Below are 115,025 nucleotides of genomic sequence, written 5' to 3'. Positions count from 1 at the left end.
CGTAAACCTGCTCACGCCTTCCGCGCCCCGCTGCCCCCATATGGGCTGCGCGCTGAAATGGAATCCGCAGGAACGCTCGTGGGATTGTCCCTGTCATGGCTCGCGGTTTTCCGGGGACGGAGCGTTGCTGGATAACCCCGCCACGGGGGATCTGAAACGAAAATAAAGACGAAGCGGACACAACCTGCCGGCTGGAGACGGAAGCCTTCGAGCTGCTGCAGACCACATCGAATGACTGAGGAGGACAACATGATGGAAGTTCTGATCAAAAACATGGAGAGAGCTGTCCCGGTGGCCCTGAAGGACCAGGTGGAGTATGAGCCGGGCAAGGTGGTCAGCAAGACGCTGGCCCAGCGCCCGTATTCAGGCGTCACGCTGTTCGCGTTTGACGCGGGGGAGGGGATCAACACCCATGCGGCCCCGGGGGACGCCATGGCTTTTATCCTGGAGGGGACCGCCCGGATCACCATCTATGATGAAGCGTATACCGTCTCGGCGGGAGAGGCCATTGTCATGCCGGTGGGAGCCCCCCATGCGGTGAAAGCCGAGACCCGGTCCAAAATGATGCTCACGCTGATCTGCTGACCGCAGGCGTCACGGCCGAGAGGATGTATCGGGAGAAAAATAAACGCACAGATGCGAAGCATCTGTGCGTTTATTTCAGTCCGGATCAGAATTTCGCTGGGTCCGGTCCTGTTTCCCCATCGCGTGCTGGATGATCTTTTCAAAGGTCTCGTCGCTCAGGTCGTGCTCCATCTTGCAGGCATCGGCCGCCGCCACATCCTCGCTGACGCCCAGCTGGACCAGGAACCGGGTGAGCAGGCGGTGGCGCTCGTAGATGCGCTGGGCAATGGCCTCGCCGGGAGGCAGCAGTGTGATATAGCCCGCCGGGTCCATCTCGATATATCCGTTTTCTCTCAGCCGCTTCATGGCAATGCTGACGCTGGGCTTGCTGTAGCCCCGCTCGTGCACGATGTCGATGGAGCGGACAAGGCCAAGACGTTCTTTCAGGATCAAAATGGCCTCCAGATAATCTTCTGCAGATTCGTGAATGTTCATAAAAGCTCTCCCCGATGCTCCGTGTTTCCTAATAGACTACCACAAAAGAGCAAAAAAGGCAAGAAAGTTTGAGAAACAGGTCGTGAACGGCTCCATTTTTGGGAAGCGGAATGATTTACCTTTGAAAAATGGTTACAAATCGGTTACAATTCTTCTGGCTTCGCGAGGCAGTTACCGTTTTATCCGGCGGCCCCCGCGCCTGTGGGGGGCCGCATGTACTTCAGTCAGGAGGTCCTGTGTGAAAAAATTGATTTCTCTTTGTACCGCGCTGTTTCTGGTGCTTGCGTGCACGCTCCCTGCGTCTGCGGCCGGCGTCACCCACACAGTGGCGGCGGGCGACACCATGTGGAAGCTGGCAGTGAGATACCAGGTGGGAACACGTGAGATCATTGACGCCAACCCTCAGATCCCTGATCCCGATCTGATCTACCCGGGGCAGGTACTTACCATCCCCCAGCTGGATCCCACTGTGGTCTCCTTCGAGCGGGAGGTCATCCGGCTGGTAAATGAGATCCGGGTCCAAAACGGTCTCAAGCCGCTGACAGAGCACTGGGAGCTCTCCCGTGTGGCCCGCTACAAGTCCCAGGACATGGTGGACAACCGCTATTTCTCCCATACCAGCCCTACCTACGGAAGTCCGTTCCAGATGATAAAAGCCTTTGGACTCTCGTTCCGTACGGCGGGTGAAAACATCGCGTACGGACAGCGGACGCCTCAGGCCGTGGTGAACGCCTGGATGAACTCCAGCGGACACCGCGCCAACATCCTCAACGCCTCTTACACCCAGATCGGCGTGGGCTACGTGGCTGCCGGACACTATTGGACCCAGATGTTCATTGGCTGAGCCGGATATTCTCCCGGCCATGGGGCAGACTACTTTTTGAGGTGATACGATGCCCAAAAAGGGAATGGCAAGGCCGGACTGGACGCACACAAAGCCCAGAAATGATGCTCCGCCCGTCCCGGAGCTCCAGGGAAAGGCAAAGCACGGAAAGGAGCCCGCAAAGCCCATCGTCAGCGGCACCAGCGGGCCAAGTCTGAAGGTCTGGCATGGCCGGAGTGGCGGGGACGGCGCACACTGAGACAAAAAAAGGGACCGGCAGGGCGATCTGGCCCTGCCGGTCCCTTTTTCCGTGTGCTGTCTTTTCACAGAAAAAACGCCGGGAATGAAGGCATAGGGCTTGCCCTATCCGCATAGACATAATACAGATCGGATGTGGAAGAAGGGGGCCGTCTTATATGGAGAGCATGACCTATCAGGAGTGGGCGCAGCGGCGGCAGACACGGAGCGCCCCGTCCAGACGGAGCAGGAAAAAACACCGCGCCGTGACCCTGGCGCCCAGGGAGCGGCGGCGTCTGCTGCAGCTGGCGGTGTGCGTAGCGATCTTCGCTGTGACACTGGTGGGCAAGGGGGTATTTCCCAACCAGATGGAGAGCCTTCGGAGCGAGCTGCAGCAGATCCTCCATGCTGACACCGATTTTACGGCCACCTTTGCCGATATGGGCCGGGCCATCTCCCGGGGCGAGTCTGCCGCGGAGACGCTGGCCGTCCTGTGGAACGGGGTATTCGCGGAAGGTACCGCCATGAAGGAAGTCGGTCCCACACTGCCGGGGGCGCTCTATTTCCGTGAGGCGGAGCGGCTGGGCTCCGGGGGTCCGGACGCTGCCCGCTGCCTGGCTCTGAGCGGCGCCGCAGCCGCTGCGCCCTCTCCGTCCCCCTTTGCGGACACTTTCGCGCGTTCGGAACCATCTCCGGCAGAACCGGAAGAACCCGAAGTGACGGTCATGGCCTATTCCGGCCCGGCACTGCCCGACAATACCACCATGGACAAGTACCGGCTGGATGTGGGGGAGACCGTCACCCCGGCTCTGGGGTGGGTGTCCTCCGCCTACGGCTGGCGAGAGCACCCGGTGGACGGCGGTGAGAAGTTCCACTGCGGGGTGGATCTGGCCGTCAATACCGGAACGCCGGTGCTGGCCTTTGCCGACGGGACTGTGGATTACATCGGGGAGAGCCAGGTATATGGACTCTACCTTCAGCTGCGCCATGCCGGCGGGGTGACCAGTTTTTACGCCCACTGCGGTGAACTGCTGGTCCAGCAGGGACAGACAGTGAAGGCGGGGGAGCAGGTGGCCGTATCCGGAGCCACGGGGAACGCCACCGGTCCTCATCTGCATTTTGAGATCAAGCGGGACGGGGTGCGTCTCAACCCGGTCTACTATATCCAGACCCAGTGATCCCGCCGCCATGGCGCTGCGCTGGAGAAGGGTGGAGGTCAGCGGGGGCTTTCTGTTGCTGGCGGCCTTCCTCCTTTATATGGATACCGACGGACTCATCCTCTGGGCGGGGCTGGCCTGCGCCCTCCACGAGATGGGGCATTGTCTGGCCGTGCTGGCCTGCGGCGGCAGGATAGCGGCTCTGCGCCTCACCTGCGTGGGGGCGGAGCTGCGCCTGGCAGGAGGCGCTCCAGCGGGGCGTTGGGCCCGGGCCGCCGTGGCCCTGGCCGGTCCCGCCGTCAATGGAGGGCTGGCATTCCTGTCCGCCCGGCTGGCTCCCTGGTGGGGGGAGGGGGCCTGGCTGTTCGCGGGACTCAATCTCAGCCTGGCCCTGTTCAATCTGCTGCCCGTGGGCCCGCTGGACGGAGGGCGCTCGCTCGCCGCCCTTCTGGACCGGTGGGAGTGGGGAGAGCGGCTCTCCGCCGCGCTCTCCGCTGTGCTCTCCCTGACTTTGATGGCAGCGGGCGTGTGGCTGATGTGCCTCACCGCCAATCCCACCCTTTTGCTCACCGGGGCCTGGCTGACGGTGAACGCCCTCGCAGCGGCAAAAAAGAGAGATTTTTCTGGAAATTATCCTTGCAATCAGGCGGGGGGTATGCTAAACTATTTCAGTCTGAAGAAAGGGTGGTCCTCTGCCGCCGCCGGTCCAAAGAGAGGCCGGCATGGAAAGGGCGGTAAGAACACCTATAATTAGGAGGAAACTATCCATGGATCTGTTGAAGGCGTTTAACGAGAAGAACCTGAAGGCCGAGCCCCCCGTCGCCGCCATCGGTGATACCGTCCGTGTCCACATCAAGGTCAAGGAAGGCAACCGCGAGCGTATCCAGGTGTTCGAGGGCACCGTCATCGCCAAGAAGCATGGCGGCATCGAGGAGACCATCACCGTCCGCCGCATCTCTTACGGTGTCGGCGTGGAGAAGGTGTTCCCCATCCACGCTCCTTCCGTCGAGAAGATCGAGCTGGTCCGTCACGGCAAGGTCCGCCGTGCCAAGCTCTACTACCTGCGCGACCGCGTGGGCAAGAGCGCCAAGGTCAAGGAGCGCATCTGATCCCATCCACAAAAAAGAGAGGCTTCGGCCTCTCTTTTTTGCATTTCATCACCAAAGACGGGAGAAAGGTCTTTTTTTCTCGCAACATATTGTGTATAATGATAGAATCTGTGAACGGATCACGCAGAAGCAAAGGGGCTGACGGCTATTTATATACAGTGGTATCCGGGACATATGACCAAGACGCGCCGTATGATCGCGGAGAATTTGAAATATGTGGACCTGGTGGCCGAGGTAGTGGACGCCCGTATCCCCATCTCCAGCCGCAATCCGGACATTGACGATCTGGTGGGCGCCAAGCCCCGGATCATCGTGCTCAACCGGGCCGACCAGGCCGACCCCGCCATGAATCAGGAGTGGGGGAGCTGGTTCCGCGCCCAGGGCTGCACGGTCCTGGAGACCAACGCAAAGGATGGCAAAGGCGTCAGCCAGTTTTCCGCCGCCGCCCGGTCTGCCCTGAAGGATAAGCTGGAGCAGTGGAAGGCCAAGGGCCAGGTGGGCCGCCCCATCCGGGCTATGATCGTGGGGGTGCCCAACGTGGGCAAGTCCACCTTTATCAACCAGGTGGCCAAAAAGAAGTCCGCCAAGGCGGGGGACCGGCCCGGCGTCACCCGGGGCAAGCAGTGGGTGTCGGTGGACGCGTCGCTGGACCTGCTGGACACGCCGGGCATCCTGTGGCCCAAATTCGAGGATCAGTCCATCGGCCTGAATCTGGCCTTTACCGGCGCGGTGAAGGACGAGATCATGGACGTGGAGACCCTGGCCTGCCACTTCATGGACCTGCTCAACCGCCGCTATCCCCAGGCGCTGGGGCGCTATAAGATCGAGGCCGACCCCGCCGCCCAGGGGTGGGAGCTGCTGGAGCGGGCCGCCCGCAAGCGGGGCTTCCTCATCTCCGGCGGCGAGCCGGACACCGAGCGCATGGCCAAAATATTGCTGGACGAGTACCGGGGCGGCAAGCTGGGCCGCTTCACGCTGGAGACCCCCGGCGACCTGGAGCGGAGGGAGGAATCACCGGATGGAGAAGCCTGATCTGTGGGAGCTGGAACGCTCCCTGGCGGAGCAGGGGGCAGGCGTGGTCTGCGGCTGCGACGAGGCGGGGGCCGGGCCCCTGGCCGGGCCGGTGTACGCCGCCGCCGTGATACTGCCCATGGGTGTGGACCTCCCCGGCCTCAACGACTCCAAGCAGGTGAGCCCCAAAAAGCGGTACGTTCTCTTCGACCTTATCCGGGAGCGGGCCGCGGCCTGGGCGGTGGCGTGGGTGGACGCGGAGGAGATCGACCGCACCGACATCCTCAGCGCCCGGATGAAGGCCATGCAGCTGGCCATCGACGGGCTGAACATCCGGCCCGACTTCGCACTCATTGACGGGAACCGGGACAGGGGGAAAAGCGCCGCCATCACCACCCCACATCAGACGGTGGTCAAGGGGGACAGCCGCAGCGCCAGCATCGCCGCCGCGTCCATCCTGGCCAAGGTGAGCCGGGACCGGTACATGGAGCGGGCGGCGGAGGAGTATCCCCAGTACGAGTTTGCCCGCCATAAGGGCTACGGCACCAAACTGCACTACGAGCTGCTGCGGCGGTACGGGCCCAGCCCCATCCACCGCCGGAGCTTTTTGAAGAACCTGTGAGCGGGGCGGGACGGAGCGCCCTCACCGGACGGTGGGGCGAGGCCCTGGCGGCGGAGTACCTGCGGGGGAGGGGCTGCACTATCGTGGCTGCCGGCTACCGCACCCGATATGGGGAGATCGACCTCATCGCGGAGAACCGGGACTATCTGATGTTCGTGGAGGTCAAGCTGCGCCGGGGAGATTCTTTTTCCGCAGGGCGGGAGGCGGTGGACCGGCACAAGCAGCAGCGTCTGCGGATCACGGCGGAACTCTATCTGGCCGGGCACCCCACCGAAAAGCAGCCCCGGTTCGATGTGGCGGAGATCTATGCCCCCCAGGGGCTTGAGACCAGATCACCTGCTATTACATATATTGAGAATGCGTTTTGACGCGGCGCGGCCGCGGGAAAGAGGAGGCGTTTTGGATGGATCTGTTTGACGGACACTGCGATACCATGACCCGGTGCTACCGCTACGGATACGGCATCCGGGAGAATTTCGGGAACCAGGACCTGACGCGGGCGGAGTACATCGGAAAGTGGGGGCAGTTTTTCGCCCTCTTCGCCGATGAGGTGCTCAAGCCCGGCGTCACCCGCCGGGACGTGTTCCGCTCGGAATACGCCATCTTCCAGCGGGAGATGGAGCTGAACCGGGACCGTATCGTCCAGTGCCGCACCGGTGCCGAGGCCCAGGCGGCCTTCGCCGCGGGCAAGCGGGCGGCCTTCCTGTCCATCGAGGGCGCCGATCTCATCGACTGTACGCTGGACGGACTGCAGGAGGCCTGGGAGATGGGCGTGCGGGCCATCAACCCGGTGTGGAACGCCGCCAACATCCTGTGCGGCACCACTGAGGACGAGGCCGGCAAGGGCCTCACCGCCGAGGGTAAGGCATTTGTGCGGAAGATGACCGACCTGCACATGCTGGTGGATGTGTCCCACATGTCCGACCCCGGCTTCTGGGACGTGGCGGAGCTGGTGGAGGGCCCCTTCATGGCCAGCCACTCCTGCTCCCGGGCCCTGTGCGGCCATGTCCGGAACCTGACTGACGACATGTTCCGGGAGATCGTCCGGCACAACGGCGTGGCCGGCATCAACATGTACCGGACCTTCCTGGGAGAGCCCACCACCGTGGATACCGTCATCGCCCATATGGAGCACTTCCTCTCCCTGGGCGGCGAAAAGAACGTGTGTATGGGCGGCGACCTGGACGGCTGCTATGACGAGATGCCCGACGGGATCGACGGCATCCAGGACATTGGGAAGATCTACGACCGGATGCTCCAGCGCAACTACAGCGAGGAGCTGGTCCATGCCATCTTCTTCGATAATATGACGAGGGTTGTGAACGAAGTATGTACTATGTAAGCACGCGAGACAAGAGCACCAAAAAGCTGGCGGCCGAGGCCATCGCCCAGGGACTGGCGCGGGACGGCGGCCTGTTCACGCCCGAGGTGTTCCCCAAGCTGTCCCAGAACGCCCTGGACACCATGCGGGACATGTCCTACCAGCAGCGGGCGGTGTATGTGATGAATTCCTATCTGGACGATTTCACCGCCTCTGAGCTGACGGCCTACGCCAAGCGGGCCTACGGCGATGGCAAGTTCGACGCCAAAGAGGTGGCCCCCGTCCGTCAGGTGAACGGGAACACCTACAGCCTGGAGCTGTGGCACGGTCCCACCTGCGCCTTCAAGGATATGGCGCTGCAGATGCTGCCCCACCTGCTCACCGGCTCCCTGGCCAAAAACGCCGAGAGCAAGACGGCCTGCATCCTGGTGGCCACCTCCGGCGATACGGGAAAGGCCGCGCTGGAGGGCTTCCGGGACGTGGACCGCACCCGTATCCTGGTGTTCTATCCCAAGGACGGCGTGTCCGATATTCAGCAGCTCCAGATGCTCACCCAGGAGGGCGACAACGTGGGCGTGTGCGCCGTGGTGGGCAATTTTGACGACGCCCAGACCGGCGTCAAGCGGCTCTTCTCCGACGGGGAACTGCGGGAGACCCTGGCCGAGCGGGGCTACTTCTTCTCCTCCGCCAACTCCATCAACTGGGGCCGGGTGCTGCCCCAGATCGTCTACTACGTGTCGGCCTACTGCGACCTGATGCGGGAGGAGAAGATCCGGAAGGGAGACAAGGTCAACGTCTGCGTCCCCACCGGCAATTTCGGCGACATCCTGGCCGCCTACTACGCCAAGGAGATGGGCGTGCCTCTGGGGAAGCTGATCTGCGCCTCCAACCAGAACAACGTTCTCACCGACTTTATCCGTACCGGCGTGTACGACCGGAACCGGGCGTTCTACAATACCATCTCGCCCTCCATGGACATTCTGATCTCCTCCAACCTGGAGCGGATGCTCTTCGAGTTCTCCGAGCGCAATGACGCCGAGGTCAGAAGCTACATGGAGCAGCTCTCCGCCCAGGGCAGCTATGAGGTCAGCGACAGCATCAAGGCCAAGTTCCAAAAATATTTCGCCGCCGGCTGCTGCGACGACGTCCAGACCAAGGAGACCATCCGGAAGCTGTGGTCCTCCGGCCATTATCTGGCCGATCCCCACAGCGCCGTGGCCTTCCATGTGCTGGAGGAGTACCGGAAGGAGACCGGGGATGACACCCCCGCCATCGTGGTCTCCACCGCCAGCCCCTTCAAGTTCTGCGCCGACGTGCTGGACGCGCTGGGCGTGAAGGAGATCGCCTCCGGTACCGCCGTCATCGACCAGCTCACCGAGGTCACCGGCATCCAGGCCCCTGCCTCTCTCGCCGCCTTGAAGGACCGCAGCGTCCGCTTCGATCAGGTGGTGGAGAAGGAGGATATGACACGGACCGTGCTGGAGTTCCTGAAATAAGTTCGTTAAGGTGGTGTTTGTGTGGCGCTGTACGCCTTGGGAGACCCCCATCTGTCCCTGACCGTCGATAAGCCCATGGACGTGTTCGGCGGCGCCTGGGAGGGCTATATGGACAAGCTCCGGGAGGGCCTGAGCGTCCTCCGGGAGGAGGACACCATCGTGCTGTGCGGCGATATCTCCTGGGGCATGAGCCTGGAGCAGGCGGAGCGGGATTTCGCCTTCCTGGAGGCCATCCCCGGCCGCAAGCTGATCCTCAAGGGCAATCACGACTACTGGTGGAACACGGTCTCCAAAATGGAACGCTTCTGGGCCGAGCGTGGCTTCTCCAGCCTGCATATCCTCCACAATAACTGCCATCTCTACGGGGACACGGCCCTGTGCGGCACCCGTGGCTGGTTCTATGAGGAGGACGTGGGGGGACACAACGAAAAGGTGTTCCGGCGGGAGCTCATCCGGCTGGAGGCCTCCCTGAAGGCGGCGGGGGAGCGGGAGAAGCTGTGCTTCCTCCACTATCCGCCCTGCTACCAGGGCTACAATTGCCCGGAGATCCTGGCCCTGCTGGAGAAGTACGGCGTGAAGCAGTGCTTTTACGGTCATCTCCACGGCGGGAGCCACCGTCTGGCCATCGAGGGGAAATACGGCGCCACCGAGTTCCATCTGGTGGCGGCGGACTATCTCCAGTTCCGCCCTCTGCTCATCCATCCGTGAGAATCGCGGGGACGGCGGAAAAATTTTTGAAAAAGTATGGAAATCCATTTGTTTTTCTGATACAATCAGACAGATAATGCAACGAGGCAGCCGCCGGCCCGGCTTTGGGCGCGGGCGGGACCGATAGGAGGAAGTAACAACATGAATGTCAAGAGCGTTGAAAAGAAAGAACACAGCATCGTCGAGCTGGTGATCGAGGTCGGTCACGACGAGTTCGAGAGCGCCATCGAGAAGGTCTACAGGAAGCAGCGCGGCAAGATCAGCGTGCCCGGCTTCCGCAAGGGCAAGGCCCCCCGCAAGATCATCGAGGGCATGTACGGCTCCGCCGTGTTCTATGAGGACGCTATCAACGAGATCTACCCCGAGGCCTATGCCACTGCCGTGGACCAGGAGAAGCTGGACGTGGTGGCCTGGCCCGACGTGGAGATCAAGGAGGTCGGCAAGGACGGCTTCACCTTCCTGGCCAAGGTCACCGTCCGCCCCGAGGTCAAGCTGGGTGAGTACAAGGGCCTGACCGCTGAGAAGGACGAGGTCTCCGTTTCCGACGAGGACGTGGATAACGAGCTCAAGCCCTACATCGCCCGTGCCACCCGTATGGTGACCGTGGAGCGTGAGGCCAAGAACGGCGACACCGCCGTCATCGACTTCGAGGGCTTCAAGGACGGCGTGCCCTTCGAGGGCGGCAAGGCCGAGAAGTACAGCCTGGAGCTGGGCTCCGGCTCCTTCATCCCCGGCTTTGAGGACCAGGTGGCCGGCATGAAGGCCGGCGAGGAGAAGGACGTCAACGTCACCTTCCCCGAGGACTACGGCGCCAAGGATCTGGCCGGCGCCCCCGCGGTGTTCAAGGTCAAGGTCCACGAGGTCCAGGAGAAGCAGGTCCCTGCTCTGGACGACGAGTTTGCCAAGGACGTGTCCGAGTTCGACACTCTGGAGGCCTTCAAGAAGGATCTGGCCGACAAGGTGAAGGCGCGCAAGGAGACCTCCGCCGAGAACATGTTCAAGAACGCCCTCATCCAGCAGGTCGTGGAGAACATGGAGGTGGAGATCCCCGACGCCATGGTGGACTACGAGGCTGACAAGCTGGTCAACAACTATGCCCAGCGGGTGACCAGCCAGGGTATGCCCTTCGAGCAGTACCTGGCCATGATGGGCATGACCATGGAGCAGATGAAGGAGCAGGCCAAGGAGCAGGCCCTCCATCAGGTACAGAGCGACCTGGCTCTGGGCGCCATCGTGGAGGCCGAGAAGATCGAGATCTCCGACGAGGATGTGGACGCCGCCATCAAGCGCCTGGCCGAGCAGTACGGAATGACCGAGGAGCAGGTCAAGTCCGCCCTGAACATCGAGGATCTGAAGAAGGACCTGGCCCGCGAGAAGGCCGCCAACACCGTCTTTGACAGCGCCAAGGTGGGCAAGAGCGCCGAGGAGAAGCCCAAGCGCACCCGCAAGACCACCAAGAAGGCCGCCGAGAAGGCCGAGGAAAAGACCGAGGAAAAGACCGAGGAAAAGACCGAGGAGTAATTCCTGAAATTGGTATATTCCTCCCGCGGGCGGGTATACTCTGGTGTGTGAGTGCCCGCCGGCCGGGGAGAAGGATGGTCGGGCGCGCCCGACTTCAACGAAAAGGAGTACCAAGACATGAGCTTAGTTCCCTATGTAGTGGAGCAGACCAACCGCGGCGAGCGCTCCTATGACATTTTTTCCCGTCTGCTGAATGACCGGATCATCTTCCTGGGGGAGGAGGTCAATGCCACCACTGCCAGCTTGGTCGTGGCCCAGATGCTCTACCTGGAGGCCCAGGATCCCGACAAGGACATCCAGTTTTACATCAACAGCCCCGGCGGTTCGGTCACCGACGGCATGGCCATCTATGACACCATGCAGTACGTGAAGTGCGACGTGTCCACCATCTGCATCGGCATGGCCGCCAGCATGGGCGCGTTCCTGCTCTCCTCCGGCACTAAGGGTAAGCGTCTGGCGCTGCCCAACGCGGAGATCATGATCCATCAGCCCTCTGCCGGTACCCAGGGCCAGATTACCGATATGGCGATCCATCTGAAGCGGCTGGAGATCATCAAAAAACGGATGAACCACATTCTGGCCGAGAATACCGGAAAGCCTCTGGAGGTCGTCACCGCCGACTGTGAGCGGGACAACTTCATGTCCGCCGAGGAGGCCATGGCCTACGGCCTGGTGGACAAGGTCATCTACAAGCGGTAAGGAGACAAGCGGGGGAGCGGGAGCTGATTACGCCCGCTCCTCTTTCCGCATTCCGAATCGGGCGCGTGAACGCCTGTGACTGAGGTATCGAAACATGCCAAAAAATGACGAACACAAGTCGGTCCGCTGCTCCTTCTGCGGCAAGCACCAGGAGCAGGTGGCCCGCATCATCGCCGGACCCGGGGCCTATATCTGCAACGAGTGCGTCCACCTGTGCATGAGCATCCTGGATGACGCCTATGACCCTGAGGAGCCCCAGAACGACCTGGATATTCCCGATGTGATCCCCACGCCCCGGGAGATCCGTGAGGTACTGGACCAGTATATCATCGGCCAGGAGGCCGCCAAAGTGGCTCTGTCAGTGGCGGTCTACAACCACTACAAGCGCATCTACTTCGGCGGTGGGGAGGATGTGGAGCTCCAGAAGAGCAATATCCTGCTCATCGGCCCCACCGGCTGCGGCAAGACCCTCTTCGCCCAGACCCTGGCCCGTATCCTGAAGGTGCCCTTTGCCATCGCTGACGCCACCACCCTCACCGAGGCCGGCTACGTAGGCGACGACGTGGAAAATATCCTCCTGCGTCTGGTCCAGGCAGCCGACTACGACATCGAGCTGGCGGAACGGGGCATCATCTACGTGGATGAGATCGACAAGATCGCCCGGAAGAGCGAGAACACCTCCATCACCCGGGACGTGTCGGGTGAGGGTGTGCAGCAGGCCCTGCTGAAGATCCTGGAGGGCACCGTGGCCAACGTGCCGCCCCAGGGCGGGCGCAAGCATCCCCATCAGGAGTTCATCCAGATCAACACCAAGAACATCCTCTTCATCTGCGGCGGCGCCTTCGACGGTATCGAGAAGATCATCGAAAAGCGCCTGGATAAGAAGAGCATCGGCTTCGGTGCCCAGATCGAGAGCAGGAAGGAGCGGGATACCTCCGCGCTCTTCAAGGAGATCCAGCCCCACGACCTGCTGAAGTTCGGCATCATCCCCGAGCTGGTGGGCCGCCTGCCGGTGATCACCGCCCTTCAGGCCCTGAACAAGGAGCAGCTGGTGCGTATCCTGACCGAGCCCAAGAACGCCCTGGTCCGCCAGTACCAGAAGCTGCTGGAGTACGATATGGTGGACCTGGAGTTCCAGCCCGAGGCGCTGGAGGCCGCGGCCGACAAGGCCATCGAGCGGGGTATTGGTGCCCGCGGCCTGCGTGCCGTGCTGGAGGAGGTCATGACCCAGGTCATGTACGACGTGCCTTCCGATCCCACCATCTCCAAAGTGACCATCACCGACGAGAGCGTGCGGGACCGTGTGCCGCCCGTTATCGAGCACGATCCCGACCGGACCGAGCGGCCCCGGCTGGGGAGCGCCGCGCTCCGGTCGGAGCAGGGGGGAGCCCCGCTCCGCGGCAACGCATCTTAAATGAGTATGGGGCGGGGGAGTTCTCCTCGCCCCATTCCGCATATCCTGACTTTCCGGAGGGGAAGTGAATACCATGAAAGACCAAGAACAAGAGATCGCCACCACCACCATGCCGGCGCTGGCCCTGCGGGGGATGACCATCTTCCCCAGTATGCTGATGCACTTCGATGTGAGCCGGGATATCTCGGTCAAGGCCCTGGACCAGTCCATGACCAGCGGGCAGCCCATTTTTCTGGACACCCAGCGGGACATCACGGTGGAGGCCCCCAAGGAGAAGGACCTGTACCGCATCGGCACTATCTGCAATGTGCGGCAGATCCTGCGCCTGCCCGGCAACAATATCCGGGTCATGGTGGAGGGCCTGTCCAGAGGCCGCCTGCACCGCCTCACCCAGCTCACGCCCTGCCTGATGGCCGAGGTGGAGGAGATCGTCCCGGAAGAAACGGGGCGGAAGTCCGCCCGGACCGAGGCCCTGATCCGTCAGACCTATGAGCTTTTTGAGCACTATGTGGAGCTGGCGCCCAAGCTGACGCCGGACATCTTCCTGAACCTCATCTCCAGCGAGGACCCCGGCTATATCGCCGACTACATCGCCCAGAACATCGTCATGCGGGCAGGGGATAAGCAGGCCGTCCTGGAGGAGCTGCGGCCGGTCCGCCGGCTGGAACGGCTGTGCCAGCAGCTGCGGCACGAGATCGAGGTGCTGGAGCTGGAGCTGGACATGCAGAACCGGGTCCGGGAGGGCCTGAACCGCAACCAGCGGGACTACTACCTGCGGGAGCAGCTCAAGGTCATCCAGCAGGAGCTGGGAGAGGGCGAGGAGAACGCCGAGAGCGAGATCGCTGAGTACCGACGGACCATCCAGAATACCAAGCTGCCTGAGGAGGTCTCCAAAAAGCTGCTGAAAGAGGTGGGGCGGCTGGAGAAGCAGCCCTTCGGCTCTGCCGAGGCCACGGTCATCCGCAACTATCTGGACGTGTGCCTGGAGCTGCCCTGGGACAAAAAGACCAGGGAGCGTCTGGACGTGGCGGCCGCCCGCAAGATCCTGGACGCCGATCATTTCGGGCTGGAGAAGGTGAAGGAGCGTATCCTGGAGTTCCTGGCCGTCAAGCAGCTCTCGCCCGACCTGAAAGGGCAGGTCATCTGCCTGGTTGGCCCTCCCGGCGTGGGCAAGACCTCTATCGCCATGTCGGTGGCCAGGGCCCTCCACCGGAAACTGGCCCGTATCTCCCTGGGCGGCGTCCATGACGAGGCTGACATCCGGGGCCACCGCAAGACCTATATCGGCGCCATGCCCGGCCGCATCATCGCCGGCATCCGGCAGGCCGGCTCCTCCAATCCGCTGCTGCTGCTGGACGAGATCGACAAGCTGGGCAGCGACCACCGGGGAGACCCCTCCTCGGCGCTGCTGGAGGTGCTGGACGGAGAACAGAACAGTACCTTCCGGGACCACTTCCTGGAGCTGCCCTTTGACCTGTCCGACGTGCTCTTTATCACCACCGCCAATACCACCGATACCATCCCCCGGCCCCTGCTGGACCGGATGGAGGTCATCGAGCTCTCCAGCTACACCGATGAGGAGAAGCTGCAGATCGCCAAGCGCCACCTGCTTCCCAAGGAGCTGCGGCGGCACGGTCTGAAGAAGAGCCAGCTCAAGCTCACCGACGGCGCCATCCGGGAGATCATCACCGGCTATACCAAGGAGTCCGGCGTTCGCGTGCTGGAGCGTGAGCTGGCGGCGGTCTGCCGCAAGGCGGCCATGCGTGTCGTATCCAATAGTGTAAAGTCTGTCAGCATTACAGGTGATGACCTGGAGGACTTTCTGGGTGTCCGCCGCTACCATCCGGAGCGGATGCCCCTCACCGAGCAGGTGGGCGTGGTCAACGGCCTGGCCTGGACCAGCGTGGGCGGCGAGATTCTGGAGGTGGAGGTCAACGTGGTGCCGGGCAGCGGCAAGCTGGAACTCACCGGCAACCTGGGCGACGTGATGAAGGAAAGCGCCCACGCGGCTTACTCCTATATCCGCAGCCGGGCCGACCGGCTGGGTATCCAGCCCGATTTCTACCAGAAGAAGGACATCCACGTCCACTTCCCGGAAGGGGCTGTGCCCAAGGATGGCCCCTCTGCCGGCATCGCCATCACCACAGCCATGGTGTCCGCCCTCACCGGCGCCCCGGTCCGCCGTGAGCTGGCCATGACAGGCGAGGTTACCCTGCGGGGCCGTGTGCTGCCCATCGGCGGCCTGAAGGAAAAGACCATGGCCGCCCTGCGCAACGGCATCAAGACCGTCATCCTGCCCGCCGACAACGAGAAGGACCTGGCGGAGATCGACCAGACCGTCCGCGCCGCCTTGCACTTCATCCCTGTGGAGCAGGTGGACACGGTGCTGGCCCACGCGCTGGGACTGGAGTTGACCCTGCCCGAGACCGGCGGGGCGGAGGTCCCGGCGGACCGGAGCGCGCCCGGGGGCGGTATCTCCATCCAGCAGTAGGAGAGCCCCGGCGCACTGAAGAAAGGAGCGACCTGTATGCCGCTGAACCTCAATAACGCCGAATTCATCCGTTCTGCCGCCCGGCCGGAGGATTTTCCCAGAGACACCCTTCCTCAGGTGGTGTTCGCGGGACGCTCCAACGTGGGCAAGTCCTCGGTGATCAACAAGCTGCTCAACCGGAAAAACTTTGCCCGGGTGGGCGCTGCCCCCGGCAAGACTACCCACATCAACTACTTCCTCATTGACCGGAAGCTGTACCTGGTGGACCTGCCCGGCTATGGCTACGCCAAGGTGTCCCAGGCTGAAAAGGCCCGATGGGGCCGGCTCATCGAGAGCTGGTTCGCAGACCCCGCTCTGATGACTCTGGGGGTGCTTATCGTGGATGCACGGCACAAGCCCACCGCCGATGACTGTACCATGGCAGAGTGCTTCAAGCGCAGCGGCCGCCCCTATGTGGTGGTGGCCAACAAGCTGGACAAGCTGAAGAAGAGCGAGATTGAGCCCAACATGGCCCGCATCCGCGAGACCTTAGAGCTGACAGAGGATGTAAAGGTGATCCCCTTCTCAGCAGAGAAGGGCGACGGACGGCAGCAGCTGGCCGATATCATCTTTGAACAGTAGGAGAGAGATATGAAATACGTTTGCATCCTGCGGGAGGAGCGGCCTGTGTGGGGCGTGCTCCAGGGGGATACGGTGCGTACCCTGACCGCTCCGCCCTATGAGGGCATCTGTTATGACGGGGGGAGCCTGTCCCTGGGGGAGTGCACCCTGCTGGCCCCCTGTGCGCCCACGGCCAAGATCGTCTGCGTGGGCAAAAACTACTACGATCACGCCATGGAGATGGGGGAGGGCGTCCCGGAGAAGCCCATCCTCTTCCTCAAGGCGGCCAATACCATCAACCATCCCGAGGGAGAGGTCCACGCCCCCGGCTTTGTGAGCCGTCTGGACTACGAAGGCGAGCTGGCAGTGGTCATCAAGCGCCGGGCAAAGGATGTAAAGCCGGAAGACTTTGCAGATTATATCCTGGGCTTCACCTGTCTCAACGACGTTACCGCCCGGGACGTGCAGAAGGGGGACGGCCAATGGACCCGGGGCAAGAGCATGGACGGCTTCGCCCCCGTGGGCCCGGTGGTCACCGACGAGACCGACGGCGCCGACCTGGCCATCCAGACCCGGCTCAACGGCCAGGTGGTCCAGAGCTCCCGCACCTCCCGCCTGATGCACGGTGTGCCTGAGCTCATTTCCTTTATCACCGCTTCCATGACCCTGGAGCCCGGCGACGTAGTGGCAACCGGCACCCCTGCCGGCATCGGTCCCATGGTCCCCGGAGACACCGTGGAGGTGGAGATCCAGGACGTGGGCGTGCTCCGCAGCCATATCGTCTGAGCATCTGACCTGTAAATGAAAAGGCCGCCTCATGAGGCAGCATCTGTAAAACAATGAATCCTCCGTATGGTTCAAATCATACGGAGGATTTGTTTGTGTCCAATCTTCAAACTTGCTGGTGATAAACGGTTTGTCAAAACCGTTTGTGGACGGTAAGTCCACAGGGGATAGCCGCTTTAGCAGCGCAAGGGGGTGTAGTCACCTTGACGGAACGAAGTGACACAACATTCCCGGGCAAGTACTTTTCTTCTGCTGAGGTCGAATGAAGCGGCCCAGAAAGCACGATGCTCTCGACAGGAGAGTATAAAAGTGCGCCGTTTCGTTCCTAAAGGAATTTTTGACAGCCCAATAAATTGGAATCAATCTTTCGTTTATCATCTTAACTCTTCCGTCTCAACCTTGCTGGCTATATTCAAATGCGCTCTATCCTCGGCGTGTTCCATTCCCATAGGGTCAAAGCCTTGATATGTAATAGTTCGAACCTTAATCTTTTCACCTTCAATATAGTTTGTAAAGATAACCCTACACTCATATTCGTAATCTTTACATAAAGCGTTTCGCAGATTCCAATTCGTAAAGAAAAATGTCTTAGGTTTTACAACAAACACCATATCTTCTGCTCCAGTTTCCACTTCTTTTCCTGTATATTCTTCACCGTACAGAGCTTCTAACTCAGCCTTTAAATCTAAAACGGCAGAACTGCTTGGTCTATATCCAATACCCAGCCAATTGACTATACATACTACCAAGCATAGGATAATAACAAGTGTACAACATTTCTTTTTCACATTTCCCGCTCCCTTATCTTCCAACAGGTCAACTTACAAATTCTTGCTTATCCCGCCCGTTTATTGAATACAGTATATTCAAAAAATCTAAAAAAGTCTACCATCCGCACAGAGAAACGTCTGAAGAAGTATAGGTTTCTTCGGACGTACTCAATACTGTTTTACAGACACCGCCGGACCGAGGAGGCGGCCTTTTTCCGGCATGGGACACGGTACTACGGAAATACGACCTGAAATTCCTCCAGTACGCACAGGCCGTTTTCATCAAAATCCAGCCCGGCATTTTTATAATCAGGCTCAAAGGCCTCCCGGTGGACTGTGCGCCAGTAGGCCAGGCTGCGGTCGCCTTCGCCCTCCAGCCAGGCATGCCGTTCCGATACCTGGAGAAATGGCACGATGGAGACCCGGTCAGTACGGATGACACAGGCGGCCTGGCCGTCATCATACAGGACCACGCTGTAGCAGCCCTCCTCCGGCGGTGCGATACCCTCAGTCTGATAGGCAATCAGCGGACTGGAGGTGGCGGTTTTTGTGCCGCTCAGTGCCAGCCGCGCCAGTCTGTCTCCCGCTTCGCCGCCGCCGCAGAAGGCCCACGCCTCGTAGGAATCGTCGATCTTTTGTTCGCGGGCGTAAAGCGACCACATTTCTTCCGCTGTCATAAAACTCCTCACTCCGTTCTGTGCGCTTGAATGCTGCCCTGCCCCGAGTATAGCGCGGCAGAGCGCATCATGCAAGAAAGAACAGGATCAACGGCCGCTTTTGTCCGCAGGAGGGAAAAGGACACACCCGCCCTTCTCCTTGTGTTTTTGTTGGGAATTTGTTATAATTATTTCAATTCGGATCTGTTCTGCTCCGCCCGCACGGCGAAGCGGAGCAGAGACTGCGGGAGGACCGGGATTTGAACGCGTTTGCTGACTTTTTTCATCATCTGGACTGGGAGGGACTGCTCTGGCTGCTGACTCAGGCGGCGGCGGTACTGCTGTGCCTGACGGTGCATGAGACCTGCCACGGCCTGGCAGCCTACGCCCTGGGGGATCCTACCGCCAAACGGATGCACCGGCTCTCCCTCAATCCGCTGCGGCACATCGACCCCTTCGGCGCGCTGATGATGCTGATCGCGGGCTTCGGCTGGGCCAAACCGGTACCGGTGGACATGCGCTATTTCCGCCATCCCAAGAGCGGCATGGCTATCACGGCTCTGGCCGGCCCCGCGTCCAATTTCGTGCTGGCCTACGCTGCCCTGCTGGTCTACCATGTACTGCTGCCGCTGGCCTACCGGTCCGACAGCGGACCTCTCTACTGGTGGATGAATTTTCTCGTGCTGACGGCCCTGCTCAGTATCGGCCTGGGCGTATTCAACCTGATCCCCATCCCGCCGCTGGACGGCTCCAAGATCCTGGAGGGCATCCTGCCCGACCGTGTGTACTACACCATATTGCGCTATGAGCGCTATGGCATGCTTTTGCTGATGGTTCTGCTGTGGTCCGGCGTGTTCGACGGCCCGCTGAGTGCTGTCCGCGGCTGGGTCTTCGAAGGGCTCTACCGCCTGTCCGGACTGCCTTTTGACCTGGCGGCCGGGCTGTTGGGATTATAGTCGCAGAGATTGGACAATAACAAGTTATTGTTCCATCGGCGGGCGCTGCCTGCCGGCGCGTATGACGCGACTTCCGGACGATGAAATCCAAAGCAAGGCTGCAAAGCGGCCCCGCGCGGCGAAAACCGCTGTGCGGTTCAAACGGAGTATTTACTCCTTTTGAACTTCTTTGATTATAGGAGCGGGAGACATGGAAACACCCATCTATCACCTGGAAAAGGTGGTCCACGTCCGGGCCGAGGGCATGGAGGACTTTAACGGCCCGCTGGATCTGATCCTCCACCTGCTGAGCAAAAATAAAATGGAGATCAAGGACATCCAGATCTCCCTCATCCTGGATCAGTATCTGGCCTGGATGGAGCAGCGCAAGCAGATGGATCTGGAGGTAGCCAGTGAGTTCGTTGCCATGGCGGCCCAGCTGGTCTTTATCAAGACCCGGATGCTGCTCTCCATCCGGGACGAGGAAGCGCTCTCGGAGATGGAGGAGCTTATCGCCTCGCTGGAGGAGCACCAGCGGCACGAGAATTACGCCCGTCTCAAGGCGGTGGTCCCCGAGCTGGACCGATGCTACAGCGTGGGCCGGGACTATCTGACCAAGCCGCCGGAGCAGCTGCCCGCCGACCGGACATACCGCTATTCCCATCAGCCGGGCGAGCTCTATAAGGCTGTGATGGCGGTGCTGGAGCGCAGCGACCGCAAGCTGCCCCCGCCCATGGCCGCCTTCGAGGGCATCGTGGGCCGGGAGCCCTATCCGGTGGCCGACAAGGCCGCCGAGATCCTCACCCGGCTGCTCCGCTCCGGCGTGACCCGGTTCCGCTCCCTGTTCCGGGGCAACAAGAGCCGGTCCGAGATCGTGGCCACTTTCATTGCCGTGCTGGAGCTGTGCAAGGCCCACCGGCTCCGTCTGGCCGGAACGGAGGCGGAGTGTACCGTGACGTGCATCGACGGGGAATCCGGAGTGCCGCCGTTTGAAAGCGAATTCCAGGCGTAGAGCCGGCCGAGAGGAGGAAAAGCCCATGGAGTTGAAAGAGACCGAAGCCGCCATTGAGGGCATCCTGTTCGCCGCCGGGGAGCCGGTGGGAGTGGAGCGGCTGTGTCTGGCTCTGGACAGCGACCGGGCCACGGTGGACGCCATCTGCCAGCGGCTGTCCGACCGCTGCCGGTACGAGCGCCGGGGCATCCGGCTGGTGCGCCTGGGCAGCAGCTACCAGCTGTGCTCTGCACCGGAGCACGCGGAGGTGATCCGTAAGGCGCTGGAGAGCCGGCGCCCCGCCAAGCTGTCCCAGACGGCGCTGGAGGTGCTGGCCGTGGTGGCCTATTTTCAGCCCATCACCCGGGCCTATATCGACCAGATCCGGGGAGTGGACAGCTCCTACACTGTGGGGCTGCTGGTGGACCGGGACCTGATCGAGGAGTGCGGGCGCCTGGCGGTGCCCGGCCGTCCCATCCAGTACCGCACCACCCAGACCTTCCTGCGCTCTTTTGGCTTGAGCAGCCTGGATGAATTGCCCGAGCTGCCCAATATCTCGCCGGAGGACGGACAGATCAGCCTGGAGATGGAGTCCCGGCTGGCCCGGCTCCGGGAGGAGCAGGAGGGGGTGGCGCCGTGAGGGGCTGGATGATCCCGGCGCTGATCCTGCTGATCCTGTTCCTGCTGTCCCGGCTGCGCCTGGGCGGCACGGCGGAGTATTCCGCCGCCGGCTTTTCTGCCTGGGTCCGGGTGGGAGGACTGCGATTTCGCGTCTTTCCCCGCAAGCCGAAGAAAAAGCGGGACAAACCGAAAAAGCCCAAAAAAGAGGATGGGAAAAAGAAGGACGCCAAGGAGAAACCCGCCGGGACCAAACCCGGAGGCGCGGTATCCCTGGTGCTGGACTGCCTGCCCCTGGTGGGCGAGGCCGCCGGGCGGCTGAAGCGGAAGCTGCGCATCGACCGGCTGTATCTGGATCTGACGGCGGGGAACGACGACCCGGCCGACGCGGTGGACGCCTATGGCCGGGCCAACGCGGTCCTTGGTATACTCATCCCGTTTCTGGAGCAGAATTTTGATCTGAGGGACCGCCGCATCCGCACGGCGGTGGATTTTGAACTGGAGAAGCCGGTGATCTATCTCAACGCCGCCCTCTCCTACACGCTGGGGCAGCTCCTGGCGTTTGTATTCTGGCTGGGAATATCCTTTCTCCGGATCTTTCTGGCCTGGCGGAAGGAACAGAAGGCAAAAACGGCATCCAAACAGAAAGAGGCGGTAAACAATGGAAAATAAGCACCCCATCGGCGACCTGATGAGCACGACTATGCAGAAGATCCGCGAGATGGTGGACGTGAACACCGTCATCGGCACGCCCATCGAAACCCAGGGCATCACCATTATCCCGGTGTCCAAGGTGAGCGTGGGCTTTGCCACCGGCGGCAGCGATTTCGCCACCAAACAGCAGAAGCCGGACGCCGGGAATGCCTTCGGCGGCGGAGGCGGGGCCAGCGTGAAGATCACGCCCATGTCTTTTCTCATCGTCAAGGGAGACTCGGTCCGCCTGCTGCCGGTGGACCCGCCGGCAGGCAATACCGTGGACCGGGTGGTGGAGATGGTGCCTGAGCTGGTGGACAAGGTCACCGGATTTATCGACCAGCAGAAGGCCAAAAAGGCGGAGGAGACCGGGTCTTTCTGAGATAAGCTGTAGTATCACCACAGAAGCTGAAACATAACAAATCATGTTTCAATGGGCGCGTTTGTTCCTTTTGAACTTCTTTGATTATAATCCGCCGGAACATGGGACATACTCTCACCATCCGTTTGTCTGAGGTGATGAGGTATGAAACGCGTCTGGGGAACGCTGTTGTCCCTGCTCCTGCTGACCGGGACGGCGCCCGCTCTGGCCGCGGGTCCCGCCATATCCGCCCAGTCGGCCATTCTGGTGGACGCGGATTCGGGCCGGGTGCTCTATGCCCACAACGCCGGGGAAGAGAGACCCATCGCCAGTACCACCAAGCTGATGACCGCCCTGGTGGCGGTGGAATCCACCCCCGAGCTGGACGCCGTTTTTACCATCCGCCGGGAGTGGACCGGTATAGAGGGTTCCTCCATGTATCTGAAGGCGGGGGAGCAGCTGACCCTGCGGGAGCTGCTCTGCGGCCTGATGCTCTCCTCGGGCAACGATGCGGCGGTGGCCATCGCCGGCGGCTGCGCCGGGGACGTGGAGACCTTCGTGGGGTGGATGAACCGGCGGGCCGCGGATTTGGGGATGGAACACACCCATTTCTCCAATCCCAACGGACTGCAGGATGAGGACAACTACTCCACCGCCCGGGATATGGCGGCGCTGGCCCGGGCGGTGCTGGAGCATGAGGAACTGGTGGAGATCATGTCTACCAAGAGCATCACCGTGGCTGGCCGGACCCTGGTCAACCACAACAAGCTGCTCTGGCGGTATGAGGGCTGCATCGGCATGAAGACCGGCTATACCGAAAAGGCCGGGCGGACTCTGGTGTCCTGTGCCCAACGGGACGGGCAGCGGCTCATCGCTGTGACCCTCTTTGACCGGGACGACTGGAATGACCATGCCGCCCTGCTGGATTACGGCTTTGAAACCTATCCCAGTACTCTGCTGGCCCGGGCGGGGAAGGAATTCCGTATGCTGCCGCTGGAGGGGAGTCTCAATCGCTTTATCCCGGTGGAGGTCTATTCCGACGTCCGCTACCCGCTGACGGCCCAGGAACGGGTGAAGGTAGAGGTCATCCTGCCGGAACGGGCGGAGGCCCCGGTGGAGCGGGGCGCCATTGCCGGGCAGCTCCGGTTCTCGGTGGACGGCGAGACGGTGGGGGAGACCTACCTGGTCTACAGCAGGAGCGCTGCCGACGACCGGGCCCGGGGCGGGGGACTGCTCTCCCGGTTGCTGGGCGGCGGGGAGGCGGCCTGCGCATCTGCAATGTGGGCGCTTTTGCTCCCGCAGGAGAGAATTTGAAAGAACCGACCAAGGAGACCGGCCTGTTCCGACCGGTCTCCTGCTTGCGCACCGAGAACAGGAGGGACTTGCGTTTGGAAGAACGGCTGCAAAAGATCCTGTCCGCGGCGGGGGTGGCCTCCCGCCGGACGGCCGAGGCGTACATAGAGGCCGGCCGGGTGCGGGTGAACGGCCGGCTTGCCCGCCTGGGCGACCGGGCCGACCCGGAGCGGGACCGGATCGAGGTGGACGGGAAGCCCCTGCGCCGGACGGAAAAGCGTACCTATCTCATGCTCCACAAGCCCCGCGGGTATGTGACCACCCTCTCCGATGAGAAGGGACGCCCCACGGTGGCCCAGTTGGTCCGGGACTGCGGGACCAGGGTATGGCCGGTGGGCCGTCTGGACCTGGACTCGGAGGGCCTTCTGCTGCTCACCGACGACGGAGAGCTGACCAACCGCCTGATCCACCCCAGTCATGAGGTGGAAAAGGAGTACCACGTCCTTGTCACCGGGGATGCCGACCGGGCGATCCCGATCCTGCGGGGACCCATGGAGCTGGACGGTGTGGCGCTCCATCCCGCCCGGGTGGAGCTGCTGGGGCGGGATGGCGGAGAGAGCCTGCTGTCCGTCATCATTCACGAGGGACGCAACCGGCAGGTGCGGCGGATGTGTGCCCTGGCCGGTCTCCGTGTGCGCCGCCTGTGCCGTGTGCGGGAGGGTACCGTGGAGCTGGGCGGCCTGAAGCCGGGCCGCTGGCGTCCGCTGACGGAGGACGAGATCCGCTCACTGTACCGGGACTGATCCCGGCGGAGCTGGGTATCACGCAATTCCTGCAATCAGGGCTTGCATTTTTCCTCCAATCCCGCTATGATGATATGGAATGAAAAATGCCCTATGGGCAAGTGACCAGGAGGATGTTCCCGCATGCCGAAAGATATCCTGTCTGTGATACAGGCCAATATGAATACCTTCTCAAAGGGCCAGAAGCTGATCGCCCGTTTTATTTTGGAATCCTATGACAAGGCCGCCTTTATGACCGCCAGCAAGCTGGGCAAAACGGTGAATGTAAGCGAGTCCACCGTGGTCCGTTTTGCCGCAGAACTGGGCTATGACGGCTATCCCGCCATGCAGAAGGCCCTGCAGGAGATGATCCGCAACAAGCTCACCTCCATACAGCGCATCGAGGTCTCCAACGACCGCATCGGAAACCAGGATATCCTGTCCATGGTGATGCAGTCCGACGTGGAGAAGATCCGTATGACGCTGGAAGAGGTGGACCGGGAGAGCTTCGGCCGGGCGGTGGACGCCATCGTGGGCGCCCGGAAGATTTATATCCTGGGGGTGCGTTCAGCCGCCGCCCTTTCCAGTTTTCTGGGCTTCTACTTCAATCTGATCTTCGAGAACGTGGTGATGGTCCACAGCACGTCGGTGAGCGAGGTCTTTGAGCAGCTCCTGCGGGTGGGCCCTCAGGACGTGGTCATCGGCATCAGCTTCCCCCGCTATTCCAGCCGCACCGTGAAGGCCATGCACTTTGCCAGGGACCGGGGGGCCCAGGTGGTGGCTATCACTGACAGCGAGGCGTCCCCCCTCACCGCCATGGCCACCCACACCCTGATGGCCAAGAGTGACATGGCCTCCTTCGTGGACTCGCTGGTGGCCCCGCTGAGCCTGGTCAACGCCCTGATCGTGGCCGTGGGCCGGCGGAAAAACAGCGACCTGTCCCAGACCTTCAGCGCGCTGGAGCAGATCTGGGATGAGTATGACGTCTACGAGAAGGCGGAAGACGAGGTATGAGCTTCCCCGCAAAGGAGAGAGAGCCTTTGACAGATGTGATCGTGATCGGCGCGGGGGCGGCCGGGATGATGGCCGCCCTCACCGCCGCGGAGCGCGGCTGCTCAGTGCTGCTGCTGGAGCGCAACCAGAAGGTGGGCCGCAAGCTGTATATCACCGGCAAGGGACGGTGCAATGTGACCAACGACTGCCCTGCGGCCGAGGTCCTTCAGAACGTGCCCCGCAACAGCAAATTTCTCACCAGCGCCGTCACACGCTTCCCGCCGGAAGAGGTGAAGGCGTTTTTTGAGGGCCTTGGCGTCCCACTCAAGACCGAGCGGGGCAACCGGGTGTTCCCGTGTTCGGACAAGGCCGCCGACATCATCGACGCCCTGTTCATGGCGCTGCGCCGCGCCCGGGTGGAGCTGGTGGAGGACCGGGCTGAGGCTTTGCTCACCGATGGGGAGGGCCGGGTCACCGGCGTCCGCTGTGAGCACGGGTCCTATGCCGGCCGGGTGGTGATCCTGGCCACCGGCGGGGCTTCCTATCCGCTGACCGGCTCCACCGGGGACGGATACGCCATGGCCGCGGCTTTGGAGCACACCATCCTGCCGCCCAGGGGCTCGCTGGTGCCTCTGGTGGCTGAGGGGGATCTGTGCCGCCGGATGCAGGGGCTCTCTCTGCGCAACGTGGCTGTCAAGGTCCGCAATCAGAAGAAAAAGGTGGTATATGCCGGGCAGGGCGAGCTGCTTTTCACCCACTTCGGCCTGTCCGGCCCGCTGATCCTCAGCGCCAGCGCCCACATGCGGGACTTTGAGAAGGACCGCTACCACGTGCTGCTGGACCTGAAGCCCGCCCTGGACGAGGAGAAGCTGGACCAGCGGCTGCTGCGGGACCTGGCCGAACAGTCCAACCGGGACTTTGACCATGTGCTGGAGGGGTTGCTGCCCCGGCTGATGATCCCGGTGATGGTGGAGCTTTCCGGTATCCCGGGTGAGACCAAGGCCAACTCGGTCACCCGGGTCCAGCGCCGGCGGCTGCTGGAGCTGCTCAAGTGCTTCCGGGTGGATATCGCCGGCCCCCGGCCCATTGAGGAGGCCATCATCACCGCCGGCGGCGTGAAGGTGTCAGAGGTGGACCCCCATACCATGGCGTCCAAAAAGGCGCCCGGCCTCTACCTGGCCGGGGAAGTACTGGACGTGGACGCCTATACCGGCGGCTTCAATCTTCAGATCGCCTGGTCCACCGGCCGGGCGGCCGGAGCGGCCGCCGCCCAATCCCTGTTGGAAGAAGGAGCTTGTTGACCATGGGTTTTAAGAGCATTGCCATTGACGGACCCTCCGGCGCAGGGAAGAGCACCCTGGCCCGCCGGGTGGCCCAGGCTATGGGCTACCTCTACGTGGATACCGGGGCCATCTACCGCACCCTGGGTCTGGCCGCCCTGCGCCGGGGAGTGTCCCCGGAGGACAGCGGCAGGGTGGTGGAGCTGCTGGAGCAGATCCGCATCGACCTGCGCCACGGCGGGGACGGCCTGCAGCACATGTATCTGGACGGCGAGGACGTGAGCGCCGCCATCCGGGAGCCGGCGGTGTCCCATTACGCCTCGGCGGTGTCGGCCATCCCGGAGGTGCGCGCTTTCCTGATGGAGATGCAGCGGGACCTGGCCCGGCGGCAGAATGTCATCATGGACGGGCGGGACATCGGCACGGTGGTCCTGCCTGACGCCGATGTGAAGATCTTCCTCACCGCCACAGCGGAGGACCGGGCCCGGCGCCGCTATGAGGAGCTGCGGGAGCGGGGGAACGACGTGGATTTCGATACGGTCCTCAGGGACATTATCGCCCGGGATGAGCGGGATACCCGGCGTGCCGCCGCGCCTCTCCGCCAGGCGGAGGACGCCGTGGCTGTGGATACCACCGGGAACACGCTGGAGGAGAGCTTCCGTCTCCTGCTGGACGTGGCGAGAAAGGGAGTGGGCGCATGAGAGGCTGGTATATCTTTGTTTACTGCCTGGTATTTCCGTTCTTCAATCTGGTCCATCCCGGCAAGGTCATCGGCCGGGAGCACATCCCGGAAGGGGCGGCCATGGTGTGCTGCAACCACACCGCCATGAGCGATCCGCTCTTTCTGGCCTTTGCCTTCCGGCTGAAAAACCAGCTCCGGGCCATGGCCAAGGCCGAACTGATGCGGGTGCCGGTGGTGGGCTGGGTCCTGGGCAAGGCCGGTGTGTTCGGCGTGGAGCGGGAAAAGACCGATGTGGCCGCCGTCAAGACCGCAATGAAGTTCCTGCGCAGCGGAGAAAAGGTACTTCTTTTCCCCGAAGGTACCCGGGTCCGGGAGAGCAGGGGAGAGGTGAGCCATCCCAAGGCGGGGGCCGCCATGCTGGCCGTGCGCTGCGGCGTTCCCATCCTGCCTGTGTACGTACCAGAGAAAAAGCCCTGGTTCCGGCGGACCCCCGTGGTCATCGGCGAGCCTTACATGCCCCAGGTGGCCTCCCGTAAAGGAACGCCTGAGGAGTACGAGGCTATCACCGCCGATCTGATGGACCGCATCCGCGCGCTGCGGGAGCTTGCACAATGAGCCGCGTTACGCTGGCCGGATCGGCGGGCTTCTGCTACGGCGTCAAGCGGGCGGTGAAGATGGCGGAGGAGGCTGCCGCCTCCGGCCGCCCCTGCGTGATGCTGGGACAGATCATCCACAACAGCAGCGTCATCGACCGGCTGCGGCAGGCCGGCGTGGGCGTGATTTCTTCCCCGGAGGAGGCCCCTGAAGGGGCGGCGGTGATCATCCGCTCCCATGGGGAGGGAAAAGCGGTATACGACGCCCTGGCCGCCCGGGGCAATCCGGTTATCGATGCCACCTGCCCCAACGTCACCCGCATCCACCGCATCGTGGCCCAGGCTGAGGAAGAGGGACGGCAGCCCGTTATCATCGGCACGCCGTCCCACCCGGAGGTGCGGGCCATTGCGGGCTGGTGCCGCCGCGCGGTGGTGCTGGAAGGGCCGGAGGCCCTGGAACAGTGGCTTTCCGGGCTGCCAGAGGGGCCGGATATCCCCATCACGATGGTGTCCCAAACCACCTCTACCCAGGCCAAATGGAATTCGTGCATAGAAAAAGCAAAAAAACAGTGTACAAATTTAAAAATTTTTGATACAATATGTGATGCTACGTGCAAACGGCAAAGTGAGGCCCAGGCGTTGGCGTCCCAAAGTGACGCCATGATCGTCATCGGCGGGCGCGAAAGCTCCAACACCCGGCGCCTGACTGAACTGTGCACGGCTCTCTGTCCGCAGGTCCTCTGGATCGAACGCGCAGAGGAACTGGAACCTTCCAACCTGTACGGGAAGGCTTCTATAGGAATCACCGCGGGTGCGTCTACGCCCGGGTGGATTATAAAGGAGGTCTATGACAAAATGAGCGCAGAAAACATGGAGATCGAGGAATCCTTTGCTGAAATGCTGGAGAAGTCGATCAAAACTTTAAATACAGGGGAGAAGGTTACCGGCGTCGTTACTGGCATTACGCCGACTGAGATCTACGTCGACCTGGGCACCAAGCACGCCGGTTACATACCGGTGTCTGAGCTCACCGACGATCCCACTGTAAAGGTCGAGGACATCGTGAAGGTAGGCGACGAGATCGAGACCTACGTCATGCGTGTCAACGATCAGGAGGGTGTGGTCACCCTGTCCAAGAAGCGCCTGGATACCGTCAAGAGCTGGGACGATATCGAGCAGGCCAAGGAGGATCACACCGTGGTCGAGGGTGTGGTCACCGAGGAGAACAAGGGCGGCGTGGTCGTGAGCGTCAAGGGCGTCCGCGTGTTCGTTCCCGCCTCTCAGACCGGTCTGCCCCGCGATGCCGCCATGACCGAGCTGGTCAAGCAGCACGTCCGCCTGCGCATCACCGAGGTCAACCGCGCCCGCCGCCGTGTGGTGGGCTCCATCCGCGCCGTCGCCGCCGAGGAGCGCGCCGCCAAGGCTGCCGAGGTCTGGGAGAACATCGAGGACGGCAAGCGCTACACCGGTACCGTGAAGTCCCTGACTTCCTACGGCGCTTTCGTTGACATCGGCGGCGTGGACGGCATGGTCCACATCTCCGAGCTGTCCTGGAGCCGCATCAAGCACCCCTCCGAGGTGGTCAAGGTGGGCGACACCGTCGAGGTCTATGTCATCTCCGCCGACAAGGAGAAGAAGAAGATCTCCCTGGGCATGAAGGACCGCACCGAGGATCCCTGGGCCAAGTTCACCTCCACCTACGACGTGGGCTCCGTGGCCAACGTGAAGGTGGTCAAGCTGATGACCTTCGGCGCTTTTGCCGAGATCGTTCCCGGCGTGGACGGCCTGATCCACATCTCTCAGATCGCCGACCACCGCATCGACAAGCCCGGCGACGTCCTGTCCGAGGGCCAGATGGTGGACGTGAAGATCACCGACATCGACTTTGAAAACAAGAAGGTTTCCCTGTCCATCCGCGCCCTGCTGGAGGATGGCAAGAGCGAGGACGAGGGTACTGAGGAGTAATCCGCTCTCTTCCGCTTCGATCAGTATGAAACAGCCCGCTTCCGGGGAAGCGGGCTGTTTTTTTGTGCCGGCGCGGTACGGCGGCGCTCCTTACCCGCTGTGCGGGGCCCGATAGTAGCGAAAACAGAAACAATATCCCGGACTCCACGGTTTTTTACCTTCATTTTGCTTGCAAAACAGCATAAAAGCAGGTATAATACTTAATGTATTTGGAAGTAGGAAACAGTTAACGGCTCAAAGTCGCTTCCGGGAGGTGGGAGTAATGTTTCAGGTAGGAGATAAGATTGTCCATCCGATGCATGGCGCCGGTATCGTAGACAGCATCGTACAGAAAAAGGTCAATGGAGTCGTGCGGGAGTACTATATCCTCAAACTACCCATGGGCGGCATGCTGGTAATGATCCCGGTCCAGAGCTGCGGCGAGATCGGGGTACGGCCGGTGGTGGATGAGCAGGAGGCGGAGCGCATCATCGCAGCATTCCCGGAAATCGAGGTGGATACCACCCAGAACTGGAACCGGCGCTACCGGGAGAACATGCTGCGCCTGAAGAGCGGAGACCTGCTGGAGGTGGCACGGGTCATCAAGAGCCTGTCCGTGCGGGATGGGGAGCGGGGCCTGTCCACCGGGGAACGGAAGATGCTCCACTCGGCCAAGCAGATCCTGATCTCTGAGATCGTTCTCTCCCAGAATTCCAGCTATGAAGATGTGGAGGCGCGCATCAATACCGCCCTTGCCTAATAGAATAGAGACATGCTATAATAACGCTAGACTGAACAGCGGTGTTTCGCACTGCGTCTGACCTGGCATGATATCGGATAAGAGGAGCCTTCGGGCTCCTTTTTCGTAAGAAAAGAGGAGAATACATATGGCCCAATGGCTCAAGCGTCTGTTCCGGCGGGACCGGGCGGAGAGTGCCTTCTGTTCCGCAGTGGTCCCCGCGGCCGGTTCCTCCTCCCGTATGGAGGGGCAGGACAAGATCCTGCTTCCCCTGAGGGACGTGCCGCTGCTCCTGCACACCCTGCGCGCGCTGGACGCCTGCCCCCGGATCCACGAGATCGTGGTGGTCACCCGGGAGGATCTGATCGTGCCCATCAGCCAGCTCTGCCGGGACGCCGCCCTGGAAAAGGTGACCAGGGTGGTGGTGGGAGGCGCCAGCCGGGCGGAGTCGGTGCTCCGGGGCATCCGGGAGACCGACCCCGATGCCGCTCTTATCGCCATCCACGACGGTGCCCGTCCCCTGGTGAGCCAGGCCCTGCTGGACGCGGTCATCGCCCGCGCGGAGGAGACCGGAGCCGCCGCCCCTGCCGTACCGGTGAAGGACACCATCAAGCGGGCGGTAGGGCATGTGGTGGAGTCCACCCCTGACCGCTCCGAACTCTTCGCGGTCCAGACTCCCCAGGTTTTTGACGCCGACCTGATCCGGGGGGCGCTGGCCCGGGCGCTGGAGGAGGGCGCCGAGCTCACCGACGACTGCTCCGCCGTGGAGCGCATGGGCATGAAGGTCTCCCTCACCGAGGGGGACTATATGAATCTGAAAATCACCACGCCGGAGGATATGGTCCTTGCCGAGGCGCTGCTGGACTGGAGGGAGCGGAATTGAGGATCGGACACGGATATGACGTACACAGGCTCACCACCGGCCGCAGGCTCATCCTGGGCGGGGTGGACATCCCGTGGGAAAAGGGCCTCCTGGGCCATTCGGACGCCGACGTCCTCACCCACGCGGTGATGGACGCCCTGCTGGGGGCGGCCGGCCTGTGGGACATCGGACACGCCTTTCCCGATACCGACCCGGCCTATGAGGGGGCGGACAGCCTGCTCCTGCTGGACCGGGTGATGGAGATGCTCTCGGAGCGGGGATACCGGGTGGGCAATGTGGACGCCACCATCCTGGCCCAGCGTCCCAGGCTGGCTCCCCATATCCCGCAGATGCGGGCCAACCTGGCCGCCCATCTGGGCGTGGGGGAGGACCGGGTCAATGTGAAGGCCACCACCGAGGAGGGCCTGGGCTTCACCGGCGCGGGGGAGGGCATGGCCGCCCATGCAGTGGCCCTGCTGGAGGAAGTATAAGCATGCAGGAGAAAAGATGGCCTGGGGCGGAGGAATTTTTCCTTCCGCCGCAGGCTGTTTTTTTGCACACCCGCCCTGTCCGCGGCATAATCTGTGGCGAGAGGAGCGTTTCAACATGGTCTATTATCTTATCCTGTGCCGTTCCCTGACCCACGCCCAGCGGACGGCTTCCGCCCTGGAGCGGGCAGGCATCGTCGGCCATATCCTGCGCTCTCCCCAGGCAATTGCCGGGGAAGGGTGCGGCTATTCAGTCAAGGTCTCCGAACAGAACTTGGCCAACGCCCTCGCCGCGCTGAAGCGGGCCGGGCTGGGCCCCAAGCGCGTATTCGTAACGACCAGCGACGGAAGCTACAAAGAGGTGCTGCTATGATCTATCTGGACAGTGCGGCCACCACGCTCCAGAAGCCGCCCGCGGTGGCGCGGGCGGCTTCTTACGCCATCCAGCATATGGCCACACCCGGCCGGGGCGGTCACCGTCCGGCCTCTCTGGCGGCCGACACCGCCTTTCGGTGCCGGAGCCTGGCGGCCAAATTGTTTGAGATGGAAGACCCGGGCCGTGTTATTTTTACCTTCAATGCCACACATGCCCTCAACATTGCCATCAAAACACTGGTAAGGCCGGGGGACCGGGTGGTCATCTCGGGCTATGAGCACAATGCCGTGACCCGTCCCCTGAACGCGCTGGGCGCCAATACCACCGCAATTCAGGCGCCGCTCTTTCAGCCGAAGGCCATGCTGGAGCAGTTTGAGCGGGCGGTGACGCCCGGGACGGCGGCGGTAGTCTGTACCCACGTTTCCAATGTGTTTGGCTATATCCTTCCGGTGGAGGGGATCGCGGCGATCTGCCGGGAACGAAACGTCCCATTTGTGCTGGATGCGTCCCAGTCCGCCGGCGTCCTTCCCGTATCCATGGAGGCGCTGGGTGCGGCCTTCATCGCCATGCCCGGGCACAAGGGGCTCTACGGCCCCCAGGGCACCGGCCTGCTGCTCTGCGGCCGGGAGGAGGTATCCACCGTACTGGAGGGCGGGACCGGAAGCGCCTCCGCGCTGACAGAGATGCCGGATTTCCTGCCCGACCGCCTGGAGGCCGGTACCCACAACATGGCGGGGATCGCCGGGCTTCTGGAAGGGCTCCGTTTTCTGGAGCGCACCGGAATCCAGCGGATCCGGGACCATGAGGAGGGGCTGACCGCCATGGCGGCCGCGCGCCTGTCCGCCCTGCCGGGGGTCACGGTATTCGCCGGGCCCACTCTGGCCCATCAGGCCGGCGTCCTGTCCTTCCGGGTGGAGGGAATGGACTGCGAGGCCGTGGGGGAGGCCCTGGCCGGACGGGATATCGCAGTGCGGGCGGGGCTCCATTGTGCGCCGCTGGCCCACCGCACCGCCGGTACCTTTGATACCGGAACCGTGCGCGCCAGTTTCTCCGTCTTCAATACCGGGGGCGAGGTACGGCAGCTGGCGGCGGCCCTGGGCCGTATTACTTCATGAGAGCAGGCGCGGCGGAGCATCCGCCGCGCCCCTGTTTGCTGTCCCGCACCAGGACGCGGCATCCCGGGCACAATGTCTGACGCTTTGATCTTCCGGGCGAATGACGGCTCGCGGGAACAAAACGCGGTCCTGTCTGCGTTCCGGGGTATTCACAAAATGTTCAGAGAAGTTTAATCTCCTTTCTTATTGCCAATACAGCGGAAAACCAGTATAATAAATGAGTTAAAGAGTGGGCGTATTTCGTTTGCGAAATGCCGGCTGACACGGGGCTGCCCCAGCTCCGGGCGCATGGGGGAGACGTTGGAAATGGAACATATCTATCAGTTTTTGCAGTGGTCCCTGAATTATCTTCGACTGGTGCATATTACCGATATCATTGACATCGGTATCATGGCCTTCATCATCTACAAGCTGATCCTTCTGGTACGGCGGAGCAGCTCCGGGCAGGTAGCCAAGGGCGTTATGCTTATTCTGGCAGCTCTGTGGGCCTCGTCGCTGCTGCAGCTGAGCACCGTCAATTTTTTCCTTGGGAAAATGGTGGAATGGGGTGTTCTGGCGCTTGTTATCCTGTTCCAGCCGGAGATCCGCAAATTTCTGGAGCAGATGGGCAGCAGCCGCCTTGGCGACGTGTTCGCCCACACGGAAGCGCCGGATGAGATCGAACACGCCATCCAGCAGACTGTGGAGGCCTATGCCGCTCTGTCCAAGAGCAAGACCGGCGCGCTGATGGTCTTTGAGCGGAAGAACCTTTTCGACGACGCCATCAAGACCGGCACCGCGCTGGACTGCTCGGTGAGCAGCGAGCTGCTGAAAAACCTGTTCTGGAACAAGGCGCCCCTCCATGACGGTGCGGTCATCGTCCGCAACGGGCGCATTGTGGGCGCAGGCTGCGTGCTCCCCCTGTCGGGAAACGTGAACCTCTCCCGGGACCTGGGCATGCGGCACCGGGCCGGCATCGGCGCCAGCGAACATTCCGACGCGGTGGTAGCCATCGTCTCAGAGGAGACCGGTTCCATCTCGGTGGCAGTGGGCGGCATGCTGAAGCGGCATCTGGCCCCCGAGACCCTGGACCGCCTGCTGCGCAATGAGCTGATGCCCCTGAAGGAAGAAACGGACAGCCAGAAGTTCAGGCTGTTCGGACTGATCAGAGGACGGAAGGGAGGAAACGGTGATGGAGAAGAAGAAGGAGAATAAAGCGCTCTATATCGCCCTGTCCGTGCTGCTGGCCATCTTTTTGTGGCTCTATGTGGGCAGCGACCTGAATCAGGAAGACGAGAGCACATACAGCGTACCTGTAGTCTTTACCGGTGTGGAGCGTCTGGAGGAGCGGGGGCTGATGATCACCGACGGCGCCGAGCAGAAGGTGACACTGAAGATCCGGGCCCCGTGGAAAGTGCTCACCAAGCTGAGCAAAGACAACATCAGTGTGACCGTAGATGTATCCAACATCACCGGACCGGGCAGCCAGTCCTCCGGCTACAGCAGCATCATCTACCCCTCCAACATTTCCCGCGCCAGCATCAGCAGTGTGAGCATTGTCAGTGCCTCCGGCGACCAGAACATCAAATACACAGTGGCCCGCCGCAGCGACCGGGAGATAGAAGTGCGGGGCGTGTTCAACGGTGAGGTGGCCGAGGGCTTCCAGGCCGGCGAATTCTCCATCACCCCCGGCGCTGTCACGGTCAGCGGCGAGGAAGATGCGGTCAAGCTGGTGGATTACGCCCAGGTGGTGGTCTCTCAGGAGGACGAGCTCCAGGAGACTTACAGCGGTGAGCGGCCCATCCAGCTGGTGGGTTTTGACGGCTCGATACTGGATACCAAAGCTCTCAAACTGGAGACCAATGTGGACTCGGTCTATGTGACTCTGCCCGTGGTCAAGCTGAAGGAGATCCCCCTCACGGTGGAGATCGTGGAGGGCGGCGGCGCCCGGGAGTCCAATGCCCGCGTCGAGATCGAGCCCAGGAGCATCATGGTCTCGGGCAGCGAGGAGGCTCTGGACGGCATCAAGGAACTGTCCCTGGGCCAGGTGGAACTCTACAAGGTGTTCAGCCAGGATACCTTCACCTTCCCCATCCAGCTCAACACCTCGCTGGAGAACGTGAGCGGCATTACTGAGGCTACCGTCACTGTGAAGATCAGCGGTCTGACCACACGGACCCTGGAGGTGGACAACATCGAGTTCATCAACCAGCCGGAGGGCTGCACCGTACAGCCTGTGACCCAGTCCCGCCTGGTCCAGATCCGGGGAGAAGAGGAGGCCGTCAACGCCGTGATCCCCTCTCAGATCAGCATCGTGGCCGATCTGAAAGGGGCCGCCTCAGGAAATCAGACCATCCCCGTCAAGGTATACCTGAACGGCAGCAGCGATGTGGGCGTGGTCGGCGGCGACTACAACATCGTCGTCAATATCAAACGCAACGGATGATTGATCCGGGTCCGGGCCGTTCGGGCCGGTCCCGGTACACCAGGTGTTTATGGAACACACCGCAAAAGTAAACAGACTGATCAATACCCAAGTAGCCCAGATCGCGGTACAGCGCAAGAGTGCCTGTGGGCATGACTGCTCCAAATGCGGCGGCTGCAGTGAGATGCTGGTCCAGATGGAGGTGAAGGCCGCTGCGTCCAATTATGTGGGCGCGGTGCCCGGTGACCTGGTACGGGTGGAGAGCGAATCCAGCCAGATCCTGGGGATCGCCGCGGTGGTCTATATGGTGCCGCTACTTCTCTTTTTCGTACTCTATTTCATCGGGCAGTACCTGGCCCATACCGACAGTATCGCTGTGGCCCTGGGCGTCCTGGGCTTTGCCATGGGCGTGGCCCTGGCCGTGTTCGTCAACGGCGTGGTCAAGCGCCGCCGTCTGACTTCCTTCCGCATCACCGACGTCCTGAAACCCTGACCATGTTCGGATATGTGAGACCGGTGCGTGACGAGCTGAAGGTGAAGGAGTGGAAGTACTACCGGGCGGCCTACTGCGGCGTGTGCGACGCCATGGGGCGGCGCATGGGACTGATGGCCCGGATGTTCCTCAATTATGACTTCACCTTTCTGGCCATGTTGCTGCTGCCGCCGGACCCCCGGCCGGAGCTGTCCCGGTGCCGCTGCCCGGCCCGGCTGTGGTGCCGGAAGCGGGACTGCACCGCCGTCCACCCGGGTATGGATCTGGCGGCTGATGAAAGCGTAATCCTGACCTATTGGAAGCTGCGGGACGGCATTTTGGACGGAAGCTTCTGGAAACGGCAGGGTGCCCGCCTGCTGGTCCTGCTGCTCACCCCCGCTTACCGGCGGGCTGCCCGGGCCCGGCCCGAATACGCCCGCACGGTGGAGGACTGCCTTGCCCGGCTCCACCAGTTGGAGGAAGAGAACTGTCCCTCTCTGGACCGGCCGGCCGACGCCTTTGCCTGTCTCCTCAGCGCCGCCGCCCCGGCCACCGGGAACAGCGGACGGGACCGGGCTGTGGAACAGCTTCTCTACCATGTGGGACGCTGGATCTATCTGGTGGACGCCTGGGACGATCTGGAGGAGGATCTGGAGCAGGGGAACTACAACCCGGTGGCCGCCCGCTTTCCAGATGGGGCAGCGGCGCACCGGGAGGATGTGCTTACCACGCTGCGCCACTCCCGCAATCTGGCCGGCTCCGCTCTGGAGCTGCTGGACCGGGGCGCCTGGCGGGGTGTTCTCGAAAATATCATCTATCTGGGCCTTCCGGCGGTGGAACGCATGGTATTTGACGGCTGCTGGAAGAAAATGAAGCATAACAGGAGAATGGACCTATGACCGATCCTTACCAGGTGCTGGGCGTGGACCCCAGCGCCAGCGACGCCGAGGTGAAAAAAGCCTACCGGGAGCTGGCCCGCAAATACCACCCCGACAACTATCAGAACAACCCTCTGGCTGATCTGGCAGAGGAGAAGATGAAGCAGATCAACGAGGCCTATGACCAGATCACCAAGCAGCGCGCCGGGGGCCGTACCGGCGGCGCCTCCTACCAGACGGGCGGGCAGAGCGCCGGCTATACCCGGCAGCAGAGCTATTCCGGCGGCGGCAGCGTGTATCAGCAGGCCCGTCAGGCCATCAACCTGGGGGATCTGGGCCGGGCTGAACAGCTTTTACGGACGGCCCCTGCCCAGAACGGCGAGTGGCATTTTCTGATGGGCAGCATCGCCTACCGCAAGGGCTGGTTGGACGAGGCCATGCAGCACTACCAGATGGCCTGCCGGCTGGACCCCACCAACGGCGAATACCGTCAGGCCCTGGCCATGATGCAGAACGGCGGACAGGCCTACCGCCCCTATGCCACTTACGGCGGCGCGGATTCCTGCGACTGCTGCACCAGCCTGCTCTGCCTCAACTGCCTGTGCGGCGGCTGCGGGGGGTATTGATCCGTGTCCCGCGTATCGTCCGGAGGGACCGGAAGGACCGCCCTGACTGCGGTGCTTGCGGCTTTGTCGTTGGCCCTCCTGTATCTGGCCGCTGCCGCTCCTTCCGGGCGGCTGGGTCTTACCGCCCTGGCCGGGCTGGTGCCGGCCGCGGCAGTGGTCTCCTGCGGCGGGCCCCGCTCCGGTCTGCTCTGCTGCGCCGCAGCCGGAGTTCTGGGACTCCTGCTCTTGCCCAACAAGAGCTGCGCGGTGCTCTATCTGCTCTTCTTCGGGCCCTATTCCGTGGTGAAATCCCTGGCCGAACGCCTTCGCTCCCGGTGGGCGGGCCTTTTCTGCAAGCTGGGCTTTTTCAATCTGGCGCTGACGGTGCTCTGGTTCGGCCTTCGGGGCCTGATCGCTCCCATGCTGCCGGGGGCGCTGGACCGGAGCTGGCTGGTATATCTGGCCGGAAACCTGGTGTTTGTGCTTTACGACGCCGGGTTTTCACAGGTGATCGCGTTCTATATCGCGCGGATCGACCGCAACCTTCGGAAATGATCCCTTTTCAAACAGGAAAAAGCATGGTATAATAATTAGATGACCTCGGTCTGAAGATGGTTCAGACCTATTCTGAAGAGAAATGAGGGGACGCTCTTTGATCAAGAGTATGACCGGCTACGGCAGGGGAGAAGCTGTACTCCACGGCCGCGCCATCACGGTGGAGCTGCGCTCGGTGAACAACCGCTATCTGGACTGCACCGTCAAACTGCCCCGCATCTACGTATTTGCGGAGGACGCGATCAAAAGCATGGTTCAGGCCCACATCTCCCGGGGAAAGGTGGATGTGTTCGTCTCCATCGGTCCGTCGGAAAACGGGGATGTGAGCATCTCGCTCAACCGGCCTATGGCAGACGGATACTATAACGCCCTGTGTGCTCTGCGGGACGCCTACGGCCTGAAGGATGATATCTCGGTTTCCGTGCTCTCCCGGTTCCCTGACGTGTTCCTGGTGGAAAAGACCCAGGAGGACCTGGAAGTCATGTCCGGAGACATCTGCTCCGTGTTGGAGATGGCCCTACAGGATTTTGACGCCATGCGCCTCCGGGAAGGCGAGAAGCTGGTACAGGATGTGCGCAGCCGTGCCGCCGTGATCGCAGGGCTCACCGGCAAGGTGGAGGAGCGCGCCCCCGGCATTGTGGCCGACTACCGTGCCCGGCTGGAGGCCAAGATGACCGAGGTGCTCCAGAACACCCAGATCGATGCAAGCCGTATCCTCACGGAGGCGGCCATCTTTGCCGACAAGGTGGCGGTGGACGAGGAGACCGTCCGTCTGCGCAGCCACCTGTCCCAGCTGGAGCATATGCTCGCCGGCGGCGGCCCCGTGGGCCGGAAGCTGGATTTCCTGATCCAGGAGTTCAACCGGGAGGCCAACACCATCGGCTCCAAATGCAGCGATATCGAGACCGCCCGCTATGTGGTGGACATCAAGGGCGAGATCGAAAAGATCCGCGAGCAGATCCAGAATATTGAGTGATCCGGAGGCTGCAGGATGAAACTGATCAATATCGGCTTTGGCAATATGGTCTCCGCCGGCCGGCTCATCGCCATTGTCAGCCCGGAGTCGGCCCCCATCAAGCGCATGGTGCAGGAGGCCAGGGACCGGGGCTGTCTGGTGGACGCCACCTATGGCCGCCGGACCCGTGCGGTGCTCATCATGGACAGCGACCACATCGTGCTCTCGGCTCTTCAGCCTGAGACCGTGGCGGGCCGCCTTGCCGGAAAAGAGCTCCCGCCGGAGCCGGAGGAGGAACTGGAATGATACGAAAGAAAAAGACCAAGGGCCAGCTCATCGTGCTCTCCGGACCGTCCGGCGTGGGCAAAAGCACCGTGATCGCCGAGCTGCTCAGCGAGCGGAGCGACATCTATTTCTCGGTCTCCTTTACCACCCGGCAGCCCCGGGTAGGCGAGGCCCACGGTGTGAATTACAATTTTGTCTCCCGGGAGGAGTTTGAAGGCATGATCGCCCGGGACGAACTTCTGGAATATACTGAGTATGTCAGCAATTACTATGGCACGTCGCTGAAAGTCATTCAGGACAAGCTGAATGCCGGTATCGACGTGCTGCTGGACATCGAGGTCCAGGGCGCGGCCACCGTCCGGTCAAAATGCCCTGACGCGGTGCTCATCTTCATCATCCCGCCCTCTTTTGAGGAGCTCTCCCGCCGTCTCCACCGCCGGGCCACCGACCAGGAGGACGTGATCCAGGGCCGGCTGCAGAAGGCCCGGGAAGAGTACCGGCAGATTCCCAACTACGACTACATGGTGGTCAACGATAAGGTGTCCGAGGCGGCGGCCGAGATCATCTCCATCCTGACCGCTGAGAGCTGCCGCACCCGCAACCGTATCCATCTGGTCAGCGACGTGTACAGCGAAGTGTAAACAAATCCATTCGATTTTGAACAGAAGGAGCCTGATTGCTTTATGATGCTCGATCCTCCCATGAATAAGCTGCTTGAACAGATCCCCAGCCGCTATATGCTGGTCAACGTGGTGGCCCAGCGGGCCCGACAGATCGCCAGCGACGCGGAGATGAATGAGATCTCCCTGGACGACAAGCCCGTGACCCTGGCCATTCGTGAGGTGGCCGAGGGTAAGGCTGTTGTGCAGGCGGAGGAATAAACAGGAGAACGAAACGAAGGGCAAGCGCCGGGGCAACCGCCCTGACGCTTGCCTTTTCCGGGATTTTAGGAGGCAGGCGGATGGAGCGATACAGACTGGCCCGGGTGGCCCTCTCGGCGGCGACCTACGCCATCGACAAGCCCTATACCTACCTTGTTCCGGAAGAACTCTGCTCCACGCTGTCCGCCGGGATGCGGATAGTGGTCCCCTTTGGGGCCGGTAACCGCCGCACCGAGGGCCTGGTGCTCTCGGTGGAGGAGGCCCAGTCATTGCCTCCCAAATGCAAACCAGTGCTGACCCAGCTGGACGAGCACCCGGTGCTGGATCGGGAGGGGGTCCAGCTGGCCCTGTGGATGCGGGAGCGGTATTTCTGCACCGTGTACGACGCCGCCCGGGCCATGCTGCCTGCCGGGCTCTATTTTTCTCTTCAGGACAGCTGGTGCCTGGCACCCGGTGTGGACCGGGAGCGGGCCTATGAGGCCGCTGGCCGCTCTGAGATCGCAAAGTCACTGGTGGAAATGATCCTGGCCGGTGGGGGAAGGGCGGAGGTAGGGCATATCCGCTCCGCCTTCGGCACCCGCGATCCCAACCCGGCGCTGAAAATGCTCCGGGACCAGGGCATCCTGACCCTGGAGACCAGTGCTTCACGGGGCGTGGGGGACAAGACCGAACAGGTGGCCTCCCTGGCCGTTCCGCCGGAGGACGCCATGGCCCAGGTGGCACCCCGCCGCCGCTCGGCTCCCATGCGCTACGCCGTCATCGAACTGCTCTCCGCCATCGGAGAGGCGTCCTCCAAGGAGCTGTGCTATTTCACCGGAGCCTCCCAGGCCACCCTGCGCTCGCTGGAGAAGAGCGGACTCATCACCCTGGAGCGGCGGGAGGTCTTTCGCCGGGTGACAGCCGAGCCGGCGGAGCCGGCCGGCCCGGTGGTGCTTAATCAGGAACAGCAGTCCGCCTTTGAGGGGCTGGACGCTCTGGCCCGGCAGGAAAAGCCCGCCGCCGCCCTGCTTTACGGTGTCACCGGCAGCGGCAAAACCCAGGTCTATATCCGCCTGATCCAGTCCGCCTTGGACCGGGGAAAGAGCGCCATGGTGCTGGTGCCCGAGATCGCTCTGACGCCCCAGCTGCTCCATATCTTCACCGCCCACTTCGGGGACGCCATCGCCGTGCTCCACAGCTCGCTGCGGGCCGGAGAACGCTACGACGAGTGGAAGCGGGTGCGCTCCGGCCGGGCCAGGGTGGTCATCGGCACCCGGTCCGCCGTATTCGCACCCCTGCGGAACCCCGGGCTCTTCATTCTGGATGAGGAGCAGGAGGGAAGCTATAAATCAGAGAACGTCCCAAAGTACCACGCCAGGGACGTGGCAAAATACCGCTGTACCCAGCACGGCGCATTGCTGGTTCTGGGATCGGCCACCCCTTCGGTGGAAACCATGTATCAGGCCCGCAGCGGGGTCTATCATCTCTTTACCCTGTCCCACCGCTACAACGAGCGTCCGCTGCCCCAGGTCACCATCGCCGATTTGCGGGAGGAGCTGCGCTCCGGCAACGGCGGCTCCCTGAGCCGTCCCCTCCGCCGGGCGCTGGAAGAAAATCTGGAACGGGGGGAGCAGAGCATCCTGTTCCTCAACCGCCGGGGAGCCAGCCGGATGCTCTCCTGCGGGGAGTGCGGCCAGGTGCCCACCTGCCCCCGGTGCTCGGTCTATCTCACCTACCACTCGGCCAACGGGCGGCTCATGTGCCATTACTGCGGCCACTCGGAAAAGGCGCCGGGGGCCTGTCCCTCCTGCGGCGGCGTACTCAATTTTATCGGCACCGGCACCCAGCGGGTGGAGGAGGAGCTGGAGGAGCAGTTCCCCGGAGTCAAAGTACTGCGGATGGACGCCGACACCGTCTCGGCCACCCACAGCCATGAGGACCTGCTCACCCGCTTTGAGAAAGAAAAGGTGCCCATTCTGGTGGGGACCCAGATGGTGGCCAAGGGACTGGACTTTGAGAACGTGACTTTGGTGGGTGTGATGGCCGCCGACCTCTCTCTCTATGTGGACGACTACCGCTCCGCCGAGCGGACCTTCTCCCTCATCACCCAGGTGGTGGGAAGGGCAGGCCGTGGCGGCAAGAAGGGCCGTGCCGTCATCCAGACCTATACGCCGGATAACGACGTGATCACCGCTGCCGCCCGGCAGGACTACGACGCCTTTTACGCCCAGGAGATCGAGCTGCGGCGGATGCGGGGCTGCCCGCCCTTCCGGGACCTGTTCGTCATCACCGCCTCAGGTGGGGAGGAGAGCGCCGTGCTCCAGACCTGCATGCGGCTGCGCCGCAGTCTGGAGGACTGGCTCCGCCAGCCGGCCTACGGCGGATACGCTGTCCAGCTTCTGGGCCCCGCCCCCGCCGCTGTGGCCAAGATCAACAACCGCTACCGCTACCGCCTGACGCTGAGCGCGAAAAACGACAAGACCATGCGCGCCCTTGTGGGACACCTGCTGTGCTGCGCGCAGAACGATAAAAAAAACCGGGGCGTGTCCGTTTACGCGGACCTCAACCCCCTGGACTAGGAGGAAAGTATCATGGCACTGAGAAAGATCCTGACCGGCGAAGACCCTGTTCTGCATAAAGTCTGCCGCCCCTATACCGTATTTGACCAGCGGCTCTGGGATCTGCTGGACGACATGAAGGAGACCCTGGCCAACGCCAACGGCGCCGGTCTGGCCGCCCCCCAGGTGGGCATCCTGCGCCGTGCCGTCATTGTGGTGGACGGGAACGACGAGATGCTGGAGCTCATCAACCCCGAGCTGGTGTGGACCGACGGGGAGCAGGAGGGCTTTGAGGGCTGTCTCAGCGTCCCCGGCCGCTGGGGTGTGGTGAAGCGTCCCATGAGGGCCCGGGTCCGCGCCCAGGACCGCCACGGCAACTGGTTTGAGGCCGAGGGAGAGGAGATCGTGGCCCGCTGCTTCTGTCATGAGCTGGAGCATCTGGACGGCCACCTCTTTACCGAGCGCGCGGGACGGCTTTACACCAGCGAGGAGCTGGACGAACTGATGGAGCAGGAGTAAAACATGCGTATCGTTTTTATGGGCACCCCCGCATTTGCGGTGCCCTCTCTGGAAAAACTGATCGAAGCGGGCCACTCGGTGGTGGGCGTGTTCAGCCAGCCCGACAAGCCCAAAAACCGGGGGATGAAGCTCCTTCCCACTCCGGTGAAGGAGTGCGCCCTGGCCCACGGCGTCCCTGTGTTCCAGCCCACAAAGCTGCGGGACGGCACGGCGCTGGAGCAGATCCGTGCCCTGGACCCCGAGCTCATCGTGGTGGCGGCCTATGGCCGCATCCTGCCCGACGAGATTTTGAATTACCCGGCCAAGGGCTGCATCAACGTCCATTCGTCCCTGCTGCCCCGCTACCGGGGCGCGGCCCCCATCAACTGGGCCATTCTCAACGGGGATGAGGAGACCGGCGTCACCATCATGCACATGGCCCACGACCTGGACGCCGGCGACATCATCGACCAGGTCCGCACCCCCATCGACCCCGACGAGGACGCCGAGACCCTCTATGGCCGCCTGGCCGGCCTGGGCGGGGAGCTGCTGCTCCGGGTGGTGGAGGAACTGGGGGCAGGGACCGCCCGCCGTATCCCTCAGGACCCCGTTCAGGTCACTCTGGCCCCCATGCTGAGCCGGGAGCTCTCTCCCGTGGACTGGAGCCGCTCCGCCCGGCAGATCCACGATCAGGTCCGGGGTCTGTCCCCCTGGCCCGCCGCCACCACCGACGCCATCACCGGCGATACCATGAAGCTCTGCCGCACCCAGGTAACGGGGGAGACCACCTCCGCCCGGCCCGGCACAGTGGTGTCCGCCGGCAAGCAGGGCATCGACATTGCCTGCGGCGATGGTATTATCCTGCGCATCCTGGAGCTCCAGGCCGCCGGAAAAAAGCGGATGAGGGCTGCCGACTACCTGCGGGGCAATCCCCTGACCAGATAACGCGAATTTTCTCCCCCCCTGCGCCTGAAAGGAGGCCGCCATGTTCTACTATGATCCCTATTACTGGATGCTGCTGCTGCCCGCCATGGCCATTGCCGCCATCGCCCAGTGGAAGGTGAGCGCCACCTTCCGCCGCTATTCCGGGGTGCGCTCCGCACGGGGCTATACCGGGGCTCAGGCCGCCGAGGCTGTTCTGCGGGCCCACGGCGTGCGGGACGTGCGCATTGAGCGGGTGTCCGGCCATCTCACCGACCACTTTGACCCCCGCAGCAACACCATCCGCCTGTCCGACAGCGTGTACGGCTCGGCCAGCGTGGCCGCCATGGGAGTGGCCGCCCATGAGGCGGGCCACGCGGTGCAGTACGCCGTGGGGTACGGCCCCATCAAGCTCCGCAACGCCATTATCCCGGTGTGCAACCTGGGCTCCCAGCTCTCCATGATCTTCATCGTCCTGGGTATGATACTCTATATCCAGCCCCTCTTCGCCGTGGGCATCCTGCTCTTTTCCCTTGCCGTGGTGGTTCAGCTGGTCACCCTTCCGGTGGAATTCAACGCCTCCCGCCGGGCGCTCCAGACCCTGGAGAGCGCCCACCTGCTGGACGGCAGCGAGCTGGGCGGTGCGCGGAAAGTGCTCAGCGCCGCCGCCATGACCTATGTGGCCGCCCTGCTGGTGTCGGTGGCCCAGCTGCTGCGCTTCGTCCTGGCCTTTGCCGGGCGGCGGAGGGACGACTGATGAGCACCGGCAGGACAGCCCGGGAGGTGGCCCTTCTGGCTCTGGCCGCCTGTGAACAGCAGGGGGCCTGGTCGGACGGTTTCCTCAAAAAAGCCATCCGGGACGCGGGGCTGGACGGACGGGACGCGGGCCTGGCCACCCGGCTGTGCTTCGGCGTGCTGCAAAACCGGATGCTGCTGGACTTCCACCTCGCCGCCTTTTCCAAGGTTCCTCTGGAAAAGCTGGAGGTACGCATCCGCAATATCCTGCGGCTGGGGGCCTATCAGCTCCTGCTGCTGGACCGGGTGCCGGACAGCGCCGCCGTCAACGAATCGGTGAACCTGGCGCGGAAATACAGCAAAAATCCCCGGGCGGCCGGCATGGTCAACGCCGTGCTCCGCAATCTGGCCCGGAGCAGGGAGGACCTGCCCCAGCCGGCCGACCTGTCCACCCGTTTTTCCCATCCCGACTGGCTTGTAAAGGAATTTGACCTTGCACTGAACGGGGAGGGGACAGAGGCCCTTCTGGCCGCCGATAACGGCCAGCCCCCCACCATGGCCCAGGTCAACACCCTCCGGTACACGCCGGAACAGGTACTGGAAGCCCTCCGGGCCGGCGGCGTGGAAGCCCGGCCCCACCCCTGGCTGTCCGGCTGCCTGCTGCTCACCGGCACCGGCGATCTGGAAGGACTGGCGGCCTTCCGGGACGGGGCCTTTTACATTCAGGACGGCGCGGCCCGGCTGGCCGTGCTGGCCGCCGGACCGGAGCCGGGGATGCGGGTGCTGGACGCCTGCGCCGCCCCCGGCGGCAAATCCTTCGCCGCCGCCATCGCCATGGAAAACAGAGGCGAGATCTGGTCCTGCGATATCCACCCCCACAAGGAAACCCTCATCCGGGCCGGAGCCAGGCGGCTGGGCCTGGATATCATCCATACCGCCGTTCAGGACGGAAAGGCCCGCCGGGCCGGGTGGGAGGAGTCCTTCGATCTGGTCATCGCCGACGTGCCCTGTTCCGGCCTTGGCATCATCCGCAAAAAGCCGGATATCCGCTACAAGGACCCGGAACCCCTGGCGGCTCTGCCCGCCGTCCAATCCGCCATTCTGGATAATGTGGCAGGTTATGTGCGCCCCGGCGGCGTGCTGCTCTACTCCACCTGTACCCTGCTGGAGCGGGAGAACGGGGCGGTGGTGGACGGCTTCCTTGCAAAGCATTCTGACTTTACACTTGAGCCCTTTCAGCTGCCCGGCCCCTTCGGCACCGTAACGGAGGGCCGCATCACCCTGTGGCCCCATCTGCACGATACCGACGGATTTTACATGGCCCGGCTGAGAAAGCGGGGCTGAGCGGATGATATGAAGTCTCTGAAGCATGAGGTGAAGCAATGACCGACATCAAATCCATGGATCAGGCCGAGCTGACCGCTTTTCTGAAGGAGCTGGGCCAGCCCGCCTTTCGTACCAAGCAGGTATTCCAGTGGCTCCACCGGGGGGTCCGGTCCTTTGACGAGATGACCAACCTCTCCAAGGAGCTGCGGGAGACCCTGGCTCAAACCTGCGTGCTCACGCCGCCGGTGGTGGAGCGCAAGCAGGTCTCGGCCCAGGACGGCACCATCAAATATCTCTGGCGGCTTTCGGACGGAAACTGCATCGAAACGGTTCTGATGCGCTACAAACATGGGAATACTGTCTGTATCTCTTCCCAGGTGGGCTGCCGGATGGGGTGTGCCTTCTGCGCCTCCACGCTGGCGGGCAGGGTGCGCAACCTGACACCCGCCGAGATGGTGGACCAGGTGCTGTTCACCCAGCTGGATTCCGGGGTTCCCATCTCCAATATCGTGCTCATGGGCATCGGCGAGCCGCTGGACAATTTCGACACGGTGATGCGCTTTCTGGAGCTGGTGAACCACCCGGACGGACTGAACATCGGCATGCGGCACATCTCCCTGTCCACCTGCGGCCTGGTGGACAGGATCGACGAACTGGCCGACCGTCAGCTCCAGCTCACCCTGTCCGTGTCCCTCCACGCGCCTGACGACGAGACCCGCTCCAAGATCATGCCGGTGAACCGGAGTGTGGGAGTGGAGCGGCTGTTCCGAAGCTGCCGGCGCTATTTTGAAAAGACCGGGCGGCGCATCTCGTATGAGTACGCCATGATCGACGGCGTCAACGATTCCGACTGGCAGGCCGATCTGCTGGCCAGCCACCTGAAGGGCACTCCGGGCCATGTGAACCTCATCCCCCTCAACGAGGTGAAGGAGAGCCCCCTGCGGCCCAGCCGCCGGGTGGCAGCCTTCCAGAAGCGGCTGGAGTCCCACGGGATTACGGTGACCGTGCGGCGCAAGCTGGGCGGCGATATCGACGCCTCCTGCGGCCAGCTCCGGCGCAAACAGATGCTGGAACAGGGCCGTTCCTGACCGATCCAATACCCGGCTCCCGCTCCTCCCGCGCGGAGGGGGAGCATCCAAAATCAGCGCGGCAAAGAGGCTTTTCTGTTATGATAAGAGCATGGGGAATCACCGATAAAGGCTCGGTGAGACAACAAAATCAGGACGCCTATTATCTGGACGTCCTTTCCGATGACCTGGCAGTGGGCCTGGTCTGTGACGGGATGGGCGGCGCCCGGGCAGGCAATATCGCCAGCATGCTGGCGGTGGAGCAGTTCGTGGACACCCTCCAGCAGCTGCCGGAGGGGACTCCGGAGGACCCGGAAGCCCTGCTGGCCCGGGCCAGCGCCGGGGCCAACGAGGCGGTCTACCACCGGGCCCGGACCAACCCGGACTGCTCCGGCATGGGGACCACCATGGTGGCCGCGCTGGTCACCGGCGGCCGGGCCTATCTCCTGAACATCGGGGACAGCCGGGCTTACTACATCAGCGGCGACGGTATCCGCAGGATCACCCGGGACCACTCTCTGGTGGAGGATATGGTCCGGCGGGGCGATATCACACCGGAGGAGGCCCGCACCCATCCCCAGAAAAACCTGATCACCCGGGCGCTGGGCACCGAGGAGCAGGTACGGGCCGATTTCTACCGGCAGAGCGTGAAGCCGGGAGACTGGCTCCTGCTGTGCTCCGACGGGCTGTCCAATGTGGTGAGCGACCAGGAAATGCTCTATGAGGTCCTCCACGGCGGCCCTGCCGGGGAGTGCTGCCAGCGCCTGCTGGATATCACGCTGTCCCGCGGCGCGCCGGATAACGTCACCTGTGTCCTCTTTCAGTTTGAATAAGGGAGGGTAATGACTATGGATCGCTACATAGGAAAATTACTCGATAACCGATATGAGATCCTGGAGCGGATCGGCACCGGCGGTATGGCGGTGGTCTACAAGGCCCGCTGCCACCGGCTCAACCGCCTGGTGGCCATCAAAATCCTCAAAGAGGAGCTGGCCCAGGATGAGGAGTTCCGCCGCCGCTTCCACGATGAGTCCCAGGCCGTGGCCATGCTGTCCCACCCCAATATCATGGCGGTGTACGATGTCAGCACCTCCAACGGCGTAGATTATATTGTCATGGAGCTGCTGGACGGTATCACCCTCAAGCAGTATATGCAGAAAAAGGGCAACAAGCTGAGCTGGAAGGAAGCGCTGCACTTTATCATCCAGATCATGAAGGCCCTGTCCCATGCCCACAGCCGGGGGATCATCCACCGGGACATCAAGCCCCATAACATCATGGTCCTGCGGGACGGCAGCATTAAGGTGGCCGATTTCGGTATCGCCCGGCTCACCTCAGCCAACCAGAATACCATGACCCAGGAGGCTTTGGGTTCGGTCCACTATATCTCCCCGGAGCAGGCCAGAGGCAGCCATATCGATGCCCGTTCGGACATCTATTCCGCCGGTGTGGTGCTCTACGAGATGCTCACCGGCCGCCTGCCCTACGAGGGGGACTCTCCGGTGGCGGTGGCCATCCAGCACATCAATTCCATCCCCCTGTCTCCCCGGGAGCTGGAGCCCGACATCCCGGAGGCCCTGGAGGCCATCACGCTGAAGGCCATGGCCTCCGACGTGAACAAGCGCTATATCTCGGCCGACGCCATGCTGGAGGATCTGGAGGAATTCCGCAAAAACCCCAGTATCAACTTTGATCTGCCGGACGATCTCATTTCCGCGTCCGACGAGGTGGACGAGCCCACCCGTCCCATCGGCGCCAACACGCCCAGTGTGGCCACCGGCGGACGGCGGGTCTCCCAGCCGGACGCGGGCAGCGCCACCCGCCGTATCTCCCGGGAGGAGATCGAACAGGAGCAGCGGGAACGCTATCCGGAGGAGGGCCGGGAGCACGGCGGCAGGCGGGTGTCCCGTGAAGCGCCGCGGGAGGAAGAGGAGCGGTCCAATCCCTGGCCCATTGCGGCAGCAGTGGCCGCTATTCTGGTGTTTCTGGTGGGTATCGGCTATTTCCTTTATACCATCTTCCTGGGACCGCTGCTGCAGACACCGGAGGATATCAAAGTCCCCAATCTGCTGGGCTACACCCTGGAGGAGGCCAAAGCCCTGCCTGAGGTGAGCGAGCACGGCTTTATTATCCAGGAAGGGGAGCCCATCGACAGCGACACCTATCCCAAGGACACCATCGCCAAGCAGAGCCCCGAGGGGGACAAGACCGTCCGGGATAGCGATACCAACCGGACCATCACCGTGTATTTGAGCCTGGGCAGCGAGACGCCCAAAATGCCCGATCTGACCAAAACAGAACGGGCACTTGCAGAAGAGCAGCTCAAACGTTTTGAATTGGGACTCGATGTCAAATTCGAAGAAGAGGCCAGTGACGAGATTCCATCGGGCTATATCATCCGGCAGGAGCCCCGGGCCGATACCGACCTGACAGAGGGGCAGAGCGTCACCCTATGGGTGAGCACCGGGCCTGAGAATACCCCCATCACCATGCTCCCCTTCATCGGCCAGCCCTTTGAGCGGGCGGAAAAGCAGCTGCGGGAGTGGAAACTGGACGTGGAGATCAAGGAGGTCTTTGACGATACTGTCCAGGCCGGCTATGTCATTGACCAGACCATCCCCGCCGGTACCCAGGTACAGGAGGGAGCCAAGATCACGCTGACCGTCAGCAAGGGGCCCGAGCCCGAACCCACGCCGCCTCCCGCGGTGGAGCCCACGCCCACGCCCACACCGGGTACCCCCGACACCCCGGTAGTTCCTGTGACCCGGCATATCTCTATCGTGCTGCCCGATGACGGGCCCGATATGGTCCAGGTACGGATCCAGACCTCCGGCGGCACCATCCTCTATGACCAGCCGGTTGAGACCAAGCTGGGGGAGATCAGTCCATCTTTTTCCCTGACCCAGACCTCTGAGGTCTCGGTCTACATAGACGATGTATTCCAGTTCAGTAAGATAATCGAGGTATGAGCCCATGGCGGAAGGAACCATTCTGAAAGCGCTCAGCGGTTTCTATTATGTGGACACCGGCTCCGGCCTGGTCACCTGCCGGGCCAGGGGAAAATTCCGCCATAACCGGCAGACCCCACTTGTGGGGGACCGGGTGGCTATCACCGAGCTGGGGGACGGCACCGGCGCGCTGGACGCCATCCTGCCACGCAAAAATGAGTTTCAACGCCCGGCGGTGGCTAACATCGACCTGCTGGTGGTCATCGCCTCGGGGGCCACGCCGGTGACTGATCCTTTTCTCATCGACCGGGTGGTCTCCATCGCGGAAGGCCGGGACTGCGAGAGCGTCATCTGTTTCAACAAATGCGACCTGAATGACGCGGAGGAGCTCTTTCAGGTCTACCGCCGGGCGGGCTTCACCACCCTGCGGATGAGCGCCGAGACCGGCGAGGGGGTGGAGGACCTGCGCTGCGTCATTGCCGGCAAAGTGTGCGCCTTTACAGGCAACTCCGGTGTAGGTAAATCCAGCATTCTCAATGCCCTGGAGCCCGGCTTCGGCCTTCAGACCGGCGCCGTCAGCGAAAAGCTGGGTCGGGGCCGCCATACTACCCGCCACGTGGAGCTTTTCCGCCTGTCCAACGGGGCCATTGTGGCCGATACGCCGGGCTTTTCCTCCTTCGACACTGAGCTGATGGAGCTGCGCCGTCCGGAGGAGCTGCAGTACACGTTCCGGGAGTTCCGGCCCTACCTGGACCAGTGCCGCTTCCAGGGCTGCGCCCACGTGAAGGAAAAGGGCTGCGCCGTCCGCGCCGCCGTAAAAGAGGGCCGAATCGCCCCCAGCCGCCATGCGAGCTATGTGCGGCTCTATGAGCAGGCCAGGGAGGTGCCGGAATGGAAGCGGAAATGAACCGCCCGCTGCCCTTTGCCGTACAGGCGCTGGTCATGGGCTCGGTCCCCTGCGGAGACTGGAGCTTTCTGCGGGACTATCTGCCGCCGGAATGTCAGATCTTCTGCGCTGACGGCGGCGTGAAAAATGCCCTTGCCGCCGGACTTCGGCCCGACTTTGCCATCGGCGACTGGGACTCCGGCGGCGCTCCGGTGGAAGGCGTCCCCAGCGTCAGCCTGTCCCCGGAGAAGGACATGACCGATCTTCAGGCCGCCATGGACGCGGCCCTTCAGGCTGGACACACCCGGCTGCTCCTCTGCGGCTGCATGGGAGGGCCACGGCTGGACCACACCGCCTCCAACCTGGTCATTCTGGAGTGGCTGGCTTGCCGGGGCGGGCAGGGTATGATCCTGGACAGTGACAACGAGGTCCGGCTGCTGGAGGAGGAGATCGTGATCCTTGATAACACAGCCGGCCCTCGTTACCGCTATTTCTCCCTGGTCCCGCTGGACCGCCGGGTGTCCGGCGTGTTTCTGGAGGGAGCCCGGTATACTCTGCGCAACGCCGCTCTCGTCCGTGGGGACACCCTCTCGGTGAGTAACGAGCCCCTGGGCCCTGAGACCCGCATTCATGTGGGTGCGGGCCGGGTCCTGCTCATCCGCAGTCAGCGGCTGTGAACGCCCCCTGTCCAAGAAAAAAACGGAACCGACGGCCGCCTCCCGCGTATACTGGATTAGACAGTGACGAAGGGGGGCGGTCGTTTTGCCGTCTTGGCTGAACAAACGAAACCTGGGACTGGCGGCGGGGGCGGCAGGCACGCTGGCGCTGCTGCTCTTTCCCGGCAGTGTGATCACGCTGGGCATCGGTGCGGCGCTGGGCTACCGGGGCCGGGAGTGGATGGAACAGCTGGAAAGGAGTGTGGAGACGTGAAGATCGTGGTGGTCCGTTCCCCCAGGGCATTCCGGGGGCTGCTGCGTACCCTGTTCGGCCTGCGGTAGGGCGGGCGGTGATCCATAAGGACATGGGCGGAGCCGGGAGCGATCCGGCTCCGCCTGTGATTTTCTCCCCGGCAGGGCGCATATTTGCCCGGTCCGGGGACATATATTGTCCCAACAAGAAGGCGGCATGCCTTTCCAAAGGGAGTGGAACGCTATGGAGCTGGAATTGGAACAGACTCAATTGAGCGGCTATGAGGCTGTATTGGATACCACAGTCTTTCAGGAGGAGACACTGGAGATGATCGTTCCCGACGCCTGTCCGGATATCCTGAATATCGTGGATACCGAAGGCTGGGCGGAGCTGGGGAGCCGCGAGGCCATGGAGGGCCGGGCAGAGGTATCCGGCACCGTCCGGGCCGCGGTACTTTATCTGCCTGACGGTGCGGATGGAATGCGGCGTCTGGAGGTAGCGATCCCCTTTGCCTGCGCGATGGAGGAACGGCGGGTCAACGGCCGGTGCGGCGTCACCGCCGTTCCCCGGGTGGAGTGGGCCGAGACCCGGGTCCTGAATCCCCGAAAAGTTCTGGTACGGGTCAGTCTGGCGGTGGACGTTCAGGCATATGCGCCGCTGGAGGACAATGTAAGCTCCGCCGTAGTCTGCCCGCCCGAGTACGGCGTGGAGCAGCTCTCAGAGACCTGCCGCAGCTATGGAGTAGTCTGCGTCCAGGAAAAGCCCTTTACGTTCTCCGATGACATTTCCCTCCCCGGGAACCGGCCCGAGGCCGCTGAGCTGCTCAAGCAGCGTCTCTCCCTGGTGTGCAGCGAATCCAAGGTGATCGGCAATAAGCTCATTTTCAAAGGGAGCGCCAACCTGCAGATTTTTTACCGCAGCACGGACAACAGCCTCTGTGACAGCTCCTTTGAGCTGCCCTTCTCCCAGATCATGGAGGTCAGCGGGGCGGGGGAGGAGTGCGACTGCACGCTGGACGTGGTGTCTGCCGGAACCCAGTGCGCGTTGGAGTCCGGCGACGGCCGGACCATCCATGTCAGTCTGGAGCTGCTGGCTCAGTCCGTCCTGCGGGAGGAGCGGAGCTTCCAGGTCCTTACTGATCTTTACAGCACCGCCTATGCCCTGGAGGCAGCCGCCGCCCCCCGCCGGATGGACCGTCTCGTGGACTGCAGCGCCAAGACACTGGCACTCCGAGAGGTACTGGAGGACGTCGGGATGGCCGACCGTATTCTGGACGCCTATGCCTCCATCGGCCGGGTGACCCAGAGCAGGGAGGGCGGCAAGCTGACCCTGGAGGCCGAGGCCGTAGTCACTGCGGTATACCAGCGGGAGAACGGCGAGATTGGCTGTGCCGCCCGCCGTTTCCGGATGCCCTGCGTTCTGGAGCTGCCGGCCGGATGTACCTGCTCATGCCGCTGCCGCTGCCCGGAGCCCGTGTTTGCCTCCCCCACCACCGGCGGGATCGAGGTGCGGCTGCCGGTGGAGTTCCGGTATCTGGCCCTGCGGCAGGAGGAGGTCCGAGGCGTGGCCTCCGCATCTCTGAACACGGAGGCGCCCAGAGGCGGCGAGGACCAGCCTTCCATCGTACTGCGCATGGTGGAGCGGGGCGAGCGGCTGTGGGATATCGCCAAGTGCTACGGCACCACCGCCGCTGAAATCCGTCGGGCCAATGCGCTGGAGGAAAATGCCGCGCCGGATGGACAGCTTCTCCTCATTCCACGTAAACGCGCCTGAACAGGGAGCCGCGGTCCTGTGCTGGGGGACCGCGGCTCCCTCAGGTTGCTGTCATAAATTACAGCTTATCCCCATAGCTATATAGCGAAAACGACCGGCTCTCAGGGCATCGGAATGGCCATGCCCGGCCGAAGGAGGAATTGCAGTTGGAAGAGCGCAAGATCTATGAGGATATCGCCCTGCGTACCGAGGGAGATATCTACATCGGTGTGGTTGGGCCGGTGCGGACAGGGAAGTCTACCTTTATCAAGCGGTTCATGGAGACCATGGTCATCCCCAACATCGACAATGTATACCGCCGCGAACGGGCCAGGGATGAGCTGCCCCAGAGCGGCTCGGGCAGGACAATCATGACTGCCGAGCCCAAATTCGTTCCCGAGGAGGCCGTGGAGGTCACCATGGAAAACGGAGCCGCCTTCTCTGTGCGGCTCATCGACTGCGTGGGCTATATGGTCCCGGGGGCTACCGGCCAGTTTGAGGATGACAGCCCCCGGATGGTCACCACACCCTGGTTCGACTATGAGATCCCCATGACCGAGGCCGCCGAGATCGGCACCCGCAAGGTCATCGCAGAGCACTCCACCATCGGCATCGTCATCACCACCGACGGCACCATCACCGATATCCCCCGGGAGGACTATTTAGAGGCGGAGGAGAGAGTCATCTCCGAGCTGAAGGAACTGGGGAAACCCTTCCTGGTGGTGCTCAATTCGGCCTACCCCAATTCGGAGCGGGCCCAGGCCATCCGGGCCGACCTGTCCTCCCGCTACGATGTGACCTGCGTGGCAGCCAACTGCCTGGAGCTGGATGAGGACGATGTGACCGGCATCATCAAAGGTGTACTCTATGAGTTCCCCGTGAAAGAACTGGATCTGTTCCTGCCGCCCTGGGTGGACGCGCTGGGCTATGACCATCCCATCAAAAGCGGACTGTACGCCGCCATCCGGGAGGGTGCCGAGGGAATGCGCCGCATCCGGGACGTGGAACAGGCGGTCACCGCCATTGGCGGCTGCGAGAACGTCAGCAGCGCACGTATCACCAACATCAGCCTGGGCACCGGCCTGGCCTGCGCCACTTTGGAACTGCCCCGCAGCCTGTTCTATGATACCATCTCCCAGCAGTCCGGCTTCCTCATCCACGATGACGGGGATCTGCTGGGCCTTCTGACCGAGCTTTCCCATGTCAAAAGTGAGTACGACAAGGTGGCCTCCGCTCTGGAGGATGTGAAGAGCACCGGGTACGGTATCGTAATCCCCGGCACCGACGAGCTGGTGCTGGAGGAACCCGAGATCGTCAAGCAGGGCGGGCGGTACGGTGTACGCCTCAAGGCCAGTGCCCCGTCCATCCATATTATATGTGGCAAAGAGAAGCTTAGAACTCGCCGGCAGGCAGAACGGAAGGCGTATGCGCCGCATGACTGGAAAAGAAGGCCCGGAAACTTTGTCTTGCAAACAGGGAATGACAATGATAAAATAGCGGCAAGTGAATAGAAGCGCGGTCCGTTTAAAGCGGAATGGGGTGAGATGCCCCGCGAGTGGGTCACTGTGATACCTTCCGGAAAGGTTAAGTCAGATACGTTGGGTCGCCTGAAGCGTCTGCCGTCACTGGGCGCTTTACCGCAATATGGTATTATTGCGCCCACACGGCTTTGTGTGGGCGCATTTTTGTCTGTAGGGACCCGTTTTTGCCGTAAAGGTCCATGGAAAAACACAGCGCTTTTACGCCTGAGGGCGATAAGATAAAATCTTTGATTGGGAGGAATCACGCATGAAAAAACGAATCTTGTCCCTGGTCCTGACACTGGTCATGCTTCTCGGCATGCTGCCAACCGCTGCCGCGCTGGCAGGAGATGACATAGAAGTCACGTTTAGTTTTGCCTATGGGGACGGATTTGAATTTGTTCCGCAGAAGATCCAGGTCCGGGCCGGTCTGGCTGCAAGCTACGGCATCGGACAGGAATCAGCCGAACCCACTGTGCTGGATGCCATCGTTGCTGCGCACGAGATCAAATACGGCGAAGATTTTACTGCCGCCACAGCTGATACCTACCTTGACAGCAGCTTGACAACAGTATTTCAGCATGAAGGCTATTATGCCGGCCACGCGATCAACGCGGGCTACAGCAGCGATTATGCTTCTCAGGCCGTATTGCACAGCGGCGATTATGTGGACACCTTCGTCTATGAGGACAGCGCGTGGAGCGACCATTTTTCTTACTTTACCCAGGACGAAGAGATCATTCACAGCCTGAACATACAGGCGTCTGACACGGTCACCGGGACTGTTTCCGGATTCAACTATATGATGAACGGCACGCCTCAGCCCCTCTCCGGCCTGACCGTCAGCGTGCTGGATACGGACGGTTCCGTCGTGACTGCCAGTGCCGCGGTCACAGATAAAGACGGCAGTTTTGATCTGACCATCGATGAGGTGGGGGATTACCTGCTTGCTGCCTCCGGTACTGCCAACGGCAGCCGTGTGATCCCGGCCTGGTGCATGGTCCATGTGGCTGCCGCGCTGACGGAAGAAGAGGCCGCGGCGGCAGTAGCGGCAGATAAGGAGGCCCTGAACGTCGCTTACACCGATGGACAGGATCTGGAGCTGCCCACCCGGGGAGCCAGCGGGAAAACGTCCATCACCTGGTCCTCCAGCGACGAGTCCGTGATTTCCAAGTCCGGCGTTGTGACCAAGCAGACGGAGGAAAAGCAGGTTACGCTGACCGCCGCCGTTCAATGTGGAACTGCCAGCGGGACGAGGGAGTTTCCGATTACTGTCCCTGCTCTGAATGACGGGGAACTTACACAGCGTTTGGCAGCGGCGAAGAGCGCGCTGAACGGGCTGAATGCTTTGGACCCCGTGGAATACAGCGGCGGCAGCGGCGGAATGTACAGCTATGAATCCGTTGCTGTCGATACCAATATCGTTACCAAGGCGCAGCAGGTGGTACGTGCTGCCGCTCCCGGCGTCTCTGTGGCGCTCAGCAGCAGTTTCAGCGGTAACGAGTATATTTCGACTGATGGAACCATCACATACCCCAGCGGGTATACGAAAGGCACTGTCAATGATCTGCCGTTTGTGCTGACGTTGGGTTCCAAGCAGGAAAATGTCAGTGTCAGCGGAATCGTGATCCCAACCCACGACACCACAAAGGCTGAGGCCATTGCGGAAAAAATGGCCGAGGTGACCGAGACGGTCATCCTCAATGGACAGGAAAAAGAGCAGGTCACCGGAACACTGAAGCTGCCTGTGGGCAGCAGCTACGGTCTCGCAATTACCTGGACGTCCGACAACGCGGCGATCACCATTGACAGAGGGACCAGCTCTTCCACCGGCCAGCTGCACACCATTACGCGCCCCGTCCTGGGCCAGCCGGATGCATCAGTCACCCTTACCGCCACGTTCGACTATTCGGACATGGCGAAAAACTACGGGCTGTGTGACGCAGGTCCCATGCCCAGCGGGAACACCAAGACTTTCACTGTAACGGTCCCCGCCTATACCCAGGCCGAGGCCGACGCGGCCAAAGCTGCGCTGGCGGAAGCCCTGGAAACCATCACCGCTGACAAGATCACCGCCTATGACGCGCAGACGAACACCGATACCGGTGCAGCCGCCGATCTGGCCAATGTGGTCTATGACCTGCACCTGTATGACTTCAAGAGCAGCGACCAGTATTGGAAAGACGGCATGCGCCTGAGCTGGTCCACCACCAACTCCGCCATCACCGTCAAAACCCTGCGTGCCAAGGTGACCCGCCCGGTGGGCGGAAGCGATGCGTCCGGCAAGCTGACGGTGACGGCGACCCTAAATGGCGTGAGCGCTTCCAAGGACTTTGAGGTGACCGTCAAGGCCGTGACCGCCGCCGAGGTGATGCACAACATCGCCGCCAAATACGCCAAAAACGGTATCGCCGGCGACAGCAACTATCCCTGGCTGGCGGCGGATCTGGCGGCCTATGCCCAGGCGTTCCCCGACACCGCCAACAGACTGACTCAGGAGCAGATCCAGGCTGTGCTGGACAAGCTGATCAGTGCGGCCGACAAGGCGTCCGCTCCCGGCGATCTGGCCAAGTATATTGTTGCCCTCCGTGCCCTGGGATATGACGCCAGGAAGGTGGTCACCGACAACGCCCGGGAGCTGGACGTGGTGAAAAAGCTCACCGATCTGGTAGACGCCCAGGCGACAAGTGTTTCCAATCCATACACGCTGCCCTATGTGATCATCGCCCTTCAGCAGGGGACCGGCTATGCCACTCAGGCGGAGATGGATTGGCTGATCCAGAAAGCCATTGAGTGCAAGGCGGATTGGCAGAATACTCAGTGGGGCCCTGATGCCGCCACGCCCATGGTCCTGGCGCTGTCTCCTTACTACAACAGCAATGAACAGGTCAAAACAGCTGTGGACGAAGCACTTACCGCCATCGCCGGTACGCAGAGCGAGAGCGGCGCCCTTGCGGGCTACGGCGGAGACAGCGCGGCTTCCACCGGTCTTGCCATGGCGGCCTACGCCGCCATGGGGCAGACCGGTCCCGTGAAGAACGGGAAGAGCCTGTCTGACGGTCTGATGACTCTGGTGGATCCCACTCTGGACGGCTTTGATGCCGGAGGATACGGCACCTTCAACACGGAACAGAGCTTCCGTGGTCTGGCGGGCATGGCTAAAAACGGACGGGTCTACGATTTCGCCGCGATGCCCATGAACACCGCCGAGGCCACCCTGGCCACCGGCTGTCCGGTGGAGTTCCGGGTGGTGCCCGAGAGTGCTTCCGTGGTGGTCAAACAGGGAGATGAGGTCCAGGCGGCCAATTCCGGTGCCAAGTATTATCTGGCCGCCGGCGATTATACCTACACCGTCAGCAAGAGCGGCTATGTGTCCGCAAGCGGCAGCTTTACCGTGTCCGCCGATGACGCGGCGAAGCATACCGCCAAGACCATCCCTGTTTCTCTGGCCGTACAGCCCGCCCCCGAGGCCAAGGACATCTCGGTCACCGTCAAGGTGCTGACCCATGACGGCGCCGTCTGCGGCGGCAAGTACACTTATAAATACAACGCTTCCGCCTATACCACGGTGCTGGCTGAAGAGACGGTGGCCATCAAGGCCGGACAGAGCGTGTTTGAGGCCCTGCAGCAGACCCTGGCGGCGGATAATGTGCCCTACACGGAGAAAAGCTTTGGTTATATCGACTCCATCGGCGGTATTTCGGAGCTCGACCATAACAGCGCCAATTCCGGATGGCTGTATATGGTGAACGGCGTTGTCGTGAAGGCCGGATGCCGGGATCAGAAGCTCCAATCCAACGCCACTGTCATCTGGTTTTTCAGCGATGATTATACCAGTGAATACGGCTCCGAAGAGTGGAGCGGCGGAACTGCCGGTACAGCCGGCGAGAGCGGCTCCGCTGTTATAAAGCCCCAGGCCACGGCCGACAGTAAGGGCAATGCCACAGCCAGGGTGGAGGAAAAGGCCGTTGCCGAGGCCCTGAAGCAGGCCGGGAAGGATGACAGCATCGACACCATTGCGGTGGCCCCTGTTATCAAGGGTGAGGCCGCCAAGATCACGGTGGAGCTGCCCAAGACCGCGGTGGAGGATATTGCCGGGAGCGGCGGACTGAAGCTGACAGTGGATACGTCTGCCGCCGGTGTGACCATTTCCAGCCAGGCACTGGCCGAATTGGCGGCCCGAAACGGCAGCACGGTGTCCGTCTCGGTGGAGACCGTGAAGGATGAAACCGGCGGCACCAACGGCGAGATCCGGATCGACATTGCTGTGGACGATGTCAGTGTAAAAAGCGTCAGCGGCGGCATCGCCGTGACCATCCCCGCCTCTTCCGGGAACAGCGGCAAAGTACTGGCACTGGTCCATGAGGACGGCACTGAGATCATCCTCAGAAAGTCCGTCACAGAAAAGGACGGCAGTTATAAAGCGCTGCTGTCCGGCTCTGCCACGGTGAAGCTGGTGACCAACGACAAGGTGTTTTCCGATGTGGCAGGCCACTGGGGCGAGGCATCTATTCAGTTTGCCGCCTCCCATGAGCTGTTCAGTGGTACCGGCGGCGGCAGGTTCTCTCCCGACGGCGAGATGAGCCGCGCCATGCTGGTGGCTGTCCTGTACCGTCTGGAGGATGCCGAAGCAGGGAAAGATGTCCCGTTCCATGACGTGCCGCGGGATTCCTGGTACAGTGATCCTGTATCCTGGGCCGCAGCCACCGGTATCGTCAGCGGCACCGGAAACGGAGCGTTTGAACCGGAGCAGTATATTACCCGGGAACAGCTGGCCGCCATTCTCTTCCGCTATGCGGATCACATCGGCATGGATACCGGCGTCAGGGGCGGCCTGACCGGCTTCCAGGACAGCGGCAAGATCTCCGGTTGGGCTTCCGACGCCATGAAGTGGGCTGTGGGCTCCGGTCTCATGAGCGGTAAGGGCGGCGGCGTCATCGATCCGTCCGGCACCGCTTCCCGGGCCGAAGTGGCTGCTGTCTGCCAGCGCCTTATCACCCTTATGGTGCAATAGCTTCACTTGGCGAGTCGCCGCGCCGGCGGCAGAGAGCTTAGTGAAACTTGTGCCTGCGGTACAGTGAGCTTTTCCCGCACAATTCATTTGAACCACACAGCTTCCGGCGGGATCGTCCCGCCGGAAGCCGGAGGAGAAAAAATCATGAAAAACGCACGTGAAAGAGGGGCCTGCCTGCTCCTGACCCTGGTGCTGCTGTTGGGACTGTCCGTCCCGGCCGCCGCCGTCTCAGAGGATGCGCTGTCCGCCGCGCTGACGGACACGGCCCGATATGTATACCAGACCGTCAAAAGTCCACAGGTGGGCTCCATCGGCGGCGAGTGGGCGGTGCTGGGTCTGGCCCGCAGCGGCTTTGCGGTACCGGAGGAATATTATCAGAGCTACTATGCCGCGGTGGAGGACTATGTGAAAGACTGCGGCGGCGTGCTCCACGAGAAGAAGTATACGGAGTACAGTCGGGTCATCCTGGCCCTCTCGGCCATTGGGAGGGACGCTAGAAATGTAGCGGGCTACGACCTGACGAAAGCCCTGGGAGACTTTGACAAGACCGTCTGGCAGGGCGTCAACGGTCCCGCCTGGGCCCTGATCGCCCTGGATTCCCGGGACTATCCCATGCCGGTAAATCCGGAGGCAAAGACTCAGGCCACCCGGCAGATGTATGTGGACGAGATCCTGTCCCGGCAGCTCAATGACGGCGGCTGGAATCTCACCGGCAAGGGCGGAGACGGCCGCTCTGACCCGGACGTTACCGGCATGGTCCTCCAGGCGCTGGCCAGGTATCAGGACCAGCCCGCCGTGGCCAGTGCCGTCAGTGCGGCCCTGGAGTGCATGTCCGGGCTGCAGGATGCCGACGGCGGCTTCGCCAGTTACGGCGAAAAAAACGTTGAGAGCGTGGTACAGATGGTCGTTGCACTGTGTGAACTGGGGCTTTCGCCTGACGACGCCCGGTTCGTGAAGAACGGAAATACCATGCTGGATTACCTTATGACCTGCTGCCAGCCCGGAAATGGCTTCCGTCATACCGCCGATGGCCAGGAGAGCAGCCAGATGGCCACCGAACAGGGGCTTTACTGCCTGGCGGCCGTCCTGCGGGCGGTTCAGGGAGAGAACAGCCTGTACCGTATGGACGATGCTGTCCCGGCTTCTGCCGGGGAGGGGAAGCAGTCCGGCGCCGGGCTGGCCGGAAAACACGCTGACGTAAAGGCCCAGCCGGTCATCCGCCCCGGTGCCGCTTTCCCTGATATCTCCGACGCTCACGCCGATCAGGAGGCGATTGAAGCCCTGGCATCCCGCGGTATCATCAGCGGCAAGGACGGCGGCGTCTTTGACCCCGACGCCGCCATGACCCGGGCCGAGTTTGCCTCCATCGTGGTCCGGGCTCTGGGTCTGCCTCTGGCGCCCACAGACAAGTTTACGGACGTGAAGCCTGCCGACTGGTACGCCCCCTATGTGGGCGCGGCCTATACCTATGGGATCGTCAGCGGTACAACAGCCACGACATTTGCACCCAACGGCACCATTACCCGCCAGGAGGCCGCCGTTATGGTGGCCCGTGCCGCCGTGCTGTGCGGCATGGACACGGAATTGGACGCAGGTAACGTCCGTGATACACTGGCGCCCTTCACAGACTATATCACGGTTGGCGAATGGGCCCGCTCCGGTATGGCTTTCTGCTATCAGAGCGGTATTCTGGACAGCTCCGCGCTGGATATTCAGCCCAAAGCCCCCGTCATGCGCTGCGAGATCGCCCGGATGCTCTTCCGGCTGCTGGACAGCGCCAATCTTCTTTAAGGCAGGAGAAAACTTATGTGGTGGAAACAGAATCGATGGAAGATCATCGTTCCCATCCTGATCGCGGCCATATTGACCGCCGCCTTTTGGGCCGGAGGCGGACCGGAGGCGGAGGACCGGACGGCGGGATCTGATAAGCCGGTCCCGGCGGCGTATCATACGCCTGCCGGGACCGGCGTGACGGCGTCTGCCCCCGGCGGCGGGCTCTCCGAACAGGCCGTCTCCCCGGAACCATCCGCCCCGGGCGCGGGCCCTGAAGCGGAAGCGGCCCCGTCGGCCACACACACGGCCGCCGGGGATCAGGACCGTCCGGAAGGGGCAGAGGGACCGGCAGAGAACGGGAAGCAGGATACCTCCGCGCCGGCGGACGGCGGAAGTTCCTCCGGGCAGCAGGGTATGGACATCGACCCGGCCACCGGCAGGGATCAATACCTGACCGCTCCCGTCCCCGAAGGAAAGCCCGCGCCCGCAGAGCCCCAGGACACGGCCGTATCCGATGCGGCCCATACCTGTACGCTGTCGGTGCGGTGTGACACCATTCTGGACAATATGGATGCCCTGGACCCCGAAAAGGCGGAACTGGTCCCGGAGGACGGCATCATTCTTGCGGCGGCGCCCGTAACGTTTTATGAGGGCGAGAGTGTGTTCAACGTTCTTCAGCGGGAACTGAAAAGAGCCGGTATCCACATGGAATTCAAGAATACGCCCATATACAACAGCGCTTATATCGAGGGGATCCAAAACCTGTATGAATTCGACTGCGGCGAGCTGTCGGGCTGGATGTACAAGGTCAACGGCTGGTTTCCCAATTACGGCTGCAGCCGCTATCAGCTTCAGGAGGGCGATGTGGTGGAGTGGGTCTACACCTGCGACCTGGGAGATGACATAGGCGGCAGAAATATTCTGGACGGCTGATCCCGCGTCCGTCCGGAACAGGAGAGGAAGTGAGCACGATGAAACAACCGGATCCCTTTTCCGGCTGCCATCCCCTGGTGAATTTTTTCTACTTTGCCCTGGTATTGGCCTTCACCATGTTCCTGATGCACCCCGTCAGTCTGGCCATCTCTCTGGCCTGTGCCATCGCCTACCTTTTCTGCCTGAACGGAAGGAATGCGGTTTTTTCCCAGCTCCGGTTCCTGCTGCCTGTGGTACTGCTGGCCGCCGTTGCCAACCCCGCCTTCAATCACGAGGGCGCTACCCTGGTCTGCTGTCTGCCCACGGGTAATCCACTGACTCTGGAGAGCATCGCCTACGGACTCGCCGCCGCCGTCATGCTGGCCGCCGTGGTCATCTGGTTTTCCTGCTACACGGCGGTAATGACCTCGGATAAATTTGTCTACCTGTTTGGCCGGATCATTCCCGCGCTGTCGCTGGTCCTGTCGATGACGCTTCGCTTCGTTCCCAAATTTCAGGCGCAGTTTCAGGTGGTACGCGAAGCTCAGCGCTGTGTGGGCCGGGACATTTCCGACGGGAGCATACTACGGCGGGTGAAGAATGCCGTCACCATTACGTCCATCATGGTGACCTGGAGCCTGGAAAACGCCATTGAGACGGCGGACAGCATGAAAAGCCGGGGATATGGTCTGCCGGGCCGCACGGCCTTTTCCATCTATCGCTTTGACGGCAGGGACAAAGCCATCCTCGCCTGGCTGTGCTTCTGCGGGTTTTACGTATGTTCCGGGTGGATGGCCGGCGGACTGGACTGGCGGTATTATCCCACCGTCAGGGGGGCGCTCGCCGGCGCATTCCCCATCAGCTTTCAACTGGTCTATCTGGCCCTGTGTCTGACGCCGGTCATCTTTGACCGGGTGGAGTACAGGAAATGGGAGACGATTGGTAACAGGGAGGGTGGGATATGCTCCAAAGCATGAGCCTTCCCCTGTGTGAGAACGTACTGGATGATCCGGGTGATTGGAGCGGACTGCGCCTTGAACTGAAATCGCTGGGGCTGAACGGCATCGAGGGGATCTGGGGCGGAGGCGATATTCCGGCAGATTTTCCCGGGGATCTTCTGGTCGGCTATCATTTGACTTTTTTCCCCGATTGGCTGGACTTTTACCGGGATGACCGCTCCGCGCTGCGGCGCAAATTCGGGACGCTGGACGCCGCCTGGCGATTCTATGGCGGCAAAGGGCCGGAGGCCCTGCTGGATCTTTACCGCGCCGATCTGGAGCGGGCGCTCAGCCTGGGCGCCTCCTATGTGGTGTTCCACGTTTCCGACGTTTCGCTGGAGGAGAGTTATACCTACCGCTGGCTCCACACGAACGAGGAAGTCATTGACGCATCTGCTCAAGTCATCAATACGCTGCTTGCAGGGATCGGGCCCGGGTTTGATTTTCTGGTGGAGAACCAGTGGTGGCCTGGCTTTACCTTTACCGAGCCTGCACAGACGGCCCGGCTGCTGGAGGCCATCGCCTTTCCGCGCAAGGGGATCATGCTGGATACGGGCCATCTGATGAATACGAATACCCGCATCGCAAACCAGAAAGAAGGGATCTCCTATATTCTCGATATGCTGGAGCGTCACGGTGAATTGAGCCGGATGATCCGCGGGGTCCATCTGCATCAGAGCGTCAGCGGGGCCTACGTGCGGAGCCACACGGGATCTCCTCCTCCGGATCTGCCGGAGGACTATATTGAACGCTTTCAGCGAAACTATGCTCATATCCAGCGCATCGACCGGCACCGCCCATGGACGGATCCGGATGTCGCAAAGCTGCTTGAGAGGATCCGGCCGGATTTTTTGACCCATGAGCTGTACGCGGAGACACAGAAAGCACGTCTCCGCGCCGTGAAGCGGCAAATGAACACGCAGCGGAAAGGGAAGGACATGCTATGAATGGAAAAACACCCGCCTGTGTGGAGGTCGAGCGGCTGAGTTTCTCTTACCCGGAACAGCGTATCCGGGCACTGGAGGAGATCACGCTCTCGGTCAGGCCCGGGGCGTTCATGGTACTCTGCGGCCCCTCGGGCTGCGGCAAGTCCACACTTTTGCGGCAGCTCAAAACGGTACTGGCTCCCCACGGCCGCCGGGAAGGGAGGATCCTGTTTGAAGGGCGCCCGCTGGAAGAGCTGGACCAGCGGGAGCAGAGCCGGCGTATCGGCTTTGTACAGCAGTCCCCGGAGAATCAGATCGTCACCGACAAGGTGTGGCACGAACTGGCTTTCGGGCTGGAGAGTCTGGGCCTGGACACGCCCGTCATCCGCCGCAGGGTGGCGGAGATGGCCTCCTTCTTCGGTATCCAGACCTGGTTCTACAAAAATGTGGCCGAGCTGTCCGGAGGCCAGAAGCAGCTGCTCAATCTGGCCTCCGTCATGGTCATGCAGCCCAGCGTGCTCATTCTGGACGAGCCCACCTCTCAGCTCGACCCCATTGCCGCGTCGGACTTTCTTGCCACCCTGGGCAAGATCAACCGGGAGCTTGGCACCACCGTCATCCTCACTGAGCACCGGCTGGAGGAGGTATTTCCCCTGGCCTCCGACGTAGCTGTCATGGACAGGGGCCGGCTGCTCTGCACCGGCACGCCCGGGGAAGTGGGTGCGGCTTTGAAAGAGGCGGGCCACTCCATGTTTCTGGCCATGCCCACCGCCATGCGGGTGTGGGCGGCGGTGGAGAATGACGCTTCCTGTCCCGTCACGGTCCGGGAAGGGCGTGACTGGCTGACGGAGTTTGCGGCATCCCACACCTTGGGCCGGCTGCCGGAAGAACCGAAACACATTTATCCTGGCGAGGCGGTCATGGAAGCGGATGAACTCTGGTTCAAATATGAAAAGGAACTGCCCGACGTGGTGAAGGGGCTGAGCTTGTCCGTCAGAAAAGGGGAGTTTCTGGCCCTTCTGGGCGGCAACGGCACCGGAAAGACCACCAGTCTGAAGCTGCTGGCCGGACTCGTGAAGCCCTGTCGCGGCGAGGTGCGGGTCAGCGGCAGCGTGGGCGTCCTGCCCCAGAACCCTCAGGCGCTTTTTGTGAAAAAGACCGTCCGTGAAGACCTTTTCGAGATTTTGAAGGACTGCGGGCTGAGCCAGACCCATCAGGATGCCGATGTGGCAAGAGTGGTCCGCCTCTGCCGTTTGGAGGAGCTGCTGGACCGGCATCCCTATGACCTGTCCGGCGGCGAGCAGCAGCGCGCGGCGCTGGCCAAAGTGCTGCTCCTGGACCCGGACATTTTACTGATGGACGAGCCCACCAAGGGGTTGGACGCCGAATTCAAGCTGACCTTTGCGGAGATCCTGCAAACGCTGCTCCGCCGGGGCGTGGCTATTCTTATGGTCAGCCACGATATTGAATTCTGCGCCCGGTATGCCCACCGCTGCGCTCTGTTCTTTGACGGCGGCATTGTCACCGACGCCGCCCCCCGCGCCTTTTTTTCCGGCAACAGCTTCTACACCACCTCGGCCAACCGCATGGCCCGCGGGCTCCTGCCCGGAGCCGTCACCCCGGAAGATGTGATCGCCGCCTGCGGCGGAAGGCTGCCTCCGGCGCCGGAGCTGCCCCAGGAGGGTTTCAGCCTGCCCCAGCCGGCGGAGGAAACAGCGGACTGGAAGCCCAGGCCGCTGCCCTGGTGGCGCAGGCTTCTGGCGGCGGCATCCGGCGTCACGGCCGTGGCTCTGTTTCTTCAGACCCTGGGCGTCGTGGATCTGAGCGCACTGATCACTCGGGAAGGCGTCACCGCGCTGGCCGAAGATCAGCTCCGTCGTTACGGCGCTATGCTCATCAGCCTCTTCATCTTTGCCTTTTCCGTTTCCCGCCGCAGCCGCCGGCCGGATCATCTTACCCGGACGTCAGAGGAAAAGCGGAAACTATCCAAGCGAACTGCGGCGGCGGCGGTGCTCATCCTGCTGCTGATCCCGCTGACCCTGTTTATAGGTGAGACTTACCTTGAGGGGAAAAAGTATTATTTCATCTCCCTGCTTATTTTGCTGGAATGTATGATACCATTCTTTCTTATATTTGAGAGCCGCAGGCCCCAGGCGCGGGAGCTGGTCATCATTGCAGTCCTGTGTGCCATAGGCGTGGCAGGCCGCGCCGCCTTCTTCATGCTGCCCCAGTTCAAGCCAGTCATGGCGCTGACCATTATCGCGGGAGTGGCCTTCGGCGGAGAGACAGGCTTTCTGGTGGGGGCCATGACCATGCTGGCTTCCAACGTCCTATTTTCCCAGGGCCCCTGGACGCCGTGGCAGATGTTCTGCATGGGCATCATCGGTTTTCTGGCAGGAGTGCTGTTCCGCAAGGGCTGGCTCCGCCGCAGCCGGATATCCCTGTGTATCTACGGCGCGCTGGCCGCCATTCTCATCTATGGCGGTATCATGAATCCGGCGTCCGCCCTCATGTGGACCAGCGAGCTCAATTGGAGGATCCTGTTGACCTACTATATCTCCGGGTTCCCCATGGACTGCATCCAGGCTGCGGCTACCTGGCTGTTCCTGTGGTTCGCCGCGGAGCCCATGCTGGAGAAGCTGGACCGGATCAAAGTGAAATACGGACTTGCCGAATAACGTCAGCCGTCCCGGAGAACTGAATCTCCGGGACGGCTGACATTTATGCACCGGCATAAACGATTTCCGGCGTCATAGACGGCTTAGGACAGGAATACACTTCCTGTGGGGAGTGACGCTGGATGAAGGCCGATACGCCGTTGACAGCACTCAAGAAAGCGCTCATGCTTCAAATCAACGAGAATCTGTATAAACAGGATATCATTTCTCGGGAAGTTTATGAGAAAGCAAAAACACACATTACAGATGACAGATGACGCTGCATGATCCCCTTTGACCGCTCTGCAAGGCCACAGCTTTGCAGAGCGCTTTTGTTAAAAGTCATGGGCCAGAATTGGAAAAAGATGTTTAAGGAGTGCTGTTATGGATATCTACACCATCAGGAACCAACTCAGTCACGGCAAAACGATTTTCGACCTTCCGCTGCGGGTCACATATTATGCCCGTGTATCCACCGATAAGGACGAACAGCTTCACTCGCTGTCGGCCCAAATACAGTACTATTCTGAGTTCATTCGAAAAAATCCGAATTGGACCTTTGCGGAGGGCTACATTGACGAGGGAATCAGCGGCACCAGTGTGGGGAAGCGGGAGAGCTTTCTGCAAATGATCCAGGACGCCCGGGCCGGGAAGTTTGACTTTATCGTCACCAAGGAGATCTCCCGGTTTTCCCGCAGCACCCTGGACAGCATCACCTATACCCAGGAGCTTTTAAGCTGCGGCGTGGGGGTCCTGTTTCAGTCCGACAACATCAATACTCTGCTGCCGGATGCGGAACTGCGGCTGACCATCATGTCCAGCATCGCGCAGGACGAAGTGCGCAAGATCTCCGAGCGGGTCAGGTTCGGGTTCAAACGGGCCGTCGAGAAGGGGGTCGTTCTGGGAAACAACCGGATCTGGGGCTACGAGAAAGACAACGGAAAGCTGGTCATCAATGAGGAAGAGGCCCAAATCATTCGTCTGATCTTTGACCTCTATGCCAATCAGCTGATGGGGATACGGCGGATCGCCAACTACCTGACTGACCACGGCTATACCAATATGAAAGGCAACGATTTCTCCTACAGCAGCATTACCGGCATACTGCGCAATCCAAAATATAAAGGCTATTACTGCGGCGGCAAGACCGTCAAATATGACTATAAGATCAAAGACCGGAAAGAGCTGCCGGAAGAAGAATGGGTCATGTACCGGGATGAGGAATCCGTTCCGCCGATCGTGTCTGAGAAGCTGTGGGAAAAGGCCAACCGGATCCTGCGGCAGCGTTCAAATGCACAGCGCTCAGAGGATAAGAACTGCTATCAGAATCGGTATACTTACAGCGGAAAGGTGATCTGCTCGGAGCATCAGGCTCCCTTTTACCGGCAGATATACCGCTATCCTTCCGGAGCCCGGGAGGTATGGCAGTGCAGGGAATACACACGGCATGGAAGGTCGGGCTGCAAAACGCCTGTCATTTACAAAACGGAGCTGGATGACATGCTGCGGCAGGCCATCATACATCTTCCTGTCCATGAATCAGAGATCATCCATGATATGCTCCACATTTACTGCGCAGTCTCAACAGAGGACAGCGGGAGGGCGGAAAAGGAGCTCAACGCGTGCCGCACCGCCATGGATGACATAGCAAGGCGAAAAGACAGGCTTTTGGACCTGAATATCGGCGGGCGTATTTCAGACGAGGAATTCTCTGCCCGCAACGAACGGTTCAACCGGGAGCTCGAGAGGCTGAATGAAAGAAACAGCCGGCTCCAAACAGAAATAAAGGAACGTCAAAAGCTGCCGCTGTCTATGGATGTCCTGCAAAGAGCCATTGAACAGGAGTGTTCCTTTCCGGATGGGTTCAGCGCCGGAGCCGTAGATTCCATGGTAGACCGGATCGTGATCCATCCGACTCCGGAAAAAGGAATCATCAGAGCGGAACTCTTCCTGAAGGCATCAGGGGGCAGGGAGGAGTATGAGATCCGGCGCAGCCGCGGGAACACTTCGATTTGTTATAAACCATACACATGATCCGGGCCGATATCGAGACCGAGGTCTCGCCCATCGTGGGCAACGAAAAGCAGAGCGAAGAGATGATCAACTACCTTCTGCAGGAGTTTGAGGGAGACACCAAAGCCATCTGGCAGTCCAATATTTTCGGTAAGTCCTTCCATGAGCTGGTCAGCGAGGACCTGAACGCCAAGCTCAAGCGGATGCCGGACGACGCCCGCTCCAAGCTCCAGGAGACCCTGCAGCGCATCATCAACGAGGGCTCCGGCGGCCTCATCTGCATCATCCTGTAACAAGACCGTCCCCCGGGGAATAAGCCGTCCCCGGGGGACGTCCCTGTTGCAAAACAAATGTTCTATCGCAGTTGTAGTCCGGCCTGATTTCTGATATGATAAAGAAACCAGATAATATCTTCGCCGGAAAGAAGGTCATGCCATGGACATCAGCGAGCTGTATATCCTCTCCCAGGCGCCCAACCCGGCCACCGCCGAAAATGGCCGGAAGCTCTCTCAGAAAGGAAGCTTTTCCCAGCGGCAAAGGAGTGCTTCCGGAACCTGTTTCTGGGCCCGGTGCGCTGGAAGTGGAAAGGATCCCTACCAGGTCTCCCTGAATCTGGACGATCCGGAGCACCCGGTATGCCGCTGCTCCTGCCCCAGCCGGCAATTCCCCTGCAAGCACGCCCTGGGCCTGATGTTCGAGCTGCTCTCCGGACGGGAGTTCGCCGTGGCGGAGGTCCCGGCGAACCTGGCGGAAAAGTGGGACAAACAGGCCGCCCGGGCCGCAAAAAAGCCGGAGCCCGCCGGAACGCAGCGGCAGCCAGCCGCCAAAAAGCCCAACGCCTCCGCCCGGAGCAAAAAACTGAAAAAGCAGCTGGAAGGACTGGATCTGGCAGAGCGGATGATAAACGATCTGCTCAATGCCGGGCTGGCCACCCTGGCGGGCACCTCGGTCCAAACCTATGAAAAGCTGGCCAGGGACCTGGGAAGCTACTATCTCACCGGTCCTCAGCTCTCCTTTTCCCGGATGGCCCTGGCCGTGGCCGCCATCCAGCGGGACCCGGAGCACGCTGAACAGTACTACGCCCAGGCCATCCAGGTGCTCATCGCCCTCCACGCCACCATTCAGAAGGGCCGTGCCCTTCTGCTGGACAAGCTGGAGCATGACCTGCTCTCGCCGGAGGATGACGTGCTCTACGAGGCTCTGGGCGGCGTGTGGCGGCTGGAGGAGCTGGAGGCCACCGGCGCCTGCCGGACCAATGCCCGCCTGGTACAGCTCTCCTTCGACGTGTCCTATGACGAGGCCAGACGGGAATTCATCGACCGGGGTTTCTGGGCCGACCTGGACACCGGAGAGGTGTGCCAGACCCTCAATTACCGCCCGGTGAAGGCCCTGAAATACGTCAGGGAGGAGGACAGCGACTTCAGCTGTCTCACCGTACCGCTGCTCTGCCGCTATCCGGGGGAACTCAACCGCCGGGTCCGATGGGAGAGCGCCTCCCGCGCCCCGGTGACCCGGGAGGACCTGGCTGCCCTGCGGGCCGCGGCCCAGCCCGATTTGGCCGCCGCGGTCAAGCTGGTGAAAAATCAGATCAAGAACACCCTGTCTCCCAAGTATGCCGGCGTGCTGGTGCCCTACGCCCGTATCGGCAGGATCGGCGCAGAGCCGGTGCTGGAGGACCATGCCGGGAACCGTATCGTCCTGCGGGACCAGCCCGGGACGGGGGAGGACCACCGCTCGGTGGACCGGCTCACCCTCCTGCCCGACGCCGGGATGCTGAAGAACAATGTCCTCTTCGGCATCATGTTTTACGGCGAGACCGACCGGAGCCTCTGCCTTCACCCCTACAGTCTGGTGACCGGGGAGCAGATCGTGCGGCTCCAGTATTGAGGTGCGTTTCATGGAATTGCAGAGTTTTTATACCCTGAAAGAACGGCTGGAATATGCCGCCGTGGCCGGTGTGGGCCTGCTGGACGAGGATTTCCGGCTCCGCCGGGCGGTGGAGGAGCTGGCCCCGCTGGCAGCGGCCAGCCCGGTTTTCGGCAAGATCAGGGCGGGGGCTGAGGCACTCCTGGCCGCACCGAAGGAGGAGCGGCCGGGGAAGCTCCTCTCCCTGCTCTCTCTGGTGGACGCGGTGGCCTACACCCAGGGCCGTGCCGGGCGGGAGGGGACGCTGGAACCGCTGCCCTGCCGGGGCGGTGGGCGCTATGTGCCCCTGCGGTACGGGGAGCTCAAACCGGTCCTCAACGCCCTGACCACCACCGGCCCCGGCCGGTATGAGGTGCTGCGGGAGAGCCTGAAACGGCCTGAGCTGCTGGCCGACTCCCGGGTGCTGGCCGCTTTGGTCCACGACCTGAAGGACAGCTTTGGCGAGATGGCCGACCAGGTGGAGGCCGTTCTGCGCCGGGCGGGTCCCGCCGTGGCCCCGCTGCTCTGCCGGGATTTCGACCCTGCCGGGAAAAAGGACATGGTCCGCCGGGTGCGAATTCTGGAGGACGTGGCAGGCGGCGATGCCAATGACTTCTATCTCGCTCAGCTCCCCCATGCCGTGCGGGAGGTGCGCGTAGCCCTCATCCGCGCCCTGGGGCACCGGGAGGAGAACGCCGAAACGCTGATCCGTCTCTGCCGGACCGAGAAGGGGAGCGCCAAAAAGGCCGCCCACTGGACCCTGGCCAGACTGGACTGCCCTCCGGCCGACGCCTATTGGACCGAGCTCTCCGAAAAAAAGCCGGACCAGGCCGCCGGATACATGACCTTTACCCACACCCCGCTGGCCAGCCGCCTGGTGGCCCGGGCGCTGGACGCCTGGCTCTCTCCGCTGGAGGAACAGCCCGACACGCCCCTGACCGAGGCCATGGCGGAGGGGCTGCAAGCGCTGCTTTTCGCCTTGCCCGGAAAGACCGGACCTGAAATCTGCGATGTCTACCGCCGCCTGGCTGCCCTGGGAAAGGACGGACGGCTGGATCTGCGGGGCATCGCGGGCACCGACCCGGTGCGGGTGATGAAGCTGGTCGCCGCCCCCGGCGATCCCCCGGAGCGCGCCCATCCCTTCCGAAAGGTCCTGCCTCTGGTGCTCCGCCGTTCCATCCTGACCTGTCCCGCGCCCGAGCTGCTGGCCCTGCCCGATGAACTGGAGACGCTGAGCGGCGTGTCCTTCCGCGCCGCCGCCATCGCCGCTGCTCTGGCCGCGGGGAGCGCGGAAGAGGCCTATGCCGCTGCCGAGCCCTGTTTGAAGCACGCCGGACTCTTTTTCCGCGGGAAACTGCAGGGCCGGACCGCCCTTCTTGCCCACGCTCTGGACGGACTGGACTGGGATTGGGAGCAGAAAACGCTGGCCTTTACGCTGACATGGCCCGATCCGCTGGGCGGAGCGCCCATCCAGGTGTCCCGCCCTTTGCGGGAGCCTCCGGACCGCCGGTGGTATCAGCGCCTGATGGCGCTGGACAGCAGCGAGACCGACAGCCTGCTCTCCTGCCTGCTCCCCATGGATGACGGGGAGCTGCGCGACGAAGTGGGAGCCTATTTCTATCAAAAGGCTCTGACCCTGCCCGACTGCCGGCCCTATCTGGGCTATCTCAAGCGCTGCGGCTGGACGCAGTGCAAAGGGCTGGCGGTACGCTACTGCCAGCGGAAGGGGAGCGTCACCCCCTGGGAGCTCACCTCTCTCCTGCGTGAACTCCCGGGCAGCGGCAACGCCAGGGCTGACGAGGCCGAGCAGGTCATGGGCCTCATCCACTGGAAGAAGATCCAATACCCCAACGGCAGCCTGACACAGCTCAACGATCTGATCCGGGAGCTGCGCGCCGCCGATCCCACGCCATATTGACAGAGGAGGAATCCCTATGACAGAACAGCAGGTCCAGCGCCTTCCGGCGGAGGAGCTCTTCCAGCGGGAGCTGGAGGCCCTGATCTCCGCTGAGCGGGACAGCGTGCCCACCGGCTGGCGCATGTCCCCCCGCTCGGTGCTGACTTATATCCTGGGAAATACCACCGTCAAGGGGGTGCCTATTACCCCCAAATACATGGGCAGCCGCCGCCTGGTGGAGATCGCCATCGCCACCCTCATTACCGACCGGGCTCTGCTCCTCATCGGCGAGCCGGGTACGGCCAAGTCCTGGCTCAGTGAGCACCTCGCCGCCGCCATCAACGGCGACTCCACCAAGGTGGTCCAGGGCACGGCGGGCACCACTGAGGAGCACATCCGCTACTCCTGGAACTACGCCATGCTCATCGCCCGGGGCCCCAGCCCGGAGGCCATGGTCAAAAGCCCGGTCTACCGGGCCATGGAGACCGGCTCCATCGCCCGGCTGGAGGAGATCTCCCGCTGCGCCAGCGAGGTGCAGGACGCCCTGATCTCCATTCTGTCCGAAAAACGCATTTCAGTCCCCGAGTTGGGGCTGGAGGTTCCCGCCCGGAAAGGCTTCTCCCTCATCGCCACCGCCAACACCCGGGACAAGGGGGTCAACGACATGTCGGCCGCTCTCAAGCGGCGGTTCAACATCGTGGTCCTGCCCGCCCCCGCCGATATGTCTACCGAACTGAATATCGTAAAGACCCGGGTGGCCCAGCTCTCCGCCGGGCTGGACCTGAACGCCAGAGAGCCACGGCAGGACACGCTGGAGCAGGTGGTCACCATCTTCCGGGAGCTGCGCTCCGGCGCGACTCTGGACGGCAGGCAGAAGCTCAAGGGCACCACCGGCGTGCTCTCCACCGCCGAGGCCATCTCCCTGCTGGCCAACTCCATGGCCCTGGCCGGCAGCTTTGGGGACGGGTCGGTCTCGGACCGGGACCTGGCCGCCGCCCTCCAGGGCGCGGTGGTCAAGGACGAGGAGAAGGACGGCGTGGCCTGGAGCGAGTATCTGGAGAACGTGATGAAAAAGCGGGGGAGCCAGTGGGCGCCCCTCTACCGGGCCTGTAAGGAGCTCCAACCCTGATGGGCGGCCCTGTGCTGTTCGGGGTGCGCCATCTCTCCCCGGCGGCGGCCCACCATCTGCGCCGGGCTCTGGATGAGGCCGGACCGGAGCTGGTGCTGGTGGAGGGGCCCAGCGACCTGTCCGGGGACCTGCACTGGTTCTGCCATCCGGAGACCAGGCTGCCCGCCGCCATTCTGGCCTATACCCAGGAGAGCCCGGTGCGCACCATCCTGTATCCTTTTGCCGAGTATTCGCCGGAATATCAGGCCATCCGGTGGGCGGTGGAACACGGCGTGCCCTGCCGCTTTATGGACTTGCCCTCTTCGGTATTCCTGGCCATGGCTCCGGAGCGGCCGGAGGAGGCGCCGGACCGGGAGGCTCCCACCACCGAGTGGGTCTACCACCGGTTGGAGGAGGTGAGCGGGGAGGACCACGACACCTTCTGGGAGCGGCGCTTTGAGCAGCTCTCCTACCCGGAGGAATACCGCCTGGCCGCAGCCGCTTTTGGCCGGGAGCTGCGCGCCCTGGCCCAGGATTCTCCCCGCCGTGTAGCAGAGAATCAGGTGCGGGAGGCCTATATGAAGCGCGTTATCCGGAATGCGATCGAGGATGGGACGCCGCCGGAGCGGATCTTCTGCGTGTGCGGCGCGTTCCATGTGGAGGGACTGGAAAATTGCGCCGCCATGACAGACGAAGAGGAGCGCTCATTGCCCCGGGTGCCCTGCTATGCCACCCTGATGCCCTACTCCTATTACCGCCTGTCCACCCGTTCGGGCTACGGCGCCGGCAATCAGGCCCCGGCCTATTTCGAGCTGCTGTGGGAGGCCATGGAGCGGGGCGAGCCCGGCTCCGCCGCCGATACCTATCTCACTGCACTGGCCGCCGCCCACCGGAAGGCAGGCAATATCACCTCCTCCGCCGAGGTCATAGAGGCGGCGCGGCTGGCCCGGACCCTGGCCGGCCTGCGTGGGAGCCATTATCCCTGCCGGGTGGATCTGAGGGAGGCGGCGGTGGCCTGCATGGGCCACGGTCAGCCCTCCGAGCTGGCCATCGCGGTGGCCCAGGTGGAGATCGGCACCAAAATCGGCGCCCTGCCCGAGGGGGTGAGCCGCACCTCCATCCAGGCCGACTTTTACCGCCAGCTCAAGACGCTGAAACTGGAGCCCTACCGCTCTGCCGAGGCCAGGGAGCTAGACCTGGATCTAAGGGAAAAGCTCACCGTCCGCTCCAGAACGTCCGCCTTTCTGGACCTGGACCGCTCCTTCTTCCTCCACCGGCTGCGGGTGCTTGGCATCCGCTTCGCGGCGCTGCGAAACAAGCGGCAGGACAACGCCAGCTGGGGGGAGTACTGGGCCCTCCAGTGGACGCCCGAGGCCGAGATCCAGATCGTGGAAGCCGCCCTCATGGGCGATACTGTGGAGGGAGCGGTCTCCTTTGCCCTGCGGGAGCGGGCCGGGGCGACTACCTCCATGGCGGAGGCCGCCGGGCTTCTGGAAGAAGCCTTTCTCTGCGGCATGCCCGCCGATGCCTCTGTTATCCTCTCCGCCGTCCAGCGTTTGGCGGTGGACACGTCGGCGGTGGGAGAGCTGGCCGCCGCCGTTTACAGGCTCTCCACCGTGGTGCGCTACGGGGACCTGCGGCGGTTCGACGCCGCCCCGCTGGTCCCCATCCTGTCTCAGCTCTACCTGCGCTGCTGCCTGACCCTGGAGGACGCCTGCCGCTGCGACGACCAGGCCGCCCCCGGCGTGATGGAGGCCATGGAGCAGCTCAACACGGCCCAGCTCAGCCACGATTTTCTGGAGGAGGAGCGCTGGCTTGGCTGCATGGAGCACATCGCAGGCCGGGATGACCTGAATCCCAGCTGCTCCGGCTTCACCATGGCCATCCTGTTGGAGCGTGGCCGCGTGGGGGAGGAGGCCCTCTCCCGGGAGGTGTGCCGGCGGCTCTCCCCCGGCGTGCTCGCCGATCTGGGCGCCGGGTGGTTTGAAGGACTGACCCGGAAAAACCGCCGGGCCCTCATCGCGCGGCTCTCCCTGTGGCGGCAGCTCAGCGATTACCTGGACGCCCTGGACAGCGCGGAGTTCAAGCGGGCGCTGGTTTTTCTCCGCCGAGCGCTGTGCAGCTTCACACCGGGGGAGAAGAGCGATATCGCTGAGAATCTGGGAGAGATCTGGGGACTGGACCCCCACCAGGCGGCCGATGTCCTGATGCGGGGACCCACTGCCCAGGAGCAGGCGCTTTTGTCCCAGCTGGATGAATTCGACTTTGGAGATATCTAGGGGGGGAGGACCGTGACGAATGAAGAACGCCTGAGCCGCTGGCGGCTCATCCTGGGTCCGGAGATCCAGTCCCAATTCCAGCAGATGGGCGGAGGGGCCCTCTCCCAGGAGGAACTCATGATGGACCAGGCCCTCTCCGCCATCTACGGCGGAGACGCCGAGAGCTTTGGCTCCGGCGGCCCGGGAGGAGGACGGGGGACCTCCGCGCCCCGGCTGGCCAAGTGGCTGGGAGACCTGCGCAGCCTGTTCGACCAGGAGATCGTGGCTGTCATCCAGAATGACGCGGTGGAGCGGAAGGGGCTCAAGCAGCTCCTTCTGGAGCCGGAGCTTCTGGAGCATCTGGAGCCCGACCTGAACCTGGCCTCCACGCTGCTGATGCTCAAGGACCATATCCCCAAGCGCTCCAAGGAGTCGGCCCGGGCCTTTATCCGCAGGATCGTGGAGGACATCGACCGCCGCCTGGAGCAGGACCTGCGCCGGTCGGTGACCGCCGCGCTCAACCGCCGGGCCCATTCGCCCCTGCCCAGTGCGCCGGCCATTGACTTCAAGTACACCATTTCCCGCAATCTGCGCCACTATGACCCTACGCTCAAGGCCATCATTCCCGAGCGGGTCTACTTTTTCGACCGGTCCAGCCGGGCCAACCGGTGGCACGTGATCCTGGACATTGACCAGAGCGGCTCCATGGGGGAGTCCATCATCTACTCCTCTATCATGGCCTGTATTCTGGCCAGCATGCAGGCGGTGCGCACCAGCGTGGTGGCCTTCGACACCCAGATCATGGACCTGACCGAGCTGTGCCAGGACCCGGTGGACCTGCTCTTCGGCTTTCAGATGGAAGGGGGCACCGATATCGCAAAATCCATCGCCTACTGCCAGACACTGGTGGAGACTCCATCCAGAACGCTGCTCTTTCTCATCTCCGATCTGGAAGAGGGGGGCAACCGTGCCGGGCTCCTGCGGCGTCTGGAGGAGCTGAAGGACTCAGGCGTCACCGTGGTGACGCTGCTGGCCATCGCCGACGGCGGCCGGCCCTACTATGACGAGACCACCGCCCGGCATATCGCTGCCATGGGCATACCCTGCTTCGCCTGCACGCCGGAGCAGCTGCCCGAGCTGCTGGAACGGGCGCTCAAAGGGCAGGAACTCACCCCCCTCCGCCGCTGAGGGTGTCCGTCCGTGCAAAAAGACAGCGCCGGCATTCCGGCCGGCGCTGCCCGTGTGGCATTATCATCCGCTTTTCATCAGCCCATCTTTCGCTTCAGGTCCCCCAGGCGCTCCAACGCCTGGTACAGCATCCCGTCCGTCTTGGCGAAGTGGAGCCGGACGATATCCTGTACGTCCTCCATGAAGAAGGATGTACCGGGCACCGCCGCCACGCCCACTCTGCGGGCCATCTCCTCGCAGAATTCCGTGTCGGTCTGCCCCTTTTTCAGATACGGGCGGATATTGGCCAGGACGAAGTAGGTCCCCTGCGGGTCGGTGTAGGGGATGCCCAGTTCCCGCAGTCCCCCGGTGAAAAGTGCTTTGCTGTGGGCGTATTGGGCGGCAAATTCCTCATAATAGCTGTCCGGCATCTCCAGACCGGCCACTGCGGCCTCCATCAGAGGAGCGGGAGCTGCCACCGAGTTGAAATCGTGATACTGTTTGATCTTGTCCATCAGATGCCGGGGCGCAATGGCGTAGCCCAGCCTCCAGCCCGTGATGGAATAGGTCTTGGACAGGGAGGAGCAGGACACCGTCCGCTCCCACATGCCGGGCATGCTGTTCATGTAGATATGCCTGTGGGGCGCGTAGCAGATGTGCTCATAGACCTCGTCCATAATGGCGTACACGTCATATTTGACGCACAGGCCGGCAATGAGCTTGAGCTCTTCCTCTGAAAAGACCTTTCCGCTGGGATTGGAGGGATTGCAGATGAGGATGGCCTTGGGATGCTGCCGGAAGGCATCCTCCAGCACGTCGGCGTCAAACAGGAAGGACGGGGGCGTCAGCGGAACAAAGACCGGCTCACACCCGGCGAACAGGATCTGGGCCCGGTAATTCTCAAAATAGGGAGAAAAGAGCACGATCCTGTCCCCGGGGTTGGTCAGGGCGAAGAGGGTGTCTACCATTGCCTCGGTGGAACCGATGGTAACTACCGTCTCAGTCTCCGGGTCCAGCGTCCGCCCCATGAAGCGCCCGCACTTTTTGGCCAGTGCCCGGCGGAAATTGGGCGCGCCCATGGTAATGGGATACTGATGGGGCCCCTCATAGCTGACCTGGGCGAGCCGGTCCAGCAGGGGCTTGGGCGGATCAAAATCCGGAAATCCCTGGGCCAGATTGATGGCGCCGCAGTCCAGCGCAATGCGGGTCATGCGGCGGATCACGGAATCGGTAAAATGCTGGGTTTTTCGGCTCAGTTCCTGCATGGAGGAACACCTCGTTTTCTTGAAATTTTTCTATTCAGCAATTTATCACTTTCTAGGACTAAAGTCAATGAAAGGAGCCGTATGCATCTTATACTTTGTATTGATGACCGGGGCGGTATGCTCTTCAACCGCCGCCGGCAGAGCCAGGACCGGGAGGTGCGCCGGGACATGCTTTCCATGGCGGACGGACATGCCCTGTGGATGAATGCCTACTCCGCCGGGCAGTTTTCCGAAGAGGAGCGGTCCCGGCTCCATGTGGCGGAGGACTTTCTGGACCGGGCAGGGGAGGAGGACTTCTGTTTTGTGGAGGATCGCCCTGCGGATCTCTGGCTGGACCGGGCCAAGTGCCTTGTGCTTTACCGCTGGAACCGGGTCTATCCCTCCGACCTGAGACTGGACCTGGCACCCGCCCTGGAGGGCCGGACTCTCCTCGCTTCCCGGGACTTTCCCGGCTATTCCCATGAAACCATTACGAAAGAGGTCTATGCCAGATGAATACCACACGTATCGTAACCTCCCTGTTTACTCTGTTCTGTCTGCTGTTCAGCGGCTGCGGGACGCTGTCTCCGGCTCCAGACGCCACAGCTTCTTCCGTCTCTCTGGAGGATATCCCGGCCTTTTCAGGCGAACCCTATGTGGTCCTCAACAACAATCAACCGGACTTTTCCGAGGAGGATCTTACCACCAATTCTTTTGAGTCCTACAGTCCGCTGGACGCGCTCAACCGCTGCGGCACGGCCTATGCCAATGTGGGTGTGGACCTGATGCCCACCGAGGCCAGAGGCAGCATCGGGCAGGTAAAGCCCACCGGCTGGCAGAGCACCAAGTACGACATCGTGGACGGCAAATACCTCTATAACCGCTGCCATCTCATTGGCTTCCAGCTCACGGGGGAGAACGCCAATGCAGAAAACCTCATCACTGGCACCCGATACATGAACGTGGACGGCATGCTCCCCTTTGAGAACCTGGTGGCCGACTACGTAAAGGAGACCGAGCACCATGTACTCTACCGGGTCACTCCCATTTTTGAGGGAGACGAGCTGGTGGCCAGAGGGGTGCAGATGGAGGCCATGAGTGTGGAGGACAAAGGCGAGGGAGTATGCTTCCACGTTTACGTCTATAACAATCAGCCCGGCGTCATCATCGACTATGCCACAGGTGAGAGCCGCCTGGACACAGATAGCGGTACTGCGGGTGACGCGCAGCCGGCGGCACATTATGTCCTCAACACCAGCTCCAAAAAGTTTCATCTGCCCGGCTGCTCCAGTGTAAAAAATATTGCCGACGGCAACCGCTCGGACTATGATGGTACCCGCCAGGAGCTGATCGACCAGGGCTATCAGCCCTGTGGGGTCTGCAAACCATAAAAGCGCAAAGGAGGAGATCAATATGACCCGCAGGCACATCGTCTGTTTCGGAGACTCCAACACCTGGGGCTACAATGCCGAGTCCGGCGGCCGCTTTGAGGATGACCAGCGGTGGACCCAGGTCATGGCCGCCGCCCTGGGACAGGATTATCTGGTAGCGGAGGAGGGGGTGTGCGGCCGTACCACCGTCTTTTCCGACCCGTTGGACCCGGGATTGCGGGGAATGGACGCTCTGCCCGTGGTCCTGATGACACATTCCCCCATCGACCTGCTGATCCTCATGCTGGGTACCAACGACTGCAAAGAGCGATTCTCCGCCTCTCCCCAGAACATTGCTGATGGGCTGGAACGCCTTATTCGGACGGCCCGGAGCTCCGATGTTTGGCGGGATGAGCCACGGATCCTGGTAGTGGCCCCCATTTATATTGATGAGCGGGTCTACGACTCTCCGGTCGCAGGGGAGATGGGGGCGTGCTGTGCCGGGAAATCCCGCGAGCTTCCCCGGCTGATGGAGCGCTGCGCCGCCCGTAACGGCTGCAGCTTCCTGAACTGCAACGACCACTGCACCGTAAATCAAGTTGATTTCATGCATTTTGACCTGAACAGCCACCGACGTTTTGGAGAAGTCATGGCCGGACAGGTCCGTGCTATGATCTGATGACGTTATGAAAAAAGCCGGACAGCAGAGTCCGGCGCATAGAGATAATTTGTGATCCCACATATAAAGCTTAATGGTTGTTTCTGTGGAGGGAGGCTGTGTTTGGCACAGTCTCCCTTTTCCGTTAGCGTCCATTCTCCATGCAGGCAGACTGCTCCCCGGTAAGGAGGTCCACCCGATCCGCAGCGGGCGGGCGGTTCCGCTTTTTCCGGTTTTCGTATTTGCCGTTATCCTGTTGTGAAAAGCGCTGAGATAAAATCACCATGGTAATTTTGGTTTTTTGCTTGCCTGTGAATATACGGTATTATATGATTCAATAGATTTGCTGAAAATGTATAGGGAACTGGCGGTAATCCGCGCAGGGACTGGTCAGAGGTGTGGGAGTATGTTTCAGAAAGAGACCATTTTGAGAAGACTGCAAAAAATTCTGTCCGGAAAGGGCAATCAACTGTTTGATAATCAGGTCTATTTTTATAATGCGATCTTCGGTATGACAAATCCAAAGACATTTCCGGAGGAACTCATAGAGTACATGGAGACAGCAGAGTGTGATGGGTCGAGGAATCGCAAAAGGCAGGACATCGAGTTATTTTTCAGAAGAGGGCTGGATAACAGCTCCAGCAACATCGGAAAGCATATCAATGACGACCCGGGTATGGGCATTCCCAAATTTCACTGTGTCCACTACGCGCAGGCGGAGCATAAAACGAATATCTGCAAGCGCCTTGCGGCGGTGATCCGATACAGCGCAAGCCATCGTGGGACCGATCAGGAGGAGCTGTTCCTTCGCCTGAAAGGGGAGCTTTCCGATGTGTCAGGGATCCTGCTGCAGGCGGAAACGGCGGACCATGTTCTGCTGGCGTCCATTCTGTATGAAATCGTGCAGGCCCATCTGGGGGAGCGGCACAGTCCCGAGCATCCCAAGCAGAAAACGGCCTTTGGAAAGGTCAATATGAAAAGGCAGATCGAGGAATACTACCTCACTTGTGACTGCTATGAGGCCACCAGTATCGATTTCTTTTTTGCCCTGCGGCGTATGGCCGGTCAAAATGTGATCGCGTCCAGCAATCTGGCAGGATTCTATTATGTTGGCATGGAATTCGTCGTGAAAAACGAGAGCGGCGGCCCCAGCGGAAAATATGTGGTGGAACGCAATCTGGAGCAGGCGGCATATTACTTCAAGCAGGCGGCGTCCAGCCAGCCGCCTTACGCGCCCGCCCTGTACTCCTACGGTTATATGCTCCTTCACGGCGAGACCGGAGAGCTGGATGCGGAGCAGCGCATGGAGGAGTCAGAGCGGTATTACCGGATGGCGGCGGCACAGAAGTTCCATCACGCCGTGAGCGGCCTGGGGGACCTGGCGCTGCTGCGGGCAGATCGTCTGCTGAAGCAGTCCGGCACTGAAGGCCGCTCTGAAGAGATCGTAAGGGAGCTGGCCGCCGCCATCGGCTATTTTGACCAGGCGGAGCGGATGGGCTCGTTTTGGGGCCCCATCAAAGCGGCGCAGTTCCTGGATGATCCTGCCTACGGACCATATAGGGAGCGGGCACTGGCAGAGGCCGGCCTGACCGGGGAACAGACTGCCCGGGCCAGATGGAAAAAGGCTGTATCCATGGGCAATGTGTTTGCCATGGACCAGCTTGCCATGCTGGACCTGCGGCTGGGGTACATAGAGGAGGCGGCCGAGATGCTGGAACAGGCGGCCGGAATGAATTATCCCAACGCGTCTTATCATCTGGCCCGATACTTCTACGAAGCAGACGGCCTCCGTCCGGACGAAAAGAAATACCGCCGTTATCTGGAAAAGTCCTCGTATGAAGGGAGCGCCAGGGCGAGCGTTGCCCTGGGCAAACTGGCGCTGTCCGACAGTGCGGCGGCGGACACAGAGGAGGAGAAAATCAGGCAGCAGAGGTTGGCCTCCGCTTGGTTTCAAAAGGCGAAGGAGCAGAATTTCAGCTGTTTTGAGAAAGATGTCTATGAGCAATTGCGGCAATACAAGTAAGCGCGGGCTGTTCAGGCTGGTGGTAAAACTCTCTCTGCCATCCATGTGGGCGCAGGTCTCATCGGTGGTCATGCAGTACATTGACTCGGCCATGCTGGGGCATCTGGGTGCTGATGCCGCGGCCGCTGTGGGTGTTGTGGCGAGTGTGACCTGGCTGTTTGGGGGGCTCTGCACCGCTTTGACAACAGGCTTTACTGTGCAGGCCGCACAGGCCAGCGGCGGGGGCGAGCATGACCATGCCAGAGGCATTATGCGGCATGGCCTCTGCATCAGTTCCGTTGCCGGGCTGTGTATGGCACTATGTGGCTTGTGGCTCAGCAGCCGCCTTCCGGTCTGGCTGGGGGCGGAGGCGTCCATACACGGGTCTGCCGCCCGGTATTTCCAGATCTATGCCATCTCTATGCCCTTTGTTCAGCTGAACGGTTATGCGGCAGGGATGCTGCAAAGCAGCGGGAATATGCGTGTGCCGGGGATGCTGACTGCCGGGATGTACGGGATGGATGTTCTGTTCAACTTCCTGCTGATCTTTCCCACCAGACGGTTGGAATGGTTCCAGCTGTCGCTGACCGTCCCCGGCGCGGGACTGGGCGTGGAGGGCGCCGCGTTGGGAACAGCCTTGTCCGAGATCATAACCGGGCTGCTGATGCTGTATATGCTCCTGGCCCGGGAGCCTGGTATGAAGCTGCGCCGGGGCGAGCTCTTTTTTGCCCCGGGACTTCGGGAGGTCCTGGGCCGGGCGTTTCGTCTTGGATCGCCCATCGCATTGGAACAGGTGGTCATGCGCTTTGCCCAGACAACGGTGGTTGGCATGATCGCGCCTCTTGGAAATGTGGCCATGGCGGCCCACTCCCTGGCCATCACGGCGGAGAGCTTTTGTTATATGCCCGCCTACGGCATCGGACTGGCCCAGGCGGCCATCACCGGACGTGAGATCGGCGCAGGGGACCGAACGCGCGCCAAACAAATGGGGTGGGCCGGGATCGGCTTTGCGGCCGCGGTCACCATCGCCCTGTCCGTGGTACTGTTTCTGTTGGCCCCGCAGCTCATGCGGATGCTGACGCCGGACCCGGAACTGATCCTCCTTGGAACGAAGATCCTTCGGATCGAGGCCTTTGCCGAACTGCTGTACGGCACGCAGCTGGTGTGCGCCGGCATCCTGCAGGGCCGGGGAGACACCCTGGCGTCCAGTACGCTGGTGCTGGGGAGCCTCTGGCTGGTTCGGGTGCCGCTGACCATGCTGCTGATCGGACCACTGGGACTGGCAGGCGCCTGGCTGGCCATGAGCGCCGAGCTGTGTGTGCGGGGCGTGTTGTTCCTGCTGCGCTTTCAGTTTTCAAAACGCTGATCTCACCATGGTAAGATGGGGCGTGATTCCCAAAAAGCGATTTCAAGTATGATAGACTATTCGCATGCGCGGATAGTCTATTATTTTTTTCGCATGGACCCTTCAGCTCAGATGGGAGGTGAGGACATGCCGGCTGAGGGACAAATCAGATCTTAAAACCCTAAACACTTTAAGGAGAGGAATTTAAAATGAAAAAACGGTTGCTTGGCATGCTGCTGTGCTGCATTATGATGATCGGAATGCTGCCGGTATCGGCGGCCGCGGCGTCAGAGGAACGCACCTGCACCCTGACGGCAGACGACAGTAACGCCGCCTGCGGCTGGTTGACCGGAAAAATCGAAGTAAGTACGATAGACACTGTTCCTTTTATCGGCACCGACTCTACCGACACTTATTCTCTTTACACTGCCGATGCCGGCGTTACACTGACTGTCGCTGAAGACCTGGTGGGCAGTGATTACCGTTACACCTACTCCGCCTGCCTGATCAGGCGCGACTTTGCTGACGACGGCTCAGTCGACTGGACCCACCTGGAGGACTACGAAGGCAACCCCCAGGTCTTCACAGCCGCTGACGGCGCAGTCAAGCTGTCCGACGGAGCGTACTGTCTGGAGATCAACTGTGAAAAGACTCCCCTGATTGCCCCCGCAGGCAGCGCCGCATCCTACACGCCCGTCCGTGTCTTTTTGCGGGTCGGCCTGGGTAAGAATATCGTTAACCCCTTTACTGATGTCCCCGCCGGCAGTTATTTCTGCACGCCGGTTCTGTGGGCGGTCGACAAGGGGATCACCAGTGGTACGTCCGCTTCGACCTTCTCGCCTGATGACACCTGTACCCGCAGCCAAATCATTACCTTCCTCTATCGCGCCGCTGGATGTCCCCTCCCGAAGGAGGAAACAGAGATCATCGATGTGCCTGCCGCTGCCTACTACTACATGGCTGTCCAGTGGGCTGCCGAAAACGGAATGTTTGAGGGTAACCACTTCCAGCCGGACGCCCCCTGTACCCGCCAGATGGCCGTTGATTTCATGTGGAAGGCCAATGGAAGCCCCAGATGTGAGATCAGCATTCCCTTTGCTGATATCGACTCCGACCAGAAGGCGCCTGTCGCATGGGCCCTCCAGCTTGGCATCACCGCGGGTACATCCAAAAGCACCTTCTCTCCAAACGATGCCTGCACCCGCGGCCAGATCGTCACCTTCCTCTTCCGTGCACTGCCTTCCAATCATTACTAACTCTATATGAAAGGATTTCAGCGCAACACTGTAACCGTAACCGATGCCTGAAATCAAGAATCTGGCCGGATATTTCATTTGTAGGGAAATCATAAAAAGACGCGGCGGGAGATCCCCGCTGCGTCTTTTTATCGTGTCTCCGTATGCGGTTTTCCCGGTCACTTCATGCGCTTCCGACAGGACCGTTTTTCGGCCTTTTACTGCCTCAGAGGGATCTGCCGTCCCCGCAGGCCTCGCCGCCGGCGGCCACCAGCCGCTCCAATCCGCTCCGGTCCAGCAGGCGCACCGAGCGGTAGCCGGTCTCCAGCCAACCCAGGCGGGCGAATTCACTCAGCGCCCGGCTCACCGTCACCCGGCTGACCCCCACCGACGCGCCGATCTCCTCGTGGGTGCAGGAGAGTGTCCCGTCGGGTTGGGGAGTGAGGGAGAGCAGATGCCGGGCCACACGCTGGTCGGCCCGTAGGAAGCTTCCGTCCACGTGGCCGGACAGGAGCCGCACTGTCCGGGCCAGATACTCCAGCATGGCAATGGCCAGGTCCGGATGACCGGCAAAGACCGCCTGGAGCCGCTGCCGGTCCACCGCCGCCAGGGAGCAGGGGGTCACCGCTACCGCCGAGGAAACCCGGGGCTGCCGGTCGAAGAAGGCGGCCTCGCCGATCAGATCTCCGGCCTGGTGCATGGTCAGGATACGCTCCTCGCCGGACTCGGCGCTGAGGAAGCACTTGACGGTGCCCTTCAGGATGTAGTAGAACTGGTCTGCCTCAGTGTCCTGAAGATAGATCATCTGTCCCGGAGAAAAGAGCAGGGGAGTCTGTCCCTCCGCCAGCGGGGCCCATACGCCGTGTTCACTCATTGTATCGCCTCCCTGAGCTGTGTTTCTCGTCATACAAGTAGCTGTTTTCAAATTATTGTATCATATGTTACATTCTTTTGACAAGGTAAATGTCATAATAGAGCCACTAACGGAACAAATGGAGGGATCATTTCTATGGGAATGACTATGACCCAAAAAATCCTGGCCAAACATGCCGTCCTGGACCGGGTGGAGGCCGGCCAGCTCATCGAGGGCAGGCTGGATCTGGTGCTGGGCAACGACATCACCGCCCCTGTGGCCATCACTGAGTTTGACAAGGCCGGGCTGACCGAGATCTTCGACAAAGATAAGATCGCTATCATCCTGGACCACTCCACTCCCTGCAAGGACATCCAGTCCGCCCGCCTCTGCTCCCAGGCCCGGGACTTTGCCAAGCGCTTTTCCATCACCAACTTCTATGACGTGGGCCAGATGGGCGTGGAGCATGCCCTAATCCCCGAGAAGGGCCTGGCCGCCCCCGGCGAGGTCATCATCGGCGCCGACTCCCACACCTGTACTTACGGCGCACTGGGTGCCTTCTCCACCGGCGTGGGCTCCACCGACATGGCCGCCGGCATGGCCACTGGCCTCTCCTGGTTCAAGGTGCCCTCCGCCATCAAGGTCACGCTGAAGGGCGAGCTCCAGCCCTATGTCTCGGGCAAGGACGTGATGCTCCATCTGATCGGTACCATCGGCGTGGACGGTGCGCTGTATAAATCCCTGGAATTCGGCGGCGAGGGCGTGGCCCAGCTGACCATGGATGACCGCTTCACCATTGCCAACATGGCCATCGAGGCGGGCGCCAAGAACGGTATTTTCCCTGTGGACGACAAGACCCGGGCCTATCTGGACGGCCGCGTTACCCGGGCTTGGGAGGCCGTGGAGCCCGATGCCGACGCCGTATACGACCGCGAGGTGGTCATCGACCTGAGCGCGCTCAAGCCCACCGTGGCCCTGCCCCATCTGCCCTCCAACACCCGCACCGTGGACGAGGTGGCGGGTACCCCCATTCAGCAGGTGGTCATCGGCTCCTGCACCAACGGCCGGCTGGACGACCTGCGCCGTGCCGCCGAGATCCTGAAGGGCCGAAAGGTGGCCCCCGGCGTGCGCTGCATCGTGTTCCCCGCCACCCAGCAGATCATGCTGGACGCCATGGCCGAGGGGCTCATCAACATCTTCATCGAAGCGGGCGCCGCCGTGTCCACCCCCACCTGCGGCCCCTGCCTGGGCGGCCACATGGGCGTCCTCTCCGACGGTGAGCGGGCCATCTCCACCACCAACCGGAACTTCGTGGGCCGCATGGGCCCCGTCAGCTCCGAGATCATCCTGGCCAGCCCCGCCGTGGCGGCGGCCTCCGCGGTGGCCGGCTGCGTGGCCAACCCCCAGTCCCTGATGGGCTGATCCGCCCCACACCAATATCGCCAGCGGACGGAGATTCTCCGCCCGCCGGCCGGAAAGGAAGGAAACAACCATGAAGGTCTATAAATACGGCGACAACGTGGATACCGACGTGATCATCCCCGCCCGCCATCTGAACAATCCCGATCCCAAGGCCCTGGCCTCCCACTGTATGGAGGATATCGACGCCTCCTTCGCCTCCACCGTTGAGCCCGGCGACATCATCGTGGGCGGCGCCAACTTCGGCTGCGGCTCCTCCCGGGAGCACGCGCCCCTGTCCATCAAGGCCTGCGGCGTGAAGTGCGTCATCGCAGCCTCCTTCGCCCGCATCTTCTACCGCAACGCCATCAACATCGGCTTCCCCATCATGGAGTGCCCCCAGGCCGCTGCCGAGATCCAGGCCGGCGACCAGGTCAGCGTGGATTTCCAGACCGGCGTCATCGTGGATGAGACCACCGGCAAGCAGTATCAGGCCGCGCCCTTCCCGGCCTTTGTCAACGGCATCATCGACAACGGCGGCCTGCTCAAGTCCCTCAAGGCCCGGGGCGTTGCGAAATAAGGGAGGTCTGTCATCATGAATTATAAGATCGCGCTCATCAAGGGAGACGGCATTGGCCCCGAGGTAGTGGGGGAGGCCGTCAAGGTCCTGGAGGCCGTGGGCAAGAAGTTCGGCCATACCTTTATCTATGAAGATGTGCTCATGGGCGGCTGCGCCACCGACGCGGTGGGGAAGAGCTACCCCGACGGCACCGCCGAAAAGTGCCGCGCCTGCGACGCCGTGCTCCTGGGCGCGGTGGGCGGCCCCAAGTGGGGCTCCGACAAGCCCGCCGAGCAGCGGCCCGAGACCGCGCTGCTGGCCATCCGCAAGGACCTGGGCCTCTACGCCAACCTGCGCCCCGCCGCCCTCCGGCCTGCCATGGCCGACGCCTGCCCCCTGAAGAAAGAGACTGCCGAGAAGGGCATCGACCTGATGATGGTGCGGGAGCTTACCGGCGGCATCTACTTCGGCCAGCGGGAGCGGTACGAGACCCCTGACCGCGGTGTAGAGTGCGCCGACCGCATGGCTTACTCCGAGCAGGAGATCGAGCGCATCGGCCGCCGGGCATTCGAGCTGGCCCGTCTGCGCCGCAAGAAGGTGTCCAGCGTGGACAAGGCCAACGTGCTGGAGACCAGCCGCCTGTGGCGCTCTGTGATGCACCGCCTGGCCGCTGAGTACCCCGACGTGGCCTACGAGGATGTGCTGGTGGACAACTGCGCCATGCAGCTGGTCCGGGACCCCGGCCAGTTCGACGTGGTGGTCACCGAGAACATGTTCGGCGACATTCTCTCCGATGAGGCCAGCATGGTCACCGGCTCCATCGGCCTGTTGCCCTCGGCCTCCATCGGCGACACCGCCCCCGGCCTGTACGAGCCCATCCACGGCTCTGCTCCCGACATCGCCGGCCAGGACAAGGCCAACCCCATTGCCACCATCCTGTCCGTGGCCATGATGATGCGCTATTCCTTCCACCTGGCTGATGAGGCAAACGCCATCGAGGCCGCAGTGGACGGCGTGCTGGCCGATGGCTGGCGCACTGCCGACATCGCCGAGCCCGGCGTGACTCCCATCGGCACCGTGGAGATGGGCAAGCTCATCTGCGAGAAGCTGCTGGGCTGATCCTGTTCCGCACCCAAAGAGCGCCGCCCTGTCAGAGGGGCGGCGCTCTCTTTTCTCCCGCGCCGGACTTGCCTTTGAAAAAGAAGGATGTTACAATCAAGTCCAGACAGCTTCGCTAATTGGAGCGGGACGGAGAGGGAAGTGGGAACTATGGTCCTGACCATCGACATAGGCAATTCCAGCACCACAGTGGGACTGTTCGGCGGGGAAGAGCTGGCTTTCCGCTCTGTCCTGCCCACCTGCAAGAGCGCGACCCAGGACCTTTGGGCCATCCAGCTTCTGGACGTGTTCCGGCTCCACCAGGCGGATATCCGTACTGTCACCGGCACCATCATCTCCAGTGTGGTGCCCCCGGTCACTGCGGCCATCTGCGGTGCGGTGCAGTTCGTCACCGGCTGCAAACCCATGGTGATGGGCCCCGGCGTCAGGACCGGCCTGAACATCAAATCCGACCTCCATGCCCAACTGGGCAGCGACATCGTGGCCTTCTCGGTGGCCGCCATCAGCAAGTACCCCTCGCCCCTGATCGTCATCGACATGGGGACCGCCGTCACCATGTCCCTGCTGCAGGACAACCTCTATGAGGGGTGCATCATCATGCCCGGCGTGCGCCTGGCGGTGGAGGCGCTCTCCCGGGAGGCGGCCGCGCTGCCCCATATCTCCATCGAGCCGCCTGCCTCCATCCTGGGCCACAACACGGTGGATGCCATGCGCTCCGGCGTGGTGTACGGCAACGCCAGCATGGTGGACGGCATGATCGGCCGGATCGAGGAGGCTTGCGGCCCTGTAGAAACAGTAGTGGCCACCGGCGCCGCCGCCCCCGAGGTGCTGGCCCAGTGCCGGCGGCCCATCATCTATGACGCTGATCTGCTGCTCAGCGGCCTCTATCTGATCTACCAAAAGAATTCCGCCCCCCGGCAGAAAAGGTGATCGCCCTGTTTTCACGCGCTCTCCCGCCGGGATGCAGGTCATACAAAAAACGCCTCCTGTGTTTTTGTGAAAAAAGCACAGGAGGCTTTCTTTTTCGGGCACAAATTCGGCCTGGTCTTGTTGAAAAGCGCAAATTTTTGAAAGTCATTTGAATCAGACTTGCATTTTTGGCTTTCACCGCATATAATGATGACTACACTGAGTTCACGTTTGGAGGAGATCTACTGTGAAAGAGCTGTCCAGAATCGCCGAGGCTGTCCAGGCCTCCACCACTATGGCAATTGACGCCCTGTTCAAACAGATGAAGGCTGACGGTGTCGACGTCATCGGCTTTGGCGCCGGCGAGCCCGATTTCAGCACCCCTGATGAGATTAAGGCGGTAGGCATCTCCGCCATTGATAATAATATCACCCGCTACACCCCCGCCGCCGGCACGGTAGAGCTGCGCAAGGCCGTGTGTGAGCGCATGAAGGCCGACTGCGGCGTGGAGTACAAGCCCAACCAGGTGGTAGCCACCAGCGGCGCCAAGCACGCCGTGTATCTGGCGCTCCGCGCGCTGGTCAATCCCGGTGACGAAGTCATCCTGCCCGCCCCTTACTGGGTCAGCTACATCGAGCTCATCAAGATCATGGGCGGCGTGCCCGTGGTGGTCACCGCCACCGAGGCTGAGCACTTTAAGCTCACCGCCGAGAAGCTCGCTGCCGCCATCACCCCCAAGACCAAGGCCATCATCCTCAACAACCCCTCCAACCCCACCGGCATGATGTACAACGAGGCCGAGCTCCGCGCCATCGCCGATGTGTGCGTCAAGAATGACATCTATGTGGTCTGCGACGAGATCTATTACGGCCTTGTTTATGACGGACAGAAGTTCACCAGCTTCCCGTCCCTCAGCCCCGAGGTGAAGGACCTGACCATCCTCATCAACGGCGTCTCCAAGTCCTACGCCATGACCGGCTGGCGCATCGGCTACGCCTGCGCCAATGACAGGATCGCCAAGGTCATGGCCAACTATGTCAGCCACTCCACCGGTTCCGCCTGCGCTATCTCCCAGAAAGCCTCCGCTTTCGCCCTCACCGCGCCCCAGGACAAGATCGAGGAGATGCGCAAGGCCTTCGAGGAGCGCCGCAACTACATCGTGGAGCGGATGAATTCCATCCCTGGCGTCAGCTGCATCAAGCCCGAGGGCGCTTTCTACGTGATGATGAACCTGGAGCAGCTCATCGGCAAGACCATCCAGGGCGTGGAGATCACCAATGACGACGTGTTTGCCGACGCTTTCCTGAAGAAGGGCCTGGTGGCTGTGGTCCCCGGCTCCGGTTTCGGTGCCCCCAACTTCGTCCGCTGGTCCTACGCCACCTCTATGGAGAACATCAAAGAGGGTCTGGACCGCCTGGAGAAGTTCCTGCAGGGTTAATTTTCGAGATAAAAAAGAGGCGTGTCTTGTACACGCCTCTTTTTTGTGATATCATTTTAGCCGACACTTTTGAGATAAAGAGGGGTTTGCCCAATGAGCAAGAATGTATACGAGAGTCCTCTGTCCTCCCGTTATGCCAGCGATGAGATGCAGTACATCTTTTCTCCCGACAAAAAGTTCTCCACCTGGCGCCGGCTGTGGATCGCCCTGGCCCGGGCCGAGATGGAGCTGGGCCTGCCGGTGACCCAGGAACAGATCGACGAGATGGAGGCCCACATCGACGATATCGACTACGAGCTGGCCGCCGAAAAGGAGCGCCAGCTCCGCCACGATGTCATGGCCCACATTCACACCTTCGGCACCGTCTGCCCCAAGGCCATGCCCATCATTCATCTGGGCGCCACCAGCTGCTATGTGGGCGACAACACCGATATCATCCTCATGCGGGAGGGGCTGGAGCTGGTCCGGAACAAGCTGGTGCAGGTGCTTGGGCATCTGGCCCGCTTCGCCGACACCTACAAGGCCCTGCCTACCCTGGGCTTCACTCACTTTCAGCCCGCCCAGCTGGTAACGGTGGGGAAGCGCGCCACCCTCTGGATGAATGAGCTGCTGCTGGATCTGGACGAGGTGGAGTACCGTATTGCCAGCCTCAAGCTGCTGGGCTGCAAGGGTACCACCGGCACTCAGGCCAGCTTCCTGGAGCTCTTTGAGGGGGACCACGAGAAGTGCCGGGAGCTGGACCGCAGGATCGCCCGGGAGATGGGCTTCGAGGGCGTGACCCCTGTGTCCGGCCAGACTTACTCCCGCAAGGTGGACGCCGCCGTGCTCTCCACTCTTTCCGGCATTGCACAGTCGGCCAGCAAGTTTGCCACCGATATGCGCCTGCTCTGCCACCTGAAGGAGGTGGAGGAACCTTTTGAGAAGAACCAGATCGGTTCCTCCGCCATGCCCTATAAGCGCAACCCCATGCGGTGCGAGCGCATCTGCTCTCTGGCCCGCTATGTCATCGCTGATGCCGCCAACCCCGCCATCACCTCGGCCACCCAGTGGTTCGAGCGTACTCTGGATGATTCGGCGAACAAGCGCATCTCGGTGCCCGAGGCTTTCCTTGCTGTGGACGCCATCCTGAACATCTACACCAACGTGGCCTCCAACCTGGTGGTGCATGAGAAGGTCATTGAAAAGCATGTGATGGAGGAGCTGCCCTTCATGGCCAGCGAGAACATCATGATGGACGCCGTCAAGCGGGGCGGCAACCGTCAGGAACTCCATGAGCGCATCCGCGTCCATTCCCTGGAGGCCGGCCGCAATGTGAAGGATCTGGGCCTGCCCAACAACCTGATCGACCTGATCGCCGCCGACCCCATGTTCGGCATGAGCAGGGAGGAGCTGACTGCCCATCTGGAGCCCAGCCGCTATATCGGCCGCTGTCCGGAGCAGGTCACCGACTTTCTGACCGGCTATGTCCAGCCCGTGCTGGAGCGCTACGCCGACGCCCTCAACGCCAAAGAGACCGCCCTCAAGGTCTGATGCCATGAAGTAAAATTCCCCCGGTCCGGCACATTGCCGGACCGGGGGAATTCTTTTGCAGCAGGGCAGATGGCCTCTTACAGTCTGTGCTGCTCCACGCCGGTGAGCGCCCGCATCACGTCGTAGGTCTGGGGGTCCAGGCTCTTCTTCATGGCCAGGGCCTCGCCGATGTCGAAGTCCACATAGCGGTCATCCTGGAAGCAGACCACACGGTTGCTCTTGCCGGCAGCCAGGAGCTTGACTGCCTCGTAGCCCATGTAGGTGGCGGTGACCCGATCCCGGGAGGAGGGACTGCCGCCCCGCTGCACGTGTCCCAGAATGGTAACACGGGTGTCCAGCGCGGTGGCGCTGCGGATCCGCTCCGCCACGCCGTAGGCGCCGCCCTCCACGCCCTCGGCCACAATGACCATGAAGTGGGTCCGGCCGCCCAGGCGGGCCCGGCGGATGGGCTCGATGATGTCAGCCTCGTAGTCCAGCTCCTGCTCCGGGACGACCACCGCGGTGGCGCCCGACGCCACGCCCACATACATGGCCAGATGGCCCGCGTGGCGGCCCATGACCTCCACCACAGAGCAGCGCTCATGGGACTGCATGGTGTCCCGCAGCTTGTCGATGGAATCCAGCGCCGTATTGCAGGCAGTATCGAAGCCTATGGTATACTCGGAGCAGGAGATATCATTGTCGATGGTACCGGGGATACCAACCACGGAGATGCCCATCTGGGACAGCTCCAGCAGGCCGCGGAAGGTACCGTCTCCACCGATGCCTACCAGTCCGTCCAGACCCAGCAGCTTACAGGTAGCCACTGCCTTCTGGCGGCCCTCCGGGACCTTGAACTCCTCACTGCGGGCCGAGTAAAGCATGGTTCCGCCACGGCGGGACAATCCGCTCACGCTTTCAAAGGTGAGAGGAAGCACATCACAGTTGATCAGGCCATGATAGCCACGGCGGATGCCCACACATTCGATCCCCATATGGAGTGCAGTCCGGACCACTGAACGGATGGCGGCATTCATGCCGGGTGCGTCGCCACCACTGGTGAATACTCCAATTCGACGTACTTTACTCGTTTCCATTAAAAGACCTCCCTTTTATGCATGCAGCTTACTCATGCGGCGGCCCGGAGGCGCCGTTCTTACATCTCAATGGTAAGGACTTTCTTCAGCTTGGCGAACCGGGGAAGGGCATTCTCCTTGGGCGCCTTGGTCTCGCCCTGGATCAGAGGCAGAACATAGTCGATAAAAGGCTGCTCCACGCCATTGCCCCGGGCATTGATCCATTCGCGGGGTACCTTTTTCTCAAAATTGGCCACAATATCAAGAGGCTCCAGAGATGCCTCGCACTTGTAGGCACCGTTGTCGCGGCTGCACTTGAACGCCACCATCTTGTCAGTCACGCCGGAGACAGCAGCCTCGACAGCGGTCTTGCCGGCCATAAAGGCCTCGTCGATATCGGTCTGGGAGGCCACGTGAGAGCCGCAGCGCTGGAGGAGGGAGAGCTCAATACCGCGGACCTTGGCGCCGGTCTCTTTCTTCACGATCTCGGCCAGCATGGAAGCCAGTCCGCCCAGCTGGGCGTGGCCGAAGCCGTCAGTGGCGGAGGTCTTGGCCTCGGACACAAACGTGCCGTCGGCATAATGGATGCCCTCAGAAACAGCGACCATACACTTGCCGGTCTTCTCATAAACAGCCTTCACGTCAGCCAGGAATTCATCCATATTGAAGTCGGTCTCGGGCAGATAGATCAGGTCGGGACCGTAGCCAGCCCAGGTGGCCAGCGCCGCGGAACCGGCCAGCCAGCCGGCGTGGCGGCCCATGATCTCGATGATGGTCACCATTCCGGTGTCATACACATGGGCGTCCCGATGGACCTCCATGCAGGTAGTCGCGATAAACTTGGCCGCGGAAGCAAAACCGGGGCAATGGTCGGTGCCGTTCAGATCGTTGTCAATGGTCTTGGGCACGCCCATGATGCGGCACTCATAGCCCACCTTCTGCATATACTTGGAAATCTTGTTGCAGGTGTCCATGGAGTCGTTGCCGCCGTTGTAGAAGAAGTAGCGCACGTCGTACTTCTTGAAGATCTCCAGGATGCGCTTGTAGTCGGTGTCGTCCTGCTCGGGGTCGGCCAGCTTGTAGCGGCAGGAGCCCAGGGCGGAGGAGGGGGTATATTTCAACAAATCCAGTTCTGCAGCATCCTCCTGACCCATGTCATAGAGCCGGTCCTCCAGCACTCCCTTGATGCCGTGGGCCGCACCCAGAACCCTTGTGATGCTCTCACTGTCGAGCGCTGTGCGGATTACGCCCAGCGCACTGGCGTTAATGACCGCAGTAGGTCCTCCTGACTGACCGATAATGCACGCACCTTTGAGTTCATTCATAGCTTAATCCTCCCGTTAATTGTTTTTCTCACTCTCATTGTGCATATTTTTTCTTTCTTAAGCATGAAACTTAGATATTTATGTCGTCAAATCTAAATTTCGCATTATTATATCATGCCCTCTTGTATTTATCAATTGCAAATGGTAAAATCTATCCGTAAATTAAAAAAAGGAGATGAGCCCTATGCCTCTCGTTACTACTACCGAAATGTTCAAGAAGGCGTATGACGGCGGCTATGCCATCGGTGCTTTCAACGTCAACAACATGGAGATCGTCCAGGGCATCACCGAAGCGGCCAAAGAAGTCAATGCTCCCCTGATCCTTCAGGTTTCCAAGGGCGCCCGCGCCTATGCCAACCACACCTACCTGATGAAGCTGGTAGAGGCCGCCGTCATCGAGACCGGCCTTCCCATCTGCCTGCACCTGGACCACGGCGACAGCTTTGAGACCTGCAAGTCCTGCATCGACGGCGGCTTTACCTCTGTCATGATCGACGCCAGCTCCAAGCCCTTTGCCGAGAACATCGAGATCACCAAGAAGGTCGTCGAGTACGCTCACGACCACGGCGTGGTGGTCGAGGCCGAGCTGGGCACCCTGGCCGGCATCGAGGATGAGGTCAAGGTGGCCTCCGACGCTGCCTCCTACACCCGTCCCGAGGAAGTGGAGGAGTTCGTCTCCAAGACCGGCTGTGACTCCCTGGCCATTGCCATCGGCACCAGCCACGGCGCCTATAAGTTCACCGCTGCCCAGTGCACCCGCAATGAGAAGGGCGTTCTGGTTCCGCCTCCGCTGCGCTTTGACGTGCTGGAGGAGGTCTCCAAGCGCCTGCCTGGCTTCCCCATCGTGCTCCATGGTTCTTCTTCCGTGCCTCAGGAGTATGTGAAGATGATCAATGAGAACGGCGGAAATATGCCCGACGCAGTGGGCATCCCCGAGGAGCAGCTGCGCAAGGCCGCTTCCATGTCTGTCTGCAAGATCAACATCGACTCCGACCTGCGTCTGGCCATGACCGGGACGATCCGCCAGTATTTCAATCAGCATCCCGATCATTTCGATCCCCGCCAGTATCTGAAGCCCGCCCGCGCCAACATCAAGGAACTGGTCAAGCACAAGCTGATCGACGTCCTGGGCTGCGACGGCAAGGCCTGATTCTCAGTCAAATAAAGACCCCGAAGGGGAGAGGTGTTCTGACCTCTCCCCTTATTTTTATCCTTAGAATGCACAGGGGAGGGAAGAGGCGCATAGCATGGGACACAGAAAGGGAGGATGTGCCCATGGCGCTCATTGAGATCCCATACGACCGATATGCGGCGGTAGCTTACGCGCACCGCTGGGCTTACGGCCGTAATCCGGCCTATTATGACTATGAGGAGTTGGGAGGAGACTGTACCAACTATGCCTCTCAATGCCTCTATGCAGGCACCGGTGTCATGAATTTTACCCCTGTTTTCGGCTGGTATTACCGCGATGCCAATGATAAAGCGCCTGCCTGGACTGGCGTGGAGTATTTCCGGAATTTCATGCTGAGAAAGGAAGAGAATGTGGGGCCTTTCGCAGTGGAGAGCAACCTGGAGGGAATGGAACCCGGAGATTTCGTCCAGCTTGATCTGGGAAAAGGGCGTTTCAGCCACACGCCCATCATCGTAGCCATCGGAAGTCAGCCGACGCTGTGGAACACTCTGGTGGCCGCTCATTCCTATGATGTTGACTATCGGCCGCTGGCTACCTATGAATTTCAGGCGATCCGGTATCTTCATATCCTTGGCGCCCGCAAGGAAGTCCCGGACGAAGCACTGTAAGCCCTCGGAGACATAAAACAGGAGCCGGCCTTCCACGGAAGCGCGGCTCCTGTTTTCTATCTTTTAACTGAATTGCTTGCGTCTTAAGCCAAAAGCTCTTATTCCTTTTTCTTGATTCGTCCCAGCGGATTTGCCTTGGCTGCCAGACGCAGGTTTTCGTTGTCCACATGGGTATAGATCTGGGTCGTATTCAGGTTTTCATGCCCAAGGACTTCCTGCAGGGTGCGCACATCCACGCCGTTCTGGAGCATTAGGGTGGCAGCGGTGTGGCGCAGCTTGTGGCTGGAATAGAGCGAGCTGTCCAGCCCGGCTTTCTTCAGGCGCTGTTTGACCATGTAGTGAACTGCATCCTTCGTCATTCGGGTATGCTTCCTGGTAATAAACAGTGCGTTCGGGTCGGCCGCAGCGCAGCGGCTTCGTTCCTCCAGCCAGTCATCCAGCGCCTGACGGCAGGCATCGTTCAGAAAAAGGACCCGTTCTTTGTTTCCTTTTCCCAGAACGCGGAGCTGGTTTTCCCGAACATCGGTCAAATTAAGGGACACCAGCTCTGAAATACGCATACCGCAATTGAGGAACAGGGTCAGAATGCAGTAGTCGCGGACACGGTTGGGTTCGTCCACACTTTCCAATAATTGGACGCACTCGTCCAGTTCCAGATAACGCGGCAGTGCTTTCTTGATCCTGGGAGAATCCAGATCCTGCATTGGGTTTTCCGGGAGCAGCTTAGCTTTGCTGGTCAGATATTTATAAAAGGAGCGTATCGTGGCGATTTTACGGGCCCGGGCAGGCGCGCTGAGGCTGCGGTCGCGGTCCAGATAGTCCATAAAGGAATACACATCGGCCAGTGTGACCGACCGGACCAGATCCAGATCCACGTCGGAGATTGAGATCTCGCTCAACTCGGTCGTCCGCGGCACACGGCCTTTTTCGACCTTAATAAACCGAAAAAAAGTCCGCAGGTCCAGATAATATTCGTCAACGGTCTTCAGCGAATGGCCCTGAATGGTACGGTGATACGTGAGAAAGTCACGGATCAGTTCAGGAGCTTCTGTACGGTAATCCAAATCACGGCAGGGCGCGGTTGAGGGCCAAATGTGGTCCATACCGGAGGAAGGCCGTTTTTGCCTCCTCTCAACTCAACAAAATTTTTATTTTGTTGAGTTGATTCCCGAGCCCTTTTTCACCTCCCTCGAGTATGGTTTCAGCGGTGTGGGCCTGGCTCACAGAATTGCAGCCAGCGCCTCCCGGATATTTTTGACTCGGATGAGCTGCAGTCCATCTGGCTCCACCACCTTGCCGGTTCCCCGAGCCGGGATCAGACATTTGTTAAAGCCCATCCGCCGCAGCTCGCTGAGCCGTTGGCCCAGCGCGTTGACGGCCCGCAGCTCGCCGGTCAGGCCGACCTCGCCAAATGCGGCCAGATCGTTCGGAACCGGCTTGTCCCGAAAACTGGACGCCAGCGCCATGATCATGGCCAGGTCGGCGGCAGGCTCGTACACGGTCAGTCCGCCAATTACATTGATATAGGCGTCGCAGGAGCTGACCATCAAACCGCCCCGCTTCTCCAGTACGGCCAGCAACAGCGCCGCCCGGTTAAAGTCGAAGCCGTTGGAGGTTCGCCGGGGCACATTATAGCTGGTGGGCGCCAGCAGTGCCTGGACCTCCGCCAGAACGGGCCGCACGCCCTCCATCACACAGGTCACGCAGGTGCCCGGCGTATCCTGGGGCCGGCCGGAGAGCAGCATCTCCGACGGGCTGGGTACTTCCGCCAGTCCGTCGTCAGCCATCTCAAAGACGCCGATCTCATTGGTGGCACCGAAACGGTTTTTGGCCGCCCGCAGGATGCGGTATGAGAGCTGCTGCTCGCCCTCAAAATAGAGCACACAGTCCACCATATGCTCCAGGACCTTGGGGCCCGCAATAGAGCCTTCCTTATTCACATGTCCGATGACGAAAACGGTGATCCCCTGCCCTTTTGCCAGCTGCATCAGGGCCATGGTGCAGTCCTTTACCTGACCCACGCTGCCCGGGGCGGTACTCAGATCCCCGTTGTAAAGGGTCTGGATGGAGTCCACGATCAAAATGTCGGGCCGGAGCTCGTTGACCGCCTCCACCACGTCCTCCAGATTGGTCTCGGACAGCAGATACAGCCCCTCGCTCCGAATGTGCAGCCGCTCGGCCCGCAGCTTGATCTGCCGTTCCGATTCCTCACCTGAGACATATAATACTGTGGCAAAACGGCACAGATTGTCGCAAATTTGTAACATTAGTGTGGATTTTCCGATGCCAGGGGCGCCGCCCACCAGCACCAGAGAGCCCTTCACCGCTCCACCGCCCAGCACCCGGTCCAGCTCACTCATACCGGTCTCAAAGCGGAGCTCATGGGTGGTCTCCACCTCGCTGATCAGTCTCGGCCGCCGGCCGGATGATATGGTGCGCGGACCGCCGCCGGCAGATGCCAGCGCCGTACCGGAGGTCTTGCGCTTTGGCTCGGAGGGCCGCTCCACAATGGTGTTCCAGGCGTGGCAGGCGGGGCACTGCCCCGCCCACTTGGGAAGCTCATTGCCGCAGTCCGTACAGTAAAACAGTGTTTTGGATTTCATTGTGAGGGACGACCTCCTTATCGGCGCTCTGCTGAAGCCATGCGGCCGCCAGCACCGCTGCCAGCTTGCTCTGGTACTCCCCTGTCCGCAGCCGCGCCTCTTCTTCCGCATTGGTCAGGAAACCGCACTCCACCAGGATGGCCCGGCAGGAGATGTGATTCATCAGATAGACTGTCTCCGGGATAGGCTTGGGCACCCGCTGGTTGGAGGGGTCCAGCGTATCCCGAAGCAGCGTCTGAGTACGTTGGGCCAGAGGCAGGCTCAGCGCCTCGTTGCTGTAAAATACCTGCGCGCCGTGGTATTTGGCGCTTGGATATGAATTCTGATGGATGCTGATCAGCGTGGCATTGGGAATACTCTCAATGACCTCCACCCGGTGGTGCAGGTCGGATACCTTCTTCTGCCGCAGCGTCTGGGCAGACGGATCGTGGAGCGAGATATCCTCGCTGCGCAAAAGGACCGGCGCCGTACCGTAAAGCCCAAGGATCTGATCCATCTTCAGCGCGATGGCCAAATTGATGCCGCTCTCCGGCACCCCGGTGATGGAGACAGCTCCACCATCCTCCCCGCCATGCCCGGCGTCGATAATCAACGTCTGATCCGCCAGCCGGGCCGGCGCCAGTGCCGCGTGGTCCCGGCTTCCGTTCAGGCACAGAAGGCAGAGCCCCGCTATCAGCAGGGTCAGCGCTCCCACTCCTACCCGCCGGCCGCCTATCCTGTTCCGCATCCGCATCCCCTCCTTCCCTGCATCCTATGCGGTGCGGGACCTGGCTATGCGGACAGCCCGATTATAACACATTTGTTCCATTACGGCAATGCCGGAGCCGTCCGTGCACGTGTTTTCATTGCTTTTCCCGGCGGGAGGAGCTACAATAAAGATATCAAATGAAACTGGAGGCTGATTTCCTATGGTATTTGACCGGATTGAGCATGCTCCCCTCTACTATGACCTGGGCGACCGGTTCCGCCGGGCGCTGGAATGGATGGCCCGGGTGGACCCCGATACCCTTACCTCCGGTGAGAAGGTGGTCATCGACGGTGACGACATCTTTGCCACCCTCTTCCGGATCGACACCCTCCCCCGGGAACAGAGCCAGCTGGAGGGCCACAGGAATTACGCCGACATCCAGTTCGTCCTCTCCGGACAGGAGATGGTGGGCTACGCCCAGGAGGGCACAGTCCCCGTCACCGTCCCCTACGATCCCGGTAAGGACATCGGCTTCTGGAACGGTGACTGGGACACGATGACGGTACATGCCGGTGAATTCTACATCGTCTGGCCCCAGGATCTTCACGCACCCCGGGTGGCCTGCGGCTCCCCCGCTCCAGTGACCCGTCTGGTGGTCAAGGTCAGGCTGTGAGCTTCTCAACCGGAAACGAGGACATACCCACGGGTATGCCCTCGTTTCGCTTTGCGCTACTGCTTATCCAGCACGGGGTTGGTGAAGTACACATTCTTCTGGTCCATCTTGTCCTTCGCCAGACGAACCGCTTCGCCGAAGCGCTGGAAGTGGACCACCTCCCGCTCACGCAGGAACCGGATCACATCGCTGACATCCGGGTCATCGGACTGCCGCAGGATGTTGTCGTAGGTTACACGGGCCTTCTGTTCGGCGGCCATATCCTCGGTCAGGTCGCAGATGATGTCCCCCTTGACGCCGATATACGCCGCAGTCCAGGGGGCGCCCGATGCCGCCACCGGATACACACCGGCACCGTGGTCGGTAAAATAGGGGGCGAAATTTCCCATACGGGGATCATCGGGCGACAGGTTCCGGGTCAGCTGGTAGACCAGCGTACCGATCATCTCCAGATGTCCCAGTTCCTCTACGCCGATGTCGGTCAGCAGGCCCTTCAGCTCCGGATAGGGCATGGCATAGCGCTGGCTCAGATAGCGCAGCGAAGCGCCAAGCTCTCCGTCCGGTCCGCCATACTGGCTGATAATAAAGGAGGCCAGCTGAGGGTTGGTGTTTTTGATCTTGATGGGGTACTGGAGCTTTTTTTCATACACAAACATCAGCGCTCTCTCCCTTCCGGCAAATTCCAGGGCCAGGGATCGTTAAGCCAGGCTGCCCAGGACTTGCTGCCCGCCGTATCCGACTGGCGCAGCGGGCCGTACATGGCCTCATACCGCTCCCGGCCTTCCCGCTCCATGGCCGCGTACTGCCGGTAGAGCTCAAAGGCCTCCGCGTCCCCCTGGTGGGTGTCAAGATACAGACCCAGCTCGGTCAGCACGAATTCCAGCGCCTGCAGCTCTCCCAGCGGCCCTTTCACCACATTGGGGGCGTTGGGATTGAGATGAAAGGGCAGATTGAGCCCGGGAAAAAGCGTGCCGTTGTTCAGCGCGTCCTGCTGTGTGTAGCGCCTGGAGCCGGCCTGCTGGAACGGAACATATGGCACGGCCAGCGGAGCACACTCGGGCAGCATACCGCACCCGTCCGGGCAGCGCGCCGGATTCTGATTGCCGTTATTGTTGTCGGGGTTCAATGGCGATTCCTCCTCAGATGGGATTCGGGGATGGGACGGCAGCCCCGTCTCTTCCCCGCCTCATCCTATGCCCAGACGCAAAAAAGGACCGGAGGGCCGTCTCGGCCTCCCGGTCCTTTTGGAGTATTCCGCCTGTAGTCGCGGCCTCCTGCGGCTTTTTATCCACTAAGCGCGAAAAAAATTATTTTCCGCTATCCCTCCAGCATCGAGATAAATTCCGCCTCGGTCAGCACGGGGATACCCAGGTCGTTGGCCTTTTTCAGCTTGGACCCGGCGGCCTCCCCCGCCACCACGTAGCTGGTTTTTTTGGATACTGAGCCGGACACCTTTCCACCCAGGGCCTCGATCCTGGCCCCGGCCTCCTCCCGGGTAAAGTGCTCCAGCGTTCCGGTCAGCACAAAGGTCTTGCCTGCCAGCTGGTCCCCTGCCGGCGCCTCATGGCTCTCCATATTGACCCCGGCGGCCCGCAGCGTCTCGATGAGATGCCGGCTTTGTGGGCTCTGGAACCAGGTGACGATGCTGTGGGCCGTGATGGCGCCGATGTCAGGGACATTGGTCAGCTCCTCCTCACCGGCCGCCATCAGGGCATCCAGACTTCCAAACCGGGCGGAAAGCACTTTGCCCGCCTTCTGCCCCACCTGACGGATGCCAAAGGCGAAGAGCAGACGGGACAGGTCGTTCCCCTTGGACTTCTCCACGGCGGCGATCAGATTCTCAGCGCTCTTTTTGCCCATCCGCTCCAGGCCGGCCACGCTCTGGGCATCCAGGCTGTAAAGGTCGCCGGGCCCTTTCACCAGCCCGGCATTCACCAGGGCCTCCACCACCGCCGGTCCCAGCCCCTCGATATCCATGGCATCCCGGCTGGCAAAATGGGTCAGGTGCCGCAGGAGCTGGGCCGGACACTCGGCGCCGGTGCAGCGGATGTGAGCGCCGTCCTCATCCCGGGCCACCGGCGCACCGCAGACGGGACAGGTTCCAGGCAGCAGATAGGGCTGCGTACCCTCGGGCCGTTTCTCTTTGAGCACTTCTACGATCTCAGGGATGATCTCCCCCGCTTTCTGGATCAACACGGTATCCCCGATGCGGATATCCTTCTCGGTGATAAAGTCCTGATTGTGGAGGGTGGCGTTGGTCACTGTGGTTCCCGCCAGGCGCACCGGTTCCACCACCGCCTTGGGGGTGAGCACACCGGTGCGGCCCACCTGGACCACGATATCCACTACCCTGGAAGGCTTCCGCTCCGGCGGGTACTTGTAGGCCGCCGCCCAGCGGGGGAATTTGGCCGTGCTGCCCAGTGCCTCACGGCCTGACAGGGAATTCAGCTTTACAACTGCTCCATCGATATCAAAGGGGTAACTCTCCCGCTCCTCACCGATCTGGCGAATGCGTTCCTTGACCTCCTCAATGGTCTTGCAGGTGTAATGCGGAATCACTTTATAGTGTTGAGTTTTCAAATATTCCAGTGTATCCGTATGAGTCTCAAACTCCTTACCCTCGGCCCACTGGATGTTGAACACCTGGATATCAAGCCGCCGGGCTGCCGCGATTTTGGGATCATGCTGGCGTAGGGAGCCGGCTGCCGCATTCCGGGGATTGGCGAAGAGGGTCTTGCCCTGAAGCTCCAACTCGGCATTAAGCTCCTCAAAAACCTTCTTGGGCATATAGACCTCGCCCCGGACGGCAAGGGAGGGCAGCCGGTCGGGCAGTTTGAGGGGAATGGAACGGACGGTCCGCAGATTCTCGGTCACGTCCTCTCCCACCCGTCCGTCTCCCCGGGTGGCCCCCCGGACAAAGACGCCATCCTGATACTCCAGCGCTACCGACAGGCCGTCCACCTTAGGCTCTACATCATACTCCACATCGTCCCCCAGGACCTCCCGCACCCGGCGGTCAAACTCCTCCACCTCGGCGGGATCGAACACGTCCTGCAAGCTCTCCAGCGGCACCCGGTGGATCACCTCCGCAAAGCCGCCTGCCACCTTGCCTCCTACCCGCCGGGTAGGCGAATCAGGGCTCACCAGCTCGGGATGGGCGGCCTCCAGCCCCTCCAGCCGGCGTAACTTGTGGTCGAACTCATAGTCGGACATAGTGGGAGCGTCCAACACATAGTATTCATAATTTGCCCGCTCCAGCTCCCGCCGGAGGGCCTCGATCTCCTGTCGTTCGTCCATTTCAGGGACCTCCACTCTTTGTACATCTGAATCTGGAAAGAAACCGTGGAAAACCATGGCGCAGCAGCAAAAACACCCAATAGCCCAGAAGCGCGCCCACGGTGTTGAGGATCACGTCGTCGATATCGGTGGAGCGGCCTGAGAAGAGCTGCTCCACTTCAATAAACACGGAGGAGCCAAGGCCGTACAGCAGCGACTTCCACCATCTGGGCCTTTCCCCGACCAGAGCCGGGAAAAACCCCACGGGCAGAAAGATCAGCGCGTTGGCCCAGATCATATAGGAAACCCATCCACCCGCCATGGCCTGCTCCGGCGTCAGTGACGGGACAAGCTGCGCCTGCCCCAGCGCCTCCGCCAGGTCTACCGGCGCAAAGGCCGGCTCCACGCCCTGCACCACCCAGTACCAATGGTCCCGGGTCCAGAAGTAGGCGGGAAACAGGGTGAGGGCCGCCAGCCCAAAGCAGAACAGGGTGAACAGCAGCATGGCCCCCTCCCGCCACGGCCCGCTGATGAGACCGCGCTCCGCCAGGCGCCGACGCCGCAGAGGGCGCAGCAGGAAGAAAAGGATCCCGCCCAACAGGGCGCAGGGCAGCATTTGCAGCACATAGTCCAGCGATACTTCGCCGTACCAGATAAGGCGTTCCAAAAGTGATCCCATTACCAGCCACCCCACTTGCCGTTTTTCCTATTTTAGCACGGGTACTGATCCTGGGTTTTTACGATTTTCTTAAAATCACGGCGTCACAGAGCCCAGTCCCACATAAGTCTCGGGCACCTGACCCATTACCACCGTTTCGGCTATGCAGACTGGAGTGGTCACAGTATATTCCCGGGTGCCACCGGGCATCAGCACCTGTACGGTGACCGTGATCTCCAGCATTACCCTGTGAAGGGTCTGATTGATGCCGGCTGCAGTAAAATCGTTGCGGAACTCGGCACGGGGTGCCGCGGCTGTCAGCACCTTGACCGGCAGTACCGGTCCCCTTCCAGAGAGGAGCACCCATCCGGTCAGATTTCCAACAGGGACACCCAGTTCTTCGCTGTTAAGCAACTTAACTTTACATAGTGTCTCTTCCAAAACTTGTGTCCGCAGGCGGTTAAGTCCGGCTGTATCTGCGGTCAGGGCGGATAATCTGCCGCTCTCGTCCGTATGCAGCGTGTAGAGGGCGTCATAGCTGCCCTGTTCCCCCTCCAGGCTCTTCCCCACCGCGTCATTGACTGCCTCGGTTACAGCGTTTTGAAGCTGTGCGGATACCAGTTCCGTCAGTTGGGGCCGCAGCACCCGGTCCACGCTGTCCAGCAGAAGGACCGCCGCCGCGATGCCCGCCAGGGCGGGCAGTACCCGCAGGCAGATACAGCCCGCCGCTCCACCTCTGCGGCCCCTGCGGCGGACCGGGCGGAGCCAAAGCCTTCGGATCAGCGTGACCATGGTATCACCTCCATGGCCACACTATGCGCCGCCGGGCCCGGCCTATTCCGACTTTTCCAGCAGCTCCTGTACCGCCAGCATCACGCCCGTCTTGCCCGACTCATAGGTCAGGCCGCCCTGGAGGTAAGCGGTGTAGGGCTCCCGCATGGGGGCGTCGCAGGACAGTTCGATGGACGCGCCCTGGATAAAGGCGCCCGCCGCCATGATGACCTGGCTGTCGTATCCAGGCATGTCCCAGGGCTCGGGAGTCACATAGGAGTCCACCGGGGCGCCGAACTGGATGCCCCGGCAGAACCGCTTGAGGGGCTCCGGCGTTCCGAAGTGGATCATCTGGATGATGTCATGGCGCACCTGGTCGGAGGTAGGCTCGGTCCGGTAGCCCAGCAGCTCCATGATCCGGGCGGCAAACACGGCGGTCTTGACTGCCTGGGCTACCGTGTGGGGCGCCAGGAACAATCCCTGATAGAGCGCCCGGTTGTTGCCCAGGGTGGAGCCGCACTCCCGGCCAATACCGGGCACCGTCAGGCGCATGGCCGCGCCTTCCACCAGGTCCTTCCGGCCGGCGATGTAGCCGCCGGTGGGGGCCAGTCCGCCGCCGGGGTTCTTAATCAGGGAGCCCACCACCAGGTCGGCCCCCACCTGGGTGGGCTCCTCCGTCTCCACAAATTCACCGTAGCAGTTGTCCACCAGAATGGCGGCCTCCGGGTTGTTCTCCCGTACCACCCGGCACAGGGCGCCGATCTCCGCCACCGACAGGGACGAACGGGTGGAGTAGCCCTTGGAGCGCTGGATGAGCACCGCCTTCACCTTCGGGTCCCGGACCGCCAGGGCCAGCCCCTCCGGGTCGGGGGCATCGTTCACCAGATCCACCTGGCGGTACTCCACGCCATAGCTCTTCAGGGAGCCGGGGCCCTTGTCGGCCACGCCGATGACGCCCAGCAGCGTGTCATAGGGCGCGCCCACGGCGGAGACCAGCACGTCTCCCGGCTTCAAGGCCCCGAAGAGGGCACAGGAGATGGCGTGGGTGCCGTTGACGAAGCCAATGCGCACAAGTGCGTCCTCAGTGCCGAAGATATCGGCGTAGATCTCGTCCAGCTTGTCCCGGCCCAGGTCGTCGTAGCCATAGCCGGTAGTACCGGCGAAATAACTCTCAGCTACCCGGTGTTTCTGAAAGGCGGCGAGGACCTTTTGGGTATTCTCTTCCGCGATGGCGTCGATACGGGCAAACTGTTCGCCCAGGTCAGACTGGGCCCGGGCCGCCAGGGCGCGGACTTTTTCGCTTAACTGTAAAGGCATATCACTTTTCATCCTATCTCTTTCTGTGGCTTTCCCTGTTCTCGGGGGCAGTGAAATCATTGATCGTCTGCAGCAGATGCAGGAGATCGCTCTGTATCAGCGGCGCCATGCTCTCCGGATACCTGGTACAATCCACGGCCTCCAAACGGGCCTGGACCCGAAACGCCAGATCAGGCCGCCCCTGCACCAGCTCTTCCAGGGCCTTCAGGCATTGACGGACAGTGATGGGCTTGGGGTCCTCCAGATGTTCCAGTATCCGGTCCAGAACGGTGTCCAGCTTTCCATCCCGGTCCCAGCGGGCGTTTTTTCCCAGCAGAAGCAGGCCGCGGTTGCGCACATAGGAATTCGTGCTCTCCAGCATGGCCGTGAACCGGTCCAGATAGGCGTATACCAGGTCGGATTCCTCCGACCACGCCTCCAGCGCCTGTAATGCAGCATAAGCCGTTTTGTTGTCAGGGCAGGTCAGGCGGTTTACCGCCTCCGGCACCGTCAGAGAAGCACCCATATCAGCCGTCCAGTTCGGACTGGGCAAAGGCGGCTACCAGCTTGGCGCAGGCCTCCACGTCTCCCGCGTCCACCATCTCCTGCGGAGTATGGATATAGCGGCAGGGTACGGAAATGCCGCCGGTATAGACGCCGGCACGGCTCTGGTGGATGGCGCCCGCATCAGTGCCGCCGGCACGGATGATGTCCCGCTGGGCGGGGATCCCCTTCTCCTCCGCCAGGGCGGTGAGCCTGGCCACCATGGAGGGATGACACAGCACCGAGCTGTCCATCACCTTCACCGCCGCTCCGCCGCCCAGCTTGCTGGTGGAGCCGTGCTTGCTGCCCAGCTCGTCGTCGGTGGAGGTCACGTCCACCGCCACAGCGTAGACCGGGTCGATGCCGAAGGCGGCGGTTTTCGCGCCCCGGATGCCCACCTCCTCCTGGACGGTAAAGACGAAGTAGAGGTCGTTTTGGCTCTCACGCAGCTGCTCAAGGGCCATCAGGAGCACCACGCAGGAGATGCGGTTGTCCATATAGGGAGAGACCAGCCGGCCGCCAGCGGCATAGCTCTCGGCAGCGTAGACGGCGGTGTCGCCCAGGTCCACCAGCTTGCGGGCCTCCTCCTGATCTCTGGCACCGATGTCGATATACAGATCGTCGGTCTTCCAGTCCTTGGGCTCCACGTTCTCGGGCGCGCAGATCACGCCCCGGACGCCGTTCTGGAACCGGACCGGGGTAAAGGCGATCTCATGGGCGGAGAGTCCGCCCAGCTTTCCGAATCGGACAAAGCCCTTCTCGTCCACATGAGTCACGATACAGCCGATGGAGTCCATGTGGGCGGCAAACATCACCCGGGGACCGCTTCCCTTCTTGTGAACGATGAGATTGCCCAGGGTGTCCGCTGTGATCTCGTCAGCATAGGGGGCAGCCAGGGTGCGGATAGCGGCGGCCACGCCGCTCTCATTGCCGGAGGGTCCATGACAGGCGTTGAGGGCCTGGAGTGTACTCAGAATATCCATAGTGCTCTTCTCCCTTTACACGCGGCCGGCCACAGCGCCGATAAAGAGCCGCGTCAGATTCAGAATATGGTCCAGATCCCGGACCGCAGCCACGCTGGCGGGGGCGTGCAGATAACGCACCGCCGCCGAAACCGTCACCGTCCGGACGCCTGCCCGGGACCGCTGGAAGGCCGCCGCGTCGTTTCCGCCGGCAATATAGTGCTTGGTCTGCCAGGGGATGCCGTTGGACTCGGCCAGCTCCCGCATCAGCTCAAAAAGCCCCCGGTCGGCAATGGAGCCCCGGTCCATAAAGGGCACCACCGGCCCGTCACCCGGGACGCACACCTTCTGATGGCCCTCCATGCCGGGCAGATCAGCGGCAGTGGTGGTCTCCAGCACCAGGGCGATCTCGGGCTTCACCGCAAAGGCCGCGCCAAAGGCTCCCCGGTGCCCCACCTCCTCCTGGACGGCAAACACAAAGGTGCAGTCCATGGGCAGGTCCTCCTCCAGCAGCTTCATCATCACGGCGCAGCCGATCCGGTCGTCCAGGGCCTTGGCCTTGATCATGCCGTCGCCGAACTCCACACAGTCGCTGTCAAATACGGCGTAATCGCCCACTGAGACCAGCCTTTCCGCCTCCTCGCGGGACCGGGCACCGATGTCCAGATAGAAGTCCTCCAGCTTGGGAACGGTCTTTTCCTCCTCCTCACTGACCAGGTGATAGGCCTTCAGGCCGATGACCCCGGGAACTCCTTCCGGCCCCACCTTCACCGGCTTGCCGATAAGGACCCGGCGGTCGATGCCGCCGACACAGGAGAATTTCAGATACCCCTCGTCCGTGATTTTACGGATGATGAGGCCCACCTCGTCCATGTGGGCGCAGATGGCCAGCCGGCTCCCGGTGGCCCTGATGCCCCGCTTGAACACGATCAGGTTGCCCAGCGCGTCGGTCCGGACCGAGTCGGCGAAGGGGGTCACCCGCTGCCGGATATAGTCCCGGACCTCATCCTCAAAGCTGGACACGCCGGGCAGGGCACAGAGTTCTTTTACCAGATTCAGCATGGATAGACCGCCTCCTTTCCCAGATCCAGCGTGAAGGCGGTCAGCAGCCGGGACACCTGCTCCATATCCTCCAGATCCAGCACCTCAATGGGGCTGTGCATATACTTGAGGGGCAGGCTCAGCACTGAGGTAGCCACACCCTCCCGGCAGACCTGCATGGCCCAGCCGTTGGTCCCGGTGTGGCCGGCCATGACCTCCAGCTGGTAGGGGATGTTCTGCTCCTTGGCCTTGTTCATCATCCGCTCTGTCATCCAGCGGGTCATATTGGGCCCTACGCCGATGGCCGGGCCTCCGCCCAGCGCAAAGGCCTTGTCCTGAGGAGAGTCAGGAGTGACACCGTGGGTCACATCCACCGCCACGCAGAAATCCGGCGCAATGGCAAAGGTGGCGCACTGGGCGCCTGCACCGCTGATCTCCTCCCGGGTACTGCCCATAAGGTACAGATCCACGTCCAGCTTCTTGTCCCGCAGCAGCTCGGCCGCACGCAGCAGCGTTACGAAGCAGGAGCGGTCGTCCATGGACTTCCCGCACATCTCCCGCTCGCCCAGCGCAAAGCAGCCACCCCGGAACACCATGGGCGTGCCGATGGGTATCCGCTTTTCCGCCTCGGCCTGGGACAGGCCCACGTCCACGAAGAGCTCCGGGATGGGGATGGATTCCTTTTCAGCCCCCTCCTTCAGCACATGGGGCGGCAGACAGGCCACCACGCCCAGCATGGGGGGCTCGGTAAGGACGGTGAGCTCCCGGTTGGGCAGCATCCGCGGGTCCACGCCGCCGATGGTCCGGAAGCGGAGGAAGCCGTCCTCTATTCCTGTCACGATCAGGCCGATCTCGTCCAGATGGGCGTCCAGCAGGAGCTTGGGCGCTCCCTCCCGGCCGCAGCGGCGCACACCGATCACATTGCCCATGCGGTCCACTTTTACCTCGTCCACTAGAGGCTCCATCAGTTCCCGGGCCACCCGGGCCGCAGGCGTCTCAAAGCCGGAGGGGGCCGTCTGTGAACACAGCCGTTCCAACATCTCTTTCATATCCAAATCAGCTTCACTTCCCTGTCTGTTTTCCGCTAAAGCGCATTATTACAACCGGGACCTCAATCCAGCTCCCGGATGATCTGCTTGAAGGTATTGCCCCGTACCATAAAATTCTTAAACTTGTCAAAGGCAGCCCCCGCCGGGGAGAGGATCACCACGTCGCCGGGCTGGGCGGCCCGGTGGGCGGCCAAGACCGCCTCTCTGAAGTCGTCGATCTCCACGATCTCAGGCCGTCCGGCGGCATAGCCCGGTGCGGCCTCCACCGCGGCGCGGATCTTGGCGGCGGTGGCGCCGGTGAGGACCAACGTCTTGACATGCTCCACGATCTCCGGACCCAGGGCGTCGAAGGGGATATGCTTGTCATAGCCGCCGGCGATGAGGATCACCTTTTCCCGGAAGCAGCGCAGCCCCGCGATGGTGCGGGAGGGGCTGGAGGCGATGGAGTCGTTGTAATACCGGACGCCCCGCAGGGTGCGCACCAGCTCAATGCGGTGCTCCACACCCTGGAACTCTCCGGCGAACTTTCGAATCACCTCATCGGGCACCAGACCGTTCACCGCACCGATGGCGGCCATATAATTCTCCACGTTGTGGACGCCGGGCAGCAGGATGCCCGACAGGGGCAGCACCTGGCGGGCGCCATTCCCGTCTGCCACCCAGATGGCGCCGTCCTTCACGAAAACGCCCTGCTCCAGTTCCTCCTGCCTGCTGAACCGGACCACCCGGCCCCGCGCCCGCTGGGCAAAGCTCCGGGTGATATCATTGTCCTGGTTGAGGACCACCACGCCGTTCCCGTCCTGATAGCGAAAGACGTTCTCCTTGGCCGCCACATACTCCTCCATGGAGCTGTGCACGTCCAGATGATTGGGGGCCACATTGGTGACCACGGCGATCTCCGGGCTCTGGTCCATGGTCATGAGCTGGAAGGAGGAGAGCTCCAGCACCGCCACGTCTCCCGGCTCCATCCCGTCCACATCGGGCAGAAGGGGCTTTCCGATGTTGCCGCCCACATAGGTAGTATACCCGGCGGCCTTCAAAAGTCCCGCGATAATAGTGGTGGTGGTGGTCTTTCCGTCACTGCCGGTAACGGCGATCCGCTTGCAGGGACAGACCTGGAAAAACACTTCCATCTCCGAGGTCACCACCGCGCCCCGCTCCCGGGCGGCCAGGAGCTGCGGCACATCAGGCCGCAGGCCGGGGGTCCGGAAGATCACATCCTGGTCCAGGCCGTCCAGATAATCCGGGCCCAGGCGCAGCGTCACGCCCAGGCTCTCCAGCGCCCGGGCCTGCTCGCCGAATTCCTCCCGGCTGCGCTTGTCACAGGCGGTCACATCCACGCCAGCCCGAGCCAGCATGTTGACCAGCGGCGTGTTGGACACGCCGATCCCAATCACGGCCACCCGCTTCCCTTTCAGCCCGGCCAGATAATCCTGTATCTTAGAGCCCATAGACTCGTTCCCCTTTCAGATACATTTACGATCCCTGAGTTCAGGGACAGATTAACTAAAATATTATACCGCGCCCTGTTCCGAATTTCAATCAGAAGCCGGGCTTCTTCCGGGATTCGTTTGACAAGAGGACCGATATGCGGTACAATACCTCTCGCAAGTAAGCTGGACAGCCGCGCGGACGGGGCGAAAGGCCCGCCTGTGAGGAAAGTCCGGGCTCCGCAGGGCAAGGATAACGGGTAACACCCGCCGGGGGCGACCCTAGGAAAAGTGCAACAGAGATATACCGCCTCGCTCCCTGCAAACAGGGCTTCCCCCCGAAAGTGTATGCTTCCGGTGAGAAGAGAGCTTGTGCCGACGAGGTAAGGGTGGAAAGGCGGAGGTAAGAGCCCGCCCGACGGCGTGGAAGCGTCCGTCGCTGTAAACTCTATCCGGAGCAACGCCGTGGAGGGACATATGGTCGGCCCGACCGTCCCGGGGAGGCGGCTGGAGCGTACCGGCAACGGTGCGACTAGATAGATGGCTGTCTTAAATGACAGAACCCGGCTTACAGGCTTACTTGCATCTTTGATTCCCAGGACCACAAGGTCCATCGGATAAAAGCGCCGTTCCGGCCATACCGGAACGGCGCTTCTTACATTCATCCCGCCCCTTGGCGGATGAAAAAAGGAGCGGGGCGCTTCCTTTAAGGCAGCGCCCCGCTCTTGGTTTTTCAATCAGTCCTGCTCCCAGTTATGGTAGACGTTCTGTACGTCGTCGACCAAAGGGCAAGCCCTTTGGAAGTGGGAACTACTTTTCCTTGAAAATCAAGGCTTTTCAAGACTTACGCCTATCCTCAAATTGCTGTGTTGTTCTTTTGGTATGTCACAGTTTATTGAAGCAATAAAAGCATAACACAGTTTTTCAGAAAGAGCAAGGGGGTTATTCCTCCCCCTGCTCCATCATGCCGACGAGTTTATAGAAACTTGTGCGCTTCGTGCCTGTCTGCTCCATGGCAGTCTTTGCGGTGATCTCCCCCGCTTTCCAAGAGGCATAAACGCCGTCCCAGTTTGCGGGGAAAGTCAGCGCGGGGCGTCCTAACTTCTTGCCGTTCTGCTTTGCCGCTTCAATGCCCTCTGCTTGACGCTTGCGAATGGTCTCCCGCTCCTGTTCTGCGATAGTTCCCAACACTTCAATCAGAATGTTGTTGACCATCTCAAAAACCCATTCCTGCCCTTCTGGCAGTTCCATCATCGTTGTAGGGAGGTCAATCACTTTCAGACGGATGCCGTTCTCTTTGAAGTACCGCAGTTCATTGTGAATGTCGCACTTGTTACGGCTTAACCGATCAAGGGATTTGACGATCAAGGTATCTCCCCGCCTCAGCATGGCGTTTTTAAGTGCTTGATACCCCGCTCGTTCCAAGTCCTTGCCGCTCTCCTTGTCGGTGATGATCTCCCGCTCCGTTGCTCCAAGAGCCTTAAAAGCGGCGATCTGGCGGTCAAGGTTTTGCTCCTTGCTTGATACTCTGGCGTAGTAATAAGTGCGGCTGTCCATGTCGCATCCCCCTTTGTTCTATCTGTTCGTATTCTATCACAGGTGTTCGTAAATGTTAAGCGATTTACGAACATATCTGTAAATTAGTTTTAGTATTTTACAAACAAACTTTTTGTGCGGTTTTTGTATGTTTGTAAAAGTGTACTCTTACGAACAGATAAAGAATGAGCGGGATTGCTCCCGCTCATCTATTATTTGACTGCCATTAGCGTCTGGATTGCACCGTAAATTTCATTTCGATTTTTAACACCCACAAATCGAACTTTTCCAGCCGATGTTGCAATTATCATATTCTTTTTTCCTCTTTTATGAAGCATTACAATGTTGCTTAACGGCAAATCAACTTCTTTACCAAAAGCGGCCTTTCCATAAATCCGCTTATCCGTTACAGTTATTGTCGTTCTACCATAATATAGCCATTTGTAAAGAGAAATGGCCGCAATTACGGCGCAACCAACAGCGATGTAAAGAAATGACAGAGCTTCACTTTTTCTTGCGTGCATATCATCGTAGAATTCTTTATGTTCTCTATTATACTCAATGTAAATTTCGTAGCCACAAGTCCATCTGCACGGGGAAAGAAGTCCACCTTCACGGGAAATGAGGCCCACTCTCGCGGGCATGAGGTCCACCGAGAGCAGAGGGGCTTTT

At 61.5% G+C, this 115,025-nt stretch carries 109 protein-coding genes, 1 other RNA gene and 1 pseudogene (1 of these 111 running past the window's edge); 88 read left to right on the top strand and 23 right to left on the bottom strand.

Annotated features, from left to right (window positions below):
* Both ACTNBZ_RS02130 and ACTNBZ_RS02125 read left to right on the top strand, forming a co-directional pair.
* On the top strand, positions 1-166 hold the final stretch of the coding sequence (locus ACTNBZ_RS02130) for an FAD-dependent oxidoreductase (RefSeq protein ID WP_441207997.1). The gene continues 1,139 nt to the left of window position 1, outside the view; the window shows 166 of its 1,305 coding nt (coding positions 1,140-1,305); its start codon lies off the left edge, out of view; its stop codon occupies positions 164-166.
* 86 nt (positions 167-252) lie between these two features.
* Positions 253-585 carry a cupin domain-containing protein gene (locus ACTNBZ_RS02125; RefSeq protein ID WP_441207996.1) on the top strand — a complete coding sequence of 111 codons (333 nt, stop codon included), beginning with the start codon at positions 253-255 and terminating at the stop codon, positions 583-585.
* Between the two features lie 75 nt (positions 586-660).
* On the opposite strand, the gene ACTNBZ_RS02120 is transcribed toward ACTNBZ_RS02125, so the two are convergent.
* A complete protein-coding gene (locus ACTNBZ_RS02120; protein WP_441207995.1) occupies positions 661-1,059 on the bottom strand; it encodes a metal-dependent transcriptional regulator in 399 nt (132 codons plus the stop codon).
* A gap of 238 nt (positions 1,060-1,297) precedes the next feature.
* Between ACTNBZ_RS02120 and safA the strand changes: the two genes are divergently transcribed.
* From safA to ACTNBZ_RS02040, 16 genes are all read left to right on the top strand, one after another.
* Positions 1,298-1,903, top strand: coding sequence for a SafA/ExsA family spore coat assembly protein (gene safA, locus ACTNBZ_RS02115; RefSeq protein WP_441207994.1), 606 nt, complete (start codon positions 1,298-1,300; stop codon positions 1,901-1,903).
* Between the two features lie 395 nt (positions 1,904-2,298).
* A complete protein-coding gene (locus ACTNBZ_RS02110) occupies positions 2,299-3,297 on the top strand; it encodes a M23 family metallopeptidase (protein WP_441207993.1) in 999 nt (332 codons plus the stop codon).
* Positions 3,298-3,307: 10 nt separating this feature from the next.
* A complete protein-coding gene (locus ACTNBZ_RS02105) occupies positions 3,308-4,030 on the top strand; it encodes a site-2 protease family protein (RefSeq protein ID WP_441207992.1) in 723 nt (240 codons plus the stop codon).
* 13 nt (positions 4,031-4,043) lie between these two features.
* Positions 4,044-4,385 (top strand): 50S ribosomal protein L19, encoded by a 342-nt coding sequence (gene rplS, locus ACTNBZ_RS02100; protein ID WP_441207991.1) that lies wholly within the window; start codon positions 4,044-4,046, stop codon positions 4,383-4,385.
* Between the two features lie 147 nt (positions 4,386-4,532).
* Positions 4,533-5,417: a ribosome biogenesis GTPase YlqF gene (gene ylqF / locus ACTNBZ_RS02095; RefSeq protein WP_441208055.1), complete on the top strand. Its 885-nt coding sequence runs from the start codon at positions 4,533-4,535 to the stop codon at positions 5,415-5,417.
* Positions 5,404-6,018 (top strand): ribonuclease HII, encoded by a 615-nt coding sequence (locus ACTNBZ_RS02090; protein ID WP_441207990.1) that lies wholly within the window; start codon positions 5,404-5,406, stop codon positions 6,016-6,018. Before ylqF ends, ACTNBZ_RS02090 begins: the two co-directional genes overlap by 14 nt.
* Positions 6,015-6,386, top strand: coding sequence for a YraN family protein (locus ACTNBZ_RS02085; RefSeq protein WP_441207989.1), 372 nt, complete (start codon positions 6,015-6,017; stop codon positions 6,384-6,386). The genes ACTNBZ_RS02090 and ACTNBZ_RS02085 overlap by 4 nt, the downstream gene beginning before the upstream one ends.
* A 35-nt stretch (positions 6,387-6,421) precedes the next feature.
* On the top strand, positions 6,422-7,360 hold the full coding sequence (locus ACTNBZ_RS02080; protein ID WP_441207988.1) for a dipeptidase: 939 nt from the start codon (positions 6,422-6,424) through the stop codon (positions 7,358-7,360).
* Positions 7,348-8,835, top strand: coding sequence for a threonine synthase (gene thrC / locus ACTNBZ_RS02075; RefSeq protein WP_441207987.1), 1,488 nt, complete (start codon positions 7,348-7,350; stop codon positions 8,833-8,835). Before ACTNBZ_RS02080 ends, thrC begins: the two co-directional genes overlap by 13 nt.
* Positions 8,836-8,856: 21 nt before the next feature.
* The gene (locus ACTNBZ_RS02070) at positions 8,857-9,543 is read left to right on the top strand and encodes a metallophosphoesterase (protein WP_441207986.1); all 687 of its coding nucleotides are present in this window, start codon (positions 8,857-8,859) and stop codon (positions 9,541-9,543) included.
* A gap of 141 nt (positions 9,544-9,684) precedes the next feature.
* Entirely contained in the window at positions 9,685-11,064 is a 1,380-nt protein-coding gene (gene tig / locus ACTNBZ_RS02065) for a trigger factor (protein WP_441207985.1), read from the top strand.
* Positions 11,065-11,115: 51 nt separating this feature from the next.
* Complete coding sequence (gene clpP / locus ACTNBZ_RS02060) at positions 11,116-11,763, top strand: ATP-dependent Clp endopeptidase proteolytic subunit ClpP (protein ID WP_441207984.1); 648 nt, start codon at positions 11,116-11,118, stop codon at positions 11,761-11,763.
* 94 nt (positions 11,764-11,857) lie between these two features.
* Positions 11,858-13,177, top strand: coding sequence for an ATP-dependent Clp protease ATP-binding subunit ClpX (clpX, locus tag ACTNBZ_RS02055; RefSeq protein WP_441207983.1), 1,320 nt, complete (start codon positions 11,858-11,860; stop codon positions 13,175-13,177).
* Positions 13,178-13,250: 73 nt separating this feature from the next.
* On the top strand, positions 13,251-15,668 hold the full coding sequence (gene lon / locus ACTNBZ_RS02050) for an endopeptidase La (RefSeq protein WP_441207982.1): 2,418 nt from the start codon (positions 13,251-13,253) through the stop codon (positions 15,666-15,668).
* 36 nt (positions 15,669-15,704) lie between these two features.
* Positions 15,705-16,289 carry a ribosome biogenesis GTP-binding protein YihA/YsxC gene (gene yihA, locus ACTNBZ_RS02045; protein ID WP_441207981.1) on the top strand — a complete coding sequence of 195 codons (585 nt, stop codon included), beginning with the start codon at positions 15,705-15,707 and terminating at the stop codon, positions 16,287-16,289.
* Positions 16,290-16,298: 9 nt separating this feature from the next.
* Positions 16,299-17,054 carry a fumarylacetoacetate hydrolase family protein gene (locus tag ACTNBZ_RS02040; RefSeq protein WP_441207980.1) on the top strand — a complete coding sequence of 252 codons (756 nt, stop codon included), beginning with the start codon at positions 16,299-16,301 and terminating at the stop codon, positions 17,052-17,054.
* Positions 17,055-17,428: 374 nt separating this feature from the next.
* On the opposite strand, the gene ACTNBZ_RS02035 is transcribed toward ACTNBZ_RS02040, so the two are convergent.
* Complete coding sequence (locus tag ACTNBZ_RS02035; RefSeq protein WP_441207979.1) at positions 17,429-17,842, bottom strand: hypothetical protein; 414 nt, start codon at positions 17,840-17,842, stop codon at positions 17,429-17,431.
* 215 nt (positions 17,843-18,057) lie between these two features.
* Positions 18,058-18,501, bottom strand: a complete 444-nt coding sequence (locus tag ACTNBZ_RS02030) for an ASCH domain-containing protein (protein ID WP_441207978.1) — start codon at positions 18,499-18,501, stop codon at positions 18,058-18,060.
* 239 nt (positions 18,502-18,740) lie between these two features.
* Between ACTNBZ_RS02030 and ACTNBZ_RS02025 the strand changes: the two genes are divergently transcribed.
* The 54 genes and pseudogenes from ACTNBZ_RS02025 (at position 18,741) to ACTNBZ_RS01760 (ending at position 78,008) form a co-directional block, all read left to right on the top strand.
* Positions 18,741-19,436, top strand: coding sequence for a site-2 protease family protein (locus ACTNBZ_RS02025; RefSeq protein WP_441207977.1), 696 nt, complete (start codon positions 18,741-18,743; stop codon positions 19,434-19,436).
* A gap of 190 nt (positions 19,437-19,626) precedes the next feature.
* Positions 19,627-20,427, top strand: a complete 801-nt coding sequence (locus ACTNBZ_RS02020; protein ID WP_441207976.1) for a segregation and condensation protein A — start codon at positions 19,627-19,629, stop codon at positions 20,425-20,427.
* Positions 20,428-20,452: 25 nt separating this feature from the next.
* Complete coding sequence (gene scpB, locus ACTNBZ_RS02015; protein WP_441207975.1) at positions 20,453-21,046, top strand: SMC-Scp complex subunit ScpB; 594 nt, start codon at positions 20,453-20,455, stop codon at positions 21,044-21,046.
* On the top strand, positions 21,043-21,696 hold the full coding sequence (locus ACTNBZ_RS02010) for a DUF2953 domain-containing protein (protein ID WP_441207974.1): 654 nt from the start codon (positions 21,043-21,045) through the stop codon (positions 21,694-21,696). The genes scpB and ACTNBZ_RS02010 overlap by 4 nt, the downstream gene beginning before the upstream one ends.
* On the top strand, positions 21,686-22,099 hold the full coding sequence (ytfJ, locus tag ACTNBZ_RS02005) for a GerW family sporulation protein (protein WP_441207973.1): 414 nt from the start codon (positions 21,686-21,688) through the stop codon (positions 22,097-22,099). Before ACTNBZ_RS02010 ends, ytfJ begins: the two co-directional genes overlap by 11 nt.
* 144 nt (positions 22,100-22,243) lie before the next feature.
* Entirely contained in the window at positions 22,244-23,392 is a 1,149-nt protein-coding gene (locus tag ACTNBZ_RS02000; protein WP_441207972.1) for a D-alanyl-D-alanine carboxypeptidase family protein, read from the top strand.
* A 74-nt stretch (positions 23,393-23,466) separates the two neighbouring features.
* The gene (locus ACTNBZ_RS01995; protein ID WP_441207971.1) at positions 23,467-24,174 is read left to right on the top strand and encodes a pseudouridine synthase; all 708 of its coding nucleotides are present in this window, start codon (positions 23,467-23,469) and stop codon (positions 24,172-24,174) included.
* Positions 24,175-24,297: 123 nt separating this feature from the next.
* Positions 24,298-25,167, top strand: a complete 870-nt coding sequence (locus tag ACTNBZ_RS01990) for a MurR/RpiR family transcriptional regulator (protein ID WP_441207970.1) — start codon at positions 24,298-24,300, stop codon at positions 25,165-25,167.
* Positions 25,168-25,193: 26 nt separating this feature from the next.
* Positions 25,194-26,447 (top strand): NAD(P)/FAD-dependent oxidoreductase, encoded by a 1,254-nt coding sequence (locus ACTNBZ_RS01985; RefSeq protein ID WP_441207969.1) that lies wholly within the window; start codon positions 25,194-25,196, stop codon positions 26,445-26,447.
* Between the two features lie 2 nt (positions 26,448-26,449).
* Entirely contained in the window at positions 26,450-27,127 is a 678-nt protein-coding gene (gene cmk / locus ACTNBZ_RS01980; protein ID WP_441207968.1) for a (d)CMP kinase, read from the top strand.
* The gene (locus tag ACTNBZ_RS01975; protein ID WP_441207967.1) at positions 27,124-27,723 is read left to right on the top strand and encodes a lysophospholipid acyltransferase family protein; all 600 of its coding nucleotides are present in this window, start codon (positions 27,124-27,126) and stop codon (positions 27,721-27,723) included. The genes cmk and ACTNBZ_RS01975 overlap by 4 nt, the downstream gene beginning before the upstream one ends.
* Positions 27,720-29,666, top strand: a complete 1,947-nt coding sequence (locus ACTNBZ_RS01970; protein ID WP_441207966.1) for a bifunctional 4-hydroxy-3-methylbut-2-enyl diphosphate reductase/30S ribosomal protein S1 — start codon at positions 27,720-27,722, stop codon at positions 29,664-29,666. Before ACTNBZ_RS01975 ends, ACTNBZ_RS01970 begins: the two co-directional genes overlap by 4 nt.
* A 262-nt stretch (positions 29,667-29,928) precedes the next feature.
* Positions 29,929-30,405: a CarD family transcriptional regulator gene (locus tag ACTNBZ_RS01965; protein WP_441207965.1), complete on the top strand. Its 477-nt coding sequence runs from the start codon at positions 29,929-29,931 to the stop codon at positions 30,403-30,405.
* A gap of 127 nt (positions 30,406-30,532) precedes the next feature.
* The gene (gene ispD / locus ACTNBZ_RS01960; RefSeq protein ID WP_441207964.1) at positions 30,533-31,267 is read left to right on the top strand and encodes a 2-C-methyl-D-erythritol 4-phosphate cytidylyltransferase; all 735 of its coding nucleotides are present in this window, start codon (positions 30,533-30,535) and stop codon (positions 31,265-31,267) included.
* Positions 31,264-31,737, top strand: a complete 474-nt coding sequence (gene ispF, locus ACTNBZ_RS01955) for a 2-C-methyl-D-erythritol 2,4-cyclodiphosphate synthase (protein WP_441207963.1) — start codon at positions 31,264-31,266, stop codon at positions 31,735-31,737. Before ispD ends, ispF begins: the two co-directional genes overlap by 4 nt.
* 115 nt (positions 31,738-31,852) lie before the next feature.
* Positions 31,853-32,107, top strand: coding sequence for a DUF3343 domain-containing protein (locus ACTNBZ_RS01950; protein ID WP_441207962.1), 255 nt, complete (start codon positions 31,853-31,855; stop codon positions 32,105-32,107).
* Positions 32,104-33,225: an aminotransferase class V-fold PLP-dependent enzyme gene (locus tag ACTNBZ_RS01945; protein WP_441207961.1), complete on the top strand. Its 1,122-nt coding sequence runs from the start codon at positions 32,104-32,106 to the stop codon at positions 33,223-33,225. Before ACTNBZ_RS01950 ends, ACTNBZ_RS01945 begins: the two co-directional genes overlap by 4 nt.
* 306 nt (positions 33,226-33,531) lie before the next feature.
* Positions 33,532-34,419, top strand: a complete 888-nt coding sequence (gene cdaA, locus ACTNBZ_RS01940; protein ID WP_441207960.1) for a diadenylate cyclase CdaA — start codon at positions 33,532-33,534, stop codon at positions 34,417-34,419.
* Positions 34,397-35,650 (top strand): CdaR family protein, encoded by a 1,254-nt coding sequence (locus ACTNBZ_RS01935; protein ID WP_441207959.1) that lies wholly within the window; start codon positions 34,397-34,399, stop codon positions 35,648-35,650. The genes cdaA and ACTNBZ_RS01935 overlap by 23 nt, the downstream gene beginning before the upstream one ends.
* A gap of 49 nt (positions 35,651-35,699) precedes the next feature.
* Positions 35,700-36,122 (top strand): SoxR reducing system RseC family protein, encoded by a 423-nt coding sequence (locus tag ACTNBZ_RS01930; RefSeq protein WP_441207958.1) that lies wholly within the window; start codon positions 35,700-35,702, stop codon positions 36,120-36,122.
* 2 nt (positions 36,123-36,124) lie between these two features.
* Entirely contained in the window at positions 36,125-37,000 is an 876-nt protein-coding gene (locus tag ACTNBZ_RS01925) for a DUF5685 family protein (protein ID WP_441207957.1), read from the top strand.
* Complete coding sequence (locus ACTNBZ_RS01920; RefSeq protein ID WP_441207956.1) at positions 36,997-37,605, top strand: J domain-containing protein; 609 nt, start codon at positions 36,997-36,999, stop codon at positions 37,603-37,605. Before ACTNBZ_RS01925 ends, ACTNBZ_RS01920 begins: the two co-directional genes overlap by 4 nt.
* A gap of 3 nt (positions 37,606-37,608) precedes the next feature.
* The gene (locus tag ACTNBZ_RS01915) at positions 37,609-38,139 is read left to right on the top strand and encodes a hypothetical protein (RefSeq protein WP_441207955.1); all 531 of its coding nucleotides are present in this window, start codon (positions 37,609-37,611) and stop codon (positions 38,137-38,139) included.
* Positions 38,140-38,236: 97 nt separating this feature from the next.
* Positions 38,237-39,115, top strand: coding sequence for a YicC/YloC family endoribonuclease (locus ACTNBZ_RS01910; RefSeq protein WP_441207954.1), 879 nt, complete (start codon positions 38,237-38,239; stop codon positions 39,113-39,115).
* A 15-nt stretch (positions 39,116-39,130) separates the two neighbouring features.
* On the top strand, positions 39,131-39,400 hold the full coding sequence (gene remA / locus ACTNBZ_RS01905; RefSeq protein WP_441207953.1) for an extracellular matrix/biofilm regulator RemA: 270 nt from the start codon (positions 39,131-39,133) through the stop codon (positions 39,398-39,400).
* Entirely contained in the window at positions 39,397-40,020 is a 624-nt protein-coding gene (gene gmk / locus ACTNBZ_RS01900) for a guanylate kinase (protein ID WP_441207952.1), read from the top strand. The genes remA and gmk overlap by 4 nt, the downstream gene beginning before the upstream one ends.
* 42 nt (positions 40,021-40,062) lie before the next feature.
* Positions 40,063-40,260 carry a DNA-directed RNA polymerase subunit omega gene (gene rpoZ / locus ACTNBZ_RS01895; protein WP_441207951.1) on the top strand — a complete coding sequence of 66 codons (198 nt, stop codon included), beginning with the start codon at positions 40,063-40,065 and terminating at the stop codon, positions 40,258-40,260.
* An 80-nt stretch (positions 40,261-40,340) separates the two neighbouring features.
* Positions 40,341-42,818, top strand: coding sequence for a replication restart helicase PriA (priA, locus tag ACTNBZ_RS01890; protein WP_441207950.1), 2,478 nt, complete (start codon positions 40,341-40,343; stop codon positions 42,816-42,818).
* A 12-nt stretch (positions 42,819-42,830) separates the two neighbouring features.
* A complete protein-coding gene (def, locus tag ACTNBZ_RS01885) occupies positions 42,831-43,316 on the top strand; it encodes a peptide deformylase (RefSeq protein WP_441207949.1) in 486 nt (161 codons plus the stop codon).
* 3 nt (positions 43,317-43,319) lie between these two features.
* A complete protein-coding gene (gene fmt, locus ACTNBZ_RS01880; RefSeq protein ID WP_441207948.1) occupies positions 43,320-44,240 on the top strand; it encodes a methionyl-tRNA formyltransferase in 921 nt (306 codons plus the stop codon).
* Positions 44,241-44,280: 40 nt separating this feature from the next.
* Positions 44,281-44,973, top strand: coding sequence for a zinc metallopeptidase (locus tag ACTNBZ_RS01875; protein ID WP_441207947.1), 693 nt, complete (start codon positions 44,281-44,283; stop codon positions 44,971-44,973).
* Complete coding sequence (gene rsmB, locus ACTNBZ_RS01870; RefSeq protein ID WP_441207946.1) at positions 44,973-46,295, top strand: 16S rRNA (cytosine(967)-C(5))-methyltransferase RsmB; 1,323 nt, start codon at positions 44,973-44,975, stop codon at positions 46,293-46,295. Before ACTNBZ_RS01875 ends, rsmB begins: the two co-directional genes overlap by 1 nt.
* A 38-nt stretch (positions 46,296-46,333) precedes the next feature.
* Entirely contained in the window at positions 46,334-47,365 is a 1,032-nt protein-coding gene (gene rlmN, locus ACTNBZ_RS01865; protein WP_441207945.1) for a 23S rRNA (adenine(2503)-C(2))-methyltransferase RlmN, read from the top strand.
* Between the two features lie 80 nt (positions 47,366-47,445).
* Positions 47,446-48,177, top strand: coding sequence for a Stp1/IreP family PP2C-type Ser/Thr phosphatase (locus tag ACTNBZ_RS01860; RefSeq protein WP_441207944.1), 732 nt, complete (start codon positions 47,446-47,448; stop codon positions 48,175-48,177).
* A gap of 15 nt (positions 48,178-48,192) precedes the next feature.
* A complete protein-coding gene (gene pknB, locus ACTNBZ_RS01855; RefSeq protein ID WP_441207943.1) occupies positions 48,193-50,313 on the top strand; it encodes a Stk1 family PASTA domain-containing Ser/Thr kinase in 2,121 nt (706 codons plus the stop codon).
* A 4-nt stretch (positions 50,314-50,317) separates the two neighbouring features.
* Entirely contained in the window at positions 50,318-51,199 is an 882-nt protein-coding gene (gene rsgA / locus ACTNBZ_RS01850; protein WP_441207942.1) for a ribosome small subunit-dependent GTPase A, read from the top strand.
* A complete protein-coding gene (locus ACTNBZ_RS01845) occupies positions 51,184-51,855 on the top strand; it encodes a thiamine diphosphokinase (protein WP_441207941.1) in 672 nt (223 codons plus the stop codon). Before rsgA ends, ACTNBZ_RS01845 begins: the two co-directional genes overlap by 16 nt.
* An 85-nt stretch (positions 51,856-51,940) precedes the next feature.
* The gene (locus tag ACTNBZ_RS01840) at positions 51,941-52,108 is read left to right on the top strand and encodes a hypothetical protein (RefSeq protein ID WP_441207940.1); all 168 of its coding nucleotides are present in this window, start codon (positions 51,941-51,943) and stop codon (positions 52,106-52,108) included.
* A 222-nt stretch (positions 52,109-52,330) separates the two neighbouring features.
* Positions 52,331-53,860, top strand: a complete 1,530-nt coding sequence (locus ACTNBZ_RS01835; protein ID WP_441207939.1) for a DUF3794 and LysM peptidoglycan-binding domain-containing protein — start codon at positions 52,331-52,333, stop codon at positions 53,858-53,860.
* Positions 53,861-54,006: 146 nt separating this feature from the next.
* Complete coding sequence (spoIVA, locus tag ACTNBZ_RS01830) at positions 54,007-55,350, top strand: stage IV sporulation protein A (protein WP_441207938.1); 1,344 nt, start codon at positions 54,007-54,009, stop codon at positions 55,348-55,350.
* 277 nt (positions 55,351-55,627) lie between these two features.
* The gene (locus ACTNBZ_RS01825; protein ID WP_441207937.1) at positions 55,628-60,373 is read left to right on the top strand and encodes an S-layer homology domain-containing protein; all 4,746 of its coding nucleotides are present in this window, start codon (positions 55,628-55,630) and stop codon (positions 60,371-60,373) included.
* A gap of 144 nt (positions 60,374-60,517) precedes the next feature.
* A complete protein-coding gene (locus ACTNBZ_RS01820; RefSeq protein WP_441207936.1) occupies positions 60,518-62,164 on the top strand; it encodes an S-layer homology domain-containing protein in 1,647 nt (548 codons plus the stop codon).
* A gap of 15 nt (positions 62,165-62,179) precedes the next feature.
* Complete coding sequence (locus ACTNBZ_RS01815) at positions 62,180-63,079, top strand: DUF4430 domain-containing protein (protein WP_441207935.1); 900 nt, start codon at positions 62,180-62,182, stop codon at positions 63,077-63,079.
* A gap of 38 nt (positions 63,080-63,117) precedes the next feature.
* Entirely contained in the window at positions 63,118-64,035 is a 918-nt protein-coding gene (locus ACTNBZ_RS01810; protein WP_441207934.1) for an energy-coupling factor transporter transmembrane component T, read from the top strand.
* The gene (locus ACTNBZ_RS01805) at positions 64,020-65,003 is read left to right on the top strand and encodes a TIM barrel protein (protein ID WP_441207933.1); all 984 of its coding nucleotides are present in this window, start codon (positions 64,020-64,022) and stop codon (positions 65,001-65,003) included. Before ACTNBZ_RS01810 ends, ACTNBZ_RS01805 begins: the two co-directional genes overlap by 16 nt.
* On the top strand, positions 65,000-67,660 hold the full coding sequence (locus tag ACTNBZ_RS01800; RefSeq protein WP_441207932.1) for an ECF transporter S component: 2,661 nt from the start codon (positions 65,000-65,002) through the stop codon (positions 67,658-67,660). Before ACTNBZ_RS01805 ends, ACTNBZ_RS01800 begins: the two co-directional genes overlap by 4 nt.
* Before the next feature lie 122 nt (positions 67,661-67,782).
* The gene (locus ACTNBZ_RS01795; RefSeq protein ID WP_441207931.1) at positions 67,783-67,917 is read left to right on the top strand and encodes a hypothetical protein; all 135 of its coding nucleotides are present in this window, start codon (positions 67,783-67,785) and stop codon (positions 67,915-67,917) included.
* Positions 67,918-68,023: 106 nt separating this feature from the next.
* The gene (locus ACTNBZ_RS01790; RefSeq protein ID WP_441207930.1) at positions 68,024-69,673 is read left to right on the top strand and encodes a recombinase family protein; all 1,650 of its coding nucleotides are present in this window, start codon (positions 68,024-68,026) and stop codon (positions 69,671-69,673) included.
* Positions 69,661-69,945: pseudogene (locus tag ACTNBZ_RS01785) on the top strand (sporulation stage IV protein A); the annotation flags it as partial. The gene ACTNBZ_RS01790 and the pseudogene ACTNBZ_RS01785, both read left to right, overlap by 13 nt.
* A gap of 142 nt (positions 69,946-70,087) precedes the next feature.
* Positions 70,088-71,539, top strand: coding sequence for an SWIM zinc finger family protein (locus ACTNBZ_RS01780; protein WP_441207929.1), 1,452 nt, complete (start codon positions 70,088-70,090; stop codon positions 71,537-71,539).
* A 10-nt stretch (positions 71,540-71,549) separates the two neighbouring features.
* On the top strand, positions 71,550-73,475 hold the full coding sequence (locus tag ACTNBZ_RS01775; protein ID WP_441207928.1) for a hypothetical protein: 1,926 nt from the start codon (positions 71,550-71,552) through the stop codon (positions 73,473-73,475).
* Positions 73,476-73,491: 16 nt separating this feature from the next.
* Complete coding sequence (locus ACTNBZ_RS01770) at positions 73,492-74,583, top strand: AAA family ATPase (RefSeq protein WP_441207927.1); 1,092 nt, start codon at positions 73,492-73,494, stop codon at positions 74,581-74,583.
* Positions 74,583-76,841 carry a DUF5682 family protein gene (locus tag ACTNBZ_RS01765; protein ID WP_441207926.1) on the top strand — a complete coding sequence of 753 codons (2,259 nt, stop codon included), beginning with the start codon at positions 74,583-74,585 and terminating at the stop codon, positions 76,839-76,841. The genes ACTNBZ_RS01770 and ACTNBZ_RS01765 overlap by 1 nt, the downstream gene beginning before the upstream one ends.
* A gap of 12 nt (positions 76,842-76,853) precedes the next feature.
* On the top strand, positions 76,854-78,008 hold the full coding sequence (locus ACTNBZ_RS01760) for a VWA domain-containing protein (RefSeq protein WP_441207925.1): 1,155 nt from the start codon (positions 76,854-76,856) through the stop codon (positions 78,006-78,008).
* Between the two features lie 77 nt (positions 78,009-78,085).
* Here ACTNBZ_RS01760 and ACTNBZ_RS01755 read toward each other — a convergent pair whose 3' ends face one another.
* A complete protein-coding gene (locus ACTNBZ_RS01755) occupies positions 78,086-79,252 on the bottom strand; it encodes a pyridoxal phosphate-dependent aminotransferase (RefSeq protein ID WP_441207924.1) in 1,167 nt (388 codons plus the stop codon).
* A gap of 81 nt (positions 79,253-79,333) precedes the next feature.
* On the opposite strand from ACTNBZ_RS01755, the gene ACTNBZ_RS01750 reads away from it, so the two are divergent.
* From ACTNBZ_RS01750 to ACTNBZ_RS01725, 6 genes are all read left to right on the top strand, one after another.
* Complete coding sequence (locus ACTNBZ_RS01750; RefSeq protein WP_441207923.1) at positions 79,334-79,747, top strand: ribonuclease Z; 414 nt, start codon at positions 79,334-79,336, stop codon at positions 79,745-79,747.
* Positions 79,744-80,622 (top strand): DNA/RNA non-specific endonuclease, encoded by an 879-nt coding sequence (locus ACTNBZ_RS01745; RefSeq protein ID WP_441207922.1) that lies wholly within the window; start codon positions 79,744-79,746, stop codon positions 80,620-80,622. Before ACTNBZ_RS01750 ends, ACTNBZ_RS01745 begins: the two co-directional genes overlap by 4 nt.
* A gap of 22 nt (positions 80,623-80,644) precedes the next feature.
* The gene (locus tag ACTNBZ_RS01740; protein ID WP_441207921.1) at positions 80,645-81,280 is read left to right on the top strand and encodes an SGNH/GDSL hydrolase family protein; all 636 of its coding nucleotides are present in this window, start codon (positions 80,645-80,647) and stop codon (positions 81,278-81,280) included.
* Positions 81,281-81,935: 655 nt separating this feature from the next.
* A complete protein-coding gene (locus tag ACTNBZ_RS01735; protein ID WP_441207920.1) occupies positions 81,936-83,282 on the top strand; it encodes a hypothetical protein in 1,347 nt (448 codons plus the stop codon).
* Positions 83,257-84,627, top strand: coding sequence for an MATE family efflux transporter (locus tag ACTNBZ_RS01730; RefSeq protein WP_441207919.1), 1,371 nt, complete (start codon positions 83,257-83,259; stop codon positions 84,625-84,627). Before ACTNBZ_RS01735 ends, ACTNBZ_RS01730 begins: the two co-directional genes overlap by 26 nt.
* Before the next feature lie 188 nt (positions 84,628-84,815).
* Positions 84,816-85,862 carry an S-layer homology domain-containing protein gene (locus tag ACTNBZ_RS01725; RefSeq protein WP_441207918.1) on the top strand — a complete coding sequence of 349 codons (1,047 nt, stop codon included), beginning with the start codon at positions 84,816-84,818 and terminating at the stop codon, positions 85,860-85,862.
* A 205-nt stretch (positions 85,863-86,067) separates the two neighbouring features.
* Here ACTNBZ_RS01725 and ACTNBZ_RS01720 read toward each other — a convergent pair whose 3' ends face one another.
* Entirely contained in the window at positions 86,068-86,715 is a 648-nt protein-coding gene (locus ACTNBZ_RS01720) for a Crp/Fnr family transcriptional regulator (protein ID WP_441207917.1), read from the bottom strand.
* Between the two features lie 135 nt (positions 86,716-86,850).
* Between ACTNBZ_RS01720 and leuC the strand changes: the two genes are divergently transcribed.
* From leuC to purB, 6 genes are all read left to right on the top strand, one after another.
* Complete coding sequence (gene leuC, locus ACTNBZ_RS01715; RefSeq protein ID WP_441207916.1) at positions 86,851-88,116, top strand: 3-isopropylmalate dehydratase large subunit; 1,266 nt, start codon at positions 86,851-86,853, stop codon at positions 88,114-88,116.
* Positions 88,117-88,186: 70 nt separating this feature from the next.
* Positions 88,187-88,672, top strand: coding sequence for a 3-isopropylmalate dehydratase small subunit (locus ACTNBZ_RS01710; RefSeq protein WP_441207915.1), 486 nt, complete (start codon positions 88,187-88,189; stop codon positions 88,670-88,672).
* A gap of 15 nt (positions 88,673-88,687) precedes the next feature.
* Positions 88,688-89,770, top strand: coding sequence for a 3-isopropylmalate dehydrogenase (gene leuB / locus ACTNBZ_RS01705; RefSeq protein WP_441207914.1), 1,083 nt, complete (start codon positions 88,688-88,690; stop codon positions 89,768-89,770).
* A gap of 150 nt (positions 89,771-89,920) precedes the next feature.
* Positions 89,921-90,700, top strand: a complete 780-nt coding sequence (locus ACTNBZ_RS01700; protein WP_441207913.1) for a type III pantothenate kinase — start codon at positions 89,921-89,923, stop codon at positions 90,698-90,700.
* A 226-nt stretch (positions 90,701-90,926) separates the two neighbouring features.
* Positions 90,927-92,117 carry a pyridoxal phosphate-dependent aminotransferase gene (locus ACTNBZ_RS01695; RefSeq protein ID WP_441207912.1) on the top strand — a complete coding sequence of 397 codons (1,191 nt, stop codon included), beginning with the start codon at positions 90,927-90,929 and terminating at the stop codon, positions 92,115-92,117.
* Between the two features lie 93 nt (positions 92,118-92,210).
* The gene (gene purB / locus ACTNBZ_RS01690) at positions 92,211-93,647 is read left to right on the top strand and encodes an adenylosuccinate lyase (RefSeq protein WP_441207911.1); all 1,437 of its coding nucleotides are present in this window, start codon (positions 92,211-92,213) and stop codon (positions 93,645-93,647) included.
* A 77-nt stretch (positions 93,648-93,724) separates the two neighbouring features.
* Here purB and pfkA read toward each other — a convergent pair whose 3' ends face one another.
* Both pfkA and ACTNBZ_RS01680 read right to left on the bottom strand, forming a co-directional pair.
* Entirely contained in the window at positions 93,725-94,723 is a 999-nt protein-coding gene (gene pfkA / locus ACTNBZ_RS01685; protein WP_441207910.1) for a 6-phosphofructokinase, read from the bottom strand.
* A 59-nt stretch (positions 94,724-94,782) separates the two neighbouring features.
* A complete protein-coding gene (locus tag ACTNBZ_RS01680) occupies positions 94,783-96,027 on the bottom strand; it encodes a 6-phosphofructokinase (RefSeq protein WP_441207909.1) in 1,245 nt (414 codons plus the stop codon).
* A 184-nt stretch (positions 96,028-96,211) separates the two neighbouring features.
* Here ACTNBZ_RS01680 and fba point away from each other — a divergent pair, with 184 nt between their 5' ends.
* Positions 96,212-97,177, top strand: a complete 966-nt coding sequence (fba, locus tag ACTNBZ_RS01675) for a class II fructose-1,6-bisphosphate aldolase (RefSeq protein WP_441207908.1) — start codon at positions 96,212-96,214, stop codon at positions 97,175-97,177.
* Positions 97,178-97,302: 125 nt separating this feature from the next.
* A complete protein-coding gene (locus tag ACTNBZ_RS01670) occupies positions 97,303-97,827 on the top strand; it encodes an amidase domain-containing protein (RefSeq protein WP_441207907.1) in 525 nt (174 codons plus the stop codon).
* A gap of 98 nt (positions 97,828-97,925) precedes the next feature.
* Here the strand turns inward: ACTNBZ_RS01670 and ACTNBZ_RS01665 are convergent, their stop codons facing one another.
* The 3 genes from ACTNBZ_RS01665 to ACTNBZ_RS01655 all read right to left on the bottom strand — a co-directional run bounded on the left by ACTNBZ_RS01665 (position 97,926) and on the right by ACTNBZ_RS01655 (position 101,157).
* On the bottom strand, positions 97,926-98,930 hold the full coding sequence (locus tag ACTNBZ_RS01665) for a tyrosine recombinase XerC (RefSeq protein ID WP_441207906.1): 1,005 nt from the start codon (positions 98,928-98,930) through the stop codon (positions 97,926-97,928).
* 117 nt (positions 98,931-99,047) lie between these two features.
* Positions 99,048-100,430: a DNA repair protein RadA gene (gene radA / locus ACTNBZ_RS01660; RefSeq protein ID WP_441207905.1), complete on the bottom strand. Its 1,383-nt coding sequence runs from the start codon at positions 100,428-100,430 to the stop codon at positions 99,048-99,050.
* Positions 100,387-101,157 (bottom strand): N-acetylmuramoyl-L-alanine amidase, encoded by a 771-nt coding sequence (locus ACTNBZ_RS01655; protein ID WP_441207904.1) that lies wholly within the window; start codon positions 101,155-101,157, stop codon positions 100,387-100,389. Before ACTNBZ_RS01655 ends, radA begins: the two co-directional genes overlap by 44 nt.
* 181 nt (positions 101,158-101,338) lie before the next feature.
* On the opposite strand from ACTNBZ_RS01655, the gene ACTNBZ_RS01650 reads away from it, so the two are divergent.
* Positions 101,339-101,791 carry a YhcH/YjgK/YiaL family protein gene (locus ACTNBZ_RS01650; protein WP_441207903.1) on the top strand — a complete coding sequence of 151 codons (453 nt, stop codon included), beginning with the start codon at positions 101,339-101,341 and terminating at the stop codon, positions 101,789-101,791.
* Between the two features lie 56 nt (positions 101,792-101,847).
* Here the strand turns inward: ACTNBZ_RS01650 and ACTNBZ_RS01645 are convergent, their stop codons facing one another.
* The 11 genes from ACTNBZ_RS01645 to murD all read right to left on the bottom strand — a co-directional run bounded on the left by ACTNBZ_RS01645 (position 101,848) and on the right by murD (position 112,838).
* Positions 101,848-102,447 carry a manganese catalase family protein gene (locus tag ACTNBZ_RS01645; RefSeq protein ID WP_441207902.1) on the bottom strand — a complete coding sequence of 200 codons (600 nt, stop codon included), beginning with the start codon at positions 102,445-102,447 and terminating at the stop codon, positions 101,848-101,850.
* Positions 102,447-102,917, bottom strand: a complete 471-nt coding sequence (locus tag ACTNBZ_RS01640) for a spore coat protein CotJB (protein ID WP_441207901.1) — start codon at positions 102,915-102,917, stop codon at positions 102,447-102,449. The genes ACTNBZ_RS01645 and ACTNBZ_RS01640 overlap by 1 nt, the downstream gene beginning before the upstream one ends.
* A 191-nt stretch (positions 102,918-103,108) precedes the next feature.
* Entirely contained in the window at positions 103,109-105,088 is a 1,980-nt protein-coding gene (gene ligA / locus ACTNBZ_RS01635; protein ID WP_441207900.1) for an NAD-dependent DNA ligase LigA, read from the bottom strand.
* 1 nt (position 105,089) lies between these two features.
* Positions 105,090-105,746: a VanZ family protein gene (locus ACTNBZ_RS01630; protein WP_441207899.1), complete on the bottom strand. Its 657-nt coding sequence runs from the start codon at positions 105,744-105,746 to the stop codon at positions 105,090-105,092.
* Between the two features lie 75 nt (positions 105,747-105,821).
* Positions 105,822-106,517 (bottom strand): sporulation protein YunB, encoded by a 696-nt coding sequence (gene yunB, locus ACTNBZ_RS01625; protein ID WP_441207898.1) that lies wholly within the window; start codon positions 106,515-106,517, stop codon positions 105,822-105,824.
* Positions 106,518-106,559: 42 nt separating this feature from the next.
* Positions 106,560-107,813, bottom strand: coding sequence for an aminotransferase class I/II-fold pyridoxal phosphate-dependent enzyme (locus ACTNBZ_RS01620; RefSeq protein ID WP_441207897.1), 1,254 nt, complete (start codon positions 107,811-107,813; stop codon positions 106,560-106,562).
* 13 nt (positions 107,814-107,826) lie between these two features.
* Positions 107,827-108,318: a SufBD protein gene (locus ACTNBZ_RS01615; RefSeq protein WP_441207896.1), complete on the bottom strand. Its 492-nt coding sequence runs from the start codon at positions 108,316-108,318 to the stop codon at positions 107,827-107,829.
* A gap of 1 nt (position 108,319) precedes the next feature.
* Entirely contained in the window at positions 108,320-109,318 is a 999-nt protein-coding gene (locus ACTNBZ_RS01610) for a M42 family metallopeptidase (RefSeq protein ID WP_441207895.1), read from the bottom strand.
* A 15-nt stretch (positions 109,319-109,333) separates the two neighbouring features.
* On the bottom strand, positions 109,334-110,359 hold the full coding sequence (locus ACTNBZ_RS01605; RefSeq protein WP_441207894.1) for a M42 family metallopeptidase: 1,026 nt from the start codon (positions 110,357-110,359) through the stop codon (positions 109,334-109,336).
* A complete protein-coding gene (locus tag ACTNBZ_RS01600) occupies positions 110,353-111,387 on the bottom strand; it encodes a M42 family peptidase (RefSeq protein WP_441208054.1) in 1,035 nt (344 codons plus the stop codon). The genes ACTNBZ_RS01605 and ACTNBZ_RS01600 overlap by 7 nt, the downstream gene beginning before the upstream one ends.
* 62 nt (positions 111,388-111,449) lie before the next feature.
* Positions 111,450-112,838 carry a UDP-N-acetylmuramoyl-L-alanine--D-glutamate ligase gene (murD, locus tag ACTNBZ_RS01595; RefSeq protein WP_441207893.1) on the bottom strand — a complete coding sequence of 463 codons (1,389 nt, stop codon included), beginning with the start codon at positions 112,836-112,838 and terminating at the stop codon, positions 111,450-111,452.
* A gap of 157 nt (positions 112,839-112,995) precedes the next feature.
* Between murD and rnpB the strand changes: the two genes are divergently transcribed.
* Positions 112,996-113,404, top strand: an RNA gene (rnpB, locus tag ACTNBZ_RS01590) — RNase P RNA component class A.
* A 355-nt stretch (positions 113,405-113,759) separates the two neighbouring features.
* Here the strand turns inward: rnpB and ACTNBZ_RS01585 are convergent.
* Positions 113,760-114,374, bottom strand: a complete 615-nt coding sequence (locus tag ACTNBZ_RS01585; protein ID WP_441207892.1) for a recombinase family protein — start codon at positions 114,372-114,374, stop codon at positions 113,760-113,762.
* Between the two features lie 191 nt (positions 114,375-114,565).
* Positions 114,566-115,025 (bottom strand): hypothetical protein (locus ACTNBZ_RS01580; RefSeq protein WP_441207891.1); only part of this gene is annotated, 460 nt, incomplete at its 5' end.

The sequence above is a fragment of the Pseudoflavonifractor sp. HCP28S3_F10 genome, from assembly GCF_052065415.1.
GTDB lineage: Bacteria > Bacillota > Clostridia > Oscillospirales > Oscillospiraceae > Pseudoflavonifractor_A.
Note: the sequence above shows the minus strand (reverse complement) of the source record. Positions and strands in the feature narration are given on the sequence as shown.

Excerpts from the sequence above, each read along its gene's own strand:
- ACTNBZ_RS02125 (WP_441207996.1), top strand. The coding sequence starts at position 253 with ATGGAAGTTCTGATCAAAAACATGGAGAGAGCTGTCCCGGTGGCCCTG.
- ACTNBZ_RS02120 (WP_441207995.1), bottom strand. The coding sequence starts at position 1,059 with ATGAACATTCACGAATCTGCAGAAGATTATCTGGAGGCCATTTTGATC.
- ACTNBZ_RS02110 (WP_441207993.1), top strand. The coding sequence starts at position 2,299 with ATGGAGAGCATGACCTATCAGGAGTGGGCGCAGCGGCGGCAGACACGG.
- ACTNBZ_RS02105 (WP_441207992.1), top strand. The coding sequence starts at position 3,308 with ATGGCGCTGCGCTGGAGAAGGGTGGAGGTCAGCGGGGGCTTTCTGTTG.
- rplS (WP_441207991.1), top strand. The coding sequence starts at position 4,044 with ATGGATCTGTTGAAGGCGTTTAACGAGAAGAACCTGAAGGCCGAGCCC.
- ACTNBZ_RS02090 (WP_441207990.1), top strand. The coding sequence starts at position 5,404 with ATGGAGAAGCCTGATCTGTGGGAGCTGGAACGCTCCCTGGCGGAGCAG.
- ACTNBZ_RS02080 (WP_441207988.1), top strand. The coding sequence starts at position 6,422 with ATGGATCTGTTTGACGGACACTGCGATACCATGACCCGGTGCTACCGC.
- thrC (WP_441207987.1), top strand. The coding sequence starts at position 7,348 with ATGTACTATGTAAGCACGCGAGACAAGAGCACCAAAAAGCTGGCGGCC.
- tig (WP_441207985.1), top strand. The coding sequence starts at position 9,685 with ATGAATGTCAAGAGCGTTGAAAAGAAAGAACACAGCATCGTCGAGCTG.
- clpX (WP_441207983.1), top strand. The coding sequence starts at position 11,858 with ATGCCAAAAAATGACGAACACAAGTCGGTCCGCTGCTCCTTCTGCGGC.
- lon (WP_441207982.1), top strand. The coding sequence starts at position 13,251 with ATGAAAGACCAAGAACAAGAGATCGCCACCACCACCATGCCGGCGCTG.
- yihA (WP_441207981.1), top strand. The coding sequence starts at position 15,705 with ATGCCGCTGAACCTCAATAACGCCGAATTCATCCGTTCTGCCGCCCGG.
- ACTNBZ_RS02040 (WP_441207980.1), top strand. The coding sequence starts at position 16,299 with ATGAAATACGTTTGCATCCTGCGGGAGGAGCGGCCTGTGTGGGGCGTG.
- ACTNBZ_RS02030 (WP_441207978.1), bottom strand. The coding sequence starts at position 18,501 with ATGACAGCGGAAGAAATGTGGTCGCTTTACGCCCGCGAACAAAAGATC.
- ACTNBZ_RS02020 (WP_441207976.1), top strand. The coding sequence starts at position 19,627 with ATGGAAACACCCATCTATCACCTGGAAAAGGTGGTCCACGTCCGGGCC.
- scpB (WP_441207975.1), top strand. The coding sequence starts at position 20,453 with ATGGAGTTGAAAGAGACCGAAGCCGCCATTGAGGGCATCCTGTTCGCC.
- ytfJ (WP_441207973.1), top strand. The coding sequence starts at position 21,686 with ATGGAAAATAAGCACCCCATCGGCGACCTGATGAGCACGACTATGCAG.
- ACTNBZ_RS02000 (WP_441207972.1), top strand. The coding sequence starts at position 22,244 with ATGAAACGCGTCTGGGGAACGCTGTTGTCCCTGCTCCTGCTGACCGGG.
- ACTNBZ_RS01990 (WP_441207970.1), top strand. The coding sequence starts at position 24,298 with ATGCCGAAAGATATCCTGTCTGTGATACAGGCCAATATGAATACCTTC.
- cmk (WP_441207968.1), top strand. The coding sequence starts at position 26,450 with ATGGGTTTTAAGAGCATTGCCATTGACGGACCCTCCGGCGCAGGGAAG.
- ACTNBZ_RS01975 (WP_441207967.1), top strand. The coding sequence starts at position 27,124 with ATGAGAGGCTGGTATATCTTTGTTTACTGCCTGGTATTTCCGTTCTTC.
- ACTNBZ_RS01970 (WP_441207966.1), top strand. The coding sequence starts at position 27,720 with ATGAGCCGCGTTACGCTGGCCGGATCGGCGGGCTTCTGCTACGGCGTC.
- ACTNBZ_RS01965 (WP_441207965.1), top strand. The coding sequence starts at position 29,929 with ATGTTTCAGGTAGGAGATAAGATTGTCCATCCGATGCATGGCGCCGGT.
- ispD (WP_441207964.1), top strand. The coding sequence starts at position 30,533 with ATGGCCCAATGGCTCAAGCGTCTGTTCCGGCGGGACCGGGCGGAGAGT.
- ACTNBZ_RS01950 (WP_441207962.1), top strand. The coding sequence starts at position 31,853 with ATGGTCTATTATCTTATCCTGTGCCGTTCCCTGACCCACGCCCAGCGG.
- ACTNBZ_RS01945 (WP_441207961.1), top strand. The coding sequence starts at position 32,104 with ATGATCTATCTGGACAGTGCGGCCACCACGCTCCAGAAGCCGCCCGCG.
- cdaA (WP_441207960.1), top strand. The coding sequence starts at position 33,532 with ATGGAACATATCTATCAGTTTTTGCAGTGGTCCCTGAATTATCTTCGA.
- ACTNBZ_RS01935 (WP_441207959.1), top strand. The coding sequence starts at position 34,397 with ATGGAGAAGAAGAAGGAGAATAAAGCGCTCTATATCGCCCTGTCCGTG.
- ACTNBZ_RS01930 (WP_441207958.1), top strand. The coding sequence starts at position 35,700 with ATGGAACACACCGCAAAAGTAAACAGACTGATCAATACCCAAGTAGCC.
- ACTNBZ_RS01925 (WP_441207957.1), top strand. The coding sequence starts at position 36,125 with ATGTTCGGATATGTGAGACCGGTGCGTGACGAGCTGAAGGTGAAGGAG.
- ACTNBZ_RS01920 (WP_441207956.1), top strand. The coding sequence starts at position 36,997 with ATGACCGATCCTTACCAGGTGCTGGGCGTGGACCCCAGCGCCAGCGAC.
- remA (WP_441207953.1), top strand. The coding sequence starts at position 39,131 with ATGAAACTGATCAATATCGGCTTTGGCAATATGGTCTCCGCCGGCCGG.
- gmk (WP_441207952.1), top strand. The coding sequence starts at position 39,397 with ATGATACGAAAGAAAAAGACCAAGGGCCAGCTCATCGTGCTCTCCGGA.
- rpoZ (WP_441207951.1), top strand. The coding sequence starts at position 40,063 with ATGATGCTCGATCCTCCCATGAATAAGCTGCTTGAACAGATCCCCAGC.
- priA (WP_441207950.1), top strand. The coding sequence starts at position 40,341 with ATGGAGCGATACAGACTGGCCCGGGTGGCCCTCTCGGCGGCGACCTAC.
- def (WP_441207949.1), top strand. The coding sequence starts at position 42,831 with ATGGCACTGAGAAAGATCCTGACCGGCGAAGACCCTGTTCTGCATAAA.
- fmt (WP_441207948.1), top strand. The coding sequence starts at position 43,320 with ATGCGTATCGTTTTTATGGGCACCCCCGCATTTGCGGTGCCCTCTCTG.
- ACTNBZ_RS01875 (WP_441207947.1), top strand. The coding sequence starts at position 44,281 with ATGTTCTACTATGATCCCTATTACTGGATGCTGCTGCTGCCCGCCATG.
- rsmB (WP_441207946.1), top strand. The coding sequence starts at position 44,973 with ATGAGCACCGGCAGGACAGCCCGGGAGGTGGCCCTTCTGGCTCTGGCC.
- rlmN (WP_441207945.1), top strand. The coding sequence starts at position 46,334 with ATGACCGACATCAAATCCATGGATCAGGCCGAGCTGACCGCTTTTCTG.
- ACTNBZ_RS01860 (WP_441207944.1), top strand. The coding sequence starts at position 47,446 with ATGATAAGAGCATGGGGAATCACCGATAAAGGCTCGGTGAGACAACAA.
- pknB (WP_441207943.1), top strand. The coding sequence starts at position 48,193 with ATGGATCGCTACATAGGAAAATTACTCGATAACCGATATGAGATCCTG.
- rsgA (WP_441207942.1), top strand. The coding sequence starts at position 50,318 with ATGGCGGAAGGAACCATTCTGAAAGCGCTCAGCGGTTTCTATTATGTG.
- ACTNBZ_RS01845 (WP_441207941.1), top strand. The coding sequence starts at position 51,184 with ATGGAAGCGGAAATGAACCGCCCGCTGCCCTTTGCCGTACAGGCGCTG.
- ACTNBZ_RS01835 (WP_441207939.1), top strand. The coding sequence starts at position 52,331 with ATGGAGCTGGAATTGGAACAGACTCAATTGAGCGGCTATGAGGCTGTA.
- ACTNBZ_RS01825 (WP_441207937.1), top strand. The coding sequence starts at position 55,628 with ATGAAAAAACGAATCTTGTCCCTGGTCCTGACACTGGTCATGCTTCTC.
- ACTNBZ_RS01820 (WP_441207936.1), top strand. The coding sequence starts at position 60,518 with ATGAAAAACGCACGTGAAAGAGGGGCCTGCCTGCTCCTGACCCTGGTG.
- ACTNBZ_RS01815 (WP_441207935.1), top strand. The coding sequence starts at position 62,180 with ATGTGGTGGAAACAGAATCGATGGAAGATCATCGTTCCCATCCTGATC.
- ACTNBZ_RS01810 (WP_441207934.1), top strand. The coding sequence starts at position 63,118 with ATGAAACAACCGGATCCCTTTTCCGGCTGCCATCCCCTGGTGAATTTT.
- ACTNBZ_RS01805 (WP_441207933.1), top strand. The coding sequence starts at position 64,020 with ATGCTCCAAAGCATGAGCCTTCCCCTGTGTGAGAACGTACTGGATGAT.
- ACTNBZ_RS01800 (WP_441207932.1), top strand. The coding sequence starts at position 65,000 with ATGAATGGAAAAACACCCGCCTGTGTGGAGGTCGAGCGGCTGAGTTTC.
- ACTNBZ_RS01795 (WP_441207931.1), top strand. The coding sequence starts at position 67,783 with ATGAAGGCCGATACGCCGTTGACAGCACTCAAGAAAGCGCTCATGCTT.
- ACTNBZ_RS01790 (WP_441207930.1), top strand. The coding sequence starts at position 68,024 with ATGGATATCTACACCATCAGGAACCAACTCAGTCACGGCAAAACGATT.
- ACTNBZ_RS01780 (WP_441207929.1), top strand. The coding sequence starts at position 70,088 with ATGGACATCAGCGAGCTGTATATCCTCTCCCAGGCGCCCAACCCGGCC.
- ACTNBZ_RS01775 (WP_441207928.1), top strand. The coding sequence starts at position 71,550 with ATGGAATTGCAGAGTTTTTATACCCTGAAAGAACGGCTGGAATATGCC.
- ACTNBZ_RS01770 (WP_441207927.1), top strand. The coding sequence starts at position 73,492 with ATGACAGAACAGCAGGTCCAGCGCCTTCCGGCGGAGGAGCTCTTCCAG.
- ACTNBZ_RS01765 (WP_441207926.1), top strand. The coding sequence starts at position 74,583 with ATGGGCGGCCCTGTGCTGTTCGGGGTGCGCCATCTCTCCCCGGCGGCG.
- ACTNBZ_RS01755 (WP_441207924.1), bottom strand. The coding sequence starts at position 79,252 with ATGCAGGAACTGAGCCGAAAAACCCAGCATTTTACCGATTCCGTGATC.
- ACTNBZ_RS01750 (WP_441207923.1), top strand. The coding sequence starts at position 79,334 with ATGCATCTTATACTTTGTATTGATGACCGGGGCGGTATGCTCTTCAAC.
- ACTNBZ_RS01745 (WP_441207922.1), top strand. The coding sequence starts at position 79,744 with ATGAATACCACACGTATCGTAACCTCCCTGTTTACTCTGTTCTGTCTG.
- ACTNBZ_RS01740 (WP_441207921.1), top strand. The coding sequence starts at position 80,645 with ATGACCCGCAGGCACATCGTCTGTTTCGGAGACTCCAACACCTGGGGC.
- ACTNBZ_RS01735 (WP_441207920.1), top strand. The coding sequence starts at position 81,936 with ATGGGCATTCCCAAATTTCACTGTGTCCACTACGCGCAGGCGGAGCAT.
- ACTNBZ_RS01730 (WP_441207919.1), top strand. The coding sequence starts at position 83,257 with ATGAGCAATTGCGGCAATACAAGTAAGCGCGGGCTGTTCAGGCTGGTG.
- ACTNBZ_RS01725 (WP_441207918.1), top strand. The coding sequence starts at position 84,816 with ATGAAAAAACGGTTGCTTGGCATGCTGCTGTGCTGCATTATGATGATC.
- ACTNBZ_RS01720 (WP_441207917.1), bottom strand. The coding sequence starts at position 86,715 with ATGAGTGAACACGGCGTATGGGCCCCGCTGGCGGAGGGACAGACTCCC.
- leuC (WP_441207916.1), top strand. The coding sequence starts at position 86,851 with ATGGGAATGACTATGACCCAAAAAATCCTGGCCAAACATGCCGTCCTG.
- ACTNBZ_RS01710 (WP_441207915.1), top strand. The coding sequence starts at position 88,187 with ATGAAGGTCTATAAATACGGCGACAACGTGGATACCGACGTGATCATC.
- leuB (WP_441207914.1), top strand. The coding sequence starts at position 88,688 with ATGAATTATAAGATCGCGCTCATCAAGGGAGACGGCATTGGCCCCGAG.
- ACTNBZ_RS01700 (WP_441207913.1), top strand. The coding sequence starts at position 89,921 with ATGGTCCTGACCATCGACATAGGCAATTCCAGCACCACAGTGGGACTG.
- purB (WP_441207911.1), top strand. The coding sequence starts at position 92,211 with ATGAGCAAGAATGTATACGAGAGTCCTCTGTCCTCCCGTTATGCCAGC.
- pfkA (WP_441207910.1), bottom strand. The coding sequence starts at position 94,723 with ATGGAAACGAGTAAAGTACGTCGAATTGGAGTATTCACCAGTGGTGGC.
- ACTNBZ_RS01680 (WP_441207909.1), bottom strand. The coding sequence starts at position 96,027 with ATGAATGAACTCAAAGGTGCGTGCATTATCGGTCAGTCAGGAGGACCT.
- fba (WP_441207908.1), top strand. The coding sequence starts at position 96,212 with ATGCCTCTCGTTACTACTACCGAAATGTTCAAGAAGGCGTATGACGGC.
- ACTNBZ_RS01670 (WP_441207907.1), top strand. The coding sequence starts at position 97,303 with ATGGCGCTCATTGAGATCCCATACGACCGATATGCGGCGGTAGCTTAC.
- ACTNBZ_RS01665 (WP_441207906.1), bottom strand. The coding sequence starts at position 98,930 with ATGGACCACATTTGGCCCTCAACCGCGCCCTGCCGTGATTTGGATTAC.
- radA (WP_441207905.1), bottom strand. The coding sequence starts at position 100,430 with ATGAAATCCAAAACACTGTTTTACTGTACGGACTGCGGCAATGAGCTT.
- ACTNBZ_RS01655 (WP_441207904.1), bottom strand. The coding sequence starts at position 101,157 with ATGCGGAACAGGATAGGCGGCCGGCGGGTAGGAGTGGGAGCGCTGACC.
- ACTNBZ_RS01650 (WP_441207903.1), top strand. The coding sequence starts at position 101,339 with ATGGTATTTGACCGGATTGAGCATGCTCCCCTCTACTATGACCTGGGC.
- ACTNBZ_RS01645 (WP_441207902.1), bottom strand. The coding sequence starts at position 102,447 with ATGTTTGTGTATGAAAAAAAGCTCCAGTACCCCATCAAGATCAAAAAC.
- ligA (WP_441207900.1), bottom strand. The coding sequence starts at position 105,088 with ATGGACGAACGACAGGAGATCGAGGCCCTCCGGCGGGAGCTGGAGCGG.
- ACTNBZ_RS01630 (WP_441207899.1), bottom strand. The coding sequence starts at position 105,746 with ATGGGATCACTTTTGGAACGCCTTATCTGGTACGGCGAAGTATCGCTG.
- yunB (WP_441207898.1), bottom strand. The coding sequence starts at position 106,517 with ATGGTCACGCTGATCCGAAGGCTTTGGCTCCGCCCGGTCCGCCGCAGG.
- ACTNBZ_RS01620 (WP_441207897.1), bottom strand. The coding sequence starts at position 107,813 with ATGCCTTTACAGTTAAGCGAAAAAGTCCGCGCCCTGGCGGCCCGGGCC.
- ACTNBZ_RS01615 (WP_441207896.1), bottom strand. The coding sequence starts at position 108,318 with ATGGGTGCTTCTCTGACGGTGCCGGAGGCGGTAAACCGCCTGACCTGC.
- ACTNBZ_RS01610 (WP_441207895.1), bottom strand. The coding sequence starts at position 109,318 with ATGGATATTCTGAGTACACTCCAGGCCCTCAACGCCTGTCATGGACCC.
- ACTNBZ_RS01605 (WP_441207894.1), bottom strand. The coding sequence starts at position 110,359 with ATGCTGAATCTGGTAAAAGAACTCTGTGCCCTGCCCGGCGTGTCCAGC.
- ACTNBZ_RS01600 (WP_441208054.1), bottom strand. The coding sequence starts at position 111,387 with ATGAAAGAGATGTTGGAACGGCTGTGTTCACAGACGGCCCCCTCCGGC.
- murD (WP_441207893.1), bottom strand. The coding sequence starts at position 112,838 with ATGGGCTCTAAGATACAGGATTATCTGGCCGGGCTGAAAGGGAAGCGG.
- ACTNBZ_RS01585 (WP_441207892.1), bottom strand. The coding sequence starts at position 114,374 with ATGGACAGCCGCACTTATTACTACGCCAGAGTATCAAGCAAGGAGCAA.